This is a genomic window from Ruegeria sp. AH12 (assembly GCF_056541465.1).
Map to the genome: position 1 here is coordinate 1 of NZ_JBQFYL010000009.1, position 112167 is coordinate 112167.

The window sequence follows — 112167 nt, forward strand, 5'->3', positions numbered from 1 at the left end:
GTAGGTTCAAATCCTACTCCCGCAACCAACGCCAGAAAATCCCAAACAGCCCGCATCTCTACAAACAACCCACTGGATCAATCGCTGAACGCTCTCGAAATGACAGCCTGACAGATGCAGACCAGGCTGCCATCAGCCGCGGGTAAACAAGCTGGCAATGCCGGCCTAACTATTTGCTCTGCTTTGATTTTTTTACCGTACTTCCAGGAATGAGTCGAAATCCGACGTCCTTAGTAGATTTTGTCGGTTCACCATTGATCTGTGCCAACACCATCTCCGCAGCGATCTGGCCAATTCTGAGGTGAGGGACCGCGATTGATGTCAGCCGATAAGGTTGTATTGCTGCAATTGGCAGGTCGCCCCATCCTGCGATGCCGATGTCGTCAGGAACGCTCATGCCGATCTTCTGCGCGTACTGCAGGCCTCCGATCGCCATATTGTCGTTCTGATAATAAATGACTTCGACATCGCGATGGGCTGCCAGCAATTGTTCGGTGCCGTAAAACCCCGTGTAGAAACTTGGGGTGTCCTTTAGAAGTAGCTGTTTTTCAAGTCGCCCATTTGCGTCCTCAATTGCTTTTGAGAACCCATGAAGCCTTGCGGTCGCCGCGTTTGCGACATCATGAGACGTGCCGACGTAACCGAACTTTTGGTACTCCATTCCGGCAAGGTAACGGCCCATGCTATAGCCGCTGTCAAAGTGGTTCAGCCCAACGCACATATCTAGAGGGCTGGAATTGAAGTCCCAGATCTCTACCAAGGGAATTCCAGCGCCGCGCAGCATCTGAATGGCTTTTTGGCTATGAGAACGGCCTGTTATGATCAGCCCAGCTGGCTGCCAGGACAAGACGGTTTCTATCCATTTTTCTTCATGATCAATCTCGTGTTCTGTCAGGCCCAGAACTGTCTGGTGGTCGAACGCACCAAGCTTGCGGTCGATGCCCTCGAGAACCTGAGCGAAGATTTCATTGCCAAGTTCCGGGATGCTGACGCCGACAAAAGTCGATTTTTTGTCACCGGCAAAAACCGTTGCCAAACGATTCGGTAGGTATCCCAGACGATCCACTTCGGCCATGACCTTGGCACGCGTTTTTTCTGAGAAGCCACCTTCATCTCGCAAGACTCGACTTGCAGTCATCTTGGAAACGCCTGCGGCCTTCGCCACTTCCGCGAGGCTCACCTTATTGTTTTTACTTATTTTATCAGGGTCGCTGCTCATTTACGTTACGGGTAACTCTTTTTTGTTGACATCCGCCTTGCCTAGGCGAATGCTAGCGTAACGTTACGGGTAACTCAATACGGTGTTGAGGAGCATCGGAGTTTCCTAGATCTAGGAGGAGGCAGCTGTGCCTGGCACTGCGCAAAACAATTTATTCTTCGACGGGATAAAAAAGCATTTTGGCGGCACCTATGCGCTGCGGGATGTTTCGCTAAACGTTGAGCGTGGTGAGATTGTTGCCCTGCTGGGCGAAAACGGTGCAGGCAAGTCGACCCTCATCAAAATCCTTGGCGGCATACACAAGGCTGACGAAGGGCGAGTTCTGATCAATGGCCAACCCTACGAGCATCGCCCGGGCGGATTTGGTGAACGTCAATCTGTTGCCTTTATCCACCAGGATCTGGGCATGATCGAATGGATGACCGTGGCCGAGAACATTGCGCTGGCTCTCGGCTATTCCCGAAAAAGCGGTTTGATCAATTGGAAATCCGTGGACAGCTTTGCGCAGGACGCGTTGGACAAGGTGGGGTGCGAATTCGACCCGACCACGCGGGTACAGGATTTGTCGCGGACCGAAAAATCTCTGGTAGCGATTGCCCGCGCTTTGGCCGTGGATTGCGACTATCTGGTGCTGGATGAACCAACTGCATCCCTGCCAGCGGATGAGGTCGAACGGCTGTTCGAAGCGTTGCGCCCTTTGAAGGAACAGGGCGTTGGCATGATCTACGTGTCGCACCGGCTGGACGAGATTTTTCAGATCGCCGACCGTGTTGCGGTTCTACGAGACGGTGAGATGGTTGGCCTTCGCAGCATCGACCACACCACGCCTGAAGAGCTGGTTTATATGATCGTCGGTCGCAAGACTCGGCAGGTGATGAAGCCGGATACCCCACCGGGCGATACGCTGCTTGAGGTGTCCGGGTTGAACATGGAAGCGGCTCATAATGTCAGCTTTCAACTGCGGACCAACGAGATCGTTGGTCTTGTGGGTCTTCGCGGTGCAGGGCACGAGAACGTATCTCGTGCGCTGTTCGGGTCGGAAGGGTTTAGTGGCCAGATTACCCTGCATGGTGAAACGCCTGACCTGAGCTCTCCGCAGACCGCGATGGCGTCTGGGATCGGCTTGGTGGCGCGGGACAGAACCGAAGAATCGGTCGCCATGTCGCTGACCATCCGCGAGAATACGTTCCTGAATCCGGCGGCCATCGGGCGGTCCTTGTTATCGTTCATGGGCCACCGGGCCGAGACAGAGAGCGCCGCGCGTATCGGTGCCGACGTGGCCTTGTCTCCTAATGATCAGAGCATGACGATTGAGAGCCTGTCGGGCGGGAACCAACAAAAGGTTGTCATCGGGCGCTGGTTGGAAACCAAACGCAAGCTGTTGATCTGCGAAGACCCGACCGCGGGCGTCGATGTAGGGGCAAAAGCAGAAATCTACGCGCTGTTGAACCGCGCGATGGAGGAGGGCGTCGGCATCATCGTCGTTTCAACCGACTTCGAAGAAGTTGCTGCCATCTGCCACCGCGCCATCGTCTTCAGCCAGGGTCAGATCGTGCGCGAATTGACCGGTACCGAACTGACCACTGAAAACCTGATACAGGCTGCCTCGGCGTCGAACGCCGTGGCGAGTTAAGGAATACGACTATGCAATCGCTTGAATCCAATGCGCTGGAACCGACCAAGGCCGAGTTGAAAGATGCCTCGTTAAAAACTCGAATTCTCAGGTTCTTGCCGGTTTACGGGCTGGTTCTGCTGACTGGTTTTCTGATCATCCTGTTTTCGATCCTTCTGCCAAACACCTTCCCGACGCTTCTGAACCTGCGGGCAATTATCTCGGACAAGGCGATCATTGCGCTTCTGTCCTTGGGGGCGATGATCCCGATGGCGGCAGGTCGCATCGATCTAACCGTGGGATACGGCATCGTACTCTGGCACATCCTGGCGATCTCTCTGCAGACCTTGTACGGCATCCCATGGCCGATTGCGGTGGCGATTGTTCTGTTGCTGGGTCTGCTGACCGGTTTCCTGAACGGTCTGCTGGTCGAGGTCGCTAAGATCGACAGCTTTATCGCAACCTTGGGCACGGGTACGGTTCTGTATGCGCTGGCGCTGTGGCACACGGGCGGGCGTCAGATGGTTGGCGCGCTGCCGGACAGATTCTATGCCATCAACGGCACCTTTGTATTTGGCCTGCCAATCACCGGCTTCTACGTGCTGGGGATCACAGTCGCGATGTGGCTGATCCTCGAATATACGCCGATTGGCCGGTACCTCTACGCGATTGGCGCCAATCAGCGTGCTGCGCAGCTGAACGGTATTCCAACCAGGAAATTCGTCATTGGTGCGTTCATGTCATCGGGCCTGATCACCGCCTTTGCGGGCGTGTTGCTGGCGTCAAAATTGCGGATCGGGCAAGCCTCGGTCGGTCTTGAATTCCTGTTACCTGCTTTGGTTGGGGCCTTTCTTGGGTCCACAACCATCAAGCCGGGACGCGTGAATGTTTGGGGAACAGTCGTGGGTGTCGCGATCCTGGCTGTTGGTATCTCGGGCATTCAGCAATTCGGTGGATCCTTCTGGGTCGAGCCGATGTTCAACGGTGTCACGCTGCTGATCGCAATCGGTATCGCCGGTTACGCTCAGCGTCGCAAAGGCGCCAAAAAGTAAACAGCATAAGGGAGGAGATTATGCTGAAACGGACTTTCATGGCGGTATCCGCTGCCGCTCTGCTAACAGGTTTGGGGTTTCCAGTGACCGCCGAGACGGCGTTTGACGGACCTACAAGCGGACCGACTGCTGCAGAAGGCAAATCCATTGTTGTCGTCGCAGGGGATCTGAAAAATGGGGGTATTCTCGGGGTCACTAATGGCGTCGAGGAAGCGGTTGGCGCAATCGGTTGGGAGGTGCGCGTGTTGGACGGTGCCGGATCCATCCAGGGTCGGACCGGAGCCATCGGCCAGGCACTGGCGCTGCAACCCGACGGGATCATCATCAACGGCTTTGACGCCATCGAGCAGCAGGCCGCGCTGGAAGGCGTGGTAAGCGCGGGCATTCCGATGGTGGCATGGCATTCCGGCCCCAAGATCGGATGTGACGCGCCCGGCGGAATCTTCGCCAATGTCTCGACCGATGCCATGACGGTGTCCGAGGTGGCCGCAGAGTGGGCTATGGAAGATGGCGGCGACGGGGTCGGCGCAATCATCTTCACCGATTCGACCTATCAGATCGCCATCGATAAGGCCGACCGCATCAAAGAAACCATCGAAGCTGCGGGCGGTACGGTGCTGGAATATGTCGATACGCCCATCGCCGACACCTCGGCCCGGATGGGACCACTAACCACGAGCCTGTTGCAGAAATATGGCGACCAGTGGACCCACGCGCTTGCGATCAACGATCTGTATTTCGACTTCATGGGGCCGGCATTGGCGGCGGCGGGTATCTCATCCGACGACGGGCCTCAGGCAGGGTCAGCAGGGGACGGGTCTGAGGCTGCGTTCCAGCGCATCCGCAGTGGCAACTACCAGACAATCACTGTGGCCGAGCCTCTTAACTTGCAAGGCTGGCAGTTGGTCGATGAACTGAACCGCGCCATTCAGGGCGAGGCGTGCTCGGGCTATATCACGTCGCCCGCATTGGTGACCGAGGAAGGTCTGGCCAAGCTGGGCGATAGCAATCAGTTCGACCCGGACAGCCCCTATCGCGAAGCCTACGCAAAGATCTGGGGCAAGTAACCGATCCGGTGGTCCTTGCCTGAGTTGGCAAGGGCCCCGCTCGAAAAGATGACACAGCGCAGAGCCAAATCAGCGGTCTTTCGACTGCCATGGCGGAGCTTTGCGCAGAGGAGGAAACCATGAGCGAACAGCCATTGGTTCAAATGCTAGGAATAACCAAACGCTTCGGCGGGGTGACCGCGCTGCAAGATGTCGATCTGACGGCCTATGCGGGCGAAGTTCTCGCCATCGTCGGGGACAACGGGGCGGGTAAATCCACCCTGATCAAGATCCTGACCGGAGTGTATCAGCCCACCGAAGGCCACATCCTGATGGATGGAAAACCGTTGGAGATGGCCAGCCATTCTGACGCAATCGCAAACGGGATTGATGCGGTTTACCAAACCCTCGCGCTGGCCGATCATCTTTCCCCTGCTGCCAATATGTTTCTGGGCAACGAACTGACCAAGAAGGTGTTCGGCATTCCGTTTCTCGACAACAAGCGGATGAAGACCGAGGCCGCCCGGGTTCTGGAAGAACGTTTGGGCGTGCGGCTGCGGTCGATGGATGTGATGACGGAAAGCCTGTCAGGGGGTCAACGTCAGGCGGTCGCTATCTCGCGCGCGGTCTATCACGAAGACCTGCGCTTGCTTGTTATGGACGAACCTACCGCCGCTTTGGGTCCGCAGGAAACCGCAAGAACTCTGAAACTGATCAAGGCGCTGCGTGAACAGGGCCTTGCTGTGATCCTTATTTCGCACTCGCTGGATGACGTGTTCGAAGTGGCCGACCGCGTGCATGTGCAACGCCGAGGCCGCGCTGTTGGCGTTGTCAAAACTGCGGAGAGTTCCGTTCAAGACGTTCTGGGCCTGATTGTCGGCGCCCAGGACGTAGCTGCGTGAAGGAGAACGATATGTCCGCGGCGACGACAAACACTGAACAAAGAACCATCATGGACCGGTTGGAGCCTTATCTAGCCTTTATCGGGCCGATGGTCATGATTCTTGCCATCCTTATCTTCATGGGTATTGCCGAACCAGCGCGTTACTTCCGCCTTACCAACCTGAACCTGATCCTGCTGGATGCCGCGCTTTATATGCCGATGGCGATGGCGATGACTTTCGTCATCACGCAGCGCGGCATCGATCTGTCCATCGGGTCAATTGCGGCTCTGTCTGCGATCCTGATGGCGTTTCTGGTCAAGCAATACGGTTTTCCGGCCTGGGTCGCGGTGCCTTTGGCTATCCTGCTGGGTGCGATCATGGGCCTGATCAACGGGCTGGTGATCACCCGGTTCAAGGTCCCGGATCTGATCGGCACGCTGGCCATGGACCTCGTCTATCGCGGCCTAGCATTGGTGATTGCAAAAGGTCTGGTTCTGGCGCGGTTCCCCGAATTGATCACTGAAATCGGACGTGGCCAGATTCCAGGTTTTATTCCCGTGCCAGTGGTGCTGGGCTTGATCACAATGGCAATTGGCTATGTCGTGCTGACCCGCACCTATTTCGGGCGCTACACGATTGCTATTGGCTCGAACCCCGAAGCCAGTGAAATGACCGGCGTGGCTGTCGATCGGCACAAGATCTATGCATATGTGCTGATGGGTGCCGCTGCGGCGATGGCCGGTGTCATGCTGACCGGAAAGCTGAATGCTATTCAGGCGACCTCGGCCCCGTATTTCAACCTGCACGTCATTGCTGCGGTTGTGGTGGGCGGCACCTCGCTGTTTGGCGGTCGTGCCTCAATGCTGGGCTCGCTGGCCGGTGTTCTGCTTCTGTCGATGATGATCAACGCGTTGGTCACGCTGCGGATCGAATTCTTCTGGCAATCCGTCGCCTCGGGCGTGGTGATTGTCAGTTCAGTCGCGCTGTACACCTGGATGCAGAAGAAAGACCGCGATGGTGCCCGCAGCCTGCTGGCCGGGTTGCGCACCAAAGAGGCGCAGAAACTGATCTGTTTCTCTGCCGCGCTGATCGGAGCACTCATCCTGTTGCTAGCCCTTGGGGCCGGACTGGCAACCGAGCCTGCGCCAAGCGGCTAAGGCAATAAAGATGGTGCACCAGGAGGTAGGAGTCCCGGCGCACCTGCAAGGCCCCACAATGTTCGCGAAAGGGAGGACTTACCGTGAAACAATTGAACAAAGCTCTACTGACGACAAGCGCATTCTGCCTGTGTGCCGCCGCAGCCTTTGCTGATGGGCACGGAAAGCTACCGCTGAAGGAACTGCCGGGTATTGAAGACCGGGATTACTGGGTCCCCGGCGAGGTCAATGCAGATGGTAAGCTTGAGGCACTGCAAGCTATGACCGGGGCCGCTGCGGTACCGTACGCAGGCGCACAAGACGGCCCGCTTCAGATCGCGCTGATCTATCCGTCGGCGGATACGTCGGACTTCTGGGCGCGCAACTATCTGGCGATGACCAAACGTCTGGACGAGTTGGGAATTAAATACGAAACAACCGAATTCGCCAGCCGTCAGATCGAACATAGCCTGCAATCGACCTATGCCAATCAGGTGGTTCAGGATGCGGACCTGTATGACTTCGTGATCTTCGGCCCATCGGAACTGGCCATTCAGGCCGACAATATCGACAAGATGGCCGGAAATGATGGGTTTGCGACCTTCGTCTGGGCCTTCCACACGCCGCCAAAAGAGCTGACAAATCAGCCGGATGCGTGGTTCGATTTCAGCTCAGCCGCCGGTGCGCTGACCATGTGCGACTATATGTTGGAACGGCTTGGTTCGGATGTCACGATGGCGATGAATCGTGGCATTCCTGGCATCACCGACGACCAGCGTTCGGGTGATTTCAAGGCCTGTGTCGAAGAGAAAGGCAACTGGACCACCGTTTACGAGCACTACGGTGAGTACCAGCGTGAAGGCGGCTTCGAAGGTACCAGTCTAATCCTGCAGGCCTATCCCGAAGCCACGATCATCCACAACGCCAACACCGCGATGGCGATGGGGTCGGTCGAAGCACAGGTTGCTGTTGGCAAGGAAAAGGATGTGTTCTCGACCGGTTGGGGCGGCACGGGCCTGGAGCTGGACGCGATCCGGCGGGGTGAGCTGGATGCAACCCCCATGCGCATGGGTGACGACGTGGGCGCCGCAACGGCCGAGGCGATCAAGGCGCATTTGGAAGGCCGCCAGGACGAACTGCCCTTTGTCTTCCTTGGTCGGATCACAGTCGCGCACGACCAAATGAGCCCCGAAGAACTGGATGCGCTGGAACAGGAAGCGTTCCGGTTCTCGGGCGTTGGCGCGTTGGAGCGTTAAACGGGCTGGGCGGGGAATCCCGCCCATACTCACCCGGTTCAAACCGAATTGGGGATTGACGTTTGTTTGAGCGGTTAATAACGATGTGACCGGTCACATATATTGAAGAAAGATGATGTGGAAAGGGATCCAAGATGGCGCAATCCATGATGCTGATCGAAAAATGCAGCCATTGCGTAAGCTGGTACAATATTGAAACAGGGGCCCGTCAGGGCCGTTTGGATCTGCCGCATTTCCCCCATGAATTCGTGGTCGATGATGACTTTCACTATGCCTATGTTGGACATTACGGAGTGCAGAATTCAGGCATCGACGGCACCGATGGCCGCTCGGTCATCGTGATTGATATCCGCAAGCAGGAAATCGTTCACACCTATGATCTGGGTGAGCACGCCCGCCCGCATGGGATCGGTCTTGACGGTCAGGGAAGGCTTTATGTGCTTTCGGAATGGACCGGACATCTGCTGGTCAAAGAAAACCCGCGCGCCTTCGATCAGGGCTGGGATCACGTCACTCCCACCGGCGGCACCAAATGCCATCTGTTTGCCCTGACCAAGGATGGGCATACGGCCTATTCAATGAACCTGGTTTCGGGGGATGTGACCGTGTTCAATCCCTATGATGCGTCGGTCGCGCCGATCTCGATCAAGACCGGTCAGAAGCCCGAAGGCCGTTGCCTGCGTGAAGAGGCGCATACGCTTTACACATCGCAACGCATTTCCAACACGGTGGCAGTGATCAACACAGATACGTTGGAAATCGAACGCAGCTTTCCGACACCGGATGATCCTTGTCGCATCTACTACGACAAGAAACGCAACCGTCTGGTAACAATGAACCACTTCGGAGGGTCGTTCTCGGTCTTTGATGAAGCCACCGGAGAGATGCTGCACGAACAGAAAACACCCGCAAACCCGCTGGCGCTGTGTATCGATGATGAGGCCGCCTTTGCTTATATCGCAATCGATTGCGAGCAGGTGCAGCGGTTCAACCTCGACACGTTCGAGGTGGTGCAGACCTTTGATACGGGCAAGGAACCGGACGTGATGGTCATCCTGCCCGACGGATTTTCCAAACACTGGGAGAGCGCGGCATGACCAAGCCTCGTATCGCTATTGTGCCCGGCGACCCTTCGGGGATCGGACCGGAATTGATCGCCAAACTGCTCAATCAGGATGGTGTGAAGGAGGCTGCGGATATCGTGCTTGTTGGCGACAGTCACCTGTGGGCACGCGGCGCAGAACAAGCTGATCTGGACGTGCCACTCAACACGGTGGATGCCGTGGCAAATCAACCGGGCCTGTCGCATCTTGAGCTCGACACCATCGCGCCCGAGGACGTGAAGATCGCCGAGGTCACCGTCGAGGGCGGTGCAACATCGCTCCGCTGCCTCGACAAGGCGATGGATCTGGCGATGGCGGGGCAGGTCGATGGTATCCTGTTCGGCCCGTTCAACAAAGCCGCGATGACCGCCGCCGGGCTGAATGCCGAGGACGAGCACCGCTACATGGCGCGGTATATGGGGCACACCGGCTATCACTCGGAGCTTAATGTTCTGGATGAGCTGATGACGACCCGCGTGACCTCGCATATCGGGCTCAAGGACGTGGCGGCCAATATCACTGAAGCGGGGATCTTGCAGGCGGTCAATCTGGCCGATGACACGCTGCGCAAGGCTGGCAACTCACGCCCGAACATCGCGGTGGCGGCGCTTAACCCGCATGCTGGGGATAACGGCAAGTTTGGCCGGGAAGAGATCGACATTCTCGAACCCGCCGTGCGTAAGGCGCAGCAAAAACAGATGAATGTGACCGGCCCATGGCCCTCGGACACGGTGTTTCTAAAGGCGCAGCGGGGCGAGGTCGATGCGGTTGTGACCATGTATCACGACCAGGGCCAGATCGCGATCAAACTGATGGGGTTTGAACGCGGCGTGACCGTTGCAGGCGGCTTGCCCATTCCGGTGGCGACTCCTGCGCATGGCACGGCCTTTGATATTGCCGGACAGAACAAGGCCAACCCGGGCGCAACACGGCAGGCGTTTGATCTGCTGGTGCGCATGGCGAAAACGCATCGCGCCGAACGCAGCGCGGACTGAGGAGACAAAAATGACCAAGATCAAATCCGTACGCACGCGCGTCTGGAACTGGACCGGGCCTACCGTGCCGCCAACGGGCAATTTCTGCACAAATGCGTCTGACGTGCTTTGGGACAAGGGCGATGCAATGTCATCGTTTCGCTTCCATCAATGGCTGACCTGCGAGATCGAGACAGAAGATGGGACAGTGGGTATTGGTAACGCTGCGCTCGCGCCGACCGTAGTTAAGAAAGCCATCGACGATTGGTTTGCGCCCATGGTGATCGGCGAAGATCCGTTTGATTATGCCTATCTCTGGGAAAAAATGTATCGCCGCAGCCATGCCTGGGGTCGAAAAGGGATCGGGATGACCGCGATCTCGGCTGTTGATCTGGCGATCTGGGATCTGATGGGCAAGTTGGCGGGCAAACCGGTTTTCAAGCTGCTTGGGGGGCGCACAAAGGAAAAGATCCCCGTCTACTACTCGAAACTATATTCCGGTTCGATCGAGAGTATGCAGGCAGAGGCGGAAGAGGCTAAGAAGCACGGCTACACCGCGTATAAAATGCGCTTTGGCTGGGGGCCCAAAGACGGGATGCCGGGCATGCGCGAAAACCTTAAACGCGTCGAGGCGGTGCGTGAAGTGGTTGGTTATGACGCTGATCTGATGCTGGAATGCTATCAGGGCTGGAACGTGGACTACACCAAGCGCATGCTGCCGAAACTGGCAAAATATGAGCCTCGCTGGCTGGAAGAACCTGTGATCGGTGATGACGTTGCCGGGTATCAGGAGCTCAACGCAATGAACATCGTGCCGATCTCAGGCGGTGAGCATGAATTCTCGGTTATTGGATGCAAAGATCTGATCGCCAGCAAAGCGGTCAGCGTCCTGCAATATGACACTAACCGAGTCGGCGGCATCACGGCGGCACAAAAAATCAACGCCATTGCAGAGGCATTCCAGGTGCCAGTCATCCCGCATGCAGGGCAGATGCATAACTACCATCTCACGATGGCTAATGCCAACTGCATGATCAGCGAGTACTTCCCCGTCTTCGATGTCGAGGTCGGAAATGAGCTGTTTTATTACATATTCGAAGGTGATCCCGATGCAGTCGACGGGTTCATTGATCTGGATGATAGCAAGCCGGGTCTGGGCATCGAGATCACTGATAAGCACCTTAAACACTTCGAGATTACGGAGTAACTCATGACCTATACTGGTATCTGGCCGGTTGCGCCGACGCCGTTCAATGATGACGGAACACTTGATCTGGAAGGGATGAAGCGGGTTCTGGATTGTCTGATCGATCAGGGCGCGGACGGGATTTGCGTTCTGGCCAATTTCTCGGAACAGTTCCTGATCTCGGATGAGGAACGCGAGATCCTGACACGGCTGAGTCTTGAGCATGTCGCCGGTCGTGTGCCGATGATCGTGACGATCAGCCATTTCGCCACACAGATTGCTGCAGAGCGGGCGAAATTCGCCAAGGATCTGGGCGCAGACATTGTGATGATGATGCCGCCCTACCATGGGGCGCTTCTGAAAGGGAACGCTCAGCAGACATTCGAACAGTTTGCCGCCGTTGGCGAGGTTGGCATTCCGATCATGGTGCAGGACGCGCCGTTGTCGGGCGTCGATCTGCCGGTGCCACTGCTGGTGCGCATGGCGCAAGAGATCGACATGGTGAAACTGTTCAAAATCGAATGCCCGCGCGCCGCAAACAAGTTGCGCGCGCTAATCGCAGAAGGCGGTGATGCCATCCAAGCACCCTTTGATGGTGAGGAAGGCATCACTCTGTTGGCTGATCTGGATGCCGGGGCCACGGGGTCGATGACATCGGGCATGATCGTGGATCAGATCAAGCCAGTGATTACGCATCACCATGCGGGTCGCATTGATGAGGCGACGGCGGCCTATGGGCGTGTCGCGATGGTGATCAACCATGAGAACCGCCAATGCGGCTGGCAATCGTGCAAAGCCGCAATGGTCGAAGGCGGCGTGATCCGATCTGAATTCTGCCGCCACCCGATTGATCCGCTGCAACCGGCCATTCGCGACCGTTTGATAGACCTTTTGAAACCGCTGGACCCAATGGTCCTGAAATGGGGAAAATAGAATGATCCTTGGACAAAACCTGATCGACGGCAAATGGGTCGGATCAGACAATTCACGCGCGTCGGACGATCTGGACGGACAAAGCTTTGCGCAGGCGACGGCGTCGCAGGTGGATGAAGCCTGCAAGGCCGCACGCCGGGACTTTCGCGCCTACTCTGGCAAATCGCGGGCCGAGCGTGCCGCGTTTCTGCGCACGATTGCGGATCAAATGGATGTGTTGGGGGATGAAATCACCCAGACAGGCATGGCCGAAACCGGCCTGCCCGAGGCGCGTCTAGTGGGCGAGCGCGGCCGGACCACCGGCCAGCTGCGCATGTTCGCTGACCTGATTGAAGAGACAGAATATCTCGATATTCGCAAAGACGGCGCACTTCCTGACAGGACGCCACTCCCCCGTCCTGATCTGCGCCTGACGCACAAAGCTATCGGCCCTGTTGCCGTCTTTGGTGCGTCGAACTTCCCGCTCGCCTTTTCTACGGCGGGCGGGGATACAGCCTCGGCTTTGGCCGCAGGTTGTCCCGTAATCGTCAAGGGGCACAGCGCGCATGCGGGCACCGCCGAGCTTGTGGCGCAAGCCATCGCAAAAGCGATTGAGATTTGCGGCATGCCCTCGGGCACGTTCCAGATGGTACAAGGTTCGGGCCGTGAGGTCGGATCTGCGCTTGTTCAGCACCCTGAGATTCGGGCGGTTGGCTTCACCGGATCGCTGGCCGGGGGGCGTGCTCTCTATGATCTGTGCCATGCGCGTCCGCAGCCCATACCATTCTATGGTGAGCTGGGCTCGGTCAATCCAATGTTCTGCCTGCCTGCCGCGATGGCTGCCCGCGCTGCCGAAGTCGGGGCAGGGTGGGCCGCGTCTCTGACAATGGGCGCGGGTCAATTCTGTACCAATCCCGGCGTCGCCATCATGCTCGCCGGATCTGAGTCTGACACGCTGGAATCGGCTTGTGCGGCCGCGCTGAATGATACGGCTGAACAGAAGATGCTGACCGATGGTATCCATGAGGCTTTCGAACAAGGCGTTCGGGAGTTCCGCGACCTGATGGTCGAGGTTACGTCCTGCGGGGCGGCAACCGGCAAACGCGCGGCTGTTCCGGCGCTGTTCAAAGTCACTGCCAAGGAATGGATGGCAAACCCAAAGCTGCAACACGAAGTCTTTGGGTCTGCGGGTATACTCGTCCGCTGTGACGACCTTGACGAGATGCAGGCGGTTGCCGAATGCCTTGAGGGTCAGCTGACCTTGACTTTGCATCTGGACGACGCAGACGCAGACTTCGCCGGCAGCCTGATGCCGGCGCTGGAAGAAAAGGCAGGCCGTTTGCTGGCCAATGGCTTCCCGACGGGGGTCGAGGTGTGTTCTTCGATGATGCATGGCGGGCCTTATCCGGCAAGCACGGATGTGCGCGCCACATCGGTGGGCACCTTGGGGATCGTACGCTGGCTGCGGCCCGTAAGCTATCAGAACATGCCTGATACGCTTTTGCCCAGCGAATTGCTGGGCTGACGTTCTGAGATTGTGACCGGGAACAAGGTGGTCTAACTTCTGCCCAAAGGCGGTGGTTGCATGACGAACAAGAATCCCGGTCGCACGCATGTCACGATGCGAGACGTCGCCAAAGCGGCAGGCGTTTCGCGGATGACAGTCAGTCGGGCACTGAAGAAAAACAGCCCTATTTCCAAAGAAACCCGCGACCATATCCTGCAAGTCGTCAAGCAGATGAATTATGTGCCCGATCAGATGGCAGGTTCCCTGACGACCAAGAAATCCGGCTTTGTGGCGGTGCTTTTGCCCTCTTTGAACAACCTGCATTTTGCGTTAACGGTTCAAAGCCTGACGGAAGAGTTGGAAAAGGTGGGTCTTCAACTGCTGCTGGGGCACACGGACTATTCAGCCGAGCGCGAGGAGCAGTTGGTCGAAACCATGTTGCGCCGCCGCCCTGAGGCGATCGTGTTATCTTATGATGGCCATACACAGCGCACGCTTGATTTGCTGGCGGACGTATCGGTGCCCATCGTGGAAATTTGGGAAAAACCGAAACATCCCATTGCGCACACGGTTGGGTTTTCGAATTCCAAAGCCGCTTATGACATGACGACGGCGCTGATTGAGCGCGGCTTCAAGAATATCGTTTTTCTTGGCGAGGAGCAGGATGATTGGACCCGAGGCGCTGCACGCCGGGATGGTTTCGAGCAAGCCATGCGCAGTGCGGGGTTGAACGCCGACGCTCAGATCATGTTGGGGACACCGCCGCTTACTATCGAAAACGGTGCTGCGGCTGTTGACGTTATTCTGGAACAGTATCCGCAGGTGGAGTGCGTGTTTTGCGTATCGGACATGGCGGCTTTTGGCGTTCAGAGTCGTCTTTTACAAATTGGTAAATCAGTGCCAGAGGATATCTCTGTCGTTGGGTTCGGGAATTTCGAAGTTTCGCGGTTCAGTTCCCCCTCGATTTCCACCGTCATTGTTGATCCGATCGAAATCGGGCGGCAAACCGGCGTACTTATTTCGCGTCTTTTGGACGAAGAAGAAAGCCCAACAGATTCGCCTTGCCACGTAACGTTGACACCGCGCGTCGAGTTTCGCGAAAGCTGCAAACCCCTTTAATTTTCTAAACTATTGATAAGGCTAAATATAATTTTCTATGTGACCGGTCACATAGCTGATACTGTGACCGGTAACAAAGGGTGGAGGAACAATGCCCCGGATACGGTTGGAAGGCCTCGTGAAACGGTACGGGGACTTTGAGGTTCTGCATGGAATTGACCTCGAAATGGAGGAGAATGAGTTCACAGTCTTTGTCGGGCCGTCCGGCTGCGGGAAGTCCACGACACTTCGCATGATCGCCGGGCTCGAGACGGTCTCGGACGGTGAGATTTTCATTGATGAAAAACCAGTCAGTCATCTAGAGCCCAAGGCCCGCGATCTGGCGATGGTGTTTCAGGACTATGCGCTCTATCCGCATCTCGACGTGGCGCGAAACATGTCGTTCGCGTTGCGGCTGCAGAAAGTTCCAAAGGCTGAGATTGACAGGAAGGTGGGCGAGGTCGCCAAGATGCTCGGCCTTACCGACTACTTGCATCGCAAACCGGGCGAGTTGTCAGGGGGACAGCGCCAGCGTGTCGCGATGGGGCGGGCCCTGACGCGCGACAGCAGTACCTTTCTGTTCGACGAACCGCTGTCCAATCTGGACGCCAAGCTACGCGGGCAGATGCGGGCTGAGTTGGCGCTGATGCGTCAACAGGTGCAGAAAAACATGATCTACGTCACCCACGATCAGATTGAGGCGATGACACTTGCCGACAGAATCGTGGTGATGCATGGCGGGTACATTCAGCAGCAAGGCACACCGGAAGAGTTGTATAAGCGCCCCGCCAACAAGTTTGTCGCCGGGTTCCTCGGATCGCCCCCGATGAACTTTCTGGATGCAACGGTCGAAGATCGAAGTGGCCAGTTGTTTGTAACCGGGGCAGGTTTCGCCATCGGTCTCAGTCAGGAACGTCAGAAAACCCTTTCGGACGCTGACCTGAGCAACGTCATCCTTGGTATCAGACCTTCTGACCTAAGCTACAACCCGGATGCCCCGGAAGCTGCTAGTTTGGACCTGAAGGTTGTGGTGTCGGAATATATCGGCGCGCAATCGGTTCTGATCTGTGACTGCGCAGGTCAAAAAGTTGAGGTCGAACTGAAATCGGACACACCCATCGCTTTGGGTGAAACCCTTCGGTTCGAAGTCAACGCAGACGCAATTCATCTCTTTGATCGCGAAAGGGAGGTCGCCCTGTAACAGCGGCCCAAGACCAGCATGGGAGGAGCAAATGCTGAACTTACTTAAACAAACCGGTGTGGGCGTCGCGGCCTTGGCGCTGACGACAGGGTTGGTCGCCGCCAGCCCATATGAACCTTATGAAGGCACGACATTGGTTGTGAACTTCCCGGCCCATCCGCATTTTGATGCGGTCATGCAGGTGCTGCCGCAATTCACGGAAGAAACCGGAATTCGCGTGGAAGTCGACCAGCTTCAATACCTGAAGATGCGCGAGAAACAGACACTGGAACTGACCAAGAACAAAGGCGATTATGACCTGATCGCTTATGTGGTGTTTTCCAAGGCTGACTATGTTTATGCCGACCAGTTGGAGAACCTCGCCAAATACTTCATGAATCCCGCGCTCGCAGATCCGGCCTATGACGCGGATGATCTGATTGATGGCTATGTCGGCAACATCGGTGTTGCGGGCGGCAGCAAAGGGTATCTGCCGGGACCTACCGGGTCGCTGTTTGGCATCCCCTTCGGGTCAGAGACATCAATCCTCGGGTATCGCAAAGACATCTTTGAAAAGCATGGTCTTGAGGTTCCCGAAACCTACGACGAGTTGCTGGAACTGGCGTGTAAAATACCCGAGTTGGAACCCGGCATGGGTGGGTTGGCATCGCGCGCGGCCTCGGGGCATCACGCATCGCACGCCTACCTGCTGCACCTCGCTCCTCTGGGCGGTCGCATCTTCGATGAAAACTGGAACCCGATTATGAACAATGCTGAGGGGGTCAAAGCCGCCGAAGCGTTGAAGACAATTGTCGATTGTGGTGCAGAGGGGGCTGAGACCTTCGGGTTCGCCGAAGCAGGCGCATCTTTCCTGCAAGGCAATTCAGCCATGTTCCTCGATTCCACCGTGTTTGCAGGTCAGGTGAACAACCCCGAGAAATCAAAGGTTGTGGGTCAAATCGGCTGGGCTCCGCATCCCGAAGGCGCGCGCCGTGGCAGTCAGACCGGTGGGTTTGGCATTGGTATCCCGACAAACGCCCAGAACAAAGATGCTGCTTTCCTGCTGATGCAGTGGCTAACCTCGAAAGAGGCCGACAAGGCAATAGCGATTGCAGGAGGCAACCCTTCCCGGTTCTCAACGCACTCCGATCCGGATGTACTGGCAGAGCAGCCGCATCTTGAGGTGTTTGGCGAGGCGCTCAAACACGCTGATCCCGACTGGCGTCCGATCATCCCGGTCTGGGGTAAGATCAATGCTGATCTGGGGACAACGCTCAGCCAGGTTCTGACCGAAGATCTGGATATCCAGACAGCGCTGGATGGTGTAGCTGAACGCAGCAAAGCGATCATGGATGACGCCGGCTACTACACCTGGCAGCAATAGGTTCTCCCCGAGGTAGTGCCTGAGGTTTTGCTCGGGCGCTGCCTCCCAAGACGATACTCCAACAAGTCAAAGGGTCGCTGTCATGAGCGCTGTCGCACGGGCCAATCGGCTCACCCCATATCTGTTTCTTGCGCCTGCAGCGCTCGTGCTGATCTTCGCGTTGCTTTATCCGATCGGGTATATGATCTACGCCAGTTTCCTCGACTGGAGCCCCAGCCAACGGATTGGTCAGGCCGAGTTTGTTGGACTAAAGAACTATATAAATCTTCTGCACGACAGTGCGTTTCACGAAAGCTTCTGGGTCACGATCAAGTTTGCCTTCATCGTGGTGACGTTGGAAATGGCGCTGGGTGTTGGTCTAGCTTTGCTGCTGGATCGAAACATACGCGGCATGTCCATGCTGCGGACTGTTTTCATTCTGCCCATGATGATCGCGCCCATCGTAGTCGGCCTGATGTGGCGCTATATGTATCATCCGACGGTCGGCATCTTTAATCGCACAATCAAAAGCCTGGGTTTTGACGAGGGTATCCCTTGGCTGTCGGACAGCACTTGGTCGTTCATTGCGGTTGTGATTGCCGATGTCTGGCAGTGGACACCCTTTATTTTCATTCTCGCGCTGGCGGCCATGCAGTCGCTGCCGCGGTCCGCATTGGAAGCAGCTGAGATCGACGGCGCAAGCGAGTGGCAGAAGATCACCATGATCAAGATACCGCTGATGATGCCGGTTTTGATCGTGACCCTGCTATTGCGGCTGATCGATGCGTTCAAAGTGCTCGAGGTCATTCTGGTTCTGACCAATGGCGGCCCCGGCCTGTCCACCGAGATCATCGCTTTGCGTATCTTCCGCACCGCTCAGGAGTTTCAGGAACTGGGTGAGGCCGCAGCGATGTCGAATGTCCTGTTGCTGATGCTGATGGGGCTGACCGTGGGGATGTTCATGTACACCAAGGTGCAAGAGGCGCGGGCCGCCAGAATGCGTGCCGCCGCCGAACAAACGGAAAGCTGAAGACCATGGCTACTCAGACCGAAAAACAAAACCCGGCTTTCTATGCTTTGCTGGCTGCGCTGGTTGTCATGTCAGCGGGACCAATCCTTTTGATGCTGGCGACATCCTTCAAAATGAATGTCGACATATATGATGAAAGCGTGTCGGCCTTTTTCTTCACGCCAACGATCAGGAACTATGAAACGGTCTTGTGCGACGTGCTGTGGTACAATCCGGATCACGTGCAATATTGCGATCCCACCTTCGGGCGGGCTCTGCGCAACTCTCTGATCGTGGCGACAATCTCGACAGGTATTACGCTTCTGATTGGCTGTATGGCGGCCTATGCGCTGGTCCGGTTTCGCTTTATGGGCCGTGGTGCCGTTTCGATGACAACGCTGATGATGCGGATGGTCCCGCCAGCCGTATTGCTGGTTCCTGTGTTTGGCATCTGGACCTTTCAGTACCACCTCGATCAATCCTATGCCGGGATCATTCTGGTCTACACGGCGATGAACCTGCCCTTTGTTATCTGGATCTTACAGAGCTTCATCGTACAAGTTCCGATCCAGTTGGAAGAAGCAGCGCGCATGGATGGCGCCAACCCGTTTCAGGTGTTCTATCTGGTTGTTCTGCCGATCATCAAACCCGGCCTTGCGGCGGCCGCGATTTTCACCTTCCGCATCGCTTGGAACGAGTTCCTTTTGGCCAATGCCCTGCTTGGCAGATCGACACGGACGGTACCTGTCACCATCGTGAACTCAATCACCGAATATGACATCGACTGGGGTGTGATCATGGCGACGGGCATGTTGCTGGCCGTACCGCCGATCATTTTCACATTTGTGGCTTCGCGGCAGATCATCACCGGTATGACAGCGGGAGCGGTGAAGGGCTGATGATCGATTGGCTTCTTTCACCTATCGATCCAACCCGAGGACATGATGTCGGTTTCTTCCTGTCTTGGCATGCTCGGTGCATGGTGGTCGCCTGGGGTGTGATCTGTCCTGCCGCGGTCTTGGCGGCGCGTTACTTCAAGATCCTGCCGGGTCAGAATTGGCCGCATGAGCTGGATAATCGGTTCTGGTGGTTGTGCCACTGGAAAGGGCAGACCTTTGCCTATGTACTATCACTCGTAGGGGTTGGGCTTATCCTCGCGAACACAGGAGAGCGCCCTGACGCTTGGCTGCATGCGAATCTGGGCTATACAGTTCTCGGTCTGGGAACGGCACAGGTTGTTTTAGGCATTTTCCGAGGCAGCAAAGGGGGCCCCACTGCACCCGCAAGCGATGGCAGCCTGTCTGGCGATCACTACGATATGACAGCGTGGCGGGTCGCGTTCGAGCATATTCACCGCGTGTTGGGATATCTTGCGCTGCTTCTGGCGGCGCTTGCGATCCTCAGCGGGCTTTGGTCGTCGAACGCGCCGCGTTGGATGTGGATTGTTATCTCCGGGTATTGGATTCTGTTGATTGGTGTTGCCATTTTCCTGCAACGCTCTGGCCGGGCTCATGATACATATCAGGCGATCTGGGGGCCGGACCCATCATTGCCAGGTAACAAAAGAGCAAAAATGGGATGGGGTACCGTCCGACCCGGTGACCAATTGGAATACCCCTCTAGCGAAGGAGCGGAATAGTGTTTGGCGTTTTGGAAGGCACTGGGTTCGAGGTTATCGAAAAAGAGTTTGAAAGCTGTTTCATCGGCCATGCCCGCGTTGAAAGGCTTTGGACAGGTGCGCGCTGGACGGAAGGGCCTGCCTGGTTTGCTGCGGGCCGCTATCTCGTGTGGTCCGATATTCCCAACAATCGGATGATGCGTTGGGATGATACGGATGGTTCGGTGTCGGTGTTCCGTGAGCCTGCGAACAACTCCAATGGCCATACGGTAGATGGGCAGGGACGTTTGGTTTCCTGCGAGCATTTGACCCGTCGGGTGACCCGCACAGAACATGATGGATCGATCAGCGTTCTAGCAGATGCTTGGGACGGCAAGCGGCTCAATTCTCCGAATGACGTGGTTGTCAGATCAGATGGCTCAATCTGGTTCACCGATCCGTCTTACGGGATCATGATGGATTATGAAGGAGAGCGCGCCGAAAGCGAGATTGGTGCCTGCCATGTTTATCGTATCGATCCCGATTCTGGCGAGGTGACGGCGATTGCGACGGATTTTGTGAAACCAAATGGTCTGGCTTTTTCACATGACGGCATGACGCTTTTTGTAGCGGACACCGGTGGTACTCATACACCGGGTGGCCCGGCACATATTCGCAAGTTCACGGTTAGTGGCGACGGGAAATCCCTGTCTGGCGGCGATGTCTTTGTCGAATGTACAAACGGTTTTTTTGACGGGTTTCGGCTGGACCGAGATGGCCGCATTTGGAGCTCGGCCGCTGATGGCGTGCATTGCATCAATTCCCAAGGAGCTTTGATCGGGAAAGTGCATATCCCTGAGATTGTCTCGAATGTCTGCTTTGGCGGCGCGAAGCTCAATCGGCTTTTTATAACGGCGACCAGCTCGCTCTATTCAGTTTTCTTGAATGTGAATGGAGGAAGGTAAAGCGGTTGATCCATTGTCGGATCGATTCCCGGCTGACCGTCCACCGCGTTCCGCGAGCAGATCTTCAACGTCATCGGTGTTGGGCGCAAAGCGATGTTAGACCCAGACGGCATGGGCAATGAACGCGCGCGGAAAACGAAAACCCTTAGGGCTCGGCATTTTAGGCGGTATCTTTAGGCGTGAGTGGAAATCAGTTCAGAATGCGCAAGACGATGAACGGTAGGTTCGGCGCCCAGCACGCAAGTTGTCAATTTGACAAAAAAATTGACGAAATGATGATCCAAGCGCTGATTTCGTCAAGATAACCCCTGCGATATGACCACAATCTACGCCACTCTCAAAGCAAACCTGAAGAGAGGAGGCGAGCCATGTCGTGGAAGATATGCATCGTTGGGGCAGGCAAGATTGGGCAGATGATTGCTGCGCTATTGAAAGATTCACCCAACTACAGTGCCACAGTTGCAGAATATGATCTGAAGGCGTTGGCCGAGATTGCCAGGCTGGGCGTCGCGACGATGCAAATCGACGCGAAGAATATCGACGAATTGACACAAGGGTTGCGCGGCTTTGACGCGGTGATCTCTGCCGCTCCGTTTTTTCTGACGCCGAACATTGCCCAAGCCGCGAAAGAGGCCGGGGCGCATTATTTTGATCTGACCGAGGATGTTGCCGCTACCCGAGCCGTGCGCGCGCTGGCTGGAGGCAGCAAAACCGCTTTTATGCCGCAATGCGGGTTGGCGCCGGGTTTTGTTGGGATGGCGGGGGCCTCACTGGCCGCGGAATTCGATGAAATCGATAGCTTGCATATGCGGGTCGGGGCCTTGCCGCTCTACCCGACCAACGCGTTGAAATACAATCTAACTTGGTCAACGGATGGGTTGATCAATGAATACTGCAATCCTTGCGACGCCATCGTGAATGGCGAACGTGTCAAGACCGCACCGCTGGAAGACTATGAGGTGCTGGGTCATGACGGCGTGGAATACGAATGCTTCAACACCTCCGGCGGTTTGGGCACTTTACCGGAAACGCTGCAGGGGAAAGCGCGTGCGGTGTCGTATCGATCGATCCGCTATCCCGGCCATTGTGACATTCTGAAATTGCTGCTGCACGATCTGGGGCTGGAACGCCGCCGCGATCTGCTCAAAGAGATTTTCGAGTCCGCCCTGCCGCGCACCGATCAGGATGTGGTGCTGGTCTATTGCACGGCCAAAGGCATGATCGACGGGGCGCTGCGCGAGAAATCCCTGATCAACAAAAGCTTCGCTCGCGAGATCAACGGACAGGTTTGGAGCGCCATTCAGGTCACCACAGCCGCAGGTGTTCTGGGCGTCGTCGATCTGATGCGGACCGGTGTTTTGCCCTCGACCGGCTTTGTCCGGCAAGAGCAGGTGAAGCTGTCCGATTTCCTGAACACCGAATTTGGTCGGCTTTACCGGGCCGGCGATGTAACCCCACAGAACAAGGCGGCGTGAGATATGAAAGACGTTGTGATGACTGCAGAAACCACTCTGGCAAATCTGGACCTGACCACGGCCGAACTCACAGGCGGCACCATGGCGGTGCGCTCCCCGATTGACTGGCGCATATTGGCCGAGGTGCACGAAACCCCGGCCACTGAGATGGAGACCATCTTTGCCAATGCCAAAACCGCGTTCAAAGCGTGGCGCATCGTGCCAGCCCCGCGCCGGGGTGAGTTGATCCGCCTGTTGGGCGAGGAGCTGCGTGCAGCCAAGGACGATCTGGGCGCATTGGTCAGTTGGGAAGCGGGCAAGATCGCGTCCGAGGGTCTGGGTGAAGTACAGGAGATGATTGATATCTGCGATTTCGCCGTTGGTCTGTCGCGGCAGCTTTATGGTTTGACCATCGCTTCGGAACGTCCCGGTCACCGGATGATGGAAACTTGGCATCCGGCTGGTCCCGTAGGTGTGATCTCGGCTTTCAACTTCCCTGTGGCCGTCTGGTCATGGAATGCGGCGATCGCGCTGGTTTGCGGCGATCCGGTGATCTGGAAGCCGTCCGAAAAAACACCCCTGACAGCGATGGCCTGTCAAAAGATATTCGAACGGGCGCTAGCCCGGTTCGGCGACGCGCCCGACAACCTGCTGCAAACTCTGATCGGTGGGGCCGACTTGGGTGAGGTGCTTGTCGCCAGCGAAGATGTGCCGGTGATCTCGGCGACTGGTTCGACCCGTATGGGCCGTGCTGTTGCGCCCATCGTCGCGGCGCGGTTTGGCAAGTGCATTCTTGAGCTTGGCGGCAATAATGCGATGATCGTGGGCCCGTCCGCCGACCTAGAGATGGCTGTGCGGGCGATTGTGTTCTCGGCGGTTGGAACCGCGGGCCAGCGATGCACGACACTACGCCGTTTGATCGTGCACAATTCGATTAAGGATGAACTGGTTGCGCGTCTCAAGAAGGCCTATGCGGGTTTGCCCATCGGTGATCCGCTGGCAGAAGGTACTTTGGTCGGTCCCTTGGTGGACGAGGCTTCTGGCGCTGCGATGACTGCCGCGCTCAAGGCGGCCGAGGCCGAGGGCGGCACCGTCTTTGGCGGGCAGCGCGTCACCGAAGGCGTGCCAAGTGGCGTCTATATGGAACCCGCCATTGTCGAGATGCCGGGTCAGACGGCAACGGTGAAGACCGAGACCTTTGCGCCAATCCTTTATGTCATGGGATATGAAACCTTCGATGAGGCGTTGGAGTTGCAGAATGATGTCCCGCAGGGTCTGTCTTCGTGCGTATTCACTCTGAACATGCGCGAGGCTGAACAGTTCCTAACAGCGCCAGGATCGGATTGCGGCATTGCGAATGTGAATATCGGTCCCTCGGGTGCCGAGATCGGGGGCGCGTTCGGGGGCGAAAAGGAAACCGGCGGTGGGCGCGAAAGCGGATCAGACGCCTGGAAAGCCTATATGCGCCGCCAGACCAACACCGTGAACTACTCGGCAGAGCTGCCGCTGGCGCAGGGTGTGAAATTCGACATCTGACTGATCGTTCCGGCGGTGCAGCGGCATCGCCGGAGCTTAGTCCGAGAACAGATAGTCCAGTTGCATAATGGATTGCGCCTTATCAGGCCCAACGCCCAGGAACTGCGCAATCGCCGCCTCGTTCTCGGCCCGATCCGCGCTTTCGCGCAGGCGCAGATACCCATCCAGCCCGGCCTGGCGGATTTGTTCGGATTCGTAAGCCAGATCATTCCGTATCGTCGGCAACAGGTGCGAGACTGTTTGGTCTGGGCTGTTCTGACCCGCCAGTCCCACGCGCCTTGCGTGACCGATCAGATAGTCATCGGAATAGTCGCATTCGATCTCCAGCACATGTGTCTGTGCCGCATCGCTGCAGAAATCCTGAATGACGTCAAGATTGGCGGGGTCCAGACACAGAACCAGCTGGTTCGATCCGAAATGTTCAAACAGCATCCGCACGACCGCGCGCCGGTGGCGCGAGCGTTTGTTCAGCGTCGTTTCGATCCCACCCAGATCGGGCAATGGGGTGTCCTGTTCGCTGAACAGATACTCGACGCATGGCATGTCCGTCTCAGACGCGATCTGATCGACCAGCCGTTTGGCCACGTGCCATTTTTTGCAAACAACCAGAAATAGCTCTCGCTCAGGGCCTAAGGTATTCCCGGCTTCCCAGAAACGTTGCCCAAAACGGCGACCAACGCGCCCGCGCCCGGTCAGGAAGGCATAGAGATTGCGCCCTTCATCCGAGATCGGGAAGTCGACACCGGTGCTGGCATACAGCGCGCCCAGCCGTTCTTTCAACTCATGCGCTTCGGGGCTGATTTTGCGAGCGAACAGATAGTTCTGGCCCAAAAGCATGTCGAAGTGATCGTTGTAGAACGTCACCGGCATCCCGTAATCTGAGAACATCAGGAATGTTGGTGTGCGGTTTTCGATCTCACCCTTGGGGACCAGATGGCGGACAAGCGTCTGAAAGAATGTCTCATCCGGGATCCAGGTCGTTGAAAAGAAGCGGATCACATCGCGACGCTCTCGTAAGAACTCCTGGATCATCTCAACCGTGCGGCGGCGCAGGCACCACCATTGGCTGCCGATCATGATCTGCAGGTCTTCGGGGATGTCACGCGTCAGCTTGAAACGTTTTTGCAGCTCGAACGCGGTATAAAAGCGTTTGGATTGGGTACGCTCATTGAAATAGTGACGATAGATCAGACGGTCTTCTTTCATCCCGGTCTTGATCCAGTTGCTGGCAAAGAAATCGTGGCTTTCGATGAAGTCCATGTCGCGATCATCAAGAAAGCGGTGCGTGTATTCCGCTGTCTTGATCGCCATGCAGTCGCCCGACAGCATATAGAAATGCGTGGCGCGCGGGAATGCATCGACAGCGGCGTTCAGGGCGTTCAGGGTGGCTTGCACCAAAGACCACTCACCCCAGCCGCATTTGATGCGCTTGCCGGCAAAGGTGACATTGGGGTTGTCTTTCAGCGCCCTGCGGATGGTTTCGTAGTCGGCGTCTTGGGCGCGCGCGTCGAAATGGATGGCCATACAGTCGCCGGCGGCGGTTAACTGCTCGGCCTGCGCAATGATGGCCTCAGGGTCTTTGTGACACAGCAGGATATAGGCAATCTTTGCCATATGAAGTCGCAATTCCCGTTTTTGCCGGACTGCACCCGTGATACTGAGGATGAACGATTGAATAAACAGAATATTTTTGGTTTTTTGATGTCAAAAGCTGGCATATCAAACTGAGAGCAGGCCAGCATAGGAGGCACGCCAATGGGGTTTCCCGGCACCTGGATGACCGAGAGCGAAAGCATGGTTTACCGTGTTGTGCCAAAATGCGCGTGCTCGACCATTGGTCAGATCATGTATTATTCTGACCATGGCCAGTTCTTTGACGGCGATATCCACGACGCCAAGGACGGCATGCACAAATGGGCTTTTGATCAAAGCCAGGGCATGATCGCCACCAATGTGCGCAATCACGGGTCTTATTCCTTTACCTGTGTGCGCAATCCCTACACCCGCATCCTCAGCTCATTCTTTGACAAGATTTGCGGCATTCAGCGCAACGGCAAACGCTATCGGGGTAATCTGGTGCCGACACTGATCTACAATTACGGGATCGAAGTGGGCGGCGATGACGGTAAGGGCGAGTTTGACCAGATTGCCAGCTTCCGCCGGTTCCTGCTGTTTGCGCGCGACACGATCCGTTGGCGGCGCCCGATGGATCCGGATATTCACTGGTCTGCCATGTCGGGGCACGTGTCGACCTTTATCGTAAATGGCGGTCAGTATGATCAGATTTTCTGGACCGAGGCGTTTAATGACGGGATGCAGGGTGTACTGGACCACGTCGAAACCGCCCATCCGGTGACATTGTCCGAGATCCCGCGCTTCAACGAATCCGAGGGGCATGGTCCAAAACGTGCGCATCCGGTCGAGGATTACTTCGACGATTTGTCGATGCATTTGGTCTATGAAATCTACAAACAGGATTTCGAACTGTTCAAATACGATTTCGAGAACCCCGGAAACAAGATGCCTATCGGTGAGATTGATCTGGATGAGGTGCACGCCAAACTGGGCGATTGAGGGGCAATGGGTGCCGCCGTGCAGAGATGCATTTGACTAGAACATGATTTGCAGATGAGTGCCTGCATTGAGCTTAAATTGACGAGGGTTTGGACCCTGCTTTGACACAAAACCGGCTTGTGCATTTTTGAAAGGCCCTAAACTGAATGAGCATTGCAAGATGGAAGCCTAAAGATGTTGACCAGAAATATAGCTGGTAAGAGGCAATTTCGTCATCCGACTTGGCTGTTCTACGCACTTCTCGTCGGCCTAGGCGGTCCATTAAACCCAGCTGTGTGGTGGCTTGGTTGGCCTGATCCAGGCGAAACACTGAACACCAAAGACCTTCTTCACATCCTAATGATACCAAGCACTGTCATGACCTGCATCACACTCGTAATTTTGCGAAAATTGCGTACATTTGACGTCGTAGAAATCGGGGCGGTTGTTGCAGTTGGGTTGGCTGTTGCAGTTCTGACTGTGCCTATCTTTATGGGTGTCGAGGTGTCGTTACGGAGCGGTCGATTCGACTTTGTAAAATTTGTTACAGCGTCTATGTATTCGACTTTTTTTGGTTGGTTTTTTGGCGTTATTCCATACTTTGCTGTTACCCGAGGCATACCTTGTGCAGTCGCATTGTTTCTTATTGTTCTTGGCTTGTGCAGGCCGGTGCACGAAGACGACAGTACACCTTAACGAACCGATTAAATGGTCAGTTTTAGACTGTTTAAGGTATACTCCGAAGAATAGCAGCTCTGTCCACACAGCAGGACAAAAAACAGCCTACCGGACAGGTAGACTGTTTTATTGAGCGGTTTCTAACTCAAACCTGACGCACGGCCCCCTTGGCGGCGCTGGTGGTCAGTTTGGCATAGGCCTTCAGCGCGGTAGAGACCTTGCGCTTGCGTGGTGCTGCCGGTTCCCAGCCCTTTTCGTCCTGCTCTGCACGACGCTGGGCCAGTTCCTCATCCGACACAGCCAGATGGATTGAGCGGTTGGGGATGTCGATCTCGATCGTGTCACCCTGACGGACCAGACCGATCACGCCGCCTTCGGCCGCCTCGGGTGAGACATGGCCGATGGACAGGCCCGAGGTGCCGCCCGAGAACCGGCCATCGGTCAGCAGTGCGCAGGCTTTGCCCAGACCTTTGGATTTCAGATACGAGGTCGGGTAGAGCATTTCCTGCATCCCCGGCCCACCACGCGGGCCTTCGTAGCGGATCACGACCACGTCGCCTTCTTTCACCTTGCCGGTCAGGATGTCGCTGACCGCCTGATCCTGGCTTTCGCAGACATAGGCCGAGCCGGTGAAGGTCAGGCTGCTGGCATCCACGCCTGCCGTTTTGACGATACAGCCGTCCCGCGCGATATTACCGAACAGAACCGCAAGGCCTCCGTCCTGAGAAAACGCATGTTCCTTGGACCGGATCACACCGCCTTCGCGGTCGGTATCCAGTTCCTTGTATCGGTTCGACTGGCTGAAGGCCTGCGTGGTGCGCACACCACCGGGGGCCGCTTTGAACAGGTCCTGCGCCGCCGGGTTGTTGGCGACTTTGATGTCCCAATTGGCAATCGCTTCGCCCATGGTCGGCGTGTGAACAGTGCTGCAGTGGTTGTGGAACAACCCGGCACGGCTCAGCTCGCCCAGAATTGAGAAGATGCCGCCGGCGCGGTGGACGTCTTCCATATGCACATTCTCGGTGTTGGGTGCGACCTTGCACAAGCAAGGCACCTTGCGGCTGAGCCGGTCCATGTCGGACATGGTGAAATCGACGCCACCCTCGTTGGCGATGGCAAGTAGGTGCAGGACCGTATTGGTCGATCCACCCATGGCAATGTCGAGGCTCATGGCATTCTCGAATGCATCAAACGTCGCGATCTCGCGTGGCAGGAAGCCTTTTTCGTCCAGATCATAGTGCCGCTTGGTGATCTCGACGATCCGGCGACCCGCTTCAAGGAACAGCTGTTTGCGGTCCGCATGCGTGGCGAGGGTGGAGCCGTTGCCCGGCAGCGCCAGACCCAGTGCCTCGGCCAGACAGTTCATCGAGTTCGCCGTGAACATGCCTGAGCACGAGCCGCAGGTGGGGCAGGCGTTTTCCTCGATATGCTGAACCTGCTCATCGGTGAACCGGTCGTCAGCGGCGGCGACCATGGCATCTACAAGGTCGATCTTCTTGGCATCCAGATCAGCGATGTCGATCTTACCAGCCTCCATCGGCCCGCCCGAGACAAAAATCGCTGGAACGTTCAGACGCATCGCAGCCATCAACATGCCCGGCGTGATCTTATCGCAGTTCGAGATACAGACCATCGCATCGGCGCAATGCGCGTTGACCATGTATTCCACAGAATCCGCAATCACTTCGCGTGAGGGTAGGGAATAGAGCATCCCGTCATGGCCCATGGCGATGCCGTCATCCACCGCGATGGTGTTGAATTCCTTGGCAACACCGCCAGCCTTTTCAACCTCACGCGCGACCATCTGGCCCAAATCCTTTAGGTGGACGTGACCCGGCACGAACTGAGTGAAGGAGTTGACAATGGCGATGATCGGCTTGCCGAAATCATCGTCCTGCATACCGGTGGCGCGCCACAGTCCGCGGGCACCGGCCATGTTGCGGCCATGGGTAGAGGTTCTGGATCGGTACATTGGCATGATGCTGTTTCCCTTTTGCCCCGGTTGCAATATGCGGGGTATGTGCGTTATAGCGCACGTACCATATGTGCGCTATAACGCACAAGAGGATTCGAAAGACAATGGCATGGCTCCGGACGACATAACACTGAAACTAAGGGATGTGCGGGCCGCTTCGGGGTTGAGCCTGTCGAAAGCTGCCGAAATCACCGGTGTCAGCAAAGCGATGCTAGGTCAGATCGAACGCGGCGAATCAAGCCCGACGATCGCAACGCTCTGGAAGATTGCCAAAGGATTTCAGCTGCCGCTTAGCGCGTTGATCGACACCGTGAATGGCGATCCTTCGGTCTTTCAAACCGTCACCTTTCCCGGCAGCATCGAGGTCAAGATCGTCTTCCCCTTTGATCCGGCCTTGGGGGCAGAGACATTTCACGTCAACCTCGACCCGAACCAAAGCCATGAGTCCCCTGCCCATGCCGCTGGTGTGACCGAGGAGGTCTTTGTGCTCAGCGGCACATTGGACATTCTGAAAGGCGAGGCTTGGGTGCCCTTGCAATCGGGGCAGGGGCTGCGATTTGCAGCGGATATCCCGCATGGATATCGCGCAGGTGCTGAAGGGGCGGCGTTTCTGAACATGCATCACTATGCGCAACAGCCAGATGTTCAGGAAAACGGCAAGGTTCATTGATGAGCGAGTTTTTCAACAGCCTGACCATCGTGGACGCCATCGGTTCCTTCGGAGCCTTGATCGTAGTTGCCGCCTATTTCGCCACGCAGATGCGGTACATGAATTCCGAAGATCTGGCTTTTCCCGTAGTGAACCTGCTGGGGTCTGTTTTGATTGTCTATTCGCTGCTTCAGAACTTCAATCTGGCGTCGATGCTGATTGAAGGCTTCTGGATCATCATCAGCGTGATCGGAATCATTCAGCATTTCAGGTTGCGCCGCGCAGGGTAACGCGGCGCAATAGGGTTATGCAGTGTTGTGAAGGCGCGGTGTGAACAGGCCAAACTTGCCCAGATCCCGCATGGATTTTGCTGCGGCCAAAACGGCCAGATCAGCCAGTGGTTCTATCAGGATAACCAGCATGTAGGCAGCGCCGAAACTGGCGACCGCTGTAAAGTTCTCGGCTCCAAATCCTTGGCCATAAAAGGCCCAGAATGCCACCCAGATGGCGACACCGCCCTGATAGGCCGTCGACAGCGCAAGCGCCTGAGAATATTTCAGATCAATATAGGCCGAATTTGGCGCAATGATGCGATTGGCCAAAGCTTGCAAGGCAAACAGCGGAACCAGCAGCGTTGTCATGTTCATCCCGAACTGAGGCAGGTCGAAAGGCGCCAGGAAAAACCCCTGAATGAACAAGCCCGCGATCAGACCGATCGCGGCAGGGGCCGCACCGAACAACAAAAACAGGGTCGATCCCAGAATGAAGTGAACCTCTGACACCCCGACCGGGAAGTGCGGCAATACCTCAAAGAAGGTGAAAACCAGCCCGGTGGTCAGGGCTGAGCGAATGGCAAGGCTGGCAAGGCCACTGCTTTTCAGGCTGTCCCATGCCATTTTAGCGGTATAGAGCCCTGCGCCAGTTGCGGTGACGTAGCTCAGGACAAGTTTGGCGCCATTTACGACGCCCGGTTCGATATGCATAGTTTGGTCTCCTTCCCGTCACACCCGACGGTAGAAAGGTTTAATAATTGGGCTTTCGCCCGGTTTGCACATGGCAGGTCTCCTGACTTGCGGATTGGCTTCGATCCCGACCTTCCCAACCGATTGCTTCGGTCAGTGGCCCAAATGGGACGAAACTCCGCCTACAGTTGCGGGGGCAGTTCCGGAATTGACGGGTATTGTCGCACCGGATTCCCTTTTCATTCCTCCGGGGAAATTCCCCTTTGGAAACCATGTCAGGCAGGTGTCTGGCACCGGGTGCCACCTGTCAAGCAGTCAAACGTGTATGTTTGGAAAAAATTGTCAGCGCTCAGGGGCGTGCAGGCCTTGGCATGGCTTGCACGTTTCGCCGCTCGGATATAGGGAAACTCAGACTCGCTTAGGGGAGGCTTTGATGCAAGACGATCCGAAAACCCTGGTTTCCACCGACTGGCTTGCCGCCCATATCAAGGACCCCGATCTGCGGGTGCTGGATGGGTCGTGGTACCTGCCGCAGCATGGGCGCGATGCCAGAGCTGAGTATGATGAGGGTCATATCCCGGGCGCGCGGTTCTTTGATATCGACGATATTGCGGATCATCGCTCGGACCTGCCGCATATGATGCCGCCGGTCGAGAAGTTCATGTCCCGCCTGCGCGCGATGGGCGTGGGGGATGGACATCAGGTGGTTGTCTATGACGGCTCGGGCCTGTCCTCAGCAGCGCGCGTCTGGTGGATGTTCCGCTTGATGGGGCAGGACAACATTGCCGTGCTGGATGGCGGTCTGCCGAAATGGCAGGCCGAAGGGCGCGAGATCGAAGATCTGCCCCCTGTGATTCGGGATCGGCATATGACCGTACGGGTTCAGAACCATCTGGTGCGCGACGTGACACAGGTGTCCGCCGCCTCCAAACTGGCTGATCATGAGATCATCGATGCCCGAGCCGCCGCCCGTTTTGCCGGGGCCGAGGCTGAACCGCGCGAAGGGCTGCGATCGGGTCACATACCGGGGTCGCGCAACGTGCCCTTTGGCAGCCTGCTAAATAGTGACGGCACGATGAAGTCGCCCGATGCGTGCCGCGCCGTGTTTGAGGCCGCAGGCGTGGATCTGGCTAAACCAGCGATCACCTCGTGCGGTTCGGGCGTGACCGCTGCAATCCTGAGCCTTGCGCTTGAACGCATGGGCAAAAAAGACCACGCGCTTTATGACGGCTCCTGGGCTGAATGGGGTGCTTTCCCAACCCTGCCCGTCGCAACCGGAGAGACCTGATGTTCGAGAACCTCAAACCGCAGCCCGCCGACAAAATCCTGGCGCTGATGCAGATGTACCGCGAAGACCCGCGTGATCAGAAGATTGATCTGGGTGTCGGCGTCTACAAGAATGCCGAAGGTGTTACCCCGGTAATGCGTGCGGTCAAAGCCGCCGAAAAACGCATTCTGGAGGAGCAGGAAAGCAAAGCCTATACGGGACTGGCGGGTGATCCGGCCTATGCCGATGCAATGATCGGCTTGATCCTTGGCGATGCGGTGCCGCGTGCCAATATTGCCGCCGTTGCGACACCGGGCGGGACGGGTGCCTGCCGTCAGGCGTTTGAGATGATTCGCATGGCCAATCCTGAGGCGCGCGTGTTTGTATCGAACCCGACATGGCCGAACCACCTGTCGATCCTGAATTATCTGGGCATGGAGACCGTCCAGTATCGCTATTTCGACGGCGAAACCCGCGGCGTCGATTTCGACGGCATGATCGAGGACCTGAAAACTGCCAAGGCGGGCGACGTGGTTTTGCTGCACGGTTGCTGCCACAACCCGACCGGCGCAAACCTGAACATGGTGCAATGGCAAGAGGTTGTGAACCTGATCAACGAGCTTGGCCTGGTTGCCATGATCGACATTGCCTATCAGGGCTTTGGTGACGGTCTTGAGGAAGACGCGCAAGCAACCCGCCTGATGGCCTCGTCGGTCAAGCGCTGCCTGATCGCGGCGTCCTGCTCGAAGAACTTCGGCGTGTACCGTGAGCGTACCGGCCTGCTGATGGCAATCAGCGATGACGCGGCGCAGACGGCATTGAACCAGTCGACGCTGGCCTTCCTGAACCGCCAGAATTACTCGTTCCCGCCGGACCATGGCGCACGGGTCGTGACCACCATCCTTACCGACGATGCCCTGCGCGCAGATTGGGCCGCTGAGCTGGAGGAGGTGCGCCTCTCTATGCTGGGTCTGCGTCAACAACTGGCAGACGAGTTGCAGCGTCTGACCGGATCAGACCGGTTTGGCTTTGTCGCCCAGCACCGCGGTATGTTTTCGCGCCTCGGCGCGGCCCCCGAACTGGTCGAGCAACTGCGTAACGATCACGGGATCTACATGGTCGGCGACAGCCGGTTGAATATTGCCGGGCTGAACGCAACAACAGTTCCGATCCTGGCCAAGGCGATTGTCGACGTCGGAGTCTAAGCGACACTTCACCACGAAACAGAAACAAAAGCCGCGCAGATCAGTGCGGCTTTTTTAGTTTTCAGCGTTGAGCAACAAAAAAGGCCGGGCGCGAACGCCCGGCCTTCGAGTGGTTGTCTCAGATCTTAGCCTTTGGAGAATTCTGGATAAGCTTCCATACCCAGTTCTGCCATGTCGAGGCCGTTGATCTCGTCCTCTTCGCTGACACGGATGCCCATTACCGCTTTCAGGATCGACCATACGATCAGAGCGCCGACGAAGGTGAACACACCGTATGCGACGATACCAGTCAGCTGGGTAATCAGGCTGGCCTCGCCGTAGAAGATCACCGCGATCGTGCCCCAGATGCCTGCGAACAGGTGAACAGGGATGGCACCAACAACGTCGTCGATCTTGAACTTGTCCAGCATCGGAACCGCGAAGACCACGATGATACCGCCAACTGCACCGATCCATAGCGAGCCGAACAGGGTCGGAGCCAGAGGTTCAGCGGTGATCGAGACCAGACCAGCCAACGCGCCGTTCAGCACCATGGTCAGGTCAGGCTTCTTGTACAGAACTTGGGTCAGGATCAGGGCAGCGACAGCACCAGATGCGGCAGCCATATTGGTGTTGGCAAAGATGCGTGACACGTCGGTTACGTCACCCACGGTGCCCATAGCCAGCTGTGAGCCGCCGTTGAAGCCGAACCAACCCAGCCACAGGATGAAGGTACCCAAGGTGGCCAGCGCTAGGTTCGAGCCGGGCATCGGGTGAACCTTGCCGTCTTTGTACTTGCCAATACGCGGGCCAAGGATCAGACAGCCAGCCAGAGCTGCCCAGCCACCGACCGAGTGCACAACGGTCGAGCCAGCGAAATCCGAGAAGCCAGCTTCGGACAACCAGCCGCCACCCCACTGCCAGGAGCCAGAGATCGGGTACATGATACCGGTCAGAACGACGACGAAGATCAGGAATGGCCACAGTTTGATGCGTTCCGCCACGGCACCTGACACGATGGACGCGGTTGCGGCAACAAAGACCAGCTGGAAGAAGAAGTCCGAACCGATTGAGGCATAGTCCAAAGCAGCCTCGGCCGGGTCAACACCAACCGGATCAAGCACGGTTGGGCCGCCAATGGCAAAGATACCATTGAAGTCGCCAGGATACATCGTGTTGAAGCCAATCAGCCAGTACATGATCGCGGCAATGGAAAACAGCGCCACGTTTTTGGTCATCTGCATGGCGACGTTCTTGGAACGCACCAAACCACCTTCCAGCATGGCAAAGCCTGCCGCCATGAAGAAGACCAGGAAACCCGCCATCAGGAACAACAGGGTGGTAAAGATATACTGGGTGTGCAGCGCGGCTTCGCCGGTGGCAGCCTCTTGCGCCAGACCCATCTGCGGCAGCACGACAAGCGCGGCGGCAGGGATGAGAGATTTCATCAGGTTCATTGTCAGTCCTCGAATTTATGTGAGTGTCGGCGCTCAGAGCGCCTCTTCGTTTGTTTCCCCGGTCCGCACGCGCATGGCCTGCTCGACATCAAGGACGAAAATCTTGCCGTCACCGATCTTGCCGGTCTTGGCCGTGTTTGTGATGGTCTCAACGATCTGGTCGGCCATCGTGGCTGGCACCACGATTTCCAGTTTGATCTTGGGTACGAAGTTCACGGCGTATTCTGCGCCGCGATAAATTTCTGTGTGACCGGATTGTGAGCCGAAGCCCTTGATTTCGGTCACCATCATGCCGCGCACGCCAGCCTGGGTCAGTGCCTCGCGCACCTCCTCGAGCTTGAACGGCTTGATTGTCGCAATGATGAGTTTCACGTCAGTCCCCTCTGCTTCTCCGGTCACACCGGCTTGTTTGCACCTGCAGAAAAAGAGCCTGAGGAGGGGCGTTTAGGAACGATTCCCCGTCGTTAAACGGTTCGAAAATGACGCAAAGTTGCACAATTTTTGCACAAAACTTGTCGAACGGCTAAAAATTAGGCGAATATGAGAGGGGAAATTCCGGAAAATCGGACCTCTACATAGCTATGTCACCGGGGTATGGTGTGCCAAAAGAATAACCGGGCAGAGTTTGAGCATGACTGAGTCCAAACGCCGCAAGCCGAGATTGGTCGCGGATAAACGATACCCGTCGAAGGGGCGCAAGCCTTCGACGACCAAGCGGGCTGCGAAACCGGCGGGTAAGAAATCCACCGCCCGAAAGACGGCAACGCGCAAGACGGCCCGAAAGAAAACCCGCAAGCGTTCGGGCGGCAATGGCGGGGGGTTTTTCCGCCGTTTGTTCCGTTGGGTCTGGCGACTGATCTGGGGTGTCACATGGCGCGTGGGCGCTGTTGTCGCGATGCTGATCGCTTTGGCAGTTGGTGTTGTGTATACCTCGTTGCCCGATGCGGACGCCCTGCTGGATGGGCGCGCGCGCGGATCGGTGACCCTGCTGGATCGGGATGGCAAGGTTTTTGCCTGGCGCGGAGACCAGTTTGGCGGGGTGATCACGGCAGATACGGTCTCACCCCATCTAAAAAACGCTGTGATTGCGACTGAGGATAAGCGGTTCTATCGCCATTTCGGCGTCAGCCCGCGCGGGGTCGCCAGCGCGGTGCGTATCAACCTGAGCGAAGGGCGTGGGCCACTGTCGGGCCATGGGGGTTCGACCATCACTCAGCAGACAGCCAAGCTGCTGTGCCTGGGCGTGCCTTATGACCCAACCGAATGGGAGTCAGAGGCCGCGTATGAAGCGGATTGCCGTCAGGGTTCGCTGTGGCGCAAGGGCAAAGAGGCGATCTATGCGCTGGCGATGGAGGTGAAGTACTCCAAGGACGAAATCCTGACGATCTATCTGAACCGCGCGTTTCTGGGGGCCGGTGCACGTGGGTTCGAAGCCGCCAGCCAGCGGTACTTCGGTAAATCAGCGGCTGAGGTCTCTCCGGCCGAAGCGGCCATGTTGGCCGGACTGCTGGTTGCGCCCACGCGGTATGCCCCCACCAACAGCTTGCAACGATCTCAGGATCGCGCTCGCCTTGTGGTCGGGTTGATGGAGGATCAAGGGTATCTTTCAGGCGCACAGGCCAGCGAAGCGCGTGCGCGTCCGGCGGAACTGTCCGCCGCTGCCGCTGCGCGGGCAGGCGGCTATTTCGCCGATTGGGTGATGGCCAGCGGGCCGGAGTTTTTCACGCGCAACACCACCGAAGATGTGGTGATCCGCACCACACTGGATCAGCGTATCCAGAAATCTGCCGAAGAGGCGCTGCAATACATCTTTCAGGAAAAGGTGCGCGAAGGATCCAAGGCGCAGGCGGCGATTGTCGTAATGTCAGCGGATGGGGCGGTGCGCGCCATGGTCGGCGGGCGCAAAACCCGTGTTTCGGGCGCGTTCAACCGCGCCACTCAGGCGCTGCGCCAAACCGGGTCCTCATTCAAGCCCTTTGTATATGCCACAGCGCTTGAGCTTGGGTATTCTCCTTATGCCACGGTGATGGACGAGCCCTATTGCGTCAGCATTCCGGGATCGGGTGAATGGTGTCCAAAGAACTACACGAATAGGTTCTACGGACGTGTCACGCTGGCGGATGCGCTGAAGAACTCGTTGAACATCCCTGCGGTGAAAGTGGCCGAGGTCGCAGGGCTGGACAATGTGCGCACTGTCGCCAGCGGTTTCGGGATCGCCAGCGATCTGGCGCAGGGTCCGGCGCTGGCGCTGGGCGCGTCGGAAAGCACGCTGATCGAGATGACCGGGGCCTATGCAGGCATCTTGAACGGCGGATCCTCGGTTGAGCCCTACGGCCTGACCGAGTTGAAGCTGTTAGGCGAAACCGAGCCCGTTATGGTGACAACCACCGGCATCGGCGAGCGCGTGATCAATGACAGCGCCGCGAAACAGCTAACCTGGATGATGGAGCGCGTCGTATCCGAAGGCACTGGCGCGAGGGCCAAGCTGCCCGGATGGCAGGTTGCGGGGAAAACAGGGACAACGCAGGCGGCGCGTGATGCCTGGTTTATCGGATTTACGGCGGATTATGTGGCCGGTGTGTGGATGGGCTATGATGACAACACCCCCCTGTCCGGTGTCACGGGCGGCGGTCTGCCTGCCGAGATATGGAAAGAAACGATGGTGCGCGTGACCGAAGGGATGACGCCAACACCCTTGCCGATGATCGTGCCAGAACCGCCGGTTCAGGTGGCGCAGCCGCAGCCTCGCCGCAGACAGGGTGGTTTTGCGGAAGACATCAACAACCTGCTCAAGGGGATCTTTGGTGGCAACTAAAAAAGGCGGTGCGCCAGGCACCGCCTTTTGACTTTCAGTTGCGGCGGGATTTAGACACTCGCATCCAATGCCACCAGGATCGCATCGCCCATTTCTGAGGTTGATACAGGCTGAACGCCCTCATCCGCCAACAGATCACCGGTGCGCACGCCATCGGCCAGGACCTTTTCGATCGCAGCTTCCAAACGGTCGGCCTCGGCGCCTTGATCAAAGCTGTAACGCAGCGCCATGGCAAAGCTGAGGATACAGGCGATCGGGTTGGCTTTGCCCTCGCCGGCGATATCGGGGGCTGACCCGTGCACCGGCTCGTACATCGCCTTGGGGCGCCCATTGGCCATCGGTGCACCCAAGGATGCAGAGGGCAGCATGCCCAAGCTACCGGTCAGCATCGCGGCGCAATCCGACAGGATATCCCCGAACAGGTTGTCGGTTAGAATCACGTCAAACTGCTTCGGGGCGCGGACCAGCTGCATGGCGCCGTTGTCGGCATACATATGTGACAGCTCGACTTCGGGGTAATCGGCGCTCACACGCTCGACCACTTCACGCCACAGGATGCCGGATTCCATCACGTTGGCCTTTTCCATCGAGCACAGCTTTTTATTCCGACGCATCGCCAGTTCAAAGGCCGAGCGCGCAGCGCGTTCAATCTCGGATTCGGTATAGCGCTGAGTATTGATACCCACGCGCTCGTTGCCTTCCTCGAAAATGCCGCGCGGCTCGCCGAAATAGACACCCGACGTCAGCTCGCGCACGATCATGATGTCGAGGCCAGCGACGATGTCTTTTTTGAGCGATGAGAAATCGGCCAGCGCGTCAAAGCATTGTGCTGGACGCAGATTGGAATACAGATCCATTTCCTTGCGCAGGCGCAGCAGGCCGCGCTCGGGCTTGAGGCTGAAATCCAGATCGTCGTATTTAGGACCGCCGACAGCGCCCAGCAGAACCGCGTCGACCTCTTGCGCTTTGGCCATGGTCTCGTCTGACAATGGCTTGCCATGCGCGTCATAGGCCGCACCACCGACCAAATCCTCGCTCACGTCGAATTCCAGGCCGCGATTGGTGCCGTACCAGTCGATGATGCGGCGCACTTCGGCCATGACTTCGGGGCCAATTCCGTCTCCGGGCAGGATGAGGAGCGAGGGGTTGGACATGAAGGATCTCCTTGCGTTTGACAGCAAAGGCCCTAGCGCCTGCGCTGCATAGGGTCAATGAGACGAGCGGGCTTAAACGCAGGTTCTATGCGGGAAATCGGGTTTCTTGGCCTTACGCGCTGGAAACCGGTCATAGAGAGGCCTTTAACCCCTCGGTCAGCAGGTCCCAGACACGGCGGATTCGCGGCGTTTGTCGCATCGCCTGTGGCGCGGCCAGCCAGACAGGAAGTACCGGGATATCAACATCCAGCTGAAGAACTTCGACAAGCGGGTCGGCCTCGGCCACCTGAACTTGGCTGAAGCCAATACCACATCCGGCGCGGATCAGCTCCCAATAGGCGCTTTGCAGATCACAGCGGGTGGCAAAGCTTCCTTTGCTGGCGGGCCAACCTTTTTGGCGCATCTTGGTGATGATCTGCTCATTGGCATCAAAGCCGACCAGATCATGATCGAACAGATCCTCGGGCTTTTCCGGTCGCCCTGCACGGTCCAGATACGAGGTGGCGGCACAGAAACACAAGGGAACATCCCCGAGATACCGCGAGACGATATCCATCTGCTCGGGCCGGTACATGCGCACGGCGATGTCGGCCTCGCGATACAACAGGTTTTCGGTTGCATCTGTGGCCACCAGTTCCAGCTGAATCGCAGGTTCCTGGGCACGGATTTGCGCCAGGATAGGCGGCAGCAGGTGATGTGAGGCAAAGACCGATGCTGTGATGCGGACCGAACCTTCCAACTGTTGCGACTGCCCCGCTGCCGTAAGACTAAAGGTGCTCATGGCCGTATGCATTTGCTGCGCCATTGGCAGTAACTGCGTGCCGACCTCGCTTAACTTGAGCCCGCGCGCATGGCGGTCGAACAGGGATACGCCCAGCTCATCCTCAAGTGCGTGGATCTGGCGCCCCAGCGTCGGCTGGCTGCGGTCCAAACGCCGCGCGGCAGCAGATAAAGATCCGGTTTCGGCCACGGCCAGAAAGCTCTGGATCAGGGACCAGTCGGAATGGGTGATAGATCTGTCCATTCAAAAATGAATACACGTTCTGCAGTTTTCGGCAATTCCTTTAAGTATTTGTATGGCTAGATTGATCCGGAAAGGAGCGTGTCATGCAGCAATCTGTGCTTATTCTGGGGGCCAATGGCCGATTTGGCCGCAACGCTAGACTTGCGTTTCAAGAGGCCGGTTGGTCTGTTCGCACATTCAATCGCAAAGCTGACAGGTTGGAACAGGCCGCGCAAAGGGTTGACGTGATCGTCAACGCCTGGAACCCGCCTTATACGGATTGGGCGCGATTGGTGCCTGGCTTGCATCGTCAGGTGATCGATGTGGCGGCGCAGACTGGTGCAACCGTGATCGTTCCGGGCAATGTCTATGTCTTTGGCGACGAGACCCCGGGCCCTTGGTACGGGGGCAGCCCACATCAGGCGCAAAACCCGCTGGGCCGGATCAGGATCGAGATGGAGGAGGCCTACCGAAGCTCATCCGTCCGGACGATCATCCTGCGCACTGGCGATTTCATCGACACTTGCGCTTCGGGCAATTGGTTCGATCAGATCATGATCAAAGGTTTGTCCAAGGGTCGCCTGACGTATCCCGGCAATCCAGATATCCCGCATGCTTGGGCCTATCTGCCTGATTTGACCCGCACCGCAGTGATGCTGGCCGAGATGCGGTATGAACTGCCTCGGTTCTGCGACGTCCCCTTTTCCGGTTACACGCTTACTGGCACTGAGATAGCTCAATCGCTGTCCCGCGTTACCGGGCAGGAGGTTGTGATCGCCAAGATGGAGTGGTGGCCCATACAGCTGGTACGCCCGTTCTGGCGTATGGCCCCGCACCTGCTTGAAATGCGATACTTGTGGGACCTTCCACACCAGCTGGATGGCACATTCCTGTCAGAACTGATCGAGGATGTACCGCACACCGATTTGGATCAGGCGATGCGGTCGGCCATCGCGCACAAGAACAGGATCGGGTCTTTGAGTACCGCGAAGTCTCATCGGGCCGTAACGTCCACCCAAACCAGCCGATGACGGCTGGCTTGCTCGGCGCTGTCTCTTTGCTCATCGTCGGGATGCGGCCAGAACATGCCCGCATCCACCACCTGCAGATCGGCAGAAGGTAACACATAATCTACGCGAAGCGCGCCAACCGCTTTCCAACGGACGGTTGCGATCTCGCCCAAAGGAGATTTGGGTTGCGGGTCCTGTAGGCGTGGATCGGACAGCAGTGCTGCGATAGCCTCGGTCCGGCCATCACTGTGTTGCGGGTCGAGATTGGCGTCACCCGCGAGGACAAAGGGGGCGCTTGGTACCGGGCCAAGACCACCGTCCATCAGCACCGACCAGAACCGGATTTCATCACGGTTGCGCAATCCGTTGCGATCTTCGTGGCCGTCAAACACCGGGGGCGTTGCATGGAAGGTCATCAGGTTCAGCCGACCCAGAGGTGTGTTGACCGGGACGATCCAATGTCCGGTTGATGACAAGCGTTGAGCGTCTCGCGCATGCTTAGAAGGATAGGGTTTGCCGTCTGAGACGGGTAACTCTGCCCCGGGCAATTGCTTCCACAACAGCGTTTCGAACGTCTGCACGTCGGCGTTCAAAATCTCAAACCGCGACAGCACCGCCATCCCGCCATGGCCGCTAAAGAGCCCCCAACCCTGCGCGTCTCCGGGGCCGTGTGTTTTGCCATCCCCGTCCAGATCAAGGTCCGTTTCCAGCCCGGAATTTGGCTGAGCCGTGAAGAGATAGGGATAGTCCAACCCGGCCTCGCGCAACGCGTCGGCCAGCGCGGTCAGCGCAAGGGCGTCCATGTCCCAATCGATGCCCTGAAGCGCGACGATATCCGGCCGTGCGGATGTCAGCACATCGACAACGGCCTGAACCTGCGGGTTACGCCTCTGGATATCACGCAGCAGAAGTCCAGGACCCTTGCGGCTGAGCTCGGTATTGTAGGTCGCAATACGCACCACGTCTGCTTGCGCCACTACGGGCAGCAAGAACAGGACCAGGGCGCGGATCATGCGGCCTGAGCGGTCTCGGATGTTGAATAGGCGCGGCGCTTTTCGACGATCAGCCCGGCAATGCGCAAGGTAGCCATGCCTCGCATGATCATGCTGGCGGGCAGGAAGGCCCAGGCGCTCATGGTCCAGATCAGGGTCTGCGGATTGCTCAGCGAGATCGGATTGGCGAAGTTGGTCAGCAGCTTGATCACAGCAGGGATCAGGAAAGGTAACAGAACGCCGATACAGATATTCAGACGGCCATCGCGCTGAAGGCGGTTGACCACGTCTCCGCCCTTGGTGGGGTCAAACAGCGGCAGGTTGGTCCAGACATTGAACGCCCCATTCCCGGTTGGCCAGCCCCTTAGTTTCACCGCATAGGCAAAGCTGGCAATCGTCACCAGCGCCGCAACATAGGCGATGCTGGCGGTTATGCGCACCAGCTCTACCAGCGGCGCGCTGGCATCAGCCGGGAGCATCAGCACGATCAGGCGTACCGGCGAATACGGGAAATCGACCACATTTGCGACTGCCAGACCCACAGAATACGAGAATGTGGTCAGCTGTGTCGGAGCGTAGCCATTCTTGCAGATCAACGTCAGGAACGTGACCATCGAGAACAGTCCGACAAACCGCAACCGGTTTACCGGCGGGGCGTCGCGAAATTCGATAAAGCTGGGAAATGCAGAATTATATTCGGCAAATGTCAAGATAAACGCGAGGATCGCGAGAAAGACCACTATTTCGGTCCCATTCGTCGATGTTACTGGCAGGTACAACGCGGGGGTCAGCACCAGAAGCGCAACCAATATTCCACGTATCGCCGCCCCTGTTGTGCGCGCAATCACTATCCGAACCCTTTTTCAAACTGGACCAGCCGGTCTTTGCCAACTTGGTTCCAACTTGTGCCCGCCCGTTTGTTAAAGTGACGGATGCCTCGTTTCCGACACCTTGGACGATAAGCGGCATTCCGCTCAAGCCAGGGTGCAGATAACACGTGGTTTCGGGCAAAAAGATGGCGCAACTGGTGCGGGATTGCATCATTTTCGACGCAAATCCGACGTGTATCTCAAAATGAGACCTAGATGTTGTGGTTTTGCGATTTTCAACCCCAAAAATGCGAATGGGGCCGCGACTGCGACCCCATAGGGTTGAGTGCCCACAGAATCATCCACAGAATCATACCCAGGGTCGGGCCTGACTCGCGTGATCCTCGAACTTGTCGATGTGGTGGTCTTTTTCCATCGTCAGGCCGATATCATCCAGACCGTTCAACAGGCAGTGCTTACGGTGAGGGTCGATGTCAAACTCGATAACCACCCCGTCCGATGTGGTGATCTGCTGATCTTCCAGATGCACGGTCATACGGGCATTTTCGCCTTTGTGCGCATCGTCCATCAGAACCGCGTGATGCTCTTCTTCGACCACGATGGGCAGGATGCCGTTCTTGAAACAGTTGTTGAAGAAGATGTCAGCAAAGCTGGTCGAGATCACAACCTTGATCCCGAAATCCTTGATCGCCCAGGGCGCATGTTCCCGCGACGAACCACAGCCGAAATTGTCACCGGCCACCAGAATCTCGGTGTTGCGATAAGCGGGTTTGTTCAGAACAAACTCTTCGTTCTCGCCGCCATGATCATGATAGCGCATCTCATCAAACAGAACGACGCCAAGACCCGACCGTTTGATGGTTTTCAGGTGCACTTTAGGGATGATCATATCGGTGTCGATATTGATCAATGGCATTGGGGCGGCCACCCCGTGGACTTTTTCAAACTTTTCCATGTTCTACACTCCTGCGAGAGAGGGCCGCGCCCATATCCCGCGTTTAAGCTTCTTTCGCTTCTGTTGTTTCGTCCTTGGGTGCGTTCTTGACGAAGAACGCCATGAAGACCAATCCGAACCCATTGAACAGCATCTCGATGCCCAGGAAGATCCCCAAAATGCTCAGCAGCGCCTGCGGCTCCTGCCCCACATAGCTCCAGATGATACCGGCCAGCACGATCGACAAGATGCCCGAGATCAGCGTTGGCCAGAAGAACTGGGTTCCGCGCATCTGGAAGGACAGGATGATCCGCGCGATGCCGCCTGCCATGAACAGGATCAGCATCACGGTCGCTAAGGTCAGTGTGCCCTGCAGCGGGTGATCCAGAAAGGACCAGCCAAGGAACAGCATGACCGCACCCATGATGAGTGACAGGATCTTGTTACCGGCGCCCTCGACGGTGAACCCGCCGACAACCTGCAGCGCGCCGGTGACCAGCAACAGCACGCCGGTCACCACCGTCACGGCAATCGACGCCACAACCGGCGCGCCCAGCACGAAGATACCAAACGCGATGGACAGCAGCCCCAGCAACAGCCATTTGACCCAATCACTCATCTGTGAATTCCCTCAAAAGTTGATTTCTGAGGCCAGCTTACATCAACTCTCGGACGTCTGTAAGACGTCCTGTGATGGCAGCTGCGGCGGCCATAGCCGGGCTTAGCAAGTGGGTCCGCCCACCACGTCCCTGACGGCCTTCGAAGTTGCGGTTCGAGGTCGCGGCACAACGCTCGCCCGGTTGCAACTGGTCAGGGTTCATCGCCAGACACATCGAGCATCCTGCCAAACGCCATTCGAAACCAGCGTCCTTGAATATCTCGGCCAGACCTTCTTCTTCGGCCTGAGCGCGGACAAGGCCCGATCCCGGCACGACCATGGCGCGCATGCCGTCCTTGATCTTTTTGCCTTTCAGGATTTCGGCTGCGGCGCGCAGGTCTTCGATCCGGCCATTGGTGCAGGACCCGATAAAGACGGTGTCAATTTCCACATCGCTGAGCTTCTGACCGGCTTCCAGGCCCATATACTCGATAGACCGGCGGGCCGCATCGATCTTGCCGCCTTCGAAATCTTCGGGGTTCGGCACCGTTGCGGTGATCGGCAGCACGTCCTCGGGGCTGGTACCCCAGGTCACAACCGGTGCGATGTCTTCGCCGCGCAAGGTGATGACTTTGTCGAAATGCGCGCCTTCATCAGTGTAGAGCGTTTTCCACCAGTCCATCGCAGCTTCCCATTGCGCGCCTTTTGGGGCGTGCGGGCGGCCTTTGACATATTCAAATGTTGTCTCGTCCGGCGCGATAAGGCCAGCGCGCGCACCGCCTTCGATCGCCATGTTGCAGACGGTCATGCGACCCTCCATCGAAAGATCGCGGATCGCTTCGCCGCAATACTCGATGACATAGCCGGTGCCGCCAGCGGTACCGGTTTCCCCGATCACGGCCAGAGTGATGTCTTTAGCGGTCACGCCCGGCTGCAATTTGCCGGTGATCTCGACCTTCATGTTCTTGGACTTCTTCTGGATCAGGGTTTGCGTGGCCAGAACATGTTCGACCTCAGACGTACCGATGCCGTGGGCCAGTGCACCAAACGCGCCGTGGGTGGCTGTGTGGCTGTCCCCGCAGACAACAGTCATGCCGGGCAGGGTCCAGCCCTGTTCCGGGCCGACGATGTGAACGATACCCTGACGCACGTCATTCACTGGGTAGTAGTGAATTCCGAAATCCTTGGCATTCTTATCCAGCGCTTCAACCTGAATGCGCGATTCCGGATTCTCAATTCCGTTCACACGATCCGGCGTGGTGGGCACATTGTGGTCCGGTACGGCAATTGTCTTTTCCGGTGCGCGTACCTGACGCCCCGCCATACGCAGGCCCTCGAACGCCTGTGGGCTGGTGACTTCGTGCACCAGATGGCGGTCGATATAAAGCAGGCAGGTGCCATCATCGGCTTCATGCGCGACATGGGCATCCCAGATCTTGTCATAGAGTGTTTTGGGGGACATCTGTCCTCTCCCGTATGTAATGAGAAATAGCTGGCGAGGTGTCTTAGGCCGCGGATAGGCGGGCCAGAACCGTGCGGGCAGCCCCATAGAACCGTTCGCGCAGGCGCGCGCGATCTTCCAGATTCTGTTCTTGGGCTACATTGAGTCTCATGGGCACCAGATACTATCCGCTTGAGATTGGTTCAAGGGAAATGGACGGGTCGTCTATCATGGCCTCCAGCAAGTCGCCCGGTTGGCAGTCCAAGACCTGGCACAACTTGGCAAGTGTTTCGAACCTCACCCCTTTGACTTTGCCGGATTTCAAAAGACTCAAATTCTGCTCTGTGATGCCGATCGCCAATGCAAGGTCACGCCCCTTGATCTTGCGTTTGGCCATCATGACATCGAGCCGCACGATTATCTGCATCAAACGAATTCCCGATTCTCGCGATCGATCAATACGGCTTCGGCAAAGATCCATCCAATCAAATAGACAAGCCCCGCGCATAGCAGCATGAGAAGGTCTGATGAGCCAAAACTCACCACAAGGCTACGATCCCCGCTGGCTTTTCCGATGCTTTCAGCAAGGCTGATCAAAGTGTTGTCAAAGGACTGGAACACAGCGAGCGCCAGTATCGCCCGTCCCAAACGCTGCACGTTTTCTGCGGTCTCAGGCACGAGAACAGCACCGCGTGCGCAGTCTTTTAGGATTGAGCGCAGGATCCAAAGCATTCGGATCAACAATGCCAACCCCATCGCTGCGATCACCGCCAAAGCGATGAAGCGAACGAGATAAGCATCGGACCATGCCTTGGACAAAGAAGGAATTTCACCGCTGACGGCTGCGTAGATCGCCAAAGCCGGGATCACGAAGATCGCGCCATTGGTTAGTCGGTTAAGCCATTTCGCCATATGTGTAACGCGGTATCGCATGAGCTTATCTCCTTTAAACAATAATTTACTGTATAACAATAAATAATGATTCGAAAGAATGAAGTTTTGGGCTCTTATTGGTGCTATACCCCTGTTTTTTGGCCAACAAATTATGCATCGATGCACCAGATTCGATTTGAACAATGATTGCATTCGGGCCTTCATTGAAATGTCACGGGGCGCTTGTTACCTTATGACTATCCCGGCGCCGGGGATTTGGCGGCGTATAGCAAAGGAGGACTATGTCCTGTCTCTACATACCCAGGCGGGTTTGCCTGCCGAAGACGGGGCCGCAGTGATGGCCCACTCTCAGTCAATCAGCGACAAGCTGCTTGAACGCATCCTTTCCTCACTTTCCGATGACAAGGCCGAAGATGTCGTGCAGATCAATCTGCGTGGTAAGTCCTCGGTTGCGGATCACATGGTGATTGCTTCGGGTCGGTCGACCCGCCAGGTCGCGGCCATGGCGGAAAAGCTGACGGATCGCATCAAGCAGGAGTTTGGTTTCACCTCGAAGGTCGAAGGCAAGGATGCCGGCGACTGGGTGTTGATCGATACGGGCGACGTGATCGTCCATATCTTCCGCCCCGAAGTGCGTGAGTTCTACCAGCTGGAAAAGATGTGGCAGCCTGCGGGCGGCAGCGCCTCAGCCAACTGAGGCGCCATCCTGGCCTGTATTGAAAGGCCGGCGGCGAGAGAGATATGCGTATCAGCATAGTTGCGGTCGGGCGATTGCGCGCCGGACCCGAGAAGTCCCTGCTTGACGATTACCTGACCCGATTTGACCGGATCGGCCGTGGCTTGGGCCTTGGTCCTGCGCAGGTGATCGAGGTCGAAGACAAGAAAAACGCAGGCATGGGGGCCGAGGCCGCGCTGCTGCGCAAGGCGCTGCCCAAGGGGGCGGTGATCTGCACGCTGGATGAGCGCGGGCGGGTCATGTCCTCACCGGATTTTGCGAAAAAGCTGGGTAATTGGCGTGATGCTGGGCGGCAGGATCTCGCGCTGATTATCGGAGGAGCAGACGGTATAGACCCCTCGCTACGGTCCGAAGCGGATTTTTCCATCTCATTCGGGTCCATGGTCTGGCCCCACATGCTGGTCCGTGTGATGCTTGCCGAGCAACTCTATCGGGCCGCAACCATTCTGTCTGGCGGCCCCTATCACAGGGTCTAAAACGAGTCAGACATGGCGCAGCTTCTGATTGTCTATCATTCACGCACTGGCGGTGCCCGGCAAATGGCTGAGGCGGCAGCCGAGGCGGGTGGGGATGAGGCAGACATCGTCTTGAAAACCGCAGATCAGGCCGGGCCCGAAGACTTGCTGGCCGCCGACGGCTACATTTTCTGCGCCCCCGAAAACCTCGCCGCAATTTCAGGCCTTATGAAAGAGTTCTTCGATCGCAGCTACTATCCCGTTCTGGGCCGGGTCGAGGGCCGCCCCTACGCCCAGATGATCTGCGCCGGATCGGATGGAGAGAACGCTGCCCGCCAAACCGCGCGCATCGCCACCGGCTGGCGGTTGAAAGAAGTGCAGCCGCCGCTGATCCTGTGCACCCATGCGAAGACGCCCGAGGCGATACTGGCCGAGAAGGTCATCCCCCAAGATCAGTTGGATAAATGCCGCGAAATTGGCGCGGCGATGGCAGCAGGTCTAAGCCTCGGGGTGTTCTGACCCTCAGTTCAGGTCGATCACGGTGGTGTCGTCGCTCCAGCCTCCGACATTGTCGCGGGCTTGAATCTGGACCTGCGTGGTGCCTTCGGGAATGGCAACTCCGCCCAGGGATCGGGTGAAGGGCTGCTCATCCACATGCGGGTGGTGCAACACGCGCATCCCCAATTCGGTCCCGTCCATGTCCAGAACACGCCAGCCATCTGCATAATCGTCCCAGCCTGTGTCCGGGTGACGGATTGTGACGTCGAATCGCCAGGTTTCACCACTGCGCTGGGCGGTAACGTTTTCGATCACCGGAGCATCGGCAAAGGCGGGGGTGGCCAGCAGGGCGCAAAGAATAAGGTATCTCATGTGGTGATCTTACCTTGTCTTACCCGCCGTGACGATCACGATCCGGTGTCGAGCAAAATCGTGCGCGATTGCGATGCAAATTCCCGCCGATAGAGCATGGCCATCGTGATCAACGTGCCCAGAATCAACGGGATTGGTCCCAATATCCAAGCCGCGGCGGCCAGGGCAAAATAGGTAGCACGCAGCGCGCGGTTGAAACTGCGCGCCGCGGTGACGCAGATCTCGGCTGCCTGTGCGGCGCGTGGGTAAGCTGTGGGGTCGTCAGACTCATTCGGGACTGCGGCCATCAGCACCGCGCAATACCCGAACAGGCGATGTGCCCAGACGTATTTCAGGAATGCATTGGCCAGAAACAGAAGGATGATCAATATCTTGACCTCCCACACCAATGCAGGTGCTGTACCCAGTGCCAAATCCTCGGCCAGCCCGGCCAAACGCTGAGGATTGCCCAACAAGGCGAGCCCACCACCTATGGCGATCATTGTGGTCGAGGCAAAAAACGTGCTTCCCTGCCGCATCGTGCCAACCACTTGCGCATCGAACATGCGCGGCTGACGGGTGACCATTTCCTTCATCCAGTCCCGGCGATAGCCATCCATGATACGACTGACCGAGGGCTTCTGAGCGGAGGCGTTTTCAACCCGCCAACCGATCCAAAGCCAGGACCCCAGCAACAGCAGCAAAGCGCCATAGTCGGGCAGGGAAAAAGGAAGTGATTGAGCGATCCAGGACATCACTGCGACACTAAGTCGGAAGATCGAAACTTGCCAGATGCAGAAATTGGTAATATTATTTTACCAAATTGGAGGATCAGCCATGGAAATGCCCCAGCCAAATCCCGATGTGCTTGCGCGAAAGCACCGCGTTCTGGCGCGACTGCAGCAAGTTCTACCCGAGGATGCGGTGATCCACGACCCGGCAGAAACACGCGCCTATGAGTGTGACGCGCTGACCGCGTATCGTTGCCCGCCGATGCTGGCGGTTCTTCCGTCGACGACACAAGAGGTTTCGGATGTTTTGCGCATCTGCCACGAGGAGGGCGTGCCCGTTGTTCCGCGCGGTGCAGGAACGTCGCTTGCGGGCGGGGCGCTGCCGACTGCGGATTGCGTGATTCTGGGTGTGGCGCGCATGAACGACGTGCTGGAGACCGATTATGACAACCGCTTCATTCGCGTTCAGACCGGCCGTACCAATCTGAGCGTAACTGGAGCGGTAGAGGAAGAGGATTTCTTTTATGCACCAGACCCTTCGTCGCAACTGGCCTGCGCCATTGCCGGGAACATTGCGATGAATTCGGGCGGGGCGCATTGTCTGAAATACGGCGTGACCACGAACAACCTGTTGGGTGTCAAGATGGTGATGATGGATGGCCGCGTAGTCGAGATCGGCGGCGCGCATCTGGATTCTGGCGGACTGGACCTGTTGGGCGTGATCTGCGGGTCCGAAGGGCAGCTGGGTGTCGTGACCGAGGCAACGCTGCGTATCCTGCGCAAGCCCGAAGGCGCACGGCCTGTGCTGATGGGGTTCGATGACAATGAAGTGGCCGGACAATGTGTTTCGGACATCATAAAATCGGGCATCCTGCCGGTGGCAATCGAGTTCATGGATACGCTGTGCATCAAGGCTTGTGAAAACTTTGCCCATGCTGGCTACCCTGATTGCACGGCCTTGTTGATTGTCGAGGTTGAGGGGTCTGAGGCCGAGATCGACGATCAACTGTCCAAGATCATCGAGATCGCCAAGCACCATAACCCGGTTGAACTGCGTGAGAGCCAATCGGCCGAGGAAAGTGCCAAAATCTGGCTGGGCCGGAAGTCTGCCTTTGGCGCGATGGGGCAGATGAATGACTACATGTGTCTCGATGGCACGATTCCGGTGTCCTCGCTGCCCGAAGTGCTGCGCCGGATTGGAGAGTTGAGCGAAGACTATGGCCTGCCTGTGGGAAATGTCTTCCACGCAGGGGATGGCAATATGCATCCACTGATCCTGTTTGATGCCAACAAACCCGGTGATCTGGAGAAATGCGAGGCCTTTGGTGCGGATATCCTGAAGCTGTGTGTCGATGTCGGCGGCTGCCTGACCGGAGAACATGGGGTGGGTATCGAAAAGCGGGATTTGATGTCGCATCAATATACGCCTGCCGACCTCGAGGCGCAGATGGCGGTGAAGGACGTATTCGATCCGCAATGGCTGCTGAACCCGGCCAAGGTGTTTCCGCTGGATGTGTCCGAAGCTCGCCGCGTGGCGCAGATGGCGGCGGAATAGGGGGCTCTGCCCCCGCCGCGCTTTGCGCGCCTCCCCCGAGGTATTTTTGAACAGAAGAAGTGATATGAGACCTGAGACAGAGATGGAGCTGGCCGATATCGTGGCCGGGTTGAACGAGCCGGTGCGTATTCAGGGCGGAGGAACGCGCGGCGTGTTTGGGCCTGAACCGGTTTTGAGTACGGCGGGGTTGAGTGGCATAACGCTCTATGAACCGGGCGCGCTGACTTTGGTGGCGCAGGCGGGGACTCCGGTGACTGAGATCGAGGCGGCGTTGGCAGCGGAAGAGCAGCAACTGGCGTTTGAGCCTGCCGATTACCGGGCTTTGTTGGGAACCTCGGGTGAGTCGACCATAGGCGGGGTTGTCGCTGCCAATATCTCGGGTCCGCGGCGGATACAGGCCGGGGCGTGCCGGGATTTTCTGCTGGGTGTGCGATATGTCGATGGGCGGGGGCAAGTCATCAAGAATGGTGGGCGAGTGATGAAGAATGTCACCGGCTATGATTTGGTCAAGTTGATGGCCGGGTCGTGGGGCACTTTGGGAGTGCTGAGCGAGGTGTCTCTGAAAGTGCTGCCAAAGCCAGAGGTTGTGGCGGTATTGGGCATGCCGGTCACGCAGGTATCAGCCGCAGTTCAGATGCTGTCGGCTGCGTTGAAATCCCCGTTTGAGGTGAGCGGTGCCGCTTATGATCCCGAATTGGGTCAGGCTCTGTTGCGGATCGAAGGGTTTGCCGACTCGGTCGCGTATCGGATCGGTCAGTTGCAACGTGAGCTTTCCGCGTATGGCGAGGCTGCCCAGATCGAAGAGCCAGAGGAGACATGGCGCGCGATCCGGGATGTGGGCAGTTTTGAGGACAAGGAAGGCGATGTTTGGCGCATTTCCACAAAACCCTCGGATGCGGCGGAGGTTGCGGCGCGGCTGGAGGCCAAAAACCTGCTGCTGGATTGGGGTGGTGGGCTTGTTTGGGCGCTTGTGGATGCGGGATCAGATATTCGCGCGCGACTGGGCGAATTTGATGGGCACGCCACGCTTGTTCGCGCCGCGCCGGAGACGATTCAAACACTTGGCCGGTTGCAGCCCGAGCCCGAACCGCTGGCAAGCTTAACGCGGGACTTACGGCGGAAGTTCGATCCGAAAGGCCTTTTTAATCCTGGGCTTATGGGGTAGTCAGATGCAAACGACATTCACCGAAGACCAGCTGAAAGACCCGGGAACCCGGCGCGCGAATGAGATTTTGCGCAACTGTGTTCACTGCGGATTTTGCACAGCAACGTGCCCAACCTATCAGGTTCTGGGGGATGAGTTGGATAGCCCGCGAGGCCGGATTTACCTGATCAAGGATATGCTCGAGAATGAGCGTGTGCCGGATGAAAAGACTGTGAAACATATTGATCGGTGCCTGTCGTGTCTGGCCTGTATGACGACTTGTCCGTCAGGCGTGCACTATATGCGTCTGGTAGATCACGCGCGGGAATACATCGAAAATAACTACAAACGCCCGCTCTCGGATCGTGTCTTGCGCTGGGTTCTGGCGCAGATCCTGCCCTATCCGATGCGGTTTCGCTGGGCGCTGATCGGGGCCAAGCTGGGGCGGCCATTTCGGTCGCTGATGCCCGATGCGCGATTGCGGGCGATGTTGGACATGGCACCTAAGTACATTCCTCCGGTCAGTCGGAATGATGACCCGCAATGCTTTGCCCCCAAAGCGCCGCGCAAGAAACGCGTGGCGTTGATGACGGGTTGTGCACAAAAGGCGCTGAACACCGATATCAATGATGCCACAATCCGGTTGTTGACCCGATTGGGATGCGAGGTTGTAGTAGCCGAAGGCGCGGGGTGCTGTGGCGCGCTGACCCACCACATGGGCAAAAGCCGCGATAGCCACGCCGCTGCTGCTGCAAATATCCGAGCCTGGACGCAGGAGATGAATGGGGATGGCCTGGATGCGATTGTGATCAACACCTCCGGTTGCGGCACGACGGTCAAGGACTACGGCCATATGTTTCGCGACGAGGATCTGGCAGAGGATGCAGCGCGGGTCTCGGGCATGACGATGGATATCAGCGAGTTGCTGATGCAGTTGGACATACCAGAGCAGGGCGATCAGGGCCTGACGGTTGCGTATCACGCGGCGTGTTCTTTGCAGCATGGGCAAAAGATCAAAACCTATCCCAAGGACCTGTTGAAGCGCGCGGGTTTCAAAGTGGTCGAACCTGCAGACAGCCATCTGTGCTGCGGCAGTGCCGGGACGTATAATCTGATGCAGCCCGAAATTTCAGTCAAGCTGAAAGACCGCAAGGTCAGAACATTGGAAGCAAAAAAACCAGATATTATCGCTGCGGGGAATATCGGGTGCATGATGCAGATTGGCTCGGCTACCGAGGTTCCGATTGTGCACACCGTCGAATTGTTGGATTGGGTCACAGGCGGGCCGAAACCACGGGCGTTGAGCATCGGGTATATGGCGTCCGATGTGCCAATCTTGCGCTGAACCGGCGTGATGCACCGCGGCATCACGACCTGCAAATTCCCTGACCGCCCTATTTTCGCCGTACCCGCCCCGTAGGACAGTTGGCCGGGGGAATCGGGCGGAGTACCGCGTGCGAAACTGGATAAAAGCAATCGCGCTCTGTGTGCTGCCTATTGCGGCCACCGCGCAGGATAGCGGGCTGAGAAGCCTTGATACATCTGATTCCGGGCGGGATTGGATGGCTGTTGGGCGCCTGGACATCAAAGGTGTTGGGTTTTGCACCGGCACGCTGGTTGCACCAGATCTCGTGCTGACTGCCGCACATTGCATGTACAACAAATCCACGGGCCAACTTATCGATCCGGCGGATATGGAATTTCTGGCTGGCTGGCGCTTAGGTCGTGCGCTGGCCTATCGCGATGTGCGGCGCGTGGCGATTCATCCCGACTATAGTTTCCAAGCAACGATATCCCAAAATAGCTTCGGTTATGATGTTTCCTTGGTTGAGCTGTGGCAGCCTGTCAGAAACATATCAGTATCTCCTTTTGAGATCGGCGCCGCGCCAAAGCGGGGCCAAAAGGTAGGTGTGGTCTCATATGCGCAAAATCGGGCCGAGGCCCCTTCGCTGCAACAGGTGTGCTCGGTCGTGAACCGGCAATCGGATGTTGTGGTGATGTCATGCGATGTGAATTTCGGATCATCGGGGGCGCCGGTGTTTCTGTTCTCTGAACCAGAACCGAAGATCGTCTCGGTTATCTCTGCAAAGGCCAGCATGAATGGGGAAAGTGTGGCAATTGGTACGACTGTCGAGACGGCGTTCGAGTTGCTGCAGGCTGAACTTGAGGCCGGACGTGGTATCGATTCATCCGCTTTGAGCGGCAGTGGCGGCAAAAATGTCGGAGCGAGGTTTATCAGGCCATGATCAAGACGATACTCACGGCTCTTTTCGGTCTCGCCCTTTTGACAACAACAGCCGAGGCGCAGGCCAACAAACGCAAACTGACGGATCGTGAGGACCTGTACGGGTGGGAGGCGATCGGGCGGCTTGATGTTGGCACGCGGTCGTTCTGTACCGGGACATTGATAGCGCAGGATCTGGTTTTGACGGCGGCGCATTGTGCTTTGGACAGGGCAACCGGCAAGCCATACGTGCCCGGTGAAGTCACGTTTCGCGCTGGGTTGAGCAATGGCACAGCACTGGCCGAACGCAAAGTGGTGCAAATCGTGCCCCACCCTGGCTATGACGCGGGCGCAGCTTTGTCCGTTGAGAACATTCGCGATGACGTTGCATTGATGCGGCTGGAAGAACCGATCCCCTATTCGGTTGCTGACCCATTTGTCCTGCATGACGGGCGGGTGCCGAACGGGGAAATCAGCATTGCATCCTATGGCCGTGGACGGGCCGAGGCGATCACGCGCGAACGGTCCTGCAGCATTCTGCAACGGCGTCTGGGGTTAATCACCTTCAACTGCGATATCACTTTTGGCTCGTCTGGTTCGGCGATACTGGCCAAGAACGGCGCGCGTTGGCAGATTCTGTCGGTCGTATCGGCAGTCAGCGTGCGCGGTGGCGAGAAGATCGGGTTTGGGATGGAACTAAAAAATGTCGTCTCTGAGTTAAAGGCGATCATGCGCAGCAATGCGCCCAAACCCAAAGCCTCGATCCGCCGTTTGCAGGTGGGGTCCGACAAATCCAGCTCGGGCGCGAAATTCATCAGCTCGGGCGGGGGTTGAACTCAGTCAAATTGCTACCCATGTGAATTGTACCGGATCGCCACAGATGGGGTCCGGTCTCTCAAATCGCCCGTCCAATTGGAGGGCTGAATTCGTAAATCGCTCAAGGATGAGGATACGACACATGCGTACTTTTGATTTTGCACCGCTGCACCGCGCCACTATTGGGTTTGACCAGATCGCAGACATGATGGACCGCGTTCTGACCAATGACGTCGCACAGCCCAGCTACCCCCCATACAACATCGAAAAAACCGACGCCGACACCTATCGGATTTCCGTGGCTGTCGCCGGTTTTTCCGAGAATGACCTGTCCGTCGAAGTGAAGGAAAATTCACTTGTCGTGGCAGGGAAGAAAGCCGCCGAGGACAAAGAGCGCAGCTATTTGCACCGTGGCATCGCCACTCGCGCGTTCGAGCGTCGCTTTGCGCTGGCCGACCATGTCCGCGTCACCGGCGCGAGCCATGAAAACGGCATGCTGAATATCGATCTGAAGCGCGAAGTACCCGAGGCGCTCAAACCGCGCCGGATCGAGATTTCATCGTCCAAAGCGATCGAAAAAGATGTGGTTGACGCCAAGGCGGTCAACTAACACCTCAAAGTTCTGCGACAGTCGCCTCCTCCCAGACTGTCGCAACACACGCCCCGCGTTCCTCCAGACGCGGGGCGTTGTTTTTTTGGGGAAGAGATAGCTAAGCCGCCCAACTGCAAATCTGTGACGTTTGTACTTGCTATCTGAACGGTGACTACGTGGCGGCGCCAGCCTGTTTTTGGGTGAAGCAGCCCCAACCATCATACGACCCGCCAAGGCCTTCGGCCAACTGTTCTAACTCGAATGTAACCGGGTCGAGGCTCTGAGGAGCGTCAACCCTTTGAACCAAGAGGTCGAACGACTTTTTGAGAATGCCCTGTGTTGTGGTCGTCACTTTGAACCCTTTTTGGGTAACAATTCGCTCAAATTCTTTCGCCTGCTTACGGCTATGAAAAATGACTGAGTGATCAATCTCACGCGGTATGCTCAAATCATCGCCGTCGTCTTCCAACCGAAAATAGACGGCTCGATTTTTGATTTCGTTCATTGCAATAGCGTTGGGGTATAGGTCCTCAAGATAAGTCTGCCACGCTGCATCTTCAAAGTTGAAAGCTGTTTTTGTGTAGGCGGGGAAAGACTCGTCAAGAGCAGAGACAACTGAATCTGCGGCAGTTTCCGATGAGCCATAGAAATAGAACTTGCGTTTGCGTCCTCCGGTTTGGCGAGCAACGTATTTGATTTGATCGGTTTGACTTGCGAATATCAAGTCTTCTAGGTCCGATAGTGTTTGGTATTCTCCCGCAGTTGTCATGCCGTGGTTTGGGTCGGGGTAATGTAACTTAACTTCGATACAATGAAACACGTTGAGTTTTAGTACTGGTGCAACATCAACTAGGGAGAGGTTCACCATCGTCGAATATGGTTTTCCCTCGATTTCACAAGAATAGAAATCCCAGTGTTCTTTTTGTGTGTCTGAAGACATTCTTGCCTCTTGCTTTCATTTAATTGATAGCGCCATCCAATTGATTTGAAAGTCAAACCCTTTCGTACGCAATCACACTGATCAGAGGGTTGACCAAAGTTTTGACCGAATATCCCGCTTGGGAAAATGCGAAACCTAAAGGAAAGGCCCCATGCGTTGCACGCACAGGGCCGATTTCAGGGTGGTTTGCTTGGGTTAGTTCCCAGCCGTCACCGACCCGATCGACCAGAACATCGTCTCGCCCGAGGCATCGTCGACGCCGTCATTGTCGGTCATCACAAACGCTTCGCCCGAGGGCAGGATCGCCAGACCTTCGATTTTGTCCAGAACATAGCCGCCGGTTGATGTCAGGTCGGGCAGCAGGTCGCGGACCTCTTGCTTGCTGACAACAGGCAGTTCACCGCCCAGCGGGGCTGGGGTCATTTCCGACAGCGGGATGCGATAGACCTTTTTGGTCACGGCGCGGTGGTCATGCTGGTTGTCGCGCTCGATGACATAGACATGATCGCCGTAGGCCACGATTTCCGACAGACCAACCCAGCCTGTTTCTGGATCTGCCTTTGGATAGTGCACAGCACCCCATTCCTTGGTGTCCAGATTATAGGCAACCAGCTTCACGTGGTTCTCCGGGTCGTCTTTCCATTCGCGCTGAACTGCCATCCAAAGGGTGTCACCAACCTTCGTGATGCCCTCGAAGCCGAAACGCTTCTCAACCGCCATCAGTTCCGGCGGCAGACCGATCTCACCCTTGCGATCCTTGATCAGACCATCGGCTGAAACGTGGTAAATCGCGTGCGGGATAACGCGGTCGGTGCGGCCTTCGGAGGCGACATAGAAACCGCCCTTGCCATCCAGAGTGATGCCTTCCAGGTCCAGTTTCTGCGCCGGGTTGCCATCCTGACGGTGGATGCGGATCACATCGACAATGCGCGCCGGGGTCTGGCTGGGGTCGATCTTGAAGATCGACGGCTGGAAGCCGTAGAAGCTGTCATTGACCGCATAGATCATGCCGTCTTCATCCGCCACCAGACCGGACAGAGCTCCCCAACCAATCAGCTCATCTGCGCCTTCCGAGGTCAGATGCGGATAGTTCGCGGGGGCGTCGTGGTATTCAAAGATCGATACATGCGCGCGCGGGCCGCCATCTTCGATCAGGTCTTTTTCATTGGCCGATACCAGCAGGTTGCGTTCCGGGATCGCCACATACCCTTCCGGGCCTACACCCGAGGGCAGCAGTTGTTTGAGAACCGGGTCGGCCGGATCGGTGGCATCATAAACACCCACGACCGAGGCGCGTTCGGCCCCGACAAAGATCATCGGCGTGCCGTCAAAGGTGGCGGCGGTCACACTTTCGGGCTCAACGCCTTTGCTGTCCGAGCGTTTGTCGGGGTAGTGGCCGATCTGGATGATGGCTTTCTCGAAATCGGTGCCGTTCTCATAAACAACGGTGCCGTCCTTATGGAAGATCGTCCAGCCACGCGATCCACCCTCATAGTCGCCTTCATTGGCGGTGGCGAAGTGATTGTCATCGATCCATTTCACAGCGTCGGGTTCGCGCAGGCGACCGGGCTGGCTTTCCGTAAAGATCAACGCGCCGCGTTCGTCGGTGGCGTCGATGCCTTCCAGATCCACGCTGCCCGCCGAGAAATGGCTGATCACGGTGCCATCTTTGTCGACAACCGCGATGTGGTTGTTTTCCTGTAGAGTGACGACGGTTTCACCAAGGCCGTTGATGTCAACGAATTCCGGCTCGGGATCGGTCGGAGCAACCTCGGCCAGACCGGTCAGCGAGGCCAATTTCATGCCCGAACAGTCCAACGCGCCGTCTTTCAGCGGCACCAGTGCCAGCGAACCGGCGGGCAGCTGCGGGATAACACCGTCGTTCAGGTCTTCGTCACGCTCGTTTTCAATCGCAACGGCGACAAAGCTGGCATTAGGCGAAATGGCGACGCTGTCGGGCTGACCGCCCAGATCACAAGCGCCGGTTTCCGCCTTGCCCGCGATATCGACCGAGATCAGCTTGCCCGACGGCGCAGTGTAGCTTTCCGATGTGTTCACGCCCACAAAGGCCGTTGTACCAACAATCCCTACCGAGGTCGGCTCGCCACCCACCTCCATCGCGCCCAGCGGTGCGGGCTTCGCCGGGTTGGTGATGTCGACCATACCGATCACGCCTAGCGGGCTGTCGGTATAAACCAGCGTCATCCCATCGGCGGTGGCCGCAATGATCTCGGGCGAGGTTTCGCGGGTGGTATCCGCGCCTTCGGCCATGTTCTTGACGACCGGGAAAGATGCAATTCGGTTGAAGTTCATTTCTGCCATGGCCTGACCGGCGGTCAGGGCAAGGGCAGATGTCAGGCAGACAAAGCGCAATGACATCGGTAGGTATCCCCTCTTACTTGGATAAAAAGGGGATGACCTCAGGTCATTGCAGGGATGTGACGATTTGTTTGCAGTTTTGTGACAAACCAAATGGCTCCGGCGCTGCGCAGCGCCGGGGCCAGTTCAGATCAGACCGACAGACAGACGTATTTCATTTCCAGATAGTCTTCCATGCCATGATGGCTGCCTTCGCGGCCCAAGCCGGATTGTTTGACGCCGCCAAACGGCCCAAGCTCAGTCGAGATGATGCCGGTGTTCACGCCGACGATGCCATATTCCAAAGCCTCTGCCACTTTGTAGACGCGGCTCAGATCCTTGGCATAGAAATACGAGGCCAGACCAAAGATCGTGTCATTGGCCATTGCGATGACATCATCTTCGTCCTCGAACTTGAAAAGGGGGGCCAGTGGGCCAAAGGTTTCGTCCTGCGCCACCATCATGTCCTGAGTCACGCCGGTCACGATGGTTGGCTGGAAGAAAGTACCACCCAGATCATGTGGCAGACCGCCGGTCAGAACCGCGCCTCCCTTGTCGGTGACGTCTTTGATGTGTTCCTCGACCTTGGCGACGGCTTCGGCATTGATCAGCGGGCCGGTGGTGGTGCCTTCGGTCAGGCCATCGCCAACTTTCAGCGCTTCGGTGGCGGCTTTCAACTTGGCCGCGAATTCATCATAAACGCCCGCCTGCACATAGATGCGGTTGGCGCAGACACAGGTTTGGCCGTTGTTGCGGAATTTGCACATCATCGCGCCTTCGACGGCGGCATCCAGATCGGCATCGTCGAACACGATGAAGGGTGCATTGCCACCCAGCTCCATCGAGCACTTCATCACTTGATCCGCCGCTTGGCGCAGCAGAATACGCCCCACTTCGGTCGAGCCGGTAAAGGTCAGCTTGCGCACGCCGGGGTTTTCGCAGAATTCCTTGCCGATCTCGCTGGCGCTGGATGAGGGCACAACGTTGAACACACCAGCCGGGATGCCAGCTTGTTCGGCTAGCAATGCCAGAACCAGCGCTGACAAGGGCGTTTCCGTCGCCGGACGCGCGACAAAAGCGCAACCTGCAGCCAAAGCCGGGCCTGCCTTGCGGGTGATCATAGCATTCGGGAAGTTCCAAGGTGTGATCGAGGCGGCCACACCAATGGGCTGTTTCAGCACCATGATCCGCTTGTCGCGCTGATGGCCGGGAATGGTCTCGCCATGGACCCGCTTGGCCTCTTCCCCGAAATACTCGATGAAGGACGCACCATAAGCGATCTCACCGACGGCTTCAGCCAGGGGCTTGCCCTGTTCCGCGGTCAAGATCTTGCCCAGATCCTCGGCGTTTTCCATCATCAGATCGAACCAGCGCCGCAGGATCACAGCGCGTTCCTTGCCGGTCAGCTTGGCCCATTCCTTTTGCGCGGCCTCAGCCTGTGCAATCGCCCCGGCAACCTGAGCGCGGCTAACATCTGCAACCTCGGCCACCACATCGCCGCGTGCGGGGTTGGTGACAGCAAAGGTGCCTTCGTCCCCATCCACCCATTGCCCGCCAATATAGGCCTTGGTCACCAACAGGTCAGGGTTTTTAAGGATGGATTTCAGATCGGTTGTTGCGTCCAGCATGGGTCAGCCTCCGGCAGGTCTAGTTTCGCGCGCACTCAATCAGGTGGGGTTAGGATTGTCTATGTCCACTATAGCCATCGGATCAATCCAGATTTGATCAAATTACAATAGCTGCCGGGTGGCTTCGGACCTATCTTTTTCGGTGCGAGTTTGCCAAAGTCTGGTGGAAATTTGGACCCAAAGGGATGTAAATACCCGTAACATTCCCTATCTTATTGGGTAATTAGATAAAAAAGGGACAGCAGAGATGTCGAACCAGCAATTTGAAGCGCTGATTGAAGAAACGCAAAGCAAAGTGCGCGAAAGTCAGTCGCAGATCCAGAATCTGACGTCACGGATCGAAGCGGCCCGCGCCAAGATCGGCACGGCCGAGGCGGATATCGACATCGAAAACGCCACGCTTGAAGACGTGCACTCTCACACAGAAGTGATGAACGCCAATATCGCCGAGCTGATCATGGGTCTGGATGATGTCACCAGCGCGTTCTCAAAGGATTTCGACGAGATGCGTTCGAAAACTGGGTGGGAGTCGTTTGTGGGTGTCTTCTCGAAGGGCAAATCCGAGTCGATGCGGCAAGAACGGATGCGCACTGCCAATATCGATGACAAGCTGCAGGACCTGATCGCCAAATCCGACGTGATCGTCAAACTGCTGGAGGGGCAACTGTCCGTCTTGGAAGACCAGCGCGTCAAGGTCGAGGACAACCTGACCGTCACGCTGGACGACCGCGAGGCGACTGTTGCGGAACTTGAGGCGCTGCGGGCTGAGATTCAGGGCATGGACCCGACGATCATCACCTTGGAAAACAAAATCTCTGTCGAACAAGACGCGGCCGCGCGGACCCAGCTGGAAACTGAACTGGCCGAGCTGAACAAGCAGTACAACGCCAAGGTTCAGGAAGAGCAGGTCAAGCTGGCCAAGTCTCAAACGCTGGAGCGGTACATCGAAAAGGGCAAAACCTGGGTCGACTCGCTGCAAAATCAGGCGGCGACGCAGATGGTGCTGATCAACAAGCTGCAGACAGACACGCAACAGCGCGTGGTGCTGTATGACGCCCTGACCAAATCGCTGAAAACCGCGCAGCAGCAGGACGTGGCCCACCGCATCAACGAGATCGGCGTGCAAACCGATCAAGAGGCGCAAACCGCCATGGCCGCCATCGGCACCGCGACCAACCAGAAAATGGCCGACATGCTTGAGGCACACGAGGATCACATGGTCTTTGCCCGCGACGTGCTGGAGAAAAAGGCCAAGGCGGATGAGCGCTTTGCCCGCCGGTTTGCCTCGATTGTCGAGAAGCATGATAAGAATTTGTATGGGGGATAAACCCTGATGGCTCGTCCGGGAAGGATTGGCTCGATTGTTAAACTCTTGGCTTCGTTCTTGGGACTTAGCGCCATCGGAGTGGTGTTTTGTGTGGGATCATGCGCTATCGCAATAAGAGCTTTTGGTTCGGACGCGTTGACTACCAAAGTCGTCATAGTCTCGGCCAGCTTGGTTTTCATCGCCTATGGTTTTTGGTTGTTCATTTGGTTCCATAGAAAGGGGATCGAGATCGACCAAAAATACCGACCATGGTTGCACAACATGTCTAATAAAGCGAAATGACTAACCCAACCCAAGACCATGTCGGCCTGACCGACACGTTCGCCTCGCGCCGCTATTTCCGCAAATTCGAGGTGATCACCGTCCACCTCCTGCGCGTGGCCGCGACGATGGAGGCTGAGGGCGCGATCAGCAAGCAAGAGGTGCGGATCGTGTCGCGCTACCTCTCGGGGTTGCTCTACACCTTCCGGGCGCTCAGCATGAAATACCTGCTGGTCGGGCGCGATACGGGGCGGTTCTTTGGCAGCCTCGCCATGGACAAGCGCGACAGTGGATTTCCGGTGGCGGCTGAATTGTTGACCATGGCCAATGACGCGCAGCAGGCGCAGGTGCATCTGGCGAATATGCCCTCAACCGATGATCTGAAAACCGACATGGTCCGCACGATCATTGGCGACCGCGAAATCCCCACCAAGCTGCAATTCGCGCTGTCCCAAAGGCTCTATTATGAGGAATTGCTGAAAGGTCAGCTGTTTTGGGCGCGCAATGATCCTGAATGCCACTGGATCGGGAATGAGGGTGAACGGCGCAAGTTCATGATCCATTGGGCGGTTTATGACAGCCAGATCAATCTGCCGGTCATCTACCTGATGCAGTTGGAGGATAGCGGTAAGACAGCCCTGCCCAAGGATCAGCGTCGATGGCCCGAGGTGCAGGCGCATCTGATGGCGCAATCGTTAGGCGGGCTGAAACTGGTGACCATCGCCAAGGGCTTCGATCAGGATTTTAACGACCTGCATCCCAAAAACCTGCGCCGCATCCATGTGGGTCCGATGTATTCCTCGGCTTTTACCGAGCAATCTGGCCCCTTGCGGCAGGTGCTAGAGGACGCGCAGTCGCCACAGGGGCAGGACTGGGCGCTGGCCTGGACGACTGAGGAGCTGGAGAGCGAAGAGGTGATCGAGGAACGCGCCGGGTGGTTCTCGACCGTCGAGCGTGAGGTGTTTGCGCTGGACCCGTTTGGCGGGCAAGGGGCTGAGACCGGAGCGACGCGCATGCAGCGCTCGATCATTCTGCCTCAACGTCCGTTTCAGGTTCTGGCCGAGCGCAACCCGCGGGGCTTTGCCGATGTGCGCAAATTCGTGGTCAGCAAGGCCGGGCAGGTGTTGCGCTATTAGAATTTTTGCCTCCGGCGGAGGTATTTTTGAACAGAAGAAGAATGGGCGGTTTTTGAGATGAGTTTGACGTCAGATCAGATGAAATTGCGCGAAGACGATATTCGCAAGCATTACCCTGCGGCGACGGCCTTGTTGAACGGGTTCGAACATGCGCCGCGTATTGCCAAAGCTGTTGAAGTGGCAGTTGAGCGGTCCTCGGGTGTATCGACGGGGCGGCGGTTTCGATCGACCACGCCCGGTTTGGTGACGCGGCGCACGGTACGGGCGGATGGGGTGCATCTGGTTGAGCGGATCGAGGCCTCGGATCATGGTGATACGCTGGTCTCGCCCCCTCAGGCCACAGCGCAGCAAGCCATTCGGCGCGCTATTGCAATCGCACTGGCCGTGGCCGAGGCATATGCCGAACAGACTCCGTTGGCCGATTTGAAGCGGGCCAATCTGGCGGGGGATTTGCCTGTTGCGCGAAAGACCGAGTTTTCGGAATTGCTGACGGCTGAGGCTTTGATCACATCTCATGTGCTGGGCAATGCGCTGGCTTATCTGATGTCGTCTCATCTGGGCGAAAACACGGTTGACCTTGGTGAGATCGAAGAGGTTCTGACCGACAATGGCCAGCTTGCCCTGCACGGTGCCTTGTGGGAGCTGGATCAGGTGCTGGCCAAACACGCCCCCGACGACGCGCATTTGATCGCCACCATCAGTGCCTATGCCGAGCAGTTGATGGACAAGGTTGCCCTGCGTGCGCAATCCGCTGGCCATCTTGCCTCGTTCCAAAACTCCGCCTGGCATATAGAGGCCGATGATCTCACGATCCGGGGGTTTGAGCCGGCCTCGAAGGCGAAATCCACCACCCTCACCATGACGTTCAAGAAACCGAACGAGGTGGTAGGCAACCATATCGCCAAGTATCAGGCGATGAAGCTGGCCAAGATGGTGATGGCCTATGATTTCGACCGTCGCCTGAACCCGTTTGCGGAACTGGGCGGGTTCATCTTTACCTTCATGGGCGACGGCAAGCCGGGTACGGGCAAGACCACTCTGATCCAGATGATGGCCGGGCTGATCAACGACTATTGCCAGAACGCGGACTATCCGTTCCGCTATCAGAACCTGAGCACCGACAATATCGACAGCTACCAAGGCAAATCCGGCCAGAACGCCAAGGCGTTCATCAACACGATCATAGACCCCTCGATCATCGGCTTCGGCACCATCGACGACATTGACCAGCTGGCGGGAAAACGCGGCGACCGGCAGTCCTCGGCCGGGCAGTTGGAAATCACCGCCGTGCTGATGGAGAGCTTTGCCGGCGCAAACACCGTTGTGCGCGGCAACTGCACCTTTGGCATGTTCTCGAACTACCCCGAGAATGTGGACGACGCCCTGCGCCAGCGGGCAGGCGCGCGGTTCCTGGTGGACGGGCCGCAAACGCGCGAGGATTACATCGACATCCTGCACCTGCTGATGGGCCGCAACCACGACATCCCGCTGGGCGCACACGAAGCCTATGCCGCGCAGGAGATCAAGAAGGCCGTCACTGCCAGTTTCGAAAGCCATTCCCGCCCGCATGAGGACGCTCTGCTGCAGGTCTATGACCGGGTCTCGGGCGATATCGGCCAGATGGACACGATTGCCAAGCTGGGCACCTACCTCAAGGCGATCCAGCAGGCGGATGAGCGGTTCACGGGTCGAGCCATCAAGAACATCACCGACGCGGTCAAGGTCCGCGCGATGGATTTCGAACTGCCTGACGAGTGGATGGAAAACCCCGACCTTTTTCTGTTCCGCGACTACGACACCAAGAAGGCCATGATCGAGGATCTGCGCCAGCCGATAACGGTGGACATGGTTATGCAAGAAATCAACCGCTACGCCGACAGTGAGTTCCGCTATGCCGATAAGAGCGACGAAGTCGCCATCGAGAACGCCGTCCGCGAGATGGGCCGGATGGAAGAGGCTAAGCGGCGGTATCTGGAGGGGAAAGGGTGATTTCAGGTCGCGGCAGCAACCAACCAAAGCTGTTACGTGTAGCGAAAAACACACTACTGTCCATTGGAGGTCAAAACTTTGGTTAAAGAATTAGAAAAGCCTCAGTGGCCTATCGGAAAGCCCCTTGGCCACGTGAGGATTTCCGGTTCCGAGTTAATCCAGCTTCTAGAGAAGTATGAATCGCCAGAGACAAAAATCAGCGCGGAAACCTCTAGGTACAGGTTTGATGGTGTTAAAGACATGAAAGACAACTTGCCCTTACTTAGAGGCAACACAAAAATTGAGATTAGTCCTGAAGGCATTATGCAACCAAGTTTGGTCGCTAAATTTGGCTACTGCACTACTATTAGACTGCGAAACTTCGGCAGTGAAAAAAATGAAGATTTAGAACTGCTTCGCCAAAAAATCGAAGCCGAACTTAAGTCATTTAGAACACCGGTTTTGTGGCCTTTCACTATTGTGCCCCGCTTCGTTTGGATTGGTGCAATGTTGGGCTTTTGGATCAATGATTTTTTTTCTGGGGCCGACGCGGAAACACAGCCCGTATCCTTGGGCGCAAACTTTGAGACTGCTCTGTATGTTGCGTTTTTGTTATTGGTAATTCTTGAGTTTGTCAGTCCGGTCTATCACTCCCGGAGTGATACTTTCTGGCAGCGAAACAAAGACAAAACTATTGTAGGTGTAATTATGTTGTTTGTCGGTGTTTTGGCGACAAAATACGCACCTTGGTTCTTTGGGTTGTTTGAGAAATGATCCGCCTCATCGAAAAAGGCCTGATGTTCGGCAATCTCGTTCACATCTCCAGCCCGGCTCTGGTCGAGCGGTATAACCGCGCGCTGCAGCATCTGGCGGGAAAGACCACTGCGCTGACGGATTTCCATGTGGATATCTCGGGCTATTCCCCGGAGGTTGGGATTGAGCTGGAGGATGAGCTCTACCTCAACCCCAACGGAGTCAACCGGCAGTTCATCCTGCTGACGACCGAGCAGAAACGCGCGCCTTTGCTGAACGTCAAATTCTCGACCTCGCGTGATATCCTGCGGGAATTCATCGAGATGAACGAGGCGCAGTTGTTCGCCCTGACCGCCACAGATGCGGTGGCCGGAGAGCTGGTGAACTCGGTCTTCAAACTCACCACGCCCAATGATCTTCTAAACCTGCGCAAGATCGAGATTGAGGCCGACACCGCCGGCGGCACCCTGCGCAAGGCGCAGCAACTGGCGGGCATGGTCGAGCAGTTCAAAACCGAAGAGGACGCCTGGTTCGACGATGTGCTGATCGCGAAGATGATCGAGACGGCCGAGGAAACCGGCGACGTCACCCGAAATCCGGTCCGCCTGCGCCATACGGATTTTGAGCAGCGGAATTTCTGGACGGCGCATTTCGGCGGGTTGTACCTGTTCCCGGACATGGATCACCCGGCGGCGATTTGCATGGGTGAAAAGCCCGACGATCTGAAAATCAAGTATACCTTTGACCCGTCTCAACGGAACCAGATTGCCAAATTCCTCGACTATAACGATCTGGTCGAACCCATCGTTAAGGCGCGCGGGGTGGATGCGGCGGCGATCCTTCAGCAAAAAATGGATTTCCTGACCGTTGCAGCCGCAGCAGATACCGATGTTGACCTTACGGGTTTGGATCGCCGCGATATGCGGCGCCTGGCGCGCACCCATGCGGATCGCTTGCCTGAGGCTTATCACGGCCTGGCCCAACTGTTGCGCTGGGCCACTGACGGAGGGCCTTGGCCGCGGATCACCTCGGACCATCCGGCCTATTTCTACACATTACGCGCGGCGGATACGTCACAGCGCGATCTGGTCAACATGCTACTGGCCGAGCTGGCCCCGCTGGACCCGCGCCAGATGTTCATTTGTCATAAAGAACTGTTCTACAAAACCTACAAAGGCTGGTCGGAACCCAAGAAAGCCTATGTTGCTGATTTCCTTGAGCGCGAGTATCAGGTGGACAAAGCCGGCGCGCGCGAAGCCTTGTTCGGGCATGAGCCGGATATGTCCGGTGAGGATCGGGTCAGCGAGGATGTGATCGCGCGGGTCGGCCCTTGGGGTTCGATAAGGAAAGGCTGAGATGTTCGGAGCGATGCGCCTGTTTCTGATCCTGCTGGTGATCCAGACGGTCGCGTATGTTGCGCTGTCCCTCTATTCGCGCGGCGCACGTCGTCGCAAGCTTGAGGCGTGGTGGGACGAAAAGGGCAAGCGCGGCAACAAACAGGCCTTTGTCGAGCGCGGTCTGCACGTCTATGACAATTCGTTCCGGCGAAAACTGATCCTGGGCGTCTATGTCGTGCCTTGGGTGGCGATTGGCGCGCTGATCTATATTGTGAATTATATGTGAGGGTTCGGGCATGGCCTATTTGAAATGGGCATTGATCATCATCTTTTGGGGTACGATTGCGGTCGTTCTGCAGTACTCGCTGCCGCAGCGCGATATCGTGCGGATTGTGAACACTTACGAAGAGCGGCAGGATCTGAACGACTGGACCCGGATCTTCTGGTCCGAGCCGGATGATCAATCGACCAGCCTGTCGAACCGCGATGTTCAGTTCATCCAGGCGGTGCGCGCTAATGGTAAGCCGATCGTTTACAGAAACGAAGACACCAGCTGGGGCTGGCCGCCTTATTTTAAGTTCGATACTGCTAACCTTTATACCGAAGCCAACGATGCGATTTCGGATAAGGATGACCCCGACTGGGTCGCAGTGACCCATTATGGCTGGCGCAACGAATTTATGTCGATCTTTCCCAATGCGGTTTCTCTAAAACATGTAGATGGCCCGGATGTGCGCCTGATCCCATGGTTCAATATCATCTTCCTGACCGTTTTCTTTGCCATTATCTGGGCGATTTGGGTGCGCTGGCGCAGGTTCCGGCAGCGCCGCATCGATCCGATGCTTGAGAGTGTTGAGGACAGTCTTTATGCGGCGGGTGATGCGATTGAAGAGCGGCAGAATGGGTTCCGCCGTTGGTTGGATAGCTGGAAATCCAAGTAAGGCGTGGCCCTCTATCAGCGTACAATGAACTCTGCATGAAGCGCACCGGCGGCTTTGATTGTCTTCAGGATGTCGATCATATCGCGGGGCGACACGCCGAGGGCATTCAGCCCGGCGACAACCTCGGACAAGGTCGTGGCCTCGGGGATTTCAGCCAACCCTGTGCCTTCTTCTTCCTCGATCCCGGCAACGGTGCGGGGCACCACGACGGTCTCGCCTCGGGCAAACGGGTTGGGTTGAACGGCAATCGGCGCCTCTTCCACGGTTAGGGTCAGGTTTCCTTGTGAAACCGCGACCCGTGAGATACGGACTTCCTGCCCCATTACGATGGTGCCCGATCTCTGATCAACCACCACGCGTGCTTTGGTTTCCGGTTCAACAAGGATGTTTTCAATCCGCCCAATCGCATGGGCGGCTGATACCGATTGCGTGGCCACAATATTCAGCTCGACCGTACCGGAATCCCGCATTATGGCCACCGCGCGGTTGAACTCTGTGTTGATTGCAGTTTCGATCCGACCGGCGGTGGTGAAATCCGGCTCGCGCAAGGCAAGCCGCATTTGCGTCAGAGCCGAGAGATCGAAGTCGATTTCTCGTTCAACTCGTGCGCCCGAGGGGATCACACCAGAGGTTGGAACACCTTGTACGACCGAGGCGGCATCGCCTTCGGCAACCGCCCCACCTGCCAAAACCGTGCCTTGCGCCACAGCGTAAATCTGACCATCCGCCGCATTTAATGGGGTCATAATAAGGGTCCCACCAAGCAGGCTGCCGGAATCGCCGATCGCTGAAACGGTTACGTCAATCTGGCCGCCAACGCGCGCGAATGGGGGCAGGCTGGCCGTCACCAGAACGGCTGCAACGTTTTTGGGTCGAAAGTCTTCGCCGGTAACGTTCACACCTAAACGCTCAAGGATGTTTGACATGATCTCTTCGGTGAACGGTGAATTGCGCAGGCCGTCGCCCGTACCATTCAGGCCAACGACCAAACCATATCCGACTAGGTCGTTGCCGCGGACACCGTCGAAATCCACAAGGTCTTTCAGCCGGATTGCACCCGCTGAGGCAAGACCGGGAAGAAGGAGGATCAAAAGGAAAGCAAGAACTCTCATCTCAGGAAATTCACCAGAGACAGGTTGGCATTGCGCACCGTAACCGAATAAAGGCTCTCCAGTTGAAACTGCACGGTCTGCAGCTGCGCCGCCGTTTCATACGGATCGGCGGCGATTAGGGAGTTTCGACTGTACTCAAAGCCCATGCGCGATGCGGCGTTTCTGGTAGCGGCTTGTTCGACCCGGGCCTCGGCCGCGCCGACCTCGGCCCGCAGCTTGACCGTTTCATCCTTTGCGTTGGCCAGATCGACACCCAGCTGCGTGAACAGGCTTGTGCGCAGGGTCGAGGTCCATGCCAGCGCGTCTTCCGATGCCAGCGCGGCCAATGCGGTGTCGCGTAGTGCCGACTTGAACGCCGGATCAGTTGCGGTAATCGGGATGGAAATCCGCTCATTTTCCGAAATCTGCATCGGTGCCAAGGGTGTGTCCGATCCCTGATAGATCATAGCATCAAATCCAGCTGGATCGTTGAACCAATCCTCGGCTGCCGTGCGGATGTCGGTCATCGTGGTTAGGCCAGCAAGCTCGGTCTCAAGCGCCGTCAAAAGGGTTTCGGCCGAGGCCAACGGAGAGACATCGGTTGCCACGCCAGAATACAGGCTGCGCCCGCCAACCCGTGTGTTCAGGGCCGAGATCATCGTGTCCAGCTCATTCCGGGCCTGAACCGAGGCCTGCTCATGTGTGACAGTCTGGTTTGCAGTGCCGAAGGCCAGCAAGCTGGCCGACATCTCACCCAAAGACTCGTCAAAGGTGGTCAGGCTTTGCTGCATCACATCGGTGAACAATCCGGCCTCGGATGTTGCGATCTTGTAGGCGTCCAGTCGGGCAAGATTGCGATCAAGATCCAGAAGATGCGAAAGATCGCCACCAAGATGCCCTGAGACATCCTGAACCTTACCGCTGGACATCTCGTAAGACAGGGTTTCGATCTGGGTTTTGATCTCAGAGGCACGTGTGCGCAACGTCATACCGCGCGCCAGATCACCAATTGCGGTTAGTGTCATTGTTACAACCTCAGCAGTGTTTCCATAAGTTCATCGACGACCGTCATCACCCGCGCGTTCGCGGAATAGGCCTGTTCGATCTGCATCAGGCGCTGCAGTTCCTGATCCGTATCCACGCCTTGTTCCGCTTCGATCTGGGCCATCTGCTGCTGTGCGCCGGTTGCGAAGATTTTGCGCTGTTCGGCCCGGTGTGCCTGCGCGCCTGCGTCAGACAGCAACGCCTCAGTTACTTCGGCGGCGCGCAGGTTGCCGGTGCCAAACAAGGCGCCTGGAACAGGTCTTGCGTCGTTCAGGATTGCGCCAAAAGCTTGCAGCTGTGTTGAATCGCCTGGGTCTCCCGGCGTGGCTGCGCCAAGGCCAGCGCGTAGCCGCCAACTGTTCCCTCCGGCATCCGGGTCAACGACCGTATTCAGCGACAGGCGTGCGGCCAGCCCGGTGACCATAGCAGGATCGAACCGGCTGCCATCATCGGTGAACAGCCCCGGATCCGTTGCGGCTGCCGTTGGGTCGAGACCTGGCGTTTCAAAGCGCTCAATCAGGTCACGCGCGACCGTATCCAATTGCAGCTGGGCTTCAACCGCCAGTTCATCCCGGATGGTAAATTCAGCGGCTAACGCTCCGCCCCGTATTTGCGCCGTATCACCGCCGGTACGAATGGGGTTTCCGTTCATTTCCAGGCCCGACAACAGCCCATTGCCGACTGTCATATGGGGTTTTGTTTCGCCGGTGGTGGTGAAAGCAAACTCTGATGCTTTGCCTTCGAGCAGGATCAGCCCGCCATCGGAATAGAGCGAAACTTGATCGTTGTCGCGCGGAATCACGTTGACCGGGATCAGCGTATTCACCTGATCGATCAGGATCTGACGTTGATCCTGTAAGGCGCCGATATCACCGCCTGAATTGCGAATGGCGGGGATCTTTGCGTTGAGGTCTTCGATATCCTTCAGCGTCTGGTTCAGGCTTTCCACATGAGCCCCGATCCTGCGATCTGCGTCCGAGCGGGCCTTACGGACCCCTTCGGACGCGGTATTCAGCTCATTGGCCAGATCCCGACCGGCGCGGGCGGCTTGATCGAGCCGCTGCGCTGAATCCGGCAGGCTGGCGGCAGTGATCAGGCTGCCGTCAAAGGCCGCAAGTCGCGCGGCCAATGACGTTGCATCATCCGCGGGACCGACTAGGTTTGCGAATTGCGACTGAAACGCCGACAAAGAAGATTGCTGCGCCAGATCCGCGTCGGTGGCGCGCCGATTGGCAACCAGGACCGGGTCTTGATGACGGATCACGCCGACAGTGCGCACCCCATTGCCCGAGATCGGGCTGGTGGTCAGTTCCAGTGACCGACGCGCGTAGCCGGGCGTGAGCGCGTTGGCGACGTTGCCAGACACGACCGCAGCGCCACGGCTGGCAGCTGTCAGACCGCCCAAAGCATTATGTAAAGCTGTCGACATGTTCATGGCGCCGCTCCTTTTTTAAGTCCGAAACCCGGTTTACCGTTTGAGGTTCGTTGTTTCCTGCAACATCTCATCCACGGTCTGGATCACCGTCGCGTTCGAGGAATACGCGCGCTGGGTTTGGATCAGCGATGTCAGCTCGGTCGCGACATCGGTTGTTGATTCCTCGCGCGCGAATGAGATCAGCGAACCAGTTGGGCCCTCACCCGCATTCCACAGGAAGAAGGTCCCACTATCGCGTGAGGGCGCGTAGGTCTGACTGTCCAGTGCTGTAAGGCCGTTGGGATTGGGGACATCCGCAAGCGGGATCTGGAACATACGGCGGCTGACGCCGGTATCATAAAGCGCGTAGACATAGCCGTTTTCATCCACCTGAACGCTGGTCATGGTGCCGACCGCAGCACCATCGCGCGTGATGGAAACCGGGGCGAAAGTGTCGGACAGTTGCGTGATGCCATCCGCGTCGCCGATCAAGCCAATGTTGACCTCGATCGGGCCGCCCGCCACATTGACAACAACACTGCCGGTGGCTGCATCGTAAGCGCCGCCCGAAACGGCCGTCACACTTGCCAATGTCCCCCCGGCTGTGCGGCTGTCGGTAAAGGTGAGTGTATATTCCCCGATCACGGCGCCGCCCGATGCCGAGTCGCGCAAGATCATTGTCCATTCATTGCTGGAGCCTGTTGCCGGGACGGTTGGAACCAGTTCGATATCAATACTCTCAGATTTGCCCAGATTATCAAAATACTCGACCGATAGAGGCTGCGTGTCGCCGGGTGCGCCAGCGTCGGTTGCTGTGGCGGGCAGGTTCATCCTCAGGTTCATTTGCGTTGTTGGCGCGCCCGACAGCTGATTGACGCTTAGCTGGACGGGCTCCAACGCTGCGGGCGTATCGCGTGGAACCGGGGGAATTGTACCGTCGGAGTTTGCTCGCCACCCCAGCAGAACCAGCCCGGATTCGGTTACCAGATAGCCTTGGTCATTGGTGCGAAACGAACCGGTCGTGGTCAGCAGCATCTCATTCGAGCCGCCCGCGATTTGCGAGCTAGAACGCACGGGCAGCATCCCACGGCCACGTACTGCCAGATCGGTTGAGTTGTTCGTTGTTACCAGTGAGCCGCGCTGGTCGATCATACGTTGGCTGGTGGTCCTAACCCCGCCGGCGGAATAGCTGCCGCCCTGACCCGAGGTGACCATGGAATGAAAATCTGTCTCAACCCGTTTATACCCGAACGTCGACGAGTTCGCGATATTGTCCGAAATCGTAGCCAGCCTGTTGGCATTGGCCTTCAGCGCGGCGACACCGGCATTCAGCGAAGAGGAAATTGTCATCGGCACGCCCTTCTGTTGCGTCATTCAGTGATGCAACAGCTAACGCACCGCCCTTAACAGCGCGCTAACAGGTAAAATGCGTTCTATCCTTTAGGGATCGCGCAGAAAAATCACCTCGATCCGGTTGTTGCGGGGGGCCATCGGGTCATCTCTGTGCAATTTACGGTCGGCATGGCCCGTCACCCGATCCAGCCGGGGTGGCGAAACGCCCTTATCCTGCAGCATTTGACGCATGGACTGCGCGCGCGATGTCGACACATCCCAGGCTGGATCATGGGCCAGAACCACCGGAGAGGCGCTGACATGGCCTTCTACCGCAATGGGGTTGGTGACCAGATCTGATGCGCGTGCGATCAGCAAGGCCAGCGCCCGCATCACCGGTGTGGGCTTGTTGGTACCCGATTCGAACAAGGGCTGATCTTCGGTATCGAACAGCTCGACGATCAGGCCCTGATCCGTCACACGCGTGACGATGTGTTTCAACAGCTTATCCGACACCACGCTTTCGCCCGTGCGACCCAAGAGTTGCGCCTCGAGTGTCGAGAAATCCCGTTTGGCCCCCCTACCATCGGCGTCTAAACCGGTGGTCCCGCGGGCCTTGCGCGCATCGGTCGGAAAGCGCGCGGTGGCCCCTTTGCCATCCATAACCAGAGTTTCTTCTGAAAATACACTGTTGCCGCCAAACGCCCCGTCACCCCCGCCTGAATCAGGGCTGATCGGGATAGCAGGCGAAAAGTAATCCGCCAGCCCCTTGCGTTGTGTTTCGGTCGTTGCGTTCAGCAGCCACATCAACATGAAGAAGGCCATCATGGCCGTGACGAAGTCCGCATACGCGACCTTCCACGCGCCGCCGTGGTGGCCATCGCCACCCGATACACGCTTCTTCTTGATGATGATTGGCGCCGCATTGGTCTGCGCACCCATCTCCACCACCTTTTTATCACCCGGATAAAGGTTTAGCAGCGCAGGTCTTAAGGCCTGTTTAATACTTAAAACTGTTCGGATTTCACCTTACGTCGGCAAGTTTGTTGAGGCGCGGCGCAGAATCAGGGATAGACGATTGAAGCTGTTTTCAATCCCCTCAGGATCGGCTTTCCCCAGGAAGTCATCCAACTCCTGATGCACCTTGACAGCCTGATCCAGTATTGGATCGGCGCCTTCGGTATATAGCCCCGCTTTGATCATCACTTCGGATTGTTCGTAGCTGCCGATCAGCTTGCGGGTTTCGGTGATCATCTGATTCTCGACCTCGGTCGCTGCCGCTGGGAGGGATCGAGACACTGACCGACTCAGATCAATCGCCGGAAAACGGCCGCGTTCGGCGATGTCACGGCTGAGCACGATGTGCCCGTCCAGCACCCCACGCAGAATGTCGGCGACGGGTTCGTCCATATCTGACCCGGCGACCAAAACGCTGAAGACGGCGGTGATGTCGCCTTGTTCAGGCGTGCCGGGGCCGGCGCGTTCGCAGAGCTTTGAGATGAGGGGCGTGACCGAAGGAGGGAAACCGCGCAGCGAAGGGGCTTCCCCCATCGCAACGGCAATCTCACGATGGGCCTCGGCAAAGCGGGTGACCGAGTCGGCCAGCAACAAGACGCTCAACCCCTGATCGCGCAGATGTTCGGCCACCAACATGGCCGACCAGGCACACCTCCGTCGCGCCAAGGCGGATTGATCTGACGTAGCTGCAACTACAACCGACCGTTTCATCGCCTCAGGGCCAAGCGCGTGGGTGACGAATTCATTCACCTCGCGCCCGCGCTCACCCACCAGGGCTACGACGACCACATCTGCCTGCAATGATCGTGCCAAGGTTGCCAGCAGGGTCGATTTCCCGACCCCCGAACCCGCGAACAGACCAATGCGCTGCCCGCGCACGATGGGCAGCATGGTGTTGAGCGCGGCAAGACCGGTCGCCATCCGGTCCCCCAATGGCTTGCGTTCAACAGCGGGGGGCGGGGGGTGCATGATGTCGCGTTCCTGCGTACCACCCAACAGCGGTTTGCCATCCAGCGGTTTACCGAACGGGTCGATCACACGGCCCAGCCAATGCATCCCGGGCGCAAAACCCGGCGATGGGTTCAGAATCACCCTGTCCCCCAGGCTCACCCCATCGGCTGCGCCACCGGGCATCATATGAATGTGGTCTGCGCCCACGTGCAGTACCTCGCCACCCAAATCGGGCCCGGATCGGCGGTGCAAGGTCAGCAAGTCTCCGATGCGGACCTGATGATTCAACCCACTGATTTCTATGGTGCCTTTCGCCACACCAGATACCAGTCCGACATGACGTACCGTGGTTATCCGGTCGAATTCGCATTTCAGAAGCATCGGGTCGAGGGCTGACATCGTGGGTTCTCCAACTGAGTTCTGAAAACTGTTTCTAAAGGAATCGGGGTTAAGCCTTGATTGAAATCGATCGAGGGAGAAGCCCCGATGTTCTATGACCTGAACGTCTTTAAGACAGCGCACGCTATGGCAACCCATGCCGGGCAACGGCAGGCTGTCATTGCGCGCAACATGGCCAATGCAGATACGCCGGGTTACCAGCCCCGCGATATCGAGGCCTTCAAATCAGCCTTCGAAAATACCAGTCCGCAAACTCAGATGATGGCCACGAGGCAGGGGCATTTGAATGGCGGCGGACTGGCAGGGCACAGCTGGGCCGAGTTCGCAGCCGACCCAAGTGGTGATCCGAACGGCAACGGCGTGTCCCTGGAAGAAGAGATGCTGAAAGCCGTCGACGTCAAGCGGCAGCATGATCGCGCGCTGGCAATCTATAAGTCCTCGATGAACATTCTGCGCACTAGTCTAGGCCGCGGATAAGAGGGGGGTGAGATGAGCGATTTTTCCCACTCCCTCACCGCCTCGGCCAGTGCTTTGCGAGCACAGGCGGCCCGACTGCGCCATGTCTCCGAGAATATCTCGAACGCGGATACGCCTGGGTACCGACGTAAGACGGTGCCGTTTGAAACCGTACAGCAGGACGGCAAAGCCATGGTGCAGGCCGGGCGCGTGCAACTGGATCGCCGTGATCTGCAGCGTGTGCACGACCCAAGCCATCCCATGGCGGATGAAAGCGGTCATTATCTGGGCTCAAACGTCGATCTGATGATCGAAATCGCTGACGCGCGCGAAGCGCAGCGCAGTTACGAGGCCAACCTCAAGATGTTCGATCAGACGCGCAAAATGTCGTCGTCGCTAATGGAATTACTCCGGAAATAAAGGAACGCCAGAATGGATATCCGATCCCTGACCGCCGCGCAGAACTATGCTGGCGCACGCCCCGCCACCCAGGCTGACCCCGATCACGGCGCCATCGCGCAGGGGATGCGCACGTCCTTTCAGGACTTTGCGGCCACGCTGAAACTTAGTGAGCAGATGTCTCAGGCCGCAATGACAGGACAAGCGGACCCACATGCGCTGGTGCAGGCACTGGCGCAAACCGAACTGGCCGTCGAAACCGCCGTTATCGTGCGCAACAAGGTGGTTGAAGCCTATCAAGAAATCCTGCGGATGCCGGTCTGAGCGATGCTGAGCGAAGGTCTGTTCTATGACATCGTGCGTCAGGCGTTGTGGATCGCGGTGATCACCTCGGTCCCCATCCTGGCTGTGGCGCTGGTGTCGGGGCTGGTCATTGGCCTGTTCCAAGCGCTGACCTCGGTCCAGGAAATGACCCTGACCTTCGTGCCCAAGCTGATCGCCATTGTCGTCGTGTTCTGGATTTCCATGGGCTTCATGACCCAGACTCTTGTCACCTTTTTTTCGGGCACTCTGGTGCCGCTGATCGCCGGAGGTCGCTGATGGACACCGCCTATGTCACCTTATCCCGTCAATCCGGGCTGATGAATGAAATGCGGTTGGTGGCGAACAACATCGCCAATGCCAATACCACCGGCTATCGCCAGCAGGGGCTGGTGTTCTCGGAATTCATCCGCGATATGCCCAACGCGCCGTCCTTGTCCATGAGCCGGGCCGAGGCGCGCAACACCTCCTTGCAGCAAGGGGTGTTGACCGAGACCGGGGGGCAGTTCGACTTTGCCATCGAAGGCGAGGGATTCTTCATGCTCGAAACGCCCGAAGGCAATCGCCTGACGCGGGCGGGCAGTTTCACACCAAATGCGCAGGGTGATCTGGTGGCCGCGGATGGCTCGGCCGTGCTGGACAGCAATGGCTCACCCGTTTTTATCCCCCCGGATGCGGTGAGCATCGATGTCGGCGCGGATGGAACGCTCAGCGTGAATGGGCAGTTGCTGGGGCAGATCGGTATCTATCGGGTGGCCGATCCCGAGACTTTGGTTCGTGAGGGTAACACGCGTTTTCGGCCTCAGGGCGATGTTGATCCTGTCGATGAGCCGGTTGTCCTGCATCGCTTCCTGGAAGGCTCCAACGTTAATGCGGTCGAACAAGTCACGCGCCTGATCGAGATTCAGCGCGCCTATGAGCTGGGCCAAAGCTTTCTGGAAACCGAGGATGCGCGCGTGCGCGGGGCCCTCGACGCGCTGATGCGCTGACCTGAACAAGGAGAAATTGATATGCGTGCTTTGAAAATCGCAGCCACGGGCATGACGGCGCAGCAAATGCGGGTAGAAACGATCTCGAACAACCTCGCCAATATGAACACCACCGGTTACAACGCCCGCCGTGCGGAATTTGCCGATCTGCACTATCAGCAGATGGCGCGCGCTGGCGCGGTCAATGCATCGGACGGAACGGTTTTGCCGACCGGCATCCAGTTGGGTCTGGGCGTCCGACCCGCCGCTGTCACGGTGCAACTGGCGCAAGGCGCGATTTCGGCTACAGGCAGCGATCTGGACGTTGCTATCGAAGGGCGCGGTTATCTTGAAGTGACGCTGCCGAACGGTCAGTCCGCTTTCACGCGCGATGGCAGCCTCAAGCGATCCGCCGAAGGGCTGATCGTCACGTCTGACGGGTTTGCCGTGGCACCTGAGATCACGATTCCTGATGACGCACGGTCGATCTCGATCAACGCATCCGGTGAAGTCTACGCCTATTTCGACGATACGCCCGAAGGGCAGTTGCTGGGTGAGTTTTCACTTGCCAGTTTCTCCAATGCCAAAGGGCTTGAGGCGATCGGAAGCAACCTGTTTAAGGAAACTGAAGCCTCGGGCGCACCAATCCAGGGTGTGCCTGGCGAGGATGGGCTTGGCACCTTGCGGCAGGGATACCTTGAAGACAGTTCGGTTGATGCTGTGCGTGAGGTGACCGAGCTGATCGAGGCGCAGCGTGGCTATGAGATGAACGCCAAGGTTATCACCGCCGTCGATCAGATGATGAGCGCCACAACACAGGTGCGCTGATGAGGGGTCTTGGTCTGATCTTCCTGATCGCGGCGCCGATAACTGCACTTGCGGATATCGTGGTTCCGACCCGCACGATACGCGCGAAAGAGGTCATCTCGGCCGCCGATCTGGAATTGAAGCATACCGACATCCCCGGTGCTGTAAGCGACCCTGCAGAGTTGATCGGGTTTGAGGCACGGGTCGCCCTGTATCCGGGCCGACCGGTGCGCGCAGCAGATGTCGGCCCACCGGCCATCGTGGATCGGAATGATCTGGTGGTCTTGGTTTTTAATCGGCAACCCCTGTCGATCAGCACCGAGGGGCGTGCCCTTGGGCGCGGCGCCGTGGGTGAGCGTATCCGGGTCATGAACCTGTCGTCCCGCACAACGGTCACCGGTCTGATCCGGCCCGATGGTCAAATCGAGGTAAAGTAATGTCTGGACTGTCTAAACCCTTTCTGCTGACGATTTTCGCGCTTTCGGCCTGCAGCCGTTTTGATCACTTGGGAAAACCGCCCAGCTTTACACCCAAAGACGACTCACCCGAGCAGGTGGCGATGCTGTGGCCCGGATTGCCCTTGCACACCCAGACCCAGCGCGCGGTGGATAGATCATCTCTTTGGAGTGGTGGCCAGCAATCCCTGCTGGGTGATCAAAGGGCGATCAAGAAAGGCGATATTCTGACGGTCGTCATTGAGCTGGACGAGGAAGCAGAGTTCTCGAACAATACCAGCCGCTCGCGTTCGGGTTCGGAATCCCTTGAGGTTCCCAACTTGTTCGGCCTGCCCCAGCGCGCGGAAGACCACTTGCCCGAAGGGGTAACATTGGAAGACGCGGTTGGGATTGAATCCGATTCCGCCAGTTCTGGCCGAGGATCGGTCCGGCGAAACGAGAAGCTGACCTTGCGGGTCGCCGCCACCGTACTTGATGTGTTGCCGAACGGTGTTTTGTCGATATCGGGATCGCAGGAACTGCGGGTCAACTTTGAATTGCGAGAGCTTTTGGTTGCTGGCTATGTCCGCCCCCAAGATATCTCGCGCAAAAATGAGATCACCTATGACAAAATCGCGTCCGCGCGCGTGTCTTACGGTGGACGCGGCCAGATCACCGATGTTCAGCAACCGCGCCTGGGTCAGCAAGTGCTCGACTCGCTCTTGCCATTCTGAGGATCGCAGATGACGAAGATCTTGCTTCCAGTCGTGTTTCTTGCGCTGGGTCTGGGCGCCGGAATTGGCGCCGGGATGTTCCTGATGCCTGAAAAAGCACCCGAGGTTGTTTCCGAGGATAAAGAGACCAAGGAAGAGCCAGATAAAGGCGACAAGAAAGACAAAAATGATAAGAAAAAAGCGTCGAAAAAACCTTCGAAGGATGATGAACTGGGTGGTTTTGAGTATCTAAAACTGCCCAAACAGTTTGTTGTTCCTGTGGTCAAGGATGATCAGATCACGGCGATGGTAACAATGTCTCTCAGCATTGAGGCTGATCCGGCCATCACAGAGACCTTCTATGCCATCGAACCCAAGCTGAGAGACAGGTTTTTGCAGGTGCTTTTTGATCATGCCAATACCGGTGGCTTTGACGGGATATTCACCGAGTCGGACAATCTAACCGTTTTGCGCAAAGCGCTGCTGGAGGTTGCGCGCAAGGATTTGGGATCGGATGTCTCTCAGGTGTTGATCATGAGCGTGAACCGGCAAGATAGCTGAACCCGCTCCGGCCTGACCAGTCCCGGTCAGGCCTTCAAAGGTTCGAGCGCGTCTTGTTTTTTGCCTTTTACTGCACATCCCGCATGGTCTTGGATACAGATGCGATGGCCTGCTGGCGCCCAAAGGCAGTTCGAAGCTGTTCCATAGCGGCCAGTTTCTGTGCACGCACACGGGCCAGCTCCATGTTTAACTGGCGGCGCGTCGCGGACTCCCAGGCATTCCAAAGGATATCCGTTCCCGTAACACGGTAGCCTTCGGTCCCTGCGCTGTGCTGTCGTGCCTGTGTCACCTGATGGTCCAATCGCACCAACTGCTTCTGTACCTGTGCTTCTGCTTCGATCACCGGGCGCATTGCCTGATGTTGCTTCTGGAACATCGCATCGGTTGCCATTTGCAGGGCCGAGAGCTTTTTGAGGTTCATCGGATCTGACCTTTCGCCCGTTTGCGCATTGCTTCGGCAAATCGGATCGCAGCCGCGACGGGGCGGTAGTGTTCCTCTGGAACTTCTTGGCCGATTTCCACCGTCGCATGCAGGGCACGGGCTGTTGGTGGGTCTGAATGGATGGGAATGCCTGCCTCACTGGCGGCGGATCTGATTGCAGCTGCAACCTCATCCACGCCTTTGGCCACGCAAACCGGTGCAGAGCCTGGCGTGCGCGACCATTTGAGGGCTACAGCGAAATGGGTCGGGTTGACGATGATGACATCCGCCGAGGGTACGTCAGACATCATCTGGTTGGTTGCAATTTCCTGAGCGCGTTGACGCCGCTGCTGTTTCACATGCGGATCACCTTCGGCATCCTTGGTTTCATCCTGTATCTCTTTGCGGGACATGCGGTTTTTGCGCATATGCTCGGCATATTGCCAAATGTAGTCGATGACGCCGATGGCCAGCGCGATAGTGATCACGATGAATAGAAACCGAAACAAAAGGTTCATCATCAGCAGGATCGACGATTTCGCAGGCGCTGCACTAGCTGAAACGATCTCGGTCAAGTTCGCTTTCAGGAACAAGGCCAGGCAGGTGCCGTAGATCAGCAGTTTCGAGAAGCTCTTGGCAAACTCGAACAACCCGCCGCGTCCGAACTTGTTCTTTGCATTCGATACGATTGAAATGCGCGATAACTTGGGTTTCAGTTTGGTTGGCGCAAAGATCAGTGCGCGCTGGGCGATCAGGCTTAGCAGGACAGCTGCCGCAGGGATCGCAAAAAGTAGCGACACTGGCATCAAAGCACTTCGCAATAGTCCGGCTACCGGTGCGGTGGCGGGTCCGGTTGTCAGTAACTGAGCCAATGTGTCCGATTGATCAATCATGACCATAAACATCGTGCCCAGATGCTGGGCCGTGTATTGACCGGCGGCCAACAGCGCAATGATCAGGCCGGTATAGCCGGCGACCACGGAGAGGTCGCTGGATTTTGCCACCTCTCCTTTTTCGCGTGCTTTTTGCAGCTTCTGCGGGGTGGGCTCAAATGACTTGTCGCTGTCATCATCCGATGCGCTCATGGTGTTCCCCTCGCCGGGTTGATCAGAAAGCCGTTCAGGGCGTCAGACCAGACTGACAGGATCAGCGGCGCACCAGCAAAGAGCAGAAACAGGCCCGCGAAGGTGATCGCCGGCGCCCCGACAAAGGCGACCATAAGCTGCGGCATCGCGCGGTTGATGACGCCCAGAGCCAGGTTGTAGATCAGCGAGGCGATCACGAACGGGGCCGCCAATGCAAAGGCGAGGTTGAAACTGGACGAGATCTGAGCGACCCCCCATCGCGATAGGTCCGAAGGGGCGGGAAGGCTGCCCATTGGGAACATCGCATAGCTGTGGATCAGGAACTGGGCAGCGCGGATATGCAGCCCCAGAATGACCGCCAGGGTCAGCCCGGCCAGCATCAGAAAGTACCCCATCGCTGGTAGAGGGTCAGCCGCGCCGCCCAGCAATTGCGACAGCGATGTGGATTGCGCGGCGATGGCTCCGGCGGTTTGTAAGGCCAGAACAAACAGGCGCAGCCCGATACCAAGGACCATTCCGGCCAAAACCTCCGTCCCCACCAGGCGCACCATAGGCAGAAAACCGGGTGCAAGGTCTGGTGGCTGAACGGCCGGTAAGATGATCAGTGTGAAGGCAATCGAAATGCCCAGCTTCACACGCACTGGAATGCTGCGTTCGCCGAAAGCGGGCAGCAGAGATACAAAGGCAGAAACCCGCAGAAAGACCGAAAACAAATGCCACAGATTTTGGCCGATCTGCCCTAATAGTTCTGGTGGTAAGGCGATCATGCAGGAATGGTTCCGACCAGGGACGGACGAGCCTCCAGCCCGATCTCTTCAAACGACAGAACCGGGTTTGCAATGCCCCGCGCTTGCATGATTGTGCGCAGCAACCGGCGGCGGCGGGTCGAGGTAACGACGGCCGGGAACAGCCCGCTATCTGCGGACTTTGCAACACTGCTGACCACGCCATCGGCCAGTTTGTTGAACAGATTGGGAGGCAGCGCGACATCCGGCCCGGCATTGGGGGCGTCGATCTGGTAGCTGGCGAACGTATCCTCCCACTCCGGCGCCAGTTGGATCAGGGGGATCGATCCGTCCTCGCGCTTTATTTCGGCGACCAGTTGGAAGCCCAGCCGCTGGCGGACAATCTCGCAAATCCCTTCGGGTTGGGTGGTGGTCAGCCGTGCCTCGGCCACGCTTTCCAGGATCAGGGCCATGTTGCGGATTGAGACACGCTCGTCCAGCAACAGGCGCAGCACTGCGTGCAACGTGTCGATTGGCACTCTGTCCGGGATCAGCTCATCCAATAGTTTCTTGTTGGCCTCAGCCCGAACCGGATCGCTCAGCCGGGTCATTTCTGAGAGAAGGCGCCGCAGCGATTTCAGCGTCAACAGGCGCGAGAAGTTCTGTTTGATGATCTCCAGCAGATGGGTCGCCAGAATCTCGGGCGGTGAGACGATGGTGGCGCCGCTGAGCGCGGCGTCCTCCTGATCTTTGGGCAAAATCCAGCGCGCCGGAGCGCCATAAACGGGCTCGGTCACATCATTACCGTCGGGCAGCAGGTCAAACCCGTCCTGCACCAGCGCCAAAACCAGATCGGGGTTCAACACCCCGTGCGCTTGTTCCACGCCCTGTATTTTGATCAGATAGGTTCCGGTTGGCAGGTCGGCGCGGTCGGTCAGGCGAATTTCGGGTAGGATCAAGCCGAAGGTTGAGGCGACATAGGTCCGCATATTGGCGATCCGCGCGTCCAACCCAGTGCCTTGGTTCAGTACCATGCTGACAAGATCGGGCGCAAATTCCAGATGGACATCGTCGAGGTCCAGAATATCCCCGATGGCCTGCGATACCGGTGCGTCTGCCTCGTTTGATTGAGGTTCTGGCACAAGTGCCGCTGCCTTCTGGCTGCGATGCACGTGATACGCCGCATAGCCCAGCACGCCCGCGCCCAGGATAAACGGCAAGAACGGCAGGCCCGGCACCAGGGCAAACAGAACCATCAGCACTGCCACGGTGGCGAGTGCCGCTGGATGCTTGCCCAGTTGTGAGAAAATCGCGTTGTCGGTGGCCCCTTGGGTGCCCCCGCGTGCCAACAAAAGGGCAGAGGCGATTGAGATGATCACGGCTGGGATTTGCGAGACCAGCCCGTCGCCAACGGTAAGGATGGCATAGGTCTCGAACGCGGACGTCACTGGCATCCCATGCACGATCACGCCCATCACTAGGCCCATGACAAGGTTCAGAAGCGTGATCAGAAGCCCGGCAACCGCATCCCCTTTGACGAATTTTGAGGCCCCATCAAGCGAGCCGAAGAAGGTGGTTTCCTGCTGCTCGCGCTCGCGCCGTTCCTTGGCTTGCTGATGGTCGATGGCCCCAGCGGACATGTCGCTGTCGATGGCCAGCTGTTTGCCAGGCATTCCGTCCAGTGCGAAACGCGCGCCAACCTCGGCCATGCGGGCGGCACCTTTGGTGATGACCATGAAGTTCACGATCAGCAGCACTCCGAAGACCACAAGACCCAGAAAGATGCTGCCGCCCATGACGAAATTGGCAAAGCCTTCAATCACATCCCCGGCGGCGTTGGGCCCTGTGTGGCCCTGACCGATGATCAGCTTGGTCGATGAGACGTTCAGTGAAAGTCGCAGCATGAGTGAAGCCAACAGGATCGTTGGGAAGGACGAGAAATCCAGCGGACGCTCAATGAATAGGGTCAGCGTGAAGATCAGGATCGCCAGTGCGAAAGAGGCGGCCAGCCCCACGTCCAGCACCCAGGCGGGCATGGGCAGGATCATCATGACGATGATGGTCATCAGCGCCAGCGCCAGCAATACTGTAGGTGAGAACAGGGATCGGGCGTCGATCTTAAGCAAGCTGAACTCCTAGTTGAAGGCGATGAAGGCCGTGGCGGACGCGCCGCTGGGGACCAGTGATCCCAGCATGCCCTGCCCCGATTGCGCGGGCTGAAGCGGGATCAGAGGGGCGGCAGAGCCGGAGAATGGATCACGCGACATCCCTGTAGCTTGTGCCGCTGCCGCAGTATCCAACTGGGCCAACACAGTTTGGAACCGGCCTTTGTAGGCGCGTGCCAGTTCGGGTTTGCGCGAATGATAGGCCCCTGCAGCGGCGGGCCAGGAGCCCAGCTCGGCATACAGGTCCTTCAGAAACCGTGCGGCATAAAGGGCGTTTTCATCCGGGTTGAACATCGCGTCGATGGAGCGGAAAGCGGTGCCGTGCCAACGATAGTTGAGCTGGAAACACCCGACATCAAAACTGCGCTTGCCCGCTTTGAACACGTTGAACACATAAGACTTGGCTTCGATCTCCGAGTCGAACCAAACCCCTTGCCCTTCGACATTGATGGTCCAGGGCCAAGGGGTGTAGTGGCCGCCAAAGCTGCGGCCGGTTTCAACCCGCGTGATCGCGCGCAGCACATCCAGTGGTACATCTTCGGTCACTGACGCCCTGCGTGCCGCCTGATCGCAGACATCGCCGGTGCGCGCATCGGGCAGAGCAAAACCCGCTTGTGCGATCAGCACGTGCGTCAATACAAGAGAAAGGGAAAATAAGCGCGTTGGCATTCTGCCGGTCCGGGATTCTGATCTGTCCCGGCCAAGCTAGCCAAGTATTGGTTTACAGGCGGTTATCGGCGGCTCATTTTCGGTCGATGCGCCGACCGAACACCACGCTAGTATTGGTGCGCAACACGCCGGGGATTTTGGCCAATTCATCGACCAGAATATCCAGATCTTCGATCCGGGGAGCCTCGGCCGACAGCAGCAGGTCAAACTCGCCATTGATGGACAGGCAACGCTTGACCTCGGGGTAGGTTTCCAGCCGCTTGATGATACGGACGGTTTCCTTTTGCTGCACCTCAAGCAGCACAACCACCTGCACCCGAGGCGCGTCATCGGCTGTGTTCAATACAACGGAATAGCCCGCAATCACCCCGCGTTCTTCCATGCGTTTTATCCGCTCGTGGACTGTGGTGCGGGCCAGACCCAGCTTTGCTGCGATGGTTGTTGTCGTATCACGGGCGTTGTGTTGCAGGGCGGCGATGATGCGGCGGTCAATCTGATCCATGAGGTCTCCGGCATGGGGTCACACTGGTGTAAAGCAGGTTGGCACCGGGGCTCAAGGCTTCTGCGCCGCTTGGAGATGTTCGGAGCGTGGCCAGATCCACAGGGCGATGACTAGGCCAAGACTGGCAGCGCTGGCCATGCCAGCCAGAGCGATTGTTGCCCCAAACCGAGTCATCAGCCAGCCGGCCAGCGGGTACAGCACCAGCCAACACGCATGGGTAAGTGTGAATTGGGCGGCGAAGGCAGCGGGGCGATCCTCGGGACTGGCCGATCGGGTCAGCAAACGGCCTGAGGGGGTCATGGACATGGAATACCCGAACCCGGCCAGCACCCAAAGCCCGGTCAGCATGGGCAGCGTCACGATTGTGGAGCTTGATACAAAAGCTGCAAGCACCATCGTGGTCGTGCCAATTGTAGCGCCAGTCGACATGACCCGTCGATCCGGCACCCGATCCAACAAGGGCGGTAACAGAAACGCTGCGATCATCGATCCTCCGCCGAATCCCGCAAGGGCAATGGCTACGGCACTTTCGGACAGGCCCAGATCGGATCGCACCAGGACCACCGTATTCACGATGACCATCGAACTGATCGCCGCAGCGCACCAACTGAGCGCCAGCAGACCGCGCAGGCGGGGTGTCGCCAGATAGAGGCGGATACCGCGTGTGGTCCGGTCATAGATGCCTGTTCGTCCCGATGGCTTGGGCGATGGCAGGATGACCGAGAGCACAAGAAGGGCCGAGGCGACAAAGCCCAGGCTTGTGCCCAGAAACAGAGTGTTGAAGCTGACAAACAGCAACAAAAGCGCCGCCAGCATCGGGCTGAGCAGGCTTTCAAGGTCATAAGCCAGCCGCGACAGAGACAGCGCGCGGGTATAGTCGTGCTCATCCGTCAAAACGTCCGGGATCGTGGCCTGAAAGGCCGGGGTGAATCCCGCCGAGGCCGATTGCAGGACAAAGATCAGGACAAAGACCTGCCAGACATCCGTGACAAAGGGCAGGCACAGGGCGACCCCTGCGCGAACAAGGTCAAGAGCCACCAGCAGTTTGCGCCGATCAAGCTGCTCGGCAATGGCTGCCGCCAGTGGAGCGATGGTCACATAAGCGATCATCTTGATGGTCAGCGCTGTGCCCAGAACAAGCCCCGCAGCCTCACCCGCCAGATCATAGGCCAGAAGGCCAAGCGCGATGGTGGCCAGCCCGGTTCCGGTCAGTGCAACGACCTGCGCCGCCAGCAGATGACGATAGGTTCGGTTGTGCAGGATACTGAGCATGGGTCAGAGATGTCCCTAGGGCGCGGCTGGTTTCAAGTGCCCCTATCGTACTCGGTCAAGGTACGACTGTCGGGCAGATTGGCCGATATGTGCCACTATCCAACAATTTAGGCGAATAACAAGGCGCGTTGACCTTACAAGCCGGACGGCGTTGAGTTTGGCAGCCAAACCGCCTATCTCGGGGTGCGAGACCGCACAAAGGACAATTCCGTGGCGAACCACCTGTATAAGAACGACCTGCCGGACGGGCTGGACCTTGGGCCTGTCGTGGCCATCGACTGTGAAACCATGGGGCTGAACCCGCATCGGGATCGCCTGTGCGTGATCCAGATGTCCGGAGGGGACGGCAACAGCCACATCATTCAAGTTGAAAAGGGGCAGACCGAGGCTCCGAACCTGTGCGCCATGCTGGAGAATCCCAATGTGTTGAAACTGTTCCACTTTGGTCGGTTTGATATCGCGGCGATGTATCATGCGTTTGGGGCGCTGGCGGCTCCGGTTTACTGCACCAAAATCGCCAGCCGTCTGGTGCGCACCTATACCGACCGTCACGGGCTTAAGAACCTCTGCCAGGAACTGATCGGCGTCGACATCTCGAAACAACAGCAGATGAGCGATTGGGGCGCGGAAACCCTGACCGAGGCGCAGTTGGACTATGCCGCGTCAGACGTTCTGTACCTGCATCAACTACGCGATGCTTTGGATGGGCGTCTGGCCCGCGAAGGCCGGACCGAGATGGCGCAGGCCTGTTTTGATTTCCTGCCGATGCGTGCGAAACTTGACCTCGCAGGCTGGCCCGAAACGGATATTTTTGCGCACTCATGACCGACACCGAAGCTTTCCTGAAGACAGCCCGACAGGTTGTCACCGATGAGGCCCGCGCGCTTGATGTGTTGGCCGACAGTTTGGATGCGCATTTTGCCGAAGCGATCCAGATGATCTTGCAGGCCACGGGCCGTCTGATCGTCAGCGGGATCGGTAAATCCGGCCATATCGGTCACAAGATCGCAGCAACTCTGGCCAGCACGGGCACGCCTGCCTATTTCGTGCATCCAGCTGAGGCGAGCCATGGCGATCTGGGCATGGTGTCCAAAGGCGATGTGGTACTGGCGATCTCCAACTCTGGCGAAGCGCCGGAATTGGCTAATCTGTTGGCCTTTACCCGCCGGTTCGGCATTCCGCTGATCGGCCTGTCCAGCAAGCCTGAGAGCTCATTGATGAAGCAGGCCGATGTGCATTTGCTGATCCCGTCAATGGGTGAGGCTTGCGGGTTTGGTATGGTGCCTTCGATCTCGACGACTTTGACTCTGGCCATGGGCGATGCGCTGGCGATTGCGTTGATGAAGTACCGGGATTTCAAGCCCGAGAACTTTCGCGACTTTCATCCTGGCGGCAAGCTCGGCGCGCAGCTGAGCAAGGTGCGAGACCTGATGCATACGGATATGCCGGTTGTGACCTCGGATACACCGATGAGTGATGCCCTGCTGGTGATGAGCCAAAAAAGCTTTGGCGTAGTGGGGGTCACGGATAAGGCTGGCCGCCTGCTGGGCATTGTCACGGATGGTGACTTGCGGCGAAACATGGATGGTTTGTTGGAGAAATCCACCCAAGAGGTGATGACCCGCGACCCGATGACGATCGCGCCCAATGCCTTGGCCGAAGAAGCGGTGGCCATCATGAATGACCGCAAAATCACCTCGCTTTTCGTGGTTGATCCCGACGCAGATGGGCAGGCGCAGGGGCTACTGCATATTCACGACTGTCTGCGCGTCGGTCTGGGTTAAGGAGAGGCTAAGGTGGACCGCTATTCCCGCATGGTACAGTTCCTGAAGGTTCTGTTGCCGCTTGCGGCCATTTTAATGCTATCCACCGTATTCCTTCTGTCGCGCAGCATTGAAACCAATGTCTCGGGTCCGTTTACGCAGCAGGACATTGATGCGCGTCTGGCCGAACAAGTGGTCACGCAACCGGATTATCGCGGCACTACCCGCAAAGGCGAAGACGTGCAGATCGGCGCTACAAAGGCAACGCAAGGCACCGAAGGGTCGATGCCGACGGCCTCGGAGTTTCGTGGCCGGTTTGGGTTGCTAAGCGGCGGCGCAATCACGCTGGATTCCAATTCAGGTATGATCCGCCCCGACAAAGGCACAGCGACCTTTGTGGGTGATGTGGTGATCAGGACCGCAGATGGGATCGAAGTCACCACCGATTTGTTGAACACCGCTTTGGATGAAATCCGGGGCGATACGCCTGGTCACGTGAACGGAACCGGTCCCATCGGTGATTTTTCCGCCGGTCGCATGACCTTTGGGGCGGAAAAAAAGGACGGCCCGGTCCATATTCTTTTTACAGACGGCGTGAAGCTGGTGTATGAGCCTCAGAAAGCAGAAAGATAACCTGTGTTTGATTTTCGTTTCGTCCTTTTGAGTTTTGCGCTTGTAACAGGTGCTGTTTCTGCAACTGCACAGCAGGCGCAGGTGGCTTTTGGGGCCACGCGCGCGGACCCGACCCTGCCGGTCGAGGTGACCTCGGAAACCCTGAATGTGAACCAACAGGATGGCTCGGCCGAGTTTGTCGGTAATGTGGTTGTCGTGCAGGGTGAAATGCGGCTGACGGCCGAGCGGGTTCTGGTCATCTACAACCAGGAAAGATCCGCCATCGATCGGCTGGAAGCGACCGAGAACGTGGTTTTGGTCAGCCCGCCCGACGCTGCCGAAGGCGATTGGGCTGAATACACCATCGACAGCGGCGTGATCGTAATGCGGGGCAATGTGTTGCTGACCCAGGGCCCCAGCGTGATCAGTGGCGATCAGATGAATGCAAACCTGACCACAGGTACTGCAACCATGACAGGCCGGGTCAAAACGATCCTGCAGCAGGGGAACAACTGATGGTGCGTCCCCAACTGTCGGTCGCCGAAGGCAATTCCGGGCTTCGGATCGAAAAGCTGCGCAAATCCTACCGGAAGAAATCCGTTATCCGCGATGTGTCGATGACGCTTGACCGGTCCGAAGTTGTGGCACTTTTGGGCCCAAATGGGTCAGGCAAAACCACGACATTCTATTCTGTGGCCGGGCTGGTCTTTCCCGAAGCAGGCACAGTGACGATTGACGGCCAGAATGTCACCACCTTGCCAATGTACCGTCGCGCGCGGATGGGGATCGGATATCTGCCGCAGGAGATGTCGATTTTCCGCGGCATGAGTGTCGAGGACAACATCGCCTCGGTTCTCGATATCACCGTCAACCATGCGCACCGCCGCAAAGAGCGGCTGGAAGAACTGCTTTCAGATTTTTCCATCGAACATCTGCGCCGCGCGCCCGCGCTGGCTCTGTCCGGCGGCGAGCGGCGCCGGGTTGAGATCGCGCGCTGTCTGGCGGCTGACCCAAAATATCTGCTGTTGGACGAACCTTTTGCAGGTGTGGACCCGATCAGTGTGGGCGATATTCGCCATCTGGTCGCGGATTTGAAAAAGCGAGGGATTGGGGTTTTGATCACCGATCACAACGTCCGTGAAACGCTGGAAATCGTTGATCGCGCCTATATCCTGCATGACGGTCAGGTTCTGATGTCCGGCACGCCGGGCGAAGTGGTGGAAAACGAAAACGTGCGCCGCGTTTATCTGGGTGAAAACTTCCGTATTTCATAGGCTTGCGCGGAATTGCGCCGGGTGCATGGCGGAAATCGCGTATATACGCTCTTGTTTTGATTGACTCTTCCGCCGCCTCTTGGCTCAATTGGGTCATGGCATTTATTCGGTTCCAGACTGGATCTCGATGTCCCTTCCCCGAAGGGTCGGGTCAACAGCAACCGATCAGAATGTCGATACCCCCCACCCGATAAAAACAAGCACGTTGCGCGACGCAACGTCAGAATGGGTGTGAATTGTGAAGGAGATCACATGCGTTACCAAATCAGCGGAAAACAGATCGACATCGGCGCGGCCCTGCAAAACCACGTGCAGACCGAGCTGGGCGAGGTCGTTGGCAAATATGCCCAGCGTCCAACTGACGCCAATGTCGTCTTTTCCCGTTCAGCGCATGAATATGTTTGCGAAACCACTGTCCATTTGTCGACGGGCCTGACGGCGCAGGCCAAGGCCCATGCAACCGAGATTTACGCAGCGTTCGAGGGGTGCTGCGACAAGATGGAAACACAATTGCGCCGCTACAAGCGCCGTTTGAAAGACCATCACAAAGATCGGTCCGAGCCGGTTGAACTCTTTGGAGCGTCCTCTTATATCCTCGCCTCTGACGAATCGGACACGGCTGATGAACCCGAATCGCTGCAGCCCATGATTGTGGCTGAGATGGAAACAAAGATCCCATCGCTCAGCGTCGGTGAGGCCGTTATGCAAATGGAACTTGCTGGCGCCCCGGTGCTGGTGTTCAGGAATGAAAACAAGGATGGATTGAATGTCGTGTATCGTCGGGATGACGGTAACATCGGCTGGATCGATCCTTAACAGGCAAGATTAAAAGGCGGGGCCCCGCATTTGCCGGGCCCGCTACGGAGCATGATCATGGAGCTTTCGAGCATTCTGAAGCCCGAAGCAGTACGTGTTTTGTCAGCAGCTTCCAGCAAGAAGCGGCTGTTTCAGGAAATCGGTGAGGTCGCTTCGGCGACGCTGGGTCTTGAAGCCCAGTCCATCGTTGATTGCCTGCTTGAACGTGAAAGCCTTGGCCCAACAGGTGTTGGCCATGGCGTGGCTTTGCCGCATGCGCGCCTGCCCGAGATAGCTGGCGTATCCGGCGTATTTGTAATGCTGGAAAAACCGATCGATTTTGGATCGGTGGATCGTCAGCCGGTGGACATCGCCTTTTCTTTGTTCGCCCCCGAAGAGGCGGGCGCAGATCATCTGAAGGCATTGGCCCTTGTGTCTCGTACCCTGCGTGACAGTTCGGTCTGTGCAAAGCTGCGGGCCAACCCTGATCCGGTCAAGCTTTATGCTATCTTGACCGAAGCACAGTCGATGCAAGCTGCTTAAAGACCTGATGGAAATAAAAAAGCCCCCGAAATTCGGGGGCTTTTTTGTTGAGGGTATTCGCGGATCAGCCGCCAGCACCCATTTCCAGCGTCCACCAGATTTTCCCGCCATTTTCCTGATGCCAGGCGAAACCCATCTGGGTCGCCTTGGGGTCCATGATCACCGCGCGTGGGCCTGATTCCTGCATCCAGGCGGCAAGGGTTTCGGTTTCGGTTTCGTAGGTTTCCGAGATCGCTTCGCCCAGGAAAGTCCCAAAGTATCCAACGCGCACGGCACGGTCGATGGGCGAAGATCCGTCAGATCCGAAATGCCAAGGCCGATTCTGCCGGGCCATATCCTTGGAATGGGTCGCTGCAGCCGCATTGAGTTGCGCATTCAACTGCACGGCCTGTAGCCCTTGCGCCTGGCGCAGTGCATTGACCGAATCCAGCATCCGGAATTGCAGTTTTTCAGGGTTGCCGCGGATTTTATATACAGTGGGCAAAGGACGGCCATCAGCACCCAAGGTGGTGGACTGAGGGGTGGTGCATGCCGCCAGCGCGACAAAGCAAAGCAAGAGTAAAGAAACGATACGCGTCATGATCGACCTGATGTTTGTGTCGTTTACGGGCATACCGTGCCAGACGTCGCGGGGCAAACGCCCAATGTCACAGGGCCGCATGATTCTGCCGGTTTGATTTGCGACTGAAGCATTCTGGCAATAGAATGCCCAAAATTTCAGAACTCGCCCTCGCAAAGGACCGCACTCATGGTCAAGAAACGCATTTCCCCTCAGACCCGCCGAGGTTTCCTGTCTGGCGCGGCTGCCTTGGTGGCAAGCCCGGCGCTAGCGCAATACATTCCTGGCGATCCGTTGCGTCCAGCGCCCGAGCCCGAAGCCGCTGTGCGTCGCAATGTTTCGGGATTCCGTGCGCTGGACTGGCAGCCCTATTTCTCGAACACCAGAAACGGGGCCATTCTGGTCGATACGGTGTCACGGGCGCTGCATTATTGGTCAGATGACCAAACTGTGTACAAACTCTACCCGTCATCGGTGCCGTTGACCGAAGAAATGACCCGCCGAGGCCGTACCAGCGTCATCCGCAAGGTCGAGGGTCCAAGCTGGGCACCGACCCCTTCGATGAAGAAGCGGAATCCTGAATGGCCTGACTATATCCCGCCTGGGCCGGATAACCCATTGGGAACACATGCTTTATATCTGGGGTGGAAGTACTATCGCATCCACGGAACGCATGACACGCGCAAAATTGGCCGAAAATCGTCGAACGGCTGCATCGGTCTGTTTAACGAAGACATTGCCGAACTGTTTTCGATGGCCAAGGTCGGCACGCAAGTGTTGCTAATTTGACGACATTTTCGCGCAGCTGGTGGCTTGGCGTTCAAGTTGCAATTGCATTCCAACCGCTTTGCTGATTAGAAAAAAACCACGAGGTAAGTCTTAGATGCGCGTTCCAAAGAACTGGAATCGCGCAAATTCTGGAGGTTAATATGAAAAAACTCGTTCTCGCCGCTGCTCTGACTGCTGCTGCTTCGACCGCATATGCGGGCAACCTGGAAGAGCCAGTTGTTGAAGCACCTGTTGTTGTTGAAGAAACTCAGGGTTCTTCGCAGGGCATCCTGCTGCCGCTGATCCTGCTGGTCGTTGTGGCCGCAGCTGTTGCAGCTGGCTAAGCTTACGAGCTTTATCCAGAGAAAAGGCGGTGGATCGCTCCACCGCCTTTTTTCATGCCTGAAAGATGGGGCTGACTAGTCCAGCCAACCGCTCAGATTGTCTTCGATGATCTTTCCCAGAGCTGAAATGTGCGAATCGTTGTCATTCAGGCAGGGAATGTAGGTGAAGCTTTCGCCGCCCGCCTCTTCGAAGCTTTCCTTGATCTCTTCGTTGATCTCTTCCAGCGTTTCGATGCAATCGGCGGAAAAGGCCGGCGCGATCACGGCGATATTCTTCTTACCCTGACGGGCCAGATCGGCCACGTGATCCACTGTATAGGGTTTCAACCATTCCTCGGGCCCGAACCGGGACTGGAAAGTGGACACAATCTGGTCATCAGACCAACCTAGGCGTTCTTTCAGCAGTCTGGATGTCTTGACGCACTGGCAGTGATACGGATCGCCCTGTTGCAGGTAGCGCTCGGGCATCCCGTGATAGGAACAGACAAGCGTATCCGGCTTGGCGTCCATGGCGGCATAGGCTTGCTCGACCGATTGCGCCAGCGCCTCGATATAGGCTGGTTCGTCGTAATAGGCGGGAACGGTTCGGCTGGCCGGTTGCCAGGCCTCCTCCATCAGCGCGCGAAAGAACTGATCATTGGCTGTAGCTGTCGTTGCCCCGGCATAATGCGGATAAAGCGGGAAAAACAGGATGCGATCGCAGCCCTCTGCCACCATCTGGCGTACCTTGGATTTGGTCGACGGGTTGCCATAGCGCATGCAGAAATCGACCATCACCTGATCCCCATAGCGTGCCCGCATCGCGTCTCGCAGCTTGGTGGTTTGATCCTTGGTGATCGTCATCAACGGGCTCTCGCCTTTGTCGTGGTTCCAGATCGACTTATACGCCTCGCCCGAACTGAAAGGGCGTTTGGTCAGGATGATGCCCTGCAAGATCGGCTGCCACTTCCATTTGGGGTAGTCGATTACGCGTTGATCCGACAGAAACTCGTTCAGATAGCGTCGCATTGGCCAGTAGCTATAGTCGTCCGGCGTACCCAGATTGGCGAGCAAGATACCCACGCGCCCCATTTTGACTTTGGGGTGATCGGCTGGAGCATGCGCTGGGCGGGTTGCATCGAACATTTGGGTCTTCCTGAGTTTTCGCGTTCTGGCCTGAGATAAAGGGAAAAACCCAATCGTCAATCGGGCAGTTTGCCCTCATCCGTATTCAGCGCGTCAGCAAGGCGCATTTGGGCAGATCCCGGGCGCAGCGGTTTGGGCTGGCTGTCGTCAGGTGACCAACCGGTCAGGCAAATCAATTCGAAGGTCGCAGGCAAGCGGCCTGTGGCGGTGCTGAAATGCCTGGCATAAATCTCTTGCGCACGTGTGAATACCTGCCTGCGCGTAAGTGATTTAAGCCGGTCCGCCAGCACGTTTGTTTCCCCCATCGCGCGCAGATCACGCATCAGATGGGTGAGATCGCGATACTCGGCTGTCAGAGGCACCGCGTCTGCAACAGGCAACGCTAATCCAGCCCGCTGAAGCAGTCCTCCCAGGTCTCTAAGCTCTGCCATGGGGGCGATCCGGGGGCTAAGCCCACCTGTCACTTCAATCTCGGCCTGCCCAAGTGCCGCGCGTAGTTGATGCAGGGTTTCGCCGCCCAGACACACACTCAGCAACAAGCCATCGGGGCGCAAGGCGCGGTGGCATTGGATCAGTTGCCCAACCGGATCATTGGCCCAATGCAGAGCCATCGCATGCACGACCAGATCATGCGCGCCTTGGCTCAGGGCAAGCGCGTCGTCATCCGTGACGATCTGGGCACCCGGCAATACATCCTGCCAGATATGCGCAAACGGCGTCACAATCGCAGGCGCCGTAAAGCTTCTGTTAACCATGCTCAGCCGATCCTGCACTTCGTCCGCGGCGGCGCGATGCAGGAACAGGGCACTATCCTGAACCCGTGCGCGGCGGCGCAACAGGGTTGGGCGGTCAAAAAGCGAGGGCGCATTGGACGCAGGCAGTTTCATACCCCGCAGGTATCGCATTTGGCAGCGCGTGCAAACCGCGTTGCAACTGATCTACCCGCCCAGATGCCTGAGTTGCGGCACCTTGACCGACTCGGATTTTGGACTTTGCGGAGAGTGCTGGCGCGATACACCATTTATTGGTGGGACGGTTTGCGACAGCTGCGGTGTGCCTGTTCCAGGTGAAGGTGATGGTCATCGGATCGAATGCGATGATTGCCTGAAAACACCGCGCCCCTGGCAAGATGGTCGGGCCGCCCTGATGTATGAGGGGCGGGCTAAGTCCCTTATCCTGTCGCTCAAGCACGGGGACAGGCCTGAACTCGCGCGACCCGCCGCGTGCTGGCTTGCGCAGGCCGGACGCGAACTGATCCGGCCCGGCATGCTGATCGCTCCGGTCCCGCTGCATTGGTCCCGCTTGATGAAAAGGCGCTACAACCAATCTGCGCTTCTGGCCCAGCATCTGACCGCAGAAACCGGGTCAGAGGTCTGCCCCGATCTGTTGGTGCGGCGCAAGCGCACTCCGGTGCTGGACGGCAAAACCGCTGCGCAACGGGCTGAGATTCTGGCAGATGTGATCGCTCCGCATCCCAAGCGACGGCAACGGATCTCGGGGCGCGACATCCTGCTGGTCGATGATGTGATGACATCCGGAGCGACGCTGGCGGCGTGTACGCAGGCGTGCCGCGACGCCGGGGCAAATCATATTTCCGTGTTGGTGCTGGCACGCGTTGCCAAGGATGCCTATTTCGCCCAAGATTGAGCGAAACCCGAAGGGACGGAAACATGAAACCGGTTGAAATCTATACATCGCCGCTTTGTGGCTTTTGCCATGCTGCAAAGCGTCTGCTGAAGCAAAAAGGCGTTGAATTCAATGAAATCGACGTGCTGCTGCACCCCAAGCGCAAGCCTGAGATGATCAAACGCGCGGGTGGTAAGCGCACTGTGCCCCAGATTTTCATCGGCCCTGATCACGTGGGCGGCTGCGATGACCTGTATGAGCTGGACCGCCAGGGCATGCTGGATCGTCTTTTGGCGGCCTGATGAAAACCGCTCTGCTGCAAATCACCTCATCGGACGACCCGGCCGCGAATCTGGAGATGGTTCGCACCATGATGGCCGAGGCCGCCGCTGAGGGCGCGCAGTTCATCCTGACCCCCGAGGTCACGAATTGCGTGTCCAACAGCACCACGCGGCAGCGCGAGGTGTTGCAGCATGAGGAAGACGATATCACGCTGGCCGGTCTACGGCGGCAGGCGGCCGAGTTGGGCGTTTGGCTGCTGATCGGGTCGCTTGGGATCAAGACCCACGACCCGGATGGCCGCTTTGCGAACCGCAGCTTCATGATCAACCCGCAGGGTCGGATCGTCGCGTGGTATGACAAGATCCACATGTTCGACGTGCAGGTCACCGAAACCGAGACGTTCCGCGAATCGAAAAACTACCGTCCGGGCGAACAAGCGGTGGTTGCCGAGACTGATTTCGGCAAGGTTGGCCTGACCATCTGCTACGACATTCGATTTCCCCATCTGCATGCCGCCCTTGCGCAGGCTGGAGCGCGTATCCTTACGGTTCCGGCGGCGTTTTCTCCCGTCACCGGTGCGGCTCATTGGGAATCCCTGTTGCGGGCGCGGGCGATTGAAACCGGCTGTTGGGTGCTTGCCCCGGCGCAAACGGGTGCACACCCCACCACGCGGGGAAAGACCCGTCATACCCATGGCCACAGCATGGTCGTTGCCCCGTGGGGAGAGGTCGTCATCGACGCAGGCACCAATCCGGGCATTCACTTTTTCGATTTGGATGATAGTTCTGTGACAGAGGCGCGCCAGCGTGTACCTTCGCTGACGCATCGCCGCCCTTTCGACGGACCCTGATCCAGACCGGACCATGACAGACGAGACAAATGCCCTAGCGGTCACGCTGTTCAGCGAGATCCTGACCGCCGATCAGCTATTGCGCAACCGGCTCAGCCGCGTGCTGCCCAAGGGCATGGAAATATCGCATTTTTCAGTGCTGAACCATCTGGTCTTTGTCGGGGATGAGCGTAGCCCGGCGCAGCTGGCCAATACCTTTCACGTGACCCGAGGGGCGATGACCAACACCTTAGCCAAGTTGGAATGGGCCGGATACATCCACATCCGCCCCGACTGGGACGATGCCCGCCGCAAGATGGTGGCCATCAGCCCAGCCGGCCGCCGCGCGCGCGATCAGGCGATCGCGTCGATCGCCCCGTTGATCAACCGCGTGGTCGGAGAGCTGGGGTTGGAGCGTGTCCGCAGTACGCTGCCGGTGCTACGGGATTTGCGGTTGCAGTTGGAGGGGGAATAGAGTCACCCCGCCTTCACACTCGCCGTCACATAATTCACGCTCAGGTCCCGGTCCGAGATCGACCAGCTCCACAGGATCGGGTTGAACACGAAACCCTTACGATCTACGGGTTCCAATCCGGCTTGGCGCAGCAGGTCGAACAGCTCATCCGGGGTGATGAACTTGTTCCACTCATGCGTGCCGCGGGGCAGCCAGCGCATGACGACCTCGGCCCCGAAGATGGCCATGGCGTAGGATTTCGGGTTTCGGTTGATGGTCGAGCACACCTGTAGCCCGCCGGGTTTCAGCAGTTGCTGCGTGGCGGTTAGGTAGGATTGTGGGTCGGCTACATGCTCGACCACTTCCATGTTCAGCACAACGTCGAACTGTTCGCCTGCGGCGGCCATATCCTCGGCCGTTGTGTGGCGATAGTCGATCTCCAGCCCCGACTGTTCGGCGTGGATGCGGGCGACGGGCAGGTTGCGCTCGGCAGCATCTGCGCCCACGACCGTCGCGCCAAGGCGGGCCATCGGTTCGCTAAGCAAACCTCCGCCGCAGCCGATATCCAGCAGGCGCAGGCCTTCGAACGGTTTCGCAGCCTTCAGATCACGGTCAAATTCCTCGGCGATCTGCTGTGTGATATAGTCCAGACGACAGGGGTTCAGCATATGCAATGGCTTGAATTTTCCGTTCGGATCCCACCATTCCGCTGCCATCGCCTCGAATTTTGCGATCTCGGATGGGTCAACCGTGTTCGGATGCGCTTGCATTCCTGTCTCCGTATGCTCTTTTACGTCTTGAGGACTATATAGGGCCATAATGGACAAGTACCCGGACCAAAAGCGCGCAGTGCAATATTTGTACCCGCCGATCGACCCGTTCGATCAGCGATTGGTCAGCGTGGGCGATGGGCACCAGATTTATATGGAACAATGCGGCAATCCCGACGGCCTGCCGGTGGTGGTTCTGCATGGTGGACCGGGTGGTGGCTGCAGCCCGGCGATGCGGCGCTATTTTGATCCGCGCGTGTTCCGGGTGATTCTGTTCGATCAGCGCGGATGCGGGAAGTCACGACCTCATGCCTCGGTCGAGAACAATACAACTTGGCATCTAGTCGAGGATATCGAGCGTCTGCGATCGCTTCTGGATATCGAGGAATGGACGGTGTTTGGCGGCAGCTGGGGCGCGACCTTGGCGCTGATCTATGCGCAGGCCCATCCGGATCGAGTGAGCCGCCTGGTGCTGCGTGGGGTGTTTCTGGCGACCCAATCCGAGTTGGACTGGTTCTATGGCGGCGGTGCAGGTAAGTTCTGGCCCGAACCTTGGGCCAAGTTTAACTCTCTGCTGGCCGAAGATGAGCTGTCGGATACGATCAAAGCCTATAACAAACGCCTGTTCTCGGGCGATCGGGCAACCGAAATCCTGTATGCCAAGGCATGGTCGGCCTGGGAAAATGCCTTGGCCTCGATCCATTCCAACGGTGTGGTAGGCGAAAGCCCCGGCGAATACGCACGGGCCTTTGCGCGTCTCGAAAATCACTATTTCACCAACAACGCTTTTTTGGAAAAGGACGGGCAGATTCTGGATCAGATGGACCGGATCGCGCATATCCCCGGCCATATCGTTCAAGGCCGGTATGATATGATCTGCCCGCCACAAGCGGCGTGGAACCTGTCGGAACGCTGGCCCAATGCTGAGCTGAAGATGGTACGACAGGCCGGACATGCCTTGTCCGAGCCCGGTATCAGCGCCGAGCTTGTGCGCATCATGGACCGTGTGGCGGAGGGCTGGGCATGACCCGGATGGACCGCCGTGCTTTGTTCGCTTCGGGTGCTGCGGCTGCATTGCTCGCGGCAACGGGTGCGTCTTTGGCGGATACACCCAAGGCTGGTGGGACTTTGCGTTTGGCCGTACCACGCGATGACAGCCTGGAACAGGTCGCCCGTGGTGCGGTGTTCGATACCCTGACCGAGATCGCGCCCGACGGGACGCTACGGCCCGAACTGGCAAACACTTGGCAGACCGATGCGGATGCCCGCGCCTGGACGTTCAATCTGCGCGAAGGGGTGCAGTTCCACAACGGCTCAGATTTGACTGTGGCCGATATCCTGCCGGTACTGGCCGAGTTTGGGCGGGCAGAGGCCCTCTCTGCGTCTGAAATACGCGTTGAACTTGCCGCACCCAACACGAGTCTTCCGTTCCAGTTGGCAGACACAAGGTTTGTGATCGCGCGGAACGGTTCGGGTGTAACGCCCTTGAAACTGGCCAATGGCACTGGCTGCTACCGCGTTGAAAGGGCCGAGGATGATCGGAACTTCCTGGGGCGGAAAGTGGCCGATCACTATAAGGGCAATACCGCCGGGTGGGCCGATAAGATCGAGGTCATTGTGATCCCTGACGCACAGGTCCGGGCCGAAGCGTTGCGCGACGGCTATGTTGATATCGCAGCTCTGCCTGCGGGTGATCTGTTGCGCGACAAACGCGGCCTGAGATTCTTCCCGAATGACAAGGATTTGTCGTTAGCTGTTGCGTCGCATGTCGGGATGCCCAGACAGATCGGCAAAGCTGCGCTGGATGACGGGCGTATCGCCGAACGGTGGTGGCTGGTGTAAATTCGATCACGATTTGCGCCGGGGGTTGCAGACTCGGAAACTCCTGCGTATATGCAGTTGCAACAGCGGCGCGTTGGACTTCTGGTCCAAGGCTCCACCGGAAAATTCGACGGGCCGCGCGCCCGTTTTTTTGTGCCCGACGACAGGGTAGAGACCTGAATGACAAACGACCTGATAGCCAAAGCAGCCATCGACAGGCGACTGGCCGAGATCATCACCCCGGTGATCGAGGATCTGGGGTATGAGCTTGTCCGTATTCGCCTGATGAGCGGCAAAACCACGACGATGCAGATCATGGCCGACAAGCCCGATGGCGGTATCGAGGTAGATGATTGCGCCGAGATTTCCAACGCGGTTAGCGCCACACTGGATGTCGAGGACCCGATTTTGGACGCCTATACGCTGGAAGTCTCCAGCCCAGGCATCGACCGGCCACTGACCCGCCTCAAGGATTTTGAGACGTTTGAGGGATACGAGGCCAAGATCGAGACCACCGAACTGATTGACGGTCGCCGCCGGTTCAAGGGCGAACTGGCCGGGATCGAAGGGGATGAGGTTCTGATCAACATCCCCGAAGGGTCTGAGACCATCACCATCGGTCTGCAATTCGACTGGCTGAGCGATGCCAAGCTGGTCCTGACTGATGACCTGATTAAGGAAATGCTGCGCCAGCGCAAAGACGCCGGTGCCCTGAACGAAAACGCTTTCGACGAGATTGAGACCGAAGGGTCCGAAGAGGAGACGAACTGATGGCAATCACCTCAGCCAACCAGCTGGAGCTGCTGCAGACCGCCGAGGCCGTGGCCCGCGAAAAGATGATCGACCCCGGTCTGGTTGTCGAAGCGATGGAAGAATCGCTCGCCCGCGCTGCCAAGAGCCGCTACGGCGCTGAGATGGACATTCGCGTGTCGATTGACCGCAAGACAGGTAAGGCGACCTTTACCCGCGTGCGCACCGTGGTCGAGGATGAAGAGCTTGAGAATTATCAGGCCGAGTTCACCGTCGAGCAGGCCAAGCAATACATGGAAAACCCTGAGGTCGGTGATGTCTTCGTTGAAGAGGTTCCGCCGGTTGAAATGGGCCGTATCGCCGCTCAATCCGCCAAGCAGGTGATCCTGCAGAAGGTCCGCGAAGCCGAGCGGGATCGTCAGTACGAAGAATTCAAGGATCGTGCAGGCACCATTATCAACGGTGCGGTCAAGCGTGAAGAATTTGGCAACGTCATCGTCGATCTGGGCGGCGCCGAGGCGGTTTTGCGTCGCAACGACAAGATCGGCCGCGAAAGCTATCGCCCGAATGACCGCGTGCGTGCTTACATCAAAGAGGTCCGCCGCGAGGTTCGTGGCCACCAGATCTTCCTGTCGCGCACCGCGCCGGAATTCATGGCCGAGCTGTTCAAGATGGAAGTGCCGGAAATCTATGATGGCATCATCGAGGTCAAGGCCGTGGCCCGCGACCCAGGCTCGCGCGCCAAGATTGCCGTGATCTCCTATGATGGCTCGATTGACCCTGTGGGCGCCTGCGTTGGTATGCGCGGCAGCCGCGTGCAGGCCGTTGTGAACGAGCTGCAGGGCGAAAAGATCGACATTATCCCGTGGAACGAAGATCAGCCGACTTTCCTGGTGAACGCTCTGCAGCCTGCCGAGGTCTCCAAGGTGGTTCTGGACGAAGAAGCCGGCAAGATCGAAGTGGTAGTCCCCGAGGAACAACTGTCCCTCGCTATCGGTCGCCGTGGTCAGAACGTACGTCTGGCCAGCCAGCTGACCAATCTGGACATCGACATCATGACTGAAGCCGAAGAATCGGCCCGTCGTCAGAAGGAATTCGAAGCCCGCACCCAGCTGTTCATGGAAACACTGGATCTGGACGAGTTCTTCGCACAGCTGCTGGTGTCGGAAGGGTTTACCAACCTTGAAGAGGTTGCCTATGTCGAGATCGAAGAATTGCTGGTCATCGACGGTGTGGACGAAGGCACCGCGCAGGAATTGCAGACCCGTGCACGCGAATTCCTAGAGGCTCAGGCCAAGGCGGCGCTGGATGCGGCTCGCGCGCTGGGCGTCGAGGACAGCCTTATTGAATTCGAAGGCCTGACTCCCCAGATGGTAGAGGCGCTGGCCAAGGATGATGTGAAGACGCTGGAAGACTTCGCAACCTGCGCTGACTGGGAACTGGCCGGTGGCTGGACTACGGTCGATGGCGAACGCATCAAGGATGACGGTGTTCTGGAGCCCTTCGGCGTCACGCTGGAAGAGGCGCAGGATCTGGTGATGACGGCGCGCATTATGCTGGGCTGGGTTGACCCGGCTGAGCTGGAGCAAGCCGAAGAAGACGGCGACGTTGTAGAAGAGGAGGCCGAGGCCTGATCTCAGGGCCTCGGGTGGCTGACATGGGTCGCGGTGGCGTCCATAAGGATCGGTCCGATGGGCCAGAGCGGAAGTGCATCGCCACGGGCGAGGTACAGCCCAAATACGGGCTGATCCGCTTTGTCACCGGCCCGGATGGACAGGTCTATCCGGATGTCGCGGCAAAATTGCCGGGGCGCGGGGTCTATGTCGCGGCGGATCGTGCGGCTTTGGATAAGGCCGTTGGAAAGAAACTGTTCTCGCGCGGGTTCAAGACGCAGGTAACTGCGCCCAAAGACCTGATCGACGAAGTGGAGAAGCAGGTCGCTCGTCGGGTGATCGAGCTGTTGAGCCTGGCGCGCAAGTCTGGTGATGCGGTTGCGGGCTACGAAAAGGTCAAGACGTGGCTGGACCGGGAAGAGGCCCAGGTGCTGATTCAGGCCGCAGACGGATCGGGGCGCGGCAAGTCGAAACTCAGCACGCCGCACTTTGGAAAATACATCGGTTGGCTGACCGCGGACGAGTTAGGACAGGCATTTGGGCGCCAAACCGTGATTCATGCGGCCTTGGCCTCTGGCGGTCTTGCCAAACGTGTTGTAGAGGAAGCGCAGCGCCTGCGTGGCTTGCGCGAAACGGATGACGGCGGCAGGGGCCGCGCGGAAGGGTAAGAAGCTTTATGAGCGATAATGACGGCAAAAAGACATTGGGCCTTCGTGGCGGGGCGCGCCCCGGAAATGTGAAACAGAGTTTCAGCCACGGACGCACCAAGAATGTCGTGGTGGAAACCAAACGCAAACGCGTGGTGGTCCCCAAGCCGGGTGCCAGCAAGCCGAGCGGTGGAGCAACGCCCTCGGGTGATCCGTCGCGTCGTCCTGCTGGAATTTCCGATGCGGAAATGGCGCGCCGTATGAAGGCATTGCAGGCTGCCAAGGCCCGTGAAACCGAAGAAGCGGCACAGCGCGAAGCGCAGGAAAAAGCACGTGAAGAAGAACGTGCCCGTCGCCGTGCCGAGCAAGAGGCCAAGGAACGCGAGCAGCGCGAGGCTGAAGAACGCGCTCGCGCCAAGGCCGAAGAAGAAGATCGCAAGCGCAAAGAAGCCGAAGAGGCTGCCCAACGGGCCGCCGCTGAAGCTGCTGCTGCAAAAGAGGCGCCTAAATCCAAGGCACCTGCTGCTGGCAAACCTGCCCCCGCCGAAGCGCCGCGTAAAACCGACCGCGATCGTGAACAGCGCAACACGCGGGGCAAGGGTCGCGATGATGGCCGCCGCTCGGGCAAGCTGACACTGAATCAGGCCCTGTCGGGTGGTGACGGAGGCCGTCAGCGCTCGATGGCGTCGATGAAGCGCAAGCAGGAGCGTGCACGCCAGAAAGCCATGGGTGGCTCGGTCGAGCGCGAAAAGGTAATCCGCGAAGTTCAGCTGCCCGAGGCGATCGTTGTCTCGGAACTGGCGAACCGTATGGCCGAACGTGTGGCTGATGTGGTCAAGTCGCTGATGCAGATGGGTATGATGGTCACGCAGAACCAGACCATCGACGCCGATACAGCCGAACTGATCATCGAAGAGTTTGGCCACAAGGTTGTGCGCGTCTCGGATGCGGACGTGGAAGATGTGATTGCCGATATCGAGGACAAGGAAGAAGATCTTCAGCAGCGTCCGCCGGTCATCACCATCATGGGCCACGTCGACCATGGTAAAACCTCGCTGCTGGATGCGATCCGCGATGCGAAGGTTGTTGCCGGTGAGGCGGGTGGCATCACCCAGCATATCGGTGCCTATCAGGTCAAAACCGCTGGCGGCACCACGCTGAGCTTCCTGGATACTCCGGGCCACGCGGCCTTTACCTCGATGCGTTCGCGCGGGGCTCAGGTCACGGATATCGTTGTTCTGGTTGTTGCCGCCGATGACGCGGTGATGCCGCAGACCATCGAGGCGATCAACCACGCCAAGGCCGCCGAAGTGCCGATGATCGTGGCGATCAACAAGATCGACAAGCCCGAGGCCAATCCGGATAAAGTGCGTACAGACCTGCTGCAGCACGAAGTCATCGTCGAGAAGATGTCGGGTGAAGTTCAGGACGTCGAAGTGTCGGCCATCACCGGCCAGGGTTTGGATGAACTGCTGGAAGCCATCGCGCTGCAGGCCGAAATTCTGGAACTGAAAGCTAACCCTGATCGCGCCGCCCAGGGTGCCGTGATCGAGGCGCAGCTGGATGTGGGCCGCGGCCCTGTCGCTACCGTTCTGGTTCAGAACGGCACGCTGCGTCAGGGCGATATCTTCGTCGTGGGTGAGCAATATGGTAAGGTCCGTGCGCTGATCAACGACAAGGGTGAGCGCGTCAAAGAAGCAGGTCCCTCGGTTCCGGTCGAGGTTCTGGGCCTGAACGGCACGCCCGAAGCGGGTGACGTTCTGAACGTGACCGAGACCGAAGCACAAGCGCGCGAGATCGCTGAATATCGCGAGCAAGCCGCCAAGGACAAACGCGCTGCCGCCGGTGCCGCAACGACCCTTGAGCAGTTGATGCAGAAGGCCAAAGACGATGAGAACGTGGCCGAGCTGCCCATCCTCGTCAAAGCCGACGTGCAAGGGTCTGCCGAAGCCATCGTTCAGGCGATGGAAAAAATCGGTAACGACGAGGTGCGCGTGCGCGTTCTGCATTCAGGCGTCGGTGCGATCACCGAAACGGATATCGGCCTGGCCGAAGCTTCGGGCGCGCCGGTTATGGGCTTCAACGTCCGTGCCAATGCGTCCGCTCGGAACACCGCGAACCAGAAGGGTGTCGAAATCCGCTATTACTCGGTGATCTATGACCTCGTGGATGACGTCAAAGCCGCCGCATCCGGCCTGCTGAGCGCTGAGATCCGCGAAAAATTCATTGGGTATGCCGAGATCCGCGAAGTCTTCAAGGTTACCGGCGTTGGCAAGGTTGCTGGCTGTCTGGTCACCGAAGGCGTGGCGCGCCGGTCCGCAGGCGTCCGCCTCCTGCGCGACAACGTGGTGATTCACGAAGGCACGCTGAAGACACTGAAACGCTTCAAGGACGAAGTGGCCGAGGTTCAGTCGGGTCAGGAATGCGGTATGGCGTTCGAAAACTACGACGACATCCGCGCAGGCGACGTGATCGAAATTTTCGAGCGCGAAGAGGTTACGCGGACGCTGGACTGATCTGGTCCTGCACTAAAACAAAAAAGGCGGCTCTTTTGGGCCGTTTTTTTTGGAACGCTGAGAACCTTTAATGTTGATCGTGCGTTAGGTTTTTAGTCATCGAGACGGTGTTTGTACTTCGAGACACCTCAACCCACCCCAGATGCTCATACAGTCGAATGTTTTCGGGCATATCAACATGGGTGTTCAAACGCATCTCATCAAATCCCTGCCGTTTGGCTTCGACTTCCGCAAGTTTGATCAGTTTCCGTCCCAACCCTTGACCGCCATGGTCGGGATGGACCGCAAGATTTGCCAGCTTTATGAAGCCGTCATCGGCAATAAGAACGAGACCAGCGATGACCTCATCGCTTTGCACTGCGACCCAGACCTGGTTGTTGGCAATGTCCTCCGCGCATCCCTCTGAAACCTCGGGTAAATCGGAGATCCTCTCGGCGTATTTGGCATATGCCGCGTCAATGCAGGCTGCTAGTCCAACGGCATCCGTCATTTGTGCAGGCCGTATGGTGGGGTTTTGAGGTTTCACCTAAATGCACCGGATGGTTTCAGATGCCAGAGCCATAGCGCGAAATCCCGGGACTTTAAAGCTGCCGAAAAGGGCTCTCTGTAGACGATCAATATAGGTCTCGAAGAACCCGTCATAACAAGATCCGTGAGAAAGCGGGGTTCAAAGTGGTTGCTTTGGTCTATGACACAAAGGTCAGCTATGCCAGACGTTCAACACCTATGACTACCGAGACACGGGTAGGAACGTCCCCGAATGCATGATGATGTCGAAATGCTGCATCCCCTTTTTCAGGTCGAAACTGACGGCATGCCCGGCTTTGCGTAGCAGTTCTGCGTAGTCCCGGCTTTGGCGGACGAACTCGGGCGTGTCCCTTTCGGCCACGATCACGTGGTAGCGCGGGCCGGGGCGGGGGAGGTGGCGGATGGGCGACAAGTCGTTCACCTCGACCGGGGTTAGTTGCAGCGGGTCGTTCACCGGGGTCAGGCTGATCGGTTCCAGATCATAAACCCCGCTGATCAGGATCACATCACGCACCCGTAACCCGGCGCGGGCCAGATCGTTGGCTGAACGTGCCATGACCATACTGGCCAGATGCGCGCCTGCGCTGTGCCCCGATAAGGTGATCCGCGTGGGATCAAACCCAAGCGTTTCGGCCTGCGAGGCCAGCCATAACAGCGCGTTGCTGCATTCTTCGACCATATCCCCGATCCGGGCGTCGGGAGCGAGCGTGTAGTTCAGCGTTGCAAAAGACTGTTCCGCCTCGATCAAGGCCGGGGCCATCATTGCCGACTCGCGTTGGCTGAGTGCCTGCCAGTATCCGCCATGAATGAACACATGCAGCGGCGCGCCTGCGCCTTTCGCCGGAAAGAAATCCAGAACCTGCGTCGCGCTTTCGCCATAGGCGAGGTTCTCTTGCACCGTCATTTGGGCACGGTGTTGTGCACTCAGGGCGGCATAGCTGTTCAGATAGGGCGTGAGGTCGCCTCCGACCATGGAGCTGGGGGAATATTCCTGCTCCAGCTCGGACTGTGAAAACCCGCGATACAGCATCACCTACTCCTGATCTGTGTACATCAACTCGGTGCGTACATCGTAGAGATCATGGAAGAACCTCAAATCCAAGGCCTTGCGCAAGAAAGAGACGCCGCTGGATCCGCCTGTGCCGGGTTGATTGCCGATCACGCGCTCGACTGCTGTGACATGATCGAAGCGCCAGCGCTGGAAGAGGGATTCCACATCCATCAGCTTTTCTGCCAGCGCATACAGCTGCCAATACCGATCGGTATCGCTGTACACTTGCGCCCAGATTTTCACCACGCGAGGGTCCCCTGAATAGGATTGTGCATAATCGCGGTCCAACAGGTCTTGCGGTACATCGAAGCCCTGGCGCGTAAGCATATGCAACACCTCATCGTACAGCGAAGGTTTCGTCAGCGCCGCGTTCAACTGCTCCATGACCTCGGGATCATGTTCATGAACCTTCAGGGTCGAAGCATCCTTGTTACCCAGAATGAATTCGATCTGGCGATACCCGTAGCTTTGAAAGCCGGACGAACTGCCAAGGGCCTGACGGAATGTCATGTAATCGGCAGGTGTCATGGTCAGCAGGGTTTCCCATGCTGTGATCAACTGCCGTTGAATGGCTTTGATCCGGTCGATGTTCTTCATCGCCGGGCCGAACTCATCCTGCTGCAAGAAGCGTCGTACTTCGACCAGTTGGTGGTGCATCAGCTTTAGCCACAACTCGCTGACCTGATGGATTATGATGAACAGCATTTCATCGGGCTGAGCCGGGTCCTGAAACGTACGTTGAAGGTTCAGCAGGGTCTTGAGCTGCAGAAAGTCGCCATAGCTTTTGCGGTGGGTTTCGGCGAAATCGGTGACCAGAGAGTCTTCAATCCCGCGCTCAAGATACCGGTCTTCATTGGCTTTGTCGCTCATGCTGCCTACCCACCTGTGCTGTTTGCTACGTGTGTAGAGGCTGCGTTTGCAACTTTCCAGTGGTTCAAGTCCAGTCCAGAACAACCTTGCCGGATTGGCCCGATTTCATGGCGGCAAAGCCTTTGTCAAAGTCGTCCACGCCATAGCGATGGGTGATCACACGGCTGACATCCAGACCGTTCTGCAACATGGCGATCATCTTGTACCAGGTCTCGAACATCTCGCGCCCATAGACACCCTTGATGGTAATGGCTTTGAATACGATCCGGGACCAATCGACCGGGGATTTGCCCGGGGGGATACCCAGCAGAGCAATCTTTCCGCCCATCACCAAGGCCTCGACCATCTGGTCCAATGCGGCCTGAGACCCGGACATTTCCAGACCGACGTCAAAACCCTGTTGCATGCCGAGCTCGGTGATGACGTCGTTCAGGTCCTCGGCGGATACATCGACAGGGCGCACGGTTGGTACCACATGTTCGGCCAGCTTTAGACGGTCGGCATTGATATCGGTGATCACCACGTTTCGTGCGCCCGCATGGCGCGCAACGGCTGCGGCCATGATCCCAATGGGGCCCGCGCCGGTGATCAGAACATCCTCGCCCAGCAAATCGAAACTCAGCGCGGTGTGAACGGCATTGCCCAGCGGGTCGAGGATGGCGCCGATTTCATCTGGCACCTCGTCGGGTAAGGGGACGACATTGAAGGCGGGCAGTTTCAGGTACTGGGCAAATGCGCCCTGCTCGTTGACTCCAATTCCGCGGGTACCAGGATCGAGGTGAAATTTGCCTGCACGGCTTTGGCGGCTGTCGGGTGTGATCAGATGGCCTTCGCCCGAGCAGCGCTGGCCGATCTCCAGACCGGTCACATTGCGGCCGATCTCGACAATCTCACCGGCAAATTCATGCCCGGTGATCATCGGCACGGGCACCGTGGCGGCAGCCCAGTCATCCCAGTTCCAGATATGGATATCGGTGCCGCAGATGCCGGTTTTGTTGACGCGGATCAGAACCTCGTCTGGGCTTATCTCGGGCACTGGGACCTGCACCATCCACAACCCTTCCTCGGGCTTAGACTTCTCCAGTGCTTTCATCGTGTTGGGGCGCATCAGATCACTCCCAGGTCCTTGCCGACCTTGCCAAAAGCAGCCAAGGCGCGATCCAGTTCCTCGCGAGTCAGGGCCGCATTCATCTGCGTTCTGATCCGCGCTTGCCCGCGTGGGACAACCGGGAAGAAGAAGCCCGAGACATAGACACCTTCCTCAAACAGCTTTGCCGCCATGTCCTGCGCCAGCTTCGCCTCACCTAACATTACCGGGATGATCGGGTGCTCCCCGGGCAGCAGGTCGAAGCCCAGCTTTTCCAGCCCCGCGCGCCAGTATTTGGCGTTGCCGAACAGTTGCGCGCGCAGCATGTCTCCTTCTTCGACCAGTCGGATCGATTCCAAACCGGCGGCGACGATTGAGGGCGGCAGCGAGTTTGAGAACAGATAGGGCCGCGCCCGCTGCCGCAGCAGGTCGATCACTGGTTGCGGTCCAGCGATATAGCCGCCGATTGCCCCCCCAAGTGCCTTGCCCAAGGTTCCCGTCAGAATATCCACATCGACACCGAAATGATCCGGCGTACCGGCGCCGTTCGGCCCCATGAAACCGGTGGCGTGGCAGTCATCGACCATGACAATCGCATCGTATTTGTCGGCCAGCTCGCGGATTTTCGGCAGGTTGGCCAGATAGCCATCCATCGAAAACACCCCATCGGTGGCGATCATGATGTGACGGGCCCCATCCTCGCGGGCCTGTTTCAACCACGCTTCGAGATCGTTCATGTCGTTGTTTATGTAGCGATAGCGCTTGGCCTTGCACAACCGCACCCCGTCGATGATCGAGGCGTGGTTAAGACTGTCGGAGATGATAGCATCCTCGGGGCCCAGCAGTGGTTCGAACAGCCCTCCGTTTGCGTCAAAACAGGCAGCGAACAGGATCGCGTCGTCCTTGTTCAGGAACTCGGCCAGCTTCTGTTCCAACTCCCGGTGAATGTCCTGGGTGCCGCAGATGAACCGAACGGAGGCCATGCCAAAGCCTTTGGGCTCCATCGCATTGGTGGCAGCTTCAATCAGCGCAGGATGATCCGCCAGACCAAGGTAGTTATTGGCGCACAGGTTGATGACCTGACGATCGCCCACCGTGATCTCACCGCCCTGAGGCGAGGTGATCATGCGTTCGCGTTTGTACAAACCCTCGGATTCGATCTGCGCGAGTGTGTCCGTTATGTGGGACAAGAATGCATCTGCCATGGCGACCTCCGATCAACTGAGTCGCATATCTAGCATAACGGACGTGTTTCCCAAATAGGGGAAATACAATATTCAGGAAAAATATCCGTGAAGACGGATTTTGCAGGTTAGGCGTTCTTGACGATCAGGAACACGCGTGCTGCATCAATCGCTGAAATGCAGTGCGAAATATCGGCCGCATACCGCGCAGTATCGCCTTGGCGCAGTTCGGAAACCGCGGCGCCAGAGGTGATGCGGACAGCACCTTCAAGCACGGTCAGCTGTTCCCGTGCCCCCCGCGCATGCGGCTGGCTGTTCAGCGCCCCACCGGCTTCGAACTGGATGTCATAGACCTCATGCCCTCCGGCCTCTTCCGGGGGAGAGAGGATGCGGATGCGGCATTTCTCGCCCATATTGTCGATGCTGGGTACTTCGGCCTGACGTAAAACTTCGATCTGGTCGGTGTTGTTGGCATCGTCCAGAAGGCCCGCGAAATCGACTTGCAAGGCGCGGGTCAGGTTCCACAGGGTCGAGATGGTGGGGCTGCTCTCGCCGCGTTCGATCTGGCTGACCATGGACCGCGAGACGCCGCTGAGATTGGCCACGGCCTCAAGCGACAGACCTTTGGCGCGGCGCGCCTCTTTCAGGCGGGCGGGCAGGCGGGTCAGGATATCGTCTGTGTTTTCCGTCATGACGGAATCCATGAGTGTTGCGCGAGCGGATGTCAATTCTGACCGTGACGGGACGTCTTGCGCGACAGGGTCATTCAGCGGGTGCATAGTAAGCGCAAATTCAGGAGGATTGTCCCATGACCGATATCGTAATTCTCGACGGTGCGCGCACCGCAATTGGCACCTTTGGCGGTGCATTGGCCTCGACCGCGCCGATTGATCTGGCCACGGTGGCGACCGAAGCAGCGCTTGAGCGTTCGGGTGTTGAAGGTGCTCAGATCGGGACAGTTGTCTTTGGTCATGTAATCAATACCGAGCCGCGCGATATGTACCTGTCGCGGGTCGCAGCAATGCAGGCTGGGATCCCGAACGGGACACCTGCGATGAATGTGAACCGACTGTGTGGATCTGGTGCGCAGGCCATTGTGTCAGCAGTGCAGGCGCTGATTCTGGGCGATGCGGATTTTGCGGTGGCAGGCGGGGCCGAGAGCATGTCGCGCAGCCCCTATATCGTGCCTCAGGCGCGCTGGGGGGCGAAGATGGGTGACGTTTCTTCGTTGGACATGATGCTGGGCGCGCTGAACTGCCCATTCGGAACCGGCCATATGGGTGTTACGGCTGAAAACGTCGCGGATGAGCATCAGATCAGCCGTGAACAGATGGATGCGTTCGCCCTGAGCAGCCAGACCCGCGCGGCGGCTGC

116 protein-coding genes, 1 pseudogene and 1 riboswitch (1 of these 118 only partly in view) are annotated in these 112167 nt (G+C 57.6%); of the genes and pseudogenes, 72 read left to right on the top strand and 45 right to left on the bottom strand.

Annotated elements, in window-relative coordinates; genetic code table 11:
* Positions 1-169: 169 nt before the first annotated feature.
* Positions 170-1219 (bottom strand): LacI family DNA-binding transcriptional regulator, encoded by a 1050-nt coding sequence (locus ACR0EL_RS13780; RefSeq protein WP_480500495.1) that lies wholly within the window; start codon positions 1217-1219, stop codon positions 170-172.
* Between the two features lie 127 nt (positions 1220-1346).
* Between ACR0EL_RS13780 and ACR0EL_RS13785 the strand changes: the two genes are divergently transcribed.
* The 18 genes from ACR0EL_RS13785 (at position 1347) to ACR0EL_RS13870 (ending at position 21099) form a co-directional block, all read left to right on the top strand.
* On the top strand, positions 1347-2852 hold the full coding sequence (locus tag ACR0EL_RS13785) for a sugar ABC transporter ATP-binding protein (protein WP_480500496.1): 1506 nt from the start codon (positions 1347-1349) through the stop codon (positions 2850-2852).
* A gap of 11 nt (positions 2853-2863) precedes the next feature.
* Entirely contained in the window at positions 2864-3883 is a 1020-nt protein-coding gene (locus ACR0EL_RS13790) for an ABC transporter permease (protein WP_480500497.1), read from the top strand.
* A 20-nt stretch (positions 3884-3903) separates the two neighbouring features.
* Entirely contained in the window at positions 3904-4950 is a 1047-nt protein-coding gene (locus ACR0EL_RS13795; RefSeq protein ID WP_480500498.1) for a substrate-binding domain-containing protein, read from the top strand.
* 119 nt (positions 4951-5069) lie between these two features.
* Positions 5070-5831, top strand: a complete 762-nt coding sequence (locus ACR0EL_RS13800) for an ATP-binding cassette domain-containing protein (RefSeq protein ID WP_480500499.1) — start codon at positions 5070-5072, stop codon at positions 5829-5831.
* Between the two features lie 11 nt (positions 5832-5842).
* Positions 5843-6970, top strand: coding sequence for an ABC transporter permease (locus ACR0EL_RS13805; protein WP_480500501.1), 1128 nt, complete (start codon positions 5843-5845; stop codon positions 6968-6970).
* A gap of 83 nt (positions 6971-7053) precedes the next feature.
* Positions 7054-8205 carry a substrate-binding domain-containing protein gene (locus ACR0EL_RS13810; protein WP_480500502.1) on the top strand — a complete coding sequence of 384 codons (1152 nt, stop codon included), beginning with the start codon at positions 7054-7056 and terminating at the stop codon, positions 8203-8205.
* 134 nt (positions 8206-8339) lie between these two features.
* Positions 8340-9302 carry a YncE family protein gene (locus tag ACR0EL_RS13815; protein WP_480500503.1) on the top strand — a complete coding sequence of 321 codons (963 nt, stop codon included), beginning with the start codon at positions 8340-8342 and terminating at the stop codon, positions 9300-9302.
* Positions 9299-10303 carry a 4-hydroxythreonine-4-phosphate dehydrogenase PdxA gene (locus ACR0EL_RS13820; protein WP_480500504.1) on the top strand — a complete coding sequence of 335 codons (1005 nt, stop codon included), beginning with the start codon at positions 9299-9301 and terminating at the stop codon, positions 10301-10303. The genes ACR0EL_RS13815 and ACR0EL_RS13820 overlap by 4 nt, the downstream gene beginning before the upstream one ends.
* A gap of 10 nt (positions 10304-10313) precedes the next feature.
* Positions 10314-11489, top strand: coding sequence for an L-rhamnonate dehydratase (locus ACR0EL_RS13825; protein ID WP_170537300.1), 1176 nt, complete (start codon positions 10314-10316; stop codon positions 11487-11489).
* 3 nt (positions 11490-11492) lie between these two features.
* Entirely contained in the window at positions 11493-12401 is a 909-nt protein-coding gene (locus ACR0EL_RS13830) for a dihydrodipicolinate synthase family protein (protein ID WP_480500506.1), read from the top strand.
* A gap of 1 nt (position 12402) precedes the next feature.
* Positions 12403-13905: an aldehyde dehydrogenase (NADP(+)) gene (locus tag ACR0EL_RS13835; RefSeq protein WP_480500508.1), complete on the top strand. Its 1503-nt coding sequence runs from the start codon at positions 12403-12405 to the stop codon at positions 13903-13905.
* 60 nt (positions 13906-13965) lie between these two features.
* A complete protein-coding gene (locus ACR0EL_RS13840; protein ID WP_480500510.1) occupies positions 13966-15006 on the top strand; it encodes a LacI family DNA-binding transcriptional regulator in 1041 nt (346 codons plus the stop codon).
* A gap of 91 nt (positions 15007-15097) precedes the next feature.
* A complete protein-coding gene (locus ACR0EL_RS13845; protein WP_170537292.1) occupies positions 15098-16186 on the top strand; it encodes an ABC transporter ATP-binding protein in 1089 nt (362 codons plus the stop codon).
* Between the two features lie 31 nt (positions 16187-16217).
* Positions 16218-17549 (top strand): extracellular solute-binding protein, encoded by a 1332-nt coding sequence (locus tag ACR0EL_RS13850; RefSeq protein ID WP_480500511.1) that lies wholly within the window; start codon positions 16218-16220, stop codon positions 17547-17549.
* Positions 17550-17631: 82 nt separating this feature from the next.
* Positions 17632-18558, top strand: coding sequence for a carbohydrate ABC transporter permease (locus ACR0EL_RS13855; RefSeq protein WP_480500512.1), 927 nt, complete (start codon positions 17632-17634; stop codon positions 18556-18558).
* A gap of 5 nt (positions 18559-18563) precedes the next feature.
* Positions 18564-19436 (top strand): carbohydrate ABC transporter permease, encoded by an 873-nt coding sequence (locus ACR0EL_RS13860; RefSeq protein WP_480500513.1) that lies wholly within the window; start codon positions 18564-18566, stop codon positions 19434-19436.
* Positions 19436-20176, top strand: a complete 741-nt coding sequence (locus ACR0EL_RS13865) for a cytochrome b561 domain-containing protein (protein ID WP_480500514.1) — start codon at positions 19436-19438, stop codon at positions 20174-20176. Before ACR0EL_RS13860 ends, ACR0EL_RS13865 begins: the two co-directional genes overlap by 1 nt.
* On the top strand, positions 20176-21099 hold the full coding sequence (locus ACR0EL_RS13870; RefSeq protein WP_480500515.1) for an SMP-30/gluconolactonase/LRE family protein: 924 nt from the start codon (positions 20176-20178) through the stop codon (positions 21097-21099). The genes ACR0EL_RS13865 and ACR0EL_RS13870 overlap by 1 nt, the downstream gene beginning before the upstream one ends.
* Here the strand turns inward: ACR0EL_RS13870 and ACR0EL_RS13875 are convergent.
* Positions 21098-21258 (bottom strand): annotated as a pseudogene (locus ACR0EL_RS13875) (IS6 family transposase); the annotation flags it as partial. The gene ACR0EL_RS13870 and the pseudogene ACR0EL_RS13875 sit on opposite strands and share 2 nt — an antisense overlap.
* Before the next feature lie 209 nt (positions 21259-21467).
* On the opposite strand from ACR0EL_RS13875, the gene ACR0EL_RS13880 reads away from it, so the two are divergent.
* Positions 21468-22574: a saccharopine dehydrogenase family protein gene (locus tag ACR0EL_RS13880; protein ID WP_480500516.1), complete on the top strand. Its 1107-nt coding sequence runs from the start codon at positions 21468-21470 to the stop codon at positions 22572-22574.
* Between the two features lie 18 nt (positions 22575-22592).
* Complete coding sequence (amaB, locus tag ACR0EL_RS13885; RefSeq protein ID WP_480500639.1) at positions 22593-24089, top strand: L-piperidine-6-carboxylate dehydrogenase; 1497 nt, start codon at positions 22593-22595, stop codon at positions 24087-24089.
* Positions 24090-24125: 36 nt separating this feature from the next.
* Here amaB and ACR0EL_RS13890 read toward each other — a convergent pair whose 3' ends face one another.
* Complete coding sequence (locus ACR0EL_RS13890; protein WP_480500517.1) at positions 24126-25703, bottom strand: DUF5928 domain-containing protein; 1578 nt, start codon at positions 25701-25703, stop codon at positions 24126-24128.
* Positions 25704-25844: 141 nt separating this feature from the next.
* Here ACR0EL_RS13890 and ACR0EL_RS13895 point away from each other — a divergent pair, with 141 nt between their 5' ends.
* Positions 25845-26663 (top strand): sulfotransferase family protein, encoded by an 819-nt coding sequence (locus ACR0EL_RS13895; protein ID WP_480500518.1) that lies wholly within the window; start codon positions 25845-25847, stop codon positions 26661-26663.
* A gap of 802 nt (positions 26664-27465) precedes the next feature.
* Here the strand turns inward: ACR0EL_RS13895 and ilvD are convergent.
* Positions 27466-29298: a dihydroxy-acid dehydratase gene (gene ilvD, locus ACR0EL_RS13900; protein WP_480500520.1), complete on the bottom strand. Its 1833-nt coding sequence runs from the start codon at positions 29296-29298 to the stop codon at positions 27466-27468.
* Positions 29299-29404: 106 nt separating this feature from the next.
* On the opposite strand from ilvD, the gene ACR0EL_RS13905 reads away from it, so the two are divergent.
* Positions 29405-29965 (top strand): helix-turn-helix domain-containing protein, encoded by a 561-nt coding sequence (locus ACR0EL_RS13905; RefSeq protein WP_480500522.1) that lies wholly within the window; start codon positions 29405-29407, stop codon positions 29963-29965.
* Positions 29965-30234: a CBU_0592 family membrane protein gene (locus ACR0EL_RS13910; protein ID WP_353012794.1), complete on the top strand. Its 270-nt coding sequence runs from the start codon at positions 29965-29967 to the stop codon at positions 30232-30234. The genes ACR0EL_RS13905 and ACR0EL_RS13910 overlap by 1 nt, the downstream gene beginning before the upstream one ends.
* 15 nt (positions 30235-30249) lie before the next feature.
* Here ACR0EL_RS13910 and ACR0EL_RS13915 read toward each other — a convergent pair whose 3' ends face one another.
* Positions 30250-30927 carry an energy-coupling factor ABC transporter permease gene (locus ACR0EL_RS13915; protein WP_480500523.1) on the bottom strand — a complete coding sequence of 226 codons (678 nt, stop codon included), beginning with the start codon at positions 30925-30927 and terminating at the stop codon, positions 30250-30252.
* 55 nt (positions 30928-30982) lie between these two features.
* Positions 30983-31196: riboswitch (cobalamin riboswitch) on the bottom strand.
* A 143-nt stretch (positions 31197-31339) separates the two neighbouring features.
* On the opposite strand from ACR0EL_RS13915, the gene sseA reads away from it, so the two are divergent.
* Together sseA and ACR0EL_RS13925 are read left to right on the top strand one after the other, a co-directional pair.
* Positions 31340-32194, top strand: coding sequence for a 3-mercaptopyruvate sulfurtransferase (sseA, locus tag ACR0EL_RS13920; RefSeq protein ID WP_480500525.1), 855 nt, complete (start codon positions 31340-31342; stop codon positions 32192-32194).
* Entirely contained in the window at positions 32194-33378 is a 1185-nt protein-coding gene (locus tag ACR0EL_RS13925) for an amino acid aminotransferase (RefSeq protein WP_480500526.1), read from the top strand. The genes sseA and ACR0EL_RS13925 overlap by 1 nt, the downstream gene beginning before the upstream one ends.
* Positions 33379-33503: 125 nt before the next feature.
* On the opposite strand, the gene ACR0EL_RS13930 is transcribed toward ACR0EL_RS13925, so the two are convergent.
* Positions 33504-34814, bottom strand: a complete 1311-nt coding sequence (locus ACR0EL_RS13930) for an ammonium transporter (RefSeq protein WP_480500527.1) — start codon at positions 34812-34814, stop codon at positions 33504-33506.
* A 33-nt stretch (positions 34815-34847) separates the two neighbouring features.
* Positions 34848-35186: a P-II family nitrogen regulator gene (locus tag ACR0EL_RS13935; protein WP_480500528.1), complete on the bottom strand. Its 339-nt coding sequence runs from the start codon at positions 35184-35186 to the stop codon at positions 34848-34850.
* Between the two features lie 259 nt (positions 35187-35445).
* Here ACR0EL_RS13935 and ACR0EL_RS13940 point away from each other — a divergent pair, with 259 nt between their 5' ends.
* Positions 35446-37629 carry a transglycosylase domain-containing protein gene (locus ACR0EL_RS13940; RefSeq protein ID WP_480500529.1) on the top strand — a complete coding sequence of 728 codons (2184 nt, stop codon included), beginning with the start codon at positions 35446-35448 and terminating at the stop codon, positions 37627-37629.
* 50 nt (positions 37630-37679) lie between these two features.
* Here ACR0EL_RS13940 and leuB read toward each other — a convergent pair whose 3' ends face one another.
* The gene (gene leuB / locus ACR0EL_RS13945) at positions 37680-38783 is read right to left on the bottom strand and encodes a 3-isopropylmalate dehydrogenase (RefSeq protein WP_480500530.1); all 1104 of its coding nucleotides are present in this window, start codon (positions 38781-38783) and stop codon (positions 37680-37682) included.
* A 130-nt stretch (positions 38784-38913) separates the two neighbouring features.
* Positions 38914-39807, bottom strand: coding sequence for a LysR family transcriptional regulator (locus ACR0EL_RS13950; RefSeq protein WP_480500531.1), 894 nt, complete (start codon positions 39805-39807; stop codon positions 38914-38916).
* 83 nt (positions 39808-39890) lie between these two features.
* On the opposite strand from ACR0EL_RS13950, the gene ACR0EL_RS13955 reads away from it, so the two are divergent.
* Positions 39891-40817, top strand: coding sequence for a Rossmann-fold NAD(P)-binding domain-containing protein (locus tag ACR0EL_RS13955; protein ID WP_480500533.1), 927 nt, complete (start codon positions 39891-39893; stop codon positions 40815-40817).
* Here the strand turns inward: ACR0EL_RS13955 and ACR0EL_RS13960 are convergent.
* From ACR0EL_RS13960 to ACR0EL_RS13995, 8 genes are all read right to left on the bottom strand, one after another.
* Entirely contained in the window at positions 40781-41809 is a 1029-nt protein-coding gene (locus tag ACR0EL_RS13960) for an endonuclease/exonuclease/phosphatase family protein (protein WP_480500534.1), read from the bottom strand. The genes ACR0EL_RS13955 and ACR0EL_RS13960 overlap by 37 nt on opposite strands.
* Positions 41806-42636: a hypothetical protein gene (locus ACR0EL_RS13965; protein ID WP_480500536.1), complete on the bottom strand. Its 831-nt coding sequence runs from the start codon at positions 42634-42636 to the stop codon at positions 41806-41808. The genes ACR0EL_RS13960 and ACR0EL_RS13965 overlap by 4 nt, the downstream gene beginning before the upstream one ends.
* 331 nt (positions 42637-42967) lie before the next feature.
* Complete coding sequence (gene leuD / locus ACR0EL_RS13970) at positions 42968-43573, bottom strand: 3-isopropylmalate dehydratase small subunit (protein ID WP_480500537.1); 606 nt, start codon at positions 43571-43573, stop codon at positions 42968-42970.
* Positions 43574-43616: 43 nt separating this feature from the next.
* Entirely contained in the window at positions 43617-44171 is a 555-nt protein-coding gene (locus ACR0EL_RS13975) for an HdeD family acid-resistance protein (protein WP_480500539.1), read from the bottom strand.
* A gap of 37 nt (positions 44172-44208) precedes the next feature.
* On the bottom strand, positions 44209-45612 hold the full coding sequence (gene leuC, locus ACR0EL_RS13980) for a 3-isopropylmalate dehydratase large subunit (RefSeq protein ID WP_170537247.1): 1404 nt from the start codon (positions 45610-45612) through the stop codon (positions 44209-44211).
* A 43-nt stretch (positions 45613-45655) separates the two neighbouring features.
* Positions 45656-45763, bottom strand: coding sequence for an isopropylmalate isomerase (locus tag ACR0EL_RS13985; protein ID WP_170528597.1), 108 nt, complete (start codon positions 45761-45763; stop codon positions 45656-45658).
* Positions 45764-45775: 12 nt separating this feature from the next.
* A complete protein-coding gene (locus tag ACR0EL_RS13990; RefSeq protein ID WP_480500540.1) occupies positions 45776-45991 on the bottom strand; it encodes a helix-turn-helix domain-containing protein in 216 nt (71 codons plus the stop codon).
* Positions 45992-46017: 26 nt separating this feature from the next.
* Positions 46018-46524, bottom strand: coding sequence for a hypothetical protein (locus tag ACR0EL_RS13995; protein ID WP_480500541.1), 507 nt, complete (start codon positions 46522-46524; stop codon positions 46018-46020).
* A 193-nt stretch (positions 46525-46717) separates the two neighbouring features.
* On the opposite strand from ACR0EL_RS13995, the gene rsfS reads away from it, so the two are divergent.
* Genes rsfS through ACR0EL_RS14010 form a run of 3 tightly spaced genes read left to right on the top strand, consistent with a single transcriptional unit; the run spans position 46718 to position 48195 of the window.
* Positions 46718-47182: a ribosome silencing factor gene (rsfS, locus tag ACR0EL_RS14000; RefSeq protein WP_480500543.1), complete on the top strand. Its 465-nt coding sequence runs from the start codon at positions 46718-46720 to the stop codon at positions 47180-47182.
* A 44-nt stretch (positions 47183-47226) separates the two neighbouring features.
* On the top strand, positions 47227-47697 hold the full coding sequence (rlmH, locus tag ACR0EL_RS14005; protein ID WP_480500544.1) for a 23S rRNA (pseudouridine(1915)-N(3))-methyltransferase RlmH: 471 nt from the start codon (positions 47227-47229) through the stop codon (positions 47695-47697).
* 12 nt (positions 47698-47709) lie between these two features.
* A complete protein-coding gene (locus ACR0EL_RS14010) occupies positions 47710-48195 on the top strand; it encodes a flavodoxin family protein (protein ID WP_480500545.1) in 486 nt (161 codons plus the stop codon).
* Positions 48196-48198: 3 nt separating this feature from the next.
* Here ACR0EL_RS14010 and ACR0EL_RS14015 read toward each other — a convergent pair whose 3' ends face one another.
* Both ACR0EL_RS14015 and ACR0EL_RS14020 read right to left on the bottom strand, forming a co-directional pair.
* The gene (locus ACR0EL_RS14015; protein ID WP_480500547.1) at positions 48199-48546 is read right to left on the bottom strand and encodes a hypothetical protein; all 348 of its coding nucleotides are present in this window, start codon (positions 48544-48546) and stop codon (positions 48199-48201) included.
* A 35-nt stretch (positions 48547-48581) separates the two neighbouring features.
* A complete protein-coding gene (locus ACR0EL_RS14020; RefSeq protein ID WP_480500548.1) occupies positions 48582-49280 on the bottom strand; it encodes a DUF599 domain-containing protein in 699 nt (232 codons plus the stop codon).
* Positions 49281-49362: 82 nt separating this feature from the next.
* On the opposite strand from ACR0EL_RS14020, the gene ACR0EL_RS14025 reads away from it, so the two are divergent.
* From ACR0EL_RS14025 to ACR0EL_RS14050, 6 genes are all read left to right on the top strand, one after another.
* Positions 49363-50811, top strand: coding sequence for an FAD-linked oxidase C-terminal domain-containing protein (locus tag ACR0EL_RS14025; RefSeq protein WP_480500549.1), 1449 nt, complete (start codon positions 49363-49365; stop codon positions 50809-50811).
* A gap of 64 nt (positions 50812-50875) precedes the next feature.
* A complete protein-coding gene (locus ACR0EL_RS14030; RefSeq protein ID WP_480500550.1) occupies positions 50876-51976 on the top strand; it encodes an FAD-binding protein in 1101 nt (366 codons plus the stop codon).
* A gap of 4 nt (positions 51977-51980) precedes the next feature.
* Positions 51981-53300 (top strand): glycolate oxidase subunit GlcF, encoded by a 1320-nt coding sequence (gene glcF, locus ACR0EL_RS14035; RefSeq protein WP_480500551.1) that lies wholly within the window; start codon positions 51981-51983, stop codon positions 53298-53300.
* Between the two features lie 109 nt (positions 53301-53409).
* A complete protein-coding gene (locus ACR0EL_RS14040) occupies positions 53410-54201 on the top strand; it encodes a trypsin-like serine peptidase (RefSeq protein WP_480500552.1) in 792 nt (263 codons plus the stop codon).
* Entirely contained in the window at positions 54198-55013 is an 816-nt protein-coding gene (locus ACR0EL_RS14045; RefSeq protein ID WP_480500553.1) for a trypsin-like serine peptidase, read from the top strand. Before ACR0EL_RS14040 ends, ACR0EL_RS14045 begins: the two co-directional genes overlap by 4 nt.
* A gap of 124 nt (positions 55014-55137) precedes the next feature.
* On the top strand, positions 55138-55605 hold the full coding sequence (locus tag ACR0EL_RS14050; protein WP_170537218.1) for an Hsp20 family protein: 468 nt from the start codon (positions 55138-55140) through the stop codon (positions 55603-55605).
* Between the two features lie 154 nt (positions 55606-55759).
* Here the strand turns inward: ACR0EL_RS14050 and ACR0EL_RS14055 are convergent, their stop codons facing one another.
* The 3 genes from ACR0EL_RS14055 to ACR0EL_RS14065 form a co-directional block, all read right to left on the bottom strand.
* Positions 55760-56527, bottom strand: a complete 768-nt coding sequence (locus ACR0EL_RS14055) for a DUF695 domain-containing protein (RefSeq protein WP_353012719.1) — start codon at positions 56525-56527, stop codon at positions 55760-55762.
* Between the two features lie 195 nt (positions 56528-56722).
* Positions 56723-58906, bottom strand: coding sequence for an esterase-like activity of phytase family protein (locus ACR0EL_RS14060; protein WP_480500554.1), 2184 nt, complete (start codon positions 58904-58906; stop codon positions 56723-56725).
* 131 nt (positions 58907-59037) lie between these two features.
* Positions 59038-60513 carry an NAD-dependent succinate-semialdehyde dehydrogenase gene (locus ACR0EL_RS14065; RefSeq protein WP_480500555.1) on the bottom strand — a complete coding sequence of 492 codons (1476 nt, stop codon included), beginning with the start codon at positions 60511-60513 and terminating at the stop codon, positions 59038-59040.
* 247 nt (positions 60514-60760) lie between these two features.
* Here ACR0EL_RS14065 and ACR0EL_RS14070 point away from each other — a divergent pair, with 247 nt between their 5' ends.
* The 7 genes from ACR0EL_RS14070 to ACR0EL_RS14100 all read left to right on the top strand — a co-directional run bounded on the left by ACR0EL_RS14070 (position 60761) and on the right by ACR0EL_RS14100 (position 68236).
* Complete coding sequence (locus ACR0EL_RS14070) at positions 60761-61840, top strand: coiled-coil domain-containing protein (RefSeq protein WP_353012710.1); 1080 nt, start codon at positions 60761-60763, stop codon at positions 61838-61840.
* A 278-nt stretch (positions 61841-62118) separates the two neighbouring features.
* Positions 62119-63237, top strand: coding sequence for a hypothetical protein (locus ACR0EL_RS14075; protein WP_480500556.1), 1119 nt, complete (start codon positions 62119-62121; stop codon positions 63235-63237).
* 57 nt (positions 63238-63294) lie between these two features.
* Positions 63295-65226, top strand: a complete 1932-nt coding sequence (locus tag ACR0EL_RS14080; RefSeq protein ID WP_480500558.1) for an AAA family ATPase — start codon at positions 63295-63297, stop codon at positions 65224-65226.
* Between the two features lie 78 nt (positions 65227-65304).
* Positions 65305-65979 (top strand): hypothetical protein, encoded by a 675-nt coding sequence (locus tag ACR0EL_RS14085; RefSeq protein WP_480500559.1) that lies wholly within the window; start codon positions 65305-65307, stop codon positions 65977-65979.
* Positions 65976-67313 carry a DUF6638 family protein gene (locus tag ACR0EL_RS14090; RefSeq protein ID WP_480500560.1) on the top strand — a complete coding sequence of 446 codons (1338 nt, stop codon included), beginning with the start codon at positions 65976-65978 and terminating at the stop codon, positions 67311-67313. Before ACR0EL_RS14085 ends, ACR0EL_RS14090 begins: the two co-directional genes overlap by 4 nt.
* 1 nt (position 67314) lies before the next feature.
* Positions 67315-67581, top strand: coding sequence for a hypothetical protein (locus tag ACR0EL_RS14095; RefSeq protein ID WP_353012699.1), 267 nt, complete (start codon positions 67315-67317; stop codon positions 67579-67581).
* Positions 67582-67591: 10 nt separating this feature from the next.
* Complete coding sequence (locus ACR0EL_RS14100; RefSeq protein ID WP_480500562.1) at positions 67592-68236, top strand: DUF1523 family protein; 645 nt, start codon at positions 67592-67594, stop codon at positions 68234-68236.
* 14 nt (positions 68237-68250) lie between these two features.
* On the opposite strand, the gene ACR0EL_RS14105 is transcribed toward ACR0EL_RS14100, so the two are convergent.
* The 6 genes from ACR0EL_RS14105 to ACR0EL_RS14130 all read right to left on the bottom strand — a co-directional run bounded on the left by ACR0EL_RS14105 (position 68251) and on the right by ACR0EL_RS14130 (position 75466).
* Positions 68251-69348 carry a flagellar basal body P-ring protein FlgI gene (locus tag ACR0EL_RS14105; protein ID WP_480500564.1) on the bottom strand — a complete coding sequence of 366 codons (1098 nt, stop codon included), beginning with the start codon at positions 69346-69348 and terminating at the stop codon, positions 68251-68253.
* A complete protein-coding gene (locus ACR0EL_RS14110) occupies positions 69345-70352 on the bottom strand; it encodes a flagellin (RefSeq protein ID WP_480500565.1) in 1008 nt (335 codons plus the stop codon). Before ACR0EL_RS14110 ends, ACR0EL_RS14105 begins: the two co-directional genes overlap by 4 nt.
* A gap of 2 nt (positions 70353-70354) precedes the next feature.
* Positions 70355-71806, bottom strand: coding sequence for a flagellar hook-associated protein FlgK (gene flgK / locus ACR0EL_RS14115; protein ID WP_480500566.1), 1452 nt, complete (start codon positions 71804-71806; stop codon positions 70355-70357).
* Between the two features lie 33 nt (positions 71807-71839).
* On the bottom strand, positions 71840-73135 hold the full coding sequence (locus tag ACR0EL_RS14120) for a flagellar hook protein FlgE (protein WP_480500567.1): 1296 nt from the start codon (positions 73133-73135) through the stop codon (positions 71840-71842).
* A 90-nt stretch (positions 73136-73225) separates the two neighbouring features.
* Entirely contained in the window at positions 73226-74059 is an 834-nt protein-coding gene (locus tag ACR0EL_RS14125) for a flagellar motor protein MotB (RefSeq protein ID WP_480500568.1), read from the bottom strand.
* Between the two features lie 87 nt (positions 74060-74146).
* Positions 74147-75466: a FliI/YscN family ATPase gene (locus ACR0EL_RS14130; protein WP_480500641.1), complete on the bottom strand. Its 1320-nt coding sequence runs from the start codon at positions 75464-75466 to the stop codon at positions 74147-74149.
* Between the two features lie 105 nt (positions 75467-75571).
* Here ACR0EL_RS14130 and ACR0EL_RS14135 point away from each other — a divergent pair, with 105 nt between their 5' ends.
* The 9 genes from ACR0EL_RS14135 to ACR0EL_RS14175 are packed head-to-tail and all read left to right on the top strand — an operon-like array spanning position 75572 to position 80143.
* Positions 75572-75961, top strand: a complete 390-nt coding sequence (locus ACR0EL_RS14135; RefSeq protein ID WP_480500569.1) for a FlgB family protein — start codon at positions 75572-75574, stop codon at positions 75959-75961.
* 12 nt (positions 75962-75973) lie between these two features.
* Entirely contained in the window at positions 75974-76360 is a 387-nt protein-coding gene (gene flgC, locus ACR0EL_RS14140) for a flagellar basal body rod protein FlgC (protein WP_170537180.1), read from the top strand.
* Positions 76361-76372: 12 nt separating this feature from the next.
* A complete protein-coding gene (gene fliE, locus ACR0EL_RS14145; RefSeq protein ID WP_480500570.1) occupies positions 76373-76663 on the top strand; it encodes a flagellar hook-basal body complex protein FliE in 291 nt (96 codons plus the stop codon).
* A gap of 3 nt (positions 76664-76666) precedes the next feature.
* The gene (locus tag ACR0EL_RS14150) at positions 76667-76939 is read left to right on the top strand and encodes a flagellar biosynthetic protein FliQ (protein WP_480500571.1); all 273 of its coding nucleotides are present in this window, start codon (positions 76667-76669) and stop codon (positions 76937-76939) included.
* The gene (locus ACR0EL_RS14155; RefSeq protein ID WP_480500573.1) at positions 76939-77649 is read left to right on the top strand and encodes a flagellar hook-basal body complex protein; all 711 of its coding nucleotides are present in this window, start codon (positions 76939-76941) and stop codon (positions 77647-77649) included. The genes ACR0EL_RS14150 and ACR0EL_RS14155 overlap by 1 nt, the downstream gene beginning before the upstream one ends.
* A gap of 21 nt (positions 77650-77670) precedes the next feature.
* On the top strand, positions 77671-78456 hold the full coding sequence (gene flgG / locus ACR0EL_RS14160) for a flagellar basal-body rod protein FlgG (RefSeq protein ID WP_170537173.1): 786 nt from the start codon (positions 77671-77673) through the stop codon (positions 78454-78456).
* Positions 78456-78872, top strand: a complete 417-nt coding sequence (gene flgA, locus ACR0EL_RS14165; RefSeq protein ID WP_480500574.1) for a flagellar basal body P-ring formation chaperone FlgA — start codon at positions 78456-78458, stop codon at positions 78870-78872. Before flgG ends, flgA begins: the two co-directional genes overlap by 1 nt.
* Positions 78872-79603 (top strand): flagellar basal body L-ring protein FlgH, encoded by a 732-nt coding sequence (gene flgH, locus ACR0EL_RS14170; protein ID WP_170537171.1) that lies wholly within the window; start codon positions 78872-78874, stop codon positions 79601-79603. Before flgA ends, flgH begins: the two co-directional genes overlap by 1 nt.
* Before the next feature lie 9 nt (positions 79604-79612).
* Positions 79613-80143: a flagellar basal body-associated protein FliL gene (locus ACR0EL_RS14175; RefSeq protein WP_480500575.1), complete on the top strand. Its 531-nt coding sequence runs from the start codon at positions 79613-79615 to the stop codon at positions 80141-80143.
* A 67-nt stretch (positions 80144-80210) separates the two neighbouring features.
* On the opposite strand, the gene ACR0EL_RS14180 is transcribed toward ACR0EL_RS14175, so the two are convergent.
* The 7 genes from ACR0EL_RS14180 to ACR0EL_RS14210 all read right to left on the bottom strand — a co-directional run bounded on the left by ACR0EL_RS14180 (position 80211) and on the right by ACR0EL_RS14210 (position 86982).
* Positions 80211-80564, bottom strand: a complete 354-nt coding sequence (locus tag ACR0EL_RS14180) for a hypothetical protein (protein WP_480500576.1) — start codon at positions 80562-80564, stop codon at positions 80211-80213.
* On the bottom strand, positions 80561-81649 hold the full coding sequence (gene flhB / locus ACR0EL_RS14185; protein ID WP_480500577.1) for a flagellar type III secretion system protein FlhB: 1089 nt from the start codon (positions 81647-81649) through the stop codon (positions 80561-80563). The genes ACR0EL_RS14180 and flhB overlap by 4 nt, the downstream gene beginning before the upstream one ends.
* Positions 81646-82416: a flagellar biosynthetic protein FliR gene (locus tag ACR0EL_RS14190; RefSeq protein WP_480500578.1), complete on the bottom strand. Its 771-nt coding sequence runs from the start codon at positions 82414-82416 to the stop codon at positions 81646-81648. The genes flhB and ACR0EL_RS14190 overlap by 4 nt, the downstream gene beginning before the upstream one ends.
* Positions 82413-84440, bottom strand: a complete 2028-nt coding sequence (flhA, locus tag ACR0EL_RS14195; protein WP_480500642.1) for a flagellar biosynthesis protein FlhA — start codon at positions 84438-84440, stop codon at positions 82413-82415. The genes ACR0EL_RS14190 and flhA overlap by 4 nt, the downstream gene beginning before the upstream one ends.
* 69 nt (positions 84441-84509) lie before the next feature.
* Complete coding sequence (locus ACR0EL_RS14200) at positions 84510-85208, bottom strand: transglycosylase SLT domain-containing protein (RefSeq protein WP_480500579.1); 699 nt, start codon at positions 85206-85208, stop codon at positions 84510-84512.
* 73 nt (positions 85209-85281) lie between these two features.
* On the bottom strand, positions 85282-85710 hold the full coding sequence (locus ACR0EL_RS14205) for an Lrp/AsnC family transcriptional regulator (protein ID WP_480500580.1): 429 nt from the start codon (positions 85708-85710) through the stop codon (positions 85282-85284).
* A gap of 51 nt (positions 85711-85761) precedes the next feature.
* The gene (locus ACR0EL_RS14210; protein ID WP_480500581.1) at positions 85762-86982 is read right to left on the bottom strand and encodes an MFS transporter; all 1221 of its coding nucleotides are present in this window, start codon (positions 86980-86982) and stop codon (positions 85762-85764) included.
* A gap of 210 nt (positions 86983-87192) precedes the next feature.
* On the opposite strand from ACR0EL_RS14210, the gene ACR0EL_RS14215 reads away from it, so the two are divergent.
* The 7 genes from ACR0EL_RS14215 to ACR0EL_RS14245 all read left to right on the top strand — a co-directional run bounded on the left by ACR0EL_RS14215 (position 87193) and on the right by ACR0EL_RS14245 (position 91969).
* On the top strand, positions 87193-87807 hold the full coding sequence (locus ACR0EL_RS14215) for a ribonuclease D (protein ID WP_480500582.1): 615 nt from the start codon (positions 87193-87195) through the stop codon (positions 87805-87807).
* Positions 87804-88766: a KpsF/GutQ family sugar-phosphate isomerase gene (locus tag ACR0EL_RS14220; RefSeq protein ID WP_480500584.1), complete on the top strand. Its 963-nt coding sequence runs from the start codon at positions 87804-87806 to the stop codon at positions 88764-88766. Before ACR0EL_RS14215 ends, ACR0EL_RS14220 begins: the two co-directional genes overlap by 4 nt.
* Positions 88767-88778: 12 nt before the next feature.
* Positions 88779-89378: a hypothetical protein gene (locus tag ACR0EL_RS14225; RefSeq protein ID WP_353012633.1), complete on the top strand. Its 600-nt coding sequence runs from the start codon at positions 88779-88781 to the stop codon at positions 89376-89378.
* Positions 89379-89381: 3 nt separating this feature from the next.
* Complete coding sequence (locus ACR0EL_RS14230) at positions 89382-89873, top strand: LptA/OstA family protein (RefSeq protein ID WP_480500585.1); 492 nt, start codon at positions 89382-89384, stop codon at positions 89871-89873.
* A complete protein-coding gene (gene lptB, locus ACR0EL_RS14235) occupies positions 89873-90631 on the top strand; it encodes an LPS export ABC transporter ATP-binding protein (RefSeq protein WP_480500586.1) in 759 nt (252 codons plus the stop codon). Before ACR0EL_RS14230 ends, lptB begins: the two co-directional genes overlap by 1 nt.
* Positions 90632-90883: 252 nt before the next feature.
* On the top strand, positions 90884-91447 hold the full coding sequence (hpf, locus tag ACR0EL_RS14240) for a ribosome hibernation-promoting factor, HPF/YfiA family (protein WP_170537148.1): 564 nt from the start codon (positions 90884-90886) through the stop codon (positions 91445-91447).
* A 57-nt stretch (positions 91448-91504) separates the two neighbouring features.
* Positions 91505-91969, top strand: a complete 465-nt coding sequence (locus ACR0EL_RS14245; RefSeq protein ID WP_170537146.1) for a PTS sugar transporter subunit IIA — start codon at positions 91505-91507, stop codon at positions 91967-91969.
* A gap of 64 nt (positions 91970-92033) precedes the next feature.
* On the opposite strand, the gene dalA is transcribed toward ACR0EL_RS14245, so the two are convergent.
* Positions 92034-92549: a divisome-associated lipoprotein DalA gene (gene dalA / locus ACR0EL_RS14250; protein WP_480500589.1), complete on the bottom strand. Its 516-nt coding sequence runs from the start codon at positions 92547-92549 to the stop codon at positions 92034-92036.
* A 168-nt stretch (positions 92550-92717) separates the two neighbouring features.
* Here dalA and ACR0EL_RS14255 point away from each other — a divergent pair, with 168 nt between their 5' ends.
* A complete protein-coding gene (locus tag ACR0EL_RS14255) occupies positions 92718-93317 on the top strand; it encodes a L,D-transpeptidase (protein ID WP_170537142.1) in 600 nt (199 codons plus the stop codon).
* Between the two features lie 140 nt (positions 93318-93457).
* On the top strand, positions 93458-93640 hold the full coding sequence (locus tag ACR0EL_RS14260; RefSeq protein WP_170455786.1) for a hypothetical protein: 183 nt from the start codon (positions 93458-93460) through the stop codon (positions 93638-93640).
* Positions 93641-93715: 75 nt separating this feature from the next.
* Here ACR0EL_RS14260 and hemH read toward each other — a convergent pair whose 3' ends face one another.
* Together hemH and ACR0EL_RS14270 are read right to left on the bottom strand one after the other, a co-directional pair.
* A complete protein-coding gene (hemH, locus tag ACR0EL_RS14265; protein ID WP_480500590.1) occupies positions 93716-94765 on the bottom strand; it encodes a ferrochelatase in 1050 nt (349 codons plus the stop codon).
* Between the two features lie 56 nt (positions 94766-94821).
* On the bottom strand, positions 94822-95652 hold the full coding sequence (locus tag ACR0EL_RS14270) for a class I SAM-dependent methyltransferase (protein WP_480500591.1): 831 nt from the start codon (positions 95650-95652) through the stop codon (positions 94822-94824).
* Here ACR0EL_RS14270 and ACR0EL_RS14275 point away from each other — a divergent pair.
* From ACR0EL_RS14275 to ACR0EL_RS14290, 4 genes are read left to right on the top strand one after another with little or no spacing between them, the layout of a single operon-like run.
* Positions 95633-96412, top strand: coding sequence for a double zinc ribbon domain-containing protein (locus tag ACR0EL_RS14275; RefSeq protein ID WP_480500592.1), 780 nt, complete (start codon positions 95633-95635; stop codon positions 96410-96412). The genes ACR0EL_RS14270 and ACR0EL_RS14275 overlap by 20 nt on opposite strands.
* Positions 96413-96435: 23 nt before the next feature.
* Complete coding sequence (gene grxC, locus ACR0EL_RS14280; protein ID WP_480500593.1) at positions 96436-96693, top strand: glutaredoxin 3; 258 nt, start codon at positions 96436-96438, stop codon at positions 96691-96693.
* Complete coding sequence (locus tag ACR0EL_RS14285) at positions 96693-97523, top strand: carbon-nitrogen hydrolase family protein (RefSeq protein ID WP_480500594.1); 831 nt, start codon at positions 96693-96695, stop codon at positions 97521-97523. Before grxC ends, ACR0EL_RS14285 begins: the two co-directional genes overlap by 1 nt.
* Before the next feature lie 13 nt (positions 97524-97536).
* Complete coding sequence (locus ACR0EL_RS14290; protein WP_170537132.1) at positions 97537-97977, top strand: MarR family winged helix-turn-helix transcriptional regulator; 441 nt, start codon at positions 97537-97539, stop codon at positions 97975-97977.
* Positions 97978-97979: 2 nt separating this feature from the next.
* Here ACR0EL_RS14290 and ubiG read toward each other — a convergent pair whose 3' ends face one another.
* Complete coding sequence (ubiG, locus tag ACR0EL_RS14295) at positions 97980-98726, bottom strand: bifunctional 2-polyprenyl-6-hydroxyphenol methylase/3-demethylubiquinol 3-O-methyltransferase UbiG (RefSeq protein WP_480500596.1); 747 nt, start codon at positions 98724-98726, stop codon at positions 97980-97982.
* 49 nt (positions 98727-98775) lie between these two features.
* Here ubiG and pip point away from each other — a divergent pair, with 49 nt between their 5' ends.
* The 6 genes from pip to infB all read left to right on the top strand — a co-directional run bounded on the left by pip (position 98776) and on the right by infB (position 106073).
* Positions 98776-99753, top strand: coding sequence for a prolyl aminopeptidase (pip, locus tag ACR0EL_RS14300; RefSeq protein ID WP_480500597.1), 978 nt, complete (start codon positions 98776-98778; stop codon positions 99751-99753).
* Positions 99750-100568 (top strand): ABC transporter substrate-binding protein, encoded by an 819-nt coding sequence (locus ACR0EL_RS14305; RefSeq protein WP_480500599.1) that lies wholly within the window; start codon positions 99750-99752, stop codon positions 100566-100568. Before pip ends, ACR0EL_RS14305 begins: the two co-directional genes overlap by 4 nt.
* A 159-nt stretch (positions 100569-100727) precedes the next feature.
* A complete protein-coding gene (rimP, locus tag ACR0EL_RS14310; RefSeq protein WP_480500600.1) occupies positions 100728-101318 on the top strand; it encodes a ribosome maturation factor RimP in 591 nt (196 codons plus the stop codon).
* Entirely contained in the window at positions 101318-102931 is a 1614-nt protein-coding gene (gene nusA, locus ACR0EL_RS14315) for a transcription termination factor NusA (protein WP_170537121.1), read from the top strand. The genes rimP and nusA overlap by 1 nt, the downstream gene beginning before the upstream one ends.
* Positions 102932-102954: 23 nt before the next feature.
* Positions 102955-103578: an RNA-binding protein gene (locus ACR0EL_RS14320; RefSeq protein ID WP_353012591.1), complete on the top strand. Its 624-nt coding sequence runs from the start codon at positions 102955-102957 to the stop codon at positions 103576-103578.
* 8 nt (positions 103579-103586) lie between these two features.
* Entirely contained in the window at positions 103587-106073 is a 2487-nt protein-coding gene (gene infB / locus ACR0EL_RS14325) for a translation initiation factor IF-2 (RefSeq protein WP_480500602.1), read from the top strand.
* 67 nt (positions 106074-106140) lie between these two features.
* Here the strand turns inward: infB and ACR0EL_RS14330 are convergent, their stop codons facing one another.
* The 6 genes from ACR0EL_RS14330 to ACR0EL_RS14355 form a co-directional block, all read right to left on the bottom strand.
* A complete protein-coding gene (locus tag ACR0EL_RS14330; RefSeq protein WP_480500603.1) occupies positions 106141-106599 on the bottom strand; it encodes a GNAT family N-acetyltransferase in 459 nt (152 codons plus the stop codon).
* A gap of 204 nt (positions 106600-106803) precedes the next feature.
* The gene (locus ACR0EL_RS14335; RefSeq protein ID WP_480500604.1) at positions 106804-107631 is read right to left on the bottom strand and encodes an alpha/beta hydrolase; all 828 of its coding nucleotides are present in this window, start codon (positions 107629-107631) and stop codon (positions 106804-106806) included.
* Positions 107632-107634: 3 nt separating this feature from the next.
* Entirely contained in the window at positions 107635-108522 is an 888-nt protein-coding gene (locus tag ACR0EL_RS14340; RefSeq protein WP_480500605.1) for a tryptophan 2,3-dioxygenase, read from the bottom strand.
* A 64-nt stretch (positions 108523-108586) separates the two neighbouring features.
* Complete coding sequence (gene tdh / locus ACR0EL_RS14345) at positions 108587-109615, bottom strand: L-threonine 3-dehydrogenase (protein WP_480500643.1); 1029 nt, start codon at positions 109613-109615, stop codon at positions 108587-108589.
* A 14-nt stretch (positions 109616-109629) separates the two neighbouring features.
* Positions 109630-110814, bottom strand: a complete 1185-nt coding sequence (locus ACR0EL_RS14350; RefSeq protein ID WP_480500607.1) for a glycine C-acetyltransferase — start codon at positions 110812-110814, stop codon at positions 109630-109632.
* 107 nt (positions 110815-110921) lie between these two features.
* Positions 110922-111485 (bottom strand): helix-turn-helix domain-containing protein, encoded by a 564-nt coding sequence (locus ACR0EL_RS14355; protein ID WP_480500608.1) that lies wholly within the window; start codon positions 111483-111485, stop codon positions 110922-110924.
* Positions 111486-111601: 116 nt separating this feature from the next.
* Here ACR0EL_RS14355 and ACR0EL_RS14360 point away from each other — a divergent pair, with 116 nt between their 5' ends.
* Positions 111602-112167, top strand: partial view of an acetyl-CoA C-acyltransferase family protein gene (locus ACR0EL_RS14360; RefSeq protein ID WP_480500609.1) — the 5' end (the start) only. Its footprint extends 610 nt past the window's final position; only the first 566 of its 1176 coding nucleotides appear in the window; the start codon lies at positions 111602-111604; its stop codon lies off the right edge, out of view.

Bases quoted from the DNA above. Each gene is read 5' to 3' on its own strand.
- ACR0EL_RS14050 (WP_170537218.1), top strand. From the start codon at position 55,138: ATGCGTACTTTTGATTTTGCACCGCTGCACCGCGCCACTATTGGGTTT.
- ACR0EL_RS14100 (WP_480500562.1), top strand. From the start codon at position 67,592: ATGGCCTATTTGAAATGGGCATTGATCATCATCTTTTGGGGTACGATT.
- ACR0EL_RS13855 (WP_480500512.1), top strand. From the start codon at position 17,632: ATGAGCGCTGTCGCACGGGCCAATCGGCTCACCCCATATCTGTTTCTT.
- ACR0EL_RS14175 (WP_480500575.1), top strand. From the start codon at position 79,613: ATGACGAAGATCTTGCTTCCAGTCGTGTTTCTTGCGCTGGGTCTGGGC.
- ACR0EL_RS14305 (WP_480500599.1), top strand. From the start codon at position 99,750: ATGACCCGGATGGACCGCCGTGCTTTGTTCGCTTCGGGTGCTGCGGCT.
- glcF (WP_480500551.1), top strand. From the start codon at position 51,981: ATGCAAACGACATTCACCGAAGACCAGCTGAAAGACCCGGGAACCCGG.
- ACR0EL_RS14060 (WP_480500554.1), bottom strand. From the start codon at position 58,906: ATGTCATTGCGCTTTGTCTGCCTGACATCTGCCCTTGCCCTGACCGCC.
- flgC (WP_170537180.1), top strand. From the start codon at position 75,974: ATGAGCGATTTTTCCCACTCCCTCACCGCCTCGGCCAGTGCTTTGCGA.
- ilvD (WP_480500520.1), bottom strand. From the start codon at position 29,298: ATGCCAATGTACCGATCCAGAACCTCTACCCATGGCCGCAACATGGCC.
- ACR0EL_RS14130 (WP_480500641.1), bottom strand. From the start codon at position 75,466: ATGCTTCTGAAATGCGAATTCGACCGGATAACCACGGTACGTCATGTC.
- ACR0EL_RS13835 (WP_480500508.1), top strand. From the start codon at position 12,403: ATGATCCTTGGACAAAACCTGATCGACGGCAAATGGGTCGGATCAGAC.
- ACR0EL_RS14205 (WP_480500580.1), bottom strand. From the start codon at position 85,710: ATGGATCAGATTGACCGCCGCATCATCGCCGCCCTGCAACACAACGCC.
- ACR0EL_RS14260 (WP_170455786.1), top strand. From the start codon at position 93,458: ATGAAAAAACTCGTTCTCGCCGCTGCTCTGACTGCTGCTGCTTCGACC.
- hemH (WP_480500590.1), bottom strand. From the start codon at position 94,765: ATGTTCGATGCAACCCGCCCAGCGCATGCTCCAGCCGATCACCCCAAA.
- ACR0EL_RS14025 (WP_480500549.1), top strand. From the start codon at position 49,363: ATGGAAATGCCCCAGCCAAATCCCGATGTGCTTGCGCGAAAGCACCGC.
- ACR0EL_RS14320 (WP_353012591.1), top strand. From the start codon at position 102,955: ATGGGTCGCGGTGGCGTCCATAAGGATCGGTCCGATGGGCCAGAGCGG.
- flgH (WP_170537171.1), top strand. From the start codon at position 78,872: ATGTCTGGACTGTCTAAACCCTTTCTGCTGACGATTTTCGCGCTTTCG.
- ACR0EL_RS13975 (WP_480500539.1), bottom strand. From the start codon at position 44,171: ATGAGTGATTGGGTCAAATGGCTGTTGCTGGGGCTGCTGTCCATCGCG.
- ACR0EL_RS13860 (WP_480500513.1), top strand. From the start codon at position 18,564: ATGGCTACTCAGACCGAAAAACAAAACCCGGCTTTCTATGCTTTGCTG.
- sseA (WP_480500525.1), top strand. From the start codon at position 31,340: ATGCAAGACGATCCGAAAACCCTGGTTTCCACCGACTGGCTTGCCGCC.
- grxC (WP_480500593.1), top strand. From the start codon at position 96,436: ATGAAACCGGTTGAAATCTATACATCGCCGCTTTGTGGCTTTTGCCAT.
- ACR0EL_RS14070 (WP_353012710.1), top strand. From the start codon at position 60,761: ATGTCGAACCAGCAATTTGAAGCGCTGATTGAAGAAACGCAAAGCAAA.
- ACR0EL_RS14120 (WP_480500567.1), bottom strand. From the start codon at position 73,135: ATGACAATTTCCTCTTCGCTGAATGCCGGTGTCGCCGCGCTGAAGGCC.
- ACR0EL_RS14180 (WP_480500576.1), bottom strand. From the start codon at position 80,564: ATGAACCTCAAAAAGCTCTCGGCCCTGCAAATGGCAACCGATGCGATG.
- rlmH (WP_480500544.1), top strand. From the start codon at position 47,227: ATGCGTATCAGCATAGTTGCGGTCGGGCGATTGCGCGCCGGACCCGAG.
- ACR0EL_RS14350 (WP_480500607.1), bottom strand. From the start codon at position 110,814: ATGGCAGATGCATTCTTGTCCCACATAACGGACACACTCGCGCAGATC.
- ACR0EL_RS14090 (WP_480500560.1), top strand. From the start codon at position 65,976: ATGATCCGCCTCATCGAAAAAGGCCTGATGTTCGGCAATCTCGTTCAC.
- ACR0EL_RS14030 (WP_480500550.1), top strand. From the start codon at position 50,876: ATGAGACCTGAGACAGAGATGGAGCTGGCCGATATCGTGGCCGGGTTG.
- ACR0EL_RS13840 (WP_480500510.1), top strand. From the start codon at position 13,966: ATGACGAACAAGAATCCCGGTCGCACGCATGTCACGATGCGAGACGTC.
- ACR0EL_RS13955 (WP_480500533.1), top strand. From the start codon at position 39,891: ATGCAGCAATCTGTGCTTATTCTGGGGGCCAATGGCCGATTTGGCCGC.
- nusA (WP_170537121.1), top strand. From the start codon at position 101,318: ATGGCAATCACCTCAGCCAACCAGCTGGAGCTGCTGCAGACCGCCGAG.
- flhA (WP_480500642.1), bottom strand. From the start codon at position 84,440: ATGACCATCATCGTCATGATGATCCTGCCCATGCCCGCCTGGGTGCTG.
- ACR0EL_RS14270 (WP_480500591.1), bottom strand. From the start codon at position 95,652: ATGAAACTGCCTGCGTCCAATGCGCCCTCGCTTTTTGACCGCCCAACC.
- infB (WP_480500602.1), top strand. From the start codon at position 103,587: ATGAGCGATAATGACGGCAAAAAGACATTGGGCCTTCGTGGCGGGGCG.
- ACR0EL_RS13780 (WP_480500495.1), bottom strand. From the start codon at position 1,219: ATGAGCAGCGACCCTGATAAAATAAGTAAAAACAATAAGGTGAGCCTC.
- flgA (WP_480500574.1), top strand. From the start codon at position 78,456: ATGAGGGGTCTTGGTCTGATCTTCCTGATCGCGGCGCCGATAACTGCA.
- ACR0EL_RS14255 (WP_170537142.1), top strand. From the start codon at position 92,718: ATGGTCAAGAAACGCATTTCCCCTCAGACCCGCCGAGGTTTCCTGTCT.
- ACR0EL_RS14095 (WP_353012699.1), top strand. From the start codon at position 67,315: ATGTTCGGAGCGATGCGCCTGTTTCTGATCCTGCTGGTGATCCAGACG.
- ACR0EL_RS13915 (WP_480500523.1), bottom strand. From the start codon at position 30,927: ATGCATATCGAACCGGGCGTCGTAAATGGCGCCAAACTTGTCCTGAGC.
- ACR0EL_RS14045 (WP_480500553.1), top strand. From the start codon at position 54,198: ATGATCAAGACGATACTCACGGCTCTTTTCGGTCTCGCCCTTTTGACA.
- ACR0EL_RS14055 (WP_353012719.1), bottom strand. From the start codon at position 56,527: ATGTCTTCAGACACACAAAAAGAACACTGGGATTTCTATTCTTGTGAA.
- hpf (WP_170537148.1), top strand. From the start codon at position 90,884: ATGCGTTACCAAATCAGCGGAAAACAGATCGACATCGGCGCGGCCCTG.
- ACR0EL_RS14105 (WP_480500564.1), bottom strand. From the start codon at position 69,348: ATGAGAGTTCTTGCTTTCCTTTTGATCCTCCTTCTTCCCGGTCTTGCC.
- ACR0EL_RS14135 (WP_480500569.1), top strand. From the start codon at position 75,572: ATGTTCTATGACCTGAACGTCTTTAAGACAGCGCACGCTATGGCAACC.
- ACR0EL_RS14340 (WP_480500605.1), bottom strand. From the start codon at position 108,522: ATGAGCGACAAAGCCAATGAAGACCGGTATCTTGAGCGCGGGATTGAA.
- ACR0EL_RS13845 (WP_170537292.1), top strand. From the start codon at position 15,098: ATGCCCCGGATACGGTTGGAAGGCCTCGTGAAACGGTACGGGGACTTT.
- ACR0EL_RS13990 (WP_480500540.1), bottom strand. From the start codon at position 45,991: ATGATGGCCAAACGCAAGATCAAGGGGCGTGACCTTGCATTGGCGATC.
- ACR0EL_RS13890 (WP_480500517.1), bottom strand. From the start codon at position 25,703: ATGGCAAAGATTGCCTATATCCTGCTGTGTCACAAAGACCCTGAGGCC.
- ACR0EL_RS14190 (WP_480500578.1), bottom strand. From the start codon at position 82,416: ATGATCGCCTTACCACCAGAACTATTAGGGCAGATCGGCCAAAATCTG.
- flgK (WP_480500566.1), bottom strand. From the start codon at position 71,806: ATGAACATGTCGACAGCTTTACATAATGCTTTGGGCGGTCTGACAGCT.
- leuB (WP_480500530.1), bottom strand. From the start codon at position 38,783: ATGTCCAACCCCTCGCTCCTCATCCTGCCCGGAGACGGAATTGGCCCC.
- ubiG (WP_480500596.1), bottom strand. From the start codon at position 98,726: ATGCAAGCGCATCCGAACACGGTTGACCCATCCGAGATCGCAAAATTC.
- tdh (WP_480500643.1), bottom strand. From the start codon at position 109,615: ATGAAAGCACTGGAGAAGTCTAAGCCCGAGGAAGGGTTGTGGATGGTG.
- ACR0EL_RS14285 (WP_480500594.1), top strand. From the start codon at position 96,693: ATGAAAACCGCTCTGCTGCAAATCACCTCATCGGACGACCCGGCCGCG.
- ACR0EL_RS14075 (WP_480500556.1), top strand. From the start codon at position 62,119: ATGACTAACCCAACCCAAGACCATGTCGGCCTGACCGACACGTTCGCC.
- flhB (WP_480500577.1), bottom strand. From the start codon at position 81,649: ATGAGCGCATCGGATGATGACAGCGACAAGTCATTTGAGCCCACCCCG.
- ACR0EL_RS13950 (WP_480500531.1), bottom strand. From the start codon at position 39,807: ATGGACAGATCTATCACCCATTCCGACTGGTCCCTGATCCAGAGCTTT.
- ACR0EL_RS14010 (WP_480500545.1), top strand. From the start codon at position 47,710: ATGGCGCAGCTTCTGATTGTCTATCATTCACGCACTGGCGGTGCCCGG.
- ACR0EL_RS14220 (WP_480500584.1), top strand. From the start codon at position 87,804: ATGACCGACACCGAAGCTTTCCTGAAGACAGCCCGACAGGTTGTCACC.
- ACR0EL_RS13940 (WP_480500529.1), top strand. From the start codon at position 35,446: ATGACTGAGTCCAAACGCCGCAAGCCGAGATTGGTCGCGGATAAACGA.
- ACR0EL_RS13830 (WP_480500506.1), top strand. From the start codon at position 11,493: ATGACCTATACTGGTATCTGGCCGGTTGCGCCGACGCCGTTCAATGAT.
- fliE (WP_480500570.1), top strand. From the start codon at position 76,373: ATGGATATCCGATCCCTGACCGCCGCGCAGAACTATGCTGGCGCACGC.
- ACR0EL_RS14355 (WP_480500608.1), bottom strand. From the start codon at position 111,485: ATGACGGAAAACACAGACGATATCCTGACCCGCCTGCCCGCCCGCCTG.
- lptB (WP_480500586.1), top strand. From the start codon at position 89,873: ATGGTGCGTCCCCAACTGTCGGTCGCCGAAGGCAATTCCGGGCTTCGG.
- ACR0EL_RS14245 (WP_170537146.1), top strand. From the start codon at position 91,505: ATGGAGCTTTCGAGCATTCTGAAGCCCGAAGCAGTACGTGTTTTGTCA.
- ACR0EL_RS13905 (WP_480500522.1), top strand. From the start codon at position 29,405: ATGGCTCCGGACGACATAACACTGAAACTAAGGGATGTGCGGGCCGCT.
- ACR0EL_RS13850 (WP_480500511.1), top strand. From the start codon at position 16,218: ATGCTGAACTTACTTAAACAAACCGGTGTGGGCGTCGCGGCCTTGGCG.
- rsfS (WP_480500543.1), top strand. From the start codon at position 46,718: ATGACTATCCCGGCGCCGGGGATTTGGCGGCGTATAGCAAAGGAGGAC.
- ACR0EL_RS14290 (WP_170537132.1), top strand. From the start codon at position 97,537: ATGACAGACGAGACAAATGCCCTAGCGGTCACGCTGTTCAGCGAGATC.
- ACR0EL_RS13985 (WP_170528597.1), bottom strand. From the start codon at position 45,763: ATGAGACTCAATGTAGCCCAAGAACAGAATCTGGAAGATCGCGCGCGC.
- rimP (WP_480500600.1), top strand. From the start codon at position 100,728: ATGACAAACGACCTGATAGCCAAAGCAGCCATCGACAGGCGACTGGCC.
- ACR0EL_RS13930 (WP_480500527.1), bottom strand. From the start codon at position 34,814: ATGAACCTGATGAAATCTCTCATCCCTGCCGCCGCGCTTGTCGTGCTG.
- ACR0EL_RS13960 (WP_480500534.1), bottom strand. From the start codon at position 41,809: ATGATCCGCGCCCTGGTCCTGTTCTTGCTGCCCGTAGTGGCGCAAGCA.
- ACR0EL_RS13815 (WP_480500503.1), top strand. From the start codon at position 8,340: ATGGCGCAATCCATGATGCTGATCGAAAAATGCAGCCATTGCGTAAGC.
- flgG (WP_170537173.1), top strand. From the start codon at position 77,671: ATGCGTGCTTTGAAAATCGCAGCCACGGGCATGACGGCGCAGCAAATG.
- ACR0EL_RS14015 (WP_480500547.1), bottom strand. From the start codon at position 48,546: ATGAGATACCTTATTCTTTGCGCCCTGCTGGCCACCCCCGCCTTTGCC.
- ACR0EL_RS13795 (WP_480500498.1), top strand. From the start codon at position 3,904: ATGCTGAAACGGACTTTCATGGCGGTATCCGCTGCCGCTCTGCTAACA.
- ACR0EL_RS13800 (WP_480500499.1), top strand. From the start codon at position 5,070: ATGAGCGAACAGCCATTGGTTCAAATGCTAGGAATAACCAAACGCTTC.
- ACR0EL_RS14150 (WP_480500571.1), top strand. From the start codon at position 76,667: ATGCTGAGCGAAGGTCTGTTCTATGACATCGTGCGTCAGGCGTTGTGG.
- ACR0EL_RS13880 (WP_480500516.1), top strand. From the start codon at position 21,468: ATGTCGTGGAAGATATGCATCGTTGGGGCAGGCAAGATTGGGCAGATG.
- ACR0EL_RS13820 (WP_480500504.1), top strand. From the start codon at position 9,299: ATGACCAAGCCTCGTATCGCTATTGTGCCCGGCGACCCTTCGGGGATC.
- ACR0EL_RS14065 (WP_480500555.1), bottom strand. From the start codon at position 60,513: ATGCTGGACGCAACAACCGATCTGAAATCCATCCTTAAAAACCCTGAC.
- ACR0EL_RS13910 (WP_353012794.1), top strand. From the start codon at position 29,965: ATGAGCGAGTTTTTCAACAGCCTGACCATCGTGGACGCCATCGGTTCC.
- ACR0EL_RS13790 (WP_480500497.1), top strand. From the start codon at position 2,864: ATGCAATCGCTTGAATCCAATGCGCTGGAACCGACCAAGGCCGAGTTG.
- leuC (WP_170537247.1), bottom strand. From the start codon at position 45,612: ATGTCCCCCAAAACACTCTATGACAAGATCTGGGATGCCCATGTCGCG.
- ACR0EL_RS14155 (WP_480500573.1), top strand. From the start codon at position 76,939: ATGGACACCGCCTATGTCACCTTATCCCGTCAATCCGGGCTGATGAAT.
- ACR0EL_RS13925 (WP_480500526.1), top strand. From the start codon at position 32,194: ATGTTCGAGAACCTCAAACCGCAGCCCGCCGACAAAATCCTGGCGCTG.
- ACR0EL_RS13895 (WP_480500518.1), top strand. From the start codon at position 25,845: ATGGGGTTTCCCGGCACCTGGATGACCGAGAGCGAAAGCATGGTTTAC.
- ACR0EL_RS14125 (WP_480500568.1), bottom strand. From the start codon at position 74,059: ATGGGTGCGCAGACCAATGCGGCGCCAATCATCATCAAGAAGAAGCGT.
- amaB (WP_480500639.1), top strand. From the start codon at position 22,593: ATGACTGCAGAAACCACTCTGGCAAATCTGGACCTGACCACGGCCGAA.
- ACR0EL_RS14110 (WP_480500565.1), bottom strand. From the start codon at position 70,352: ATGACACTAACCGCAATTGGTGATCTGGCGCGCGGTATGACGTTGCGC.
- ACR0EL_RS14210 (WP_480500581.1), bottom strand. From the start codon at position 86,982: ATGCTCAGTATCCTGCACAACCGAACCTATCGTCATCTGCTGGCGGCG.
- ACR0EL_RS14020 (WP_480500548.1), bottom strand. From the start codon at position 49,280: ATGTCCTGGATCGCTCAATCACTTCCTTTTTCCCTGCCCGACTATGGC.
- dalA (WP_480500589.1), bottom strand. From the start codon at position 92,549: ATGACGCGTATCGTTTCTTTACTCTTGCTTTGCTTTGTCGCGCTGGCG.
- pip (WP_480500597.1), top strand. From the start codon at position 98,776: ATGGACAAGTACCCGGACCAAAAGCGCGCAGTGCAATATTTGTACCCG.
- ACR0EL_RS13805 (WP_480500501.1), top strand. From the start codon at position 5,843: ATGTCCGCGGCGACGACAAACACTGAACAAAGAACCATCATGGACCGG.
- ACR0EL_RS14200 (WP_480500579.1), bottom strand. From the start codon at position 85,208: ATGCCAACGCGCTTATTTTCCCTTTCTCTTGTATTGACGCACGTGCTG.
- ACR0EL_RS13865 (WP_480500514.1), top strand. From the start codon at position 19,436: ATGATCGATTGGCTTCTTTCACCTATCGATCCAACCCGAGGACATGAT.
- leuD (WP_480500537.1), bottom strand. From the start codon at position 43,573: ATGGAAAAGTTTGAAAAAGTCCACGGGGTGGCCGCCCCAATGCCATTG.
- ACR0EL_RS13995 (WP_480500541.1), bottom strand. From the start codon at position 46,524: ATGCGATACCGCGTTACACATATGGCGAAATGGCTTAACCGACTAACC.
- ACR0EL_RS13825 (WP_170537300.1), top strand. From the start codon at position 10,314: ATGACCAAGATCAAATCCGTACGCACGCGCGTCTGGAACTGGACCGGG.
- ACR0EL_RS14335 (WP_480500604.1), bottom strand. From the start codon at position 107,631: ATGCTGTATCGCGGGTTTTCACAGTCCGAGCTGGAGCAGGAATATTCC.
- ACR0EL_RS14080 (WP_480500558.1), top strand. From the start codon at position 63,295: ATGAGTTTGACGTCAGATCAGATGAAATTGCGCGAAGACGATATTCGC.